Below are 103,869 nucleotides of genomic sequence, written 5' to 3'. Positions count from 1 at the left end.
CAGCCTCAGCCTCAGCCTCAGCCTCAGCCTCAGCCTCAGCCTCAGCCTCAGCCTCAGCCTCAGCCTCAGCCTCAGCCTCAGCCTCAGCCTCAGCCTCAGCCCGTTCAGGCGCTTCAACGTCAGAGAAGATCAGCGACGCCTGCGCATCAAGTGCTTCCGACGCATCAAACTCTTCGTCCTGCTGCGGCAGATCTTCAATGGTGGCGATATCGTTGATCAGTGTCTCGAATTTGTTTTCAGCTGATTCAATAACCTGTTCTGTCACCTCTACAGCTGCCACGGGCGCTGCCGGAGCGACATCGTCTTGCTCACTGCCGTCGAAAACCGGGTCGAGTGTCCCGATTGCAGTTTCTACCACAAACAACAGGTTCATGATCGGTGTCTGGCTAAGCTGGCCGGTCGCAGCTGGCAAATAACCCTTGCCGGTTGGAATAGGGCGCTTAACCAGATGCCCGGCTTGATGCTGGGTCATTGTTGTCAGCGTTTTTACGGTATTAGGCGTGATGCCGAGATTGCGAAAATTATCCGACGCAGCAAGGATCAGCCCACTCTCATCCAGCACCGCCAAATGAATGTCGGGATCGCTGAAACCTTCGATCATGCGATTTGCACAGTCCTGCGCCGACGGTTGTTGCACATCAACGGGCGATGCAAAAAGAATGGCCTGGGTATTGTTATCGACCTCGATGAGTTCGACGATTGCCTTCACCGGAAAGGTTCTGAAACCCGCGGCAATACGCGCGGTAAAAAACTGGGAATCGCCAACGGCGGATAGCTTGCTCGCCGCCATCGAAATCTGTCGGAAGGTGATATCCTGCGGCTTCGGGCCATGATCCACAAAATCATAGATTGAAGGCGTGCCGAACAGCGAGGCGCCGCGACCGTTTGCCCACAGGACATGTTCGAGATCGACAGAAAACAACACGAGGGCTTCGCCCCGGCCAAAACGGTCACGCACACGCTCATGAACAGCTATATCTATGAAAGGATATTGAACGGCGGGCATCTCGAAACCTATTCTGGTACTGCTGACCCCAGCATGTTTCTGTCGCTTTTCCTCATGAAAAGCCAAGCATTAATGCGTACAGGGCATGTTAACAGAATATTAAATAACTTCCCAGCGCGCGGCGGTCCATAATCACCAGCAGGGAATTGGCAAACAGAGTTAATTGCCAGAAGTTTGGTTGTTGGTGGGCCTGCGGTCAATGATCGGCATTTGCTATTCCACGTCTTTTTTTGTAAAAAGTTCAAAGGGTCTTGCAAAAACGGAAAACACCCCGTATGTGACCCCCATAGCGGCCTTGCGGCCGGTCGTGTGCGGTTGTAGCTCAGTTGGTTAGAGCGCAGGTTTGTGGCACCTGAGGTCGGTGGTTCAACTCCACTCAACCGTACCATTTTTCCACATAAATTCAGACAGTTGTAAGACGCTAGGGATGTAAAAAGCCCCGGTTGCCCTGTCTGCTATGGTTTCTCACCATGTGACCGCTTTCTGGAGTTTTCGCAAATTTGCGTCCGGTGCGCCCGGTTTGTGTGTTCAGATCGAAATCACCGGCTTTGAAACGCGACTTGTGGCGCACTACGCCTAAAGCAGCACATTGATTCGCTTAAACGCGATTTTATCTCAACATTCTAACTGCATCTGCTTGTCGTTCAGGCAATCACTTTGGCGCGACTGAAAATGCGACAGATGAGGTCAAGCCGAAGCTTAATGTCGCAAAAAAGAACGTTCTGCACCCTACCGGTCGCGACGCTTCTGATTACGTCCAAATGAGAAGCCTCCCGCATTCTGACGTACGGGAGGCTTTTTATGTTTGAGATGAGGCGGCGATTTCGAGCAGCGCTGTCACGCTTATTTCTTCCAGAACAACATCAGATTGTTGGTCGTCTTGCCGCCGTAGCCGTCCATCACCTTGATATCGCTGACGAGCCGCAAACCCTCGCTGATGAAGGTGTTTTGGTAAAGATGCAGGTCTCTGTACTTGGCCACGTAACCGGACTGGTCTTCGAGAGACAGAGTATTGTGGTGAGACAGTGAGTCACCCATGATGATGAATGCGTTGTTGGACGCCAGATGGACCATTTTCTTGACGAGAGCATTAAATTTCTCATCGTCAATGATGCAGCTCGTTACGCCCATGCACAGGATGGTGTTGAACTTTTCCTGGTCTGGAGAAATTTCGTCCACCGTTGCACAGTGAAAGGTCATTTTGGGTTCGTGCGCGAAATTTTGTCTGGCAACATCCAGCAGGCCGGGCGAGATATCGTAGCCGACGATCTTCTCAGATTTCGGCAAAAACATTGCGGTATATTCGCCGTTGCCGCATCCGATATCCAAAGTCGAATGTGCGGCTGGAATATGTGAAATAATAACCTCGAGAATCTTTTTCTTTTTCTCGTAATATTCCGGTGCAGCCAGATGTGAATTGCTGGTGTTTTTCCAATAAATCTCGGATTTTTCCTGATGGGAAACCATGACGTCCACCTTTTAAATTATGCGAAATTTCAATTTCGAATCACGTGCTTAGCACTGTTGGCAGGCAGCATCCCAATATTGCGGTGATTTTCAAGTGAAGTTACCTTGTCGCACGCTTTTTACAGGATATCTCGGTCGTGAGGCTGGGTCGGTGCAGCATGGGGGAAAGGCACGCAATGCAGGCCGACAAACGTTCCGTCACACGCTCTCCATCAAACGAATGCATTCTGTTGTGAGGAAAGCAGTTTTCGGGCTTGTGGTTGATTGACGAATCGCGCGCAATAACTACTATATGTAGCGTTCTAGGTTCTTCCGGTCGCAAGACATAGGAAGCTAAGATGGGAATATGGTGAGCCAGCGTAGTAAGGCGATGCCATAGCTGCCCCCGCAACTGTAAGCGGATAGCGTCTACTTAATTCCGTCACTGAAGCATGTGTGCTTTGGGAAGACTAGGTATGATGCCGTGACCCGCGAGCCAGGAGACCTGCCTCGAACAAGACAATCCACGGGCGGGGTGTCCGAAGGGTGCGTGTTATCCCAGGCATAGCTTGGCATGCGCACATTTGACCCCTGCCAAAGCTTCGGGGTGAAAGCATGCTGTATGAAATATGTGTTCCGTTCGTCATGATGCGCGCGCGGTATTTAATCTGATGTGATTTCAGACCCCCGAGAATTTTAAGAACCAACGGTTTTGTCCCCAAGACGTAACCGAATGCATCCGCTTGCCCAATTTTATCGACCAACGAGGAACGTCATGAATATCACCGTCTACAGCAAACCTGCATGCGTACAGTGCACGGCCACGACACGCGCTCTCGAGCGACAGGGTATTGCGTACAATGTCATCGATGTTTCCGTTGATGATCAGGCGCTGATGCATGTGCAGAATCTCGGTTACCGTCAGGTGCCGGTTGTTGTGGCGGGTGACACCCATTGGGCCGGTTTCAGGCCGGATATGATCAGCACGCTGTCGTGACGGACGATCGGCATGGGGCTGATCGTTTATTATTCATCGACATCGGAAAACACCCGTCGCTTCGTTGAAAAGCTGGGGTTTCGGGCGCTGCGCCTACCAGTTGCGGCAGATCAGGTCCCGCCGCTGGTGACAGAGCCTTATGTGCTTGTCGTGCCGACCTATGGTGGCGGCGGCGCAAAAGGTGCGGTGCCGAAACCGGTTATCCAGTTTTTGAACTCTACGGAAAATCGAAGCTTCATTCGCGGTGTTATCGCCGCTGGAAACACCAATTTCGGCGAGGCCTACTGCCTTGCCGGTGACATCATATCCCGCAAATGCGAAGTGCCCTTTCTCTACAAATTCGAGCTCTTGGGTACCGGGGAAGATGTTGCGAAAGCCAAATATGGATTGGAACGATTTTGGACGTCACAACACTCGAACGCCCACTAAAGGCGGGTGAAACGGCGCTGGATTATCACGCGCTGAACGCGATGCTGAACCTCTATGATGAGGATGGAAAAATCCAGCTCGACAAGGACAAGCTGGCGGCACGGCAGTATTTTCTGCAGCACGTCAACCAGAACACGGTCTTTTTCCATAACTTGCGGGAAAAGCTCGATTATCTGGTCCTGGAAGGCTATTACGAACAGGAGGTTCTGGACCAGTATTCCTTCAATTTCGTGCGTGATCTTTTCGACGAAGCCTATGCGCGTAAATTCCGCTTCCCGACCTTCCTAGGCGCGTTCAAATATTACACCAGCTACACGCTGAAAACCTTTGACGGCAAGCGTTATCTCGAGCGCTACGAAGACCGTATATGCATGGTTGCTCTGACGCTTGCGCGCGGTGATGAAGTGTTGGCCCGCAATCTGATGGATGAGGTCATTTCCGGTCGTTTCCAGCCAGCGACGCCCACATTTCTCAATGCCGGCAAAAAACAGCGCGGCGAACTGGTCTCGTGCTTCCTGCTGCGCATTGAAGACAACATGGAAAGCATTGGCCGTTCCATCAATTCTGCCCTGCAGCTTTCAAAGCGCGGTGGTGGTGTGGCGCTCTCGCTGACCAATGTCCGCGAAATGGGCGCGCCGATCAAAAATATAGAAAACCAGTCATCCGGCGTCATTCCGGTGATGAAGTTGCTGGAAGATGCATTTTCCTATGCCAACCAGCTCGGCGCACGCCAAGGGGCAGGGGCCGTATATCTGCATGCGCACCACCCTGACATCATGCGGTTCCTGGACACCAAGCGCGAAAATGCCGATGAAAAAATCCGCATCAAAACCCTGTCGCTCGGCGTAGTCGTTCCCGACATCACCTTTGAACTGGCGAAGAACAACGAGGATATGTACCTGTTCTCGCCTTATGATGTGGAGCGGGTTTACGGCGTGCCGTTTACCGAGATTTCGGTCACCGAAAAATACCGGGAAATGGTTGCCGACAGCCGCATTCGTAAAAAGAAGATCAAGGCCCGCGAGTTCTTCCAGATCATTGCGGAAATCCAGTTCGAGAGCGGTTATCCTTACATCATGTTTGAGGATACGGTGAACCGGGAAAACCCTATTGCCGGTCGTATCACCATGAGCAATCTGTGCTCCGAAATTCTGCAGGTCAGTGACGCTAGCATCTTTAATGATGACCTTTCCTACAGCCATATGGGGAAGGATATCTCCTGCAATCTCGGTTCGCTGAATATCGCAGCGGCGATGGATTCGGCGGATTTCGGCACGACGATCGAAACTGCAATCCGGGCTTTGACTGCCGTCTCGCAGATGAGCCACATCTCATCCGTGCCATCGGTCGCCAAAGGCAACGATGAAAGCCATGCGATTGGCCTCGGCCAGATGAACCTTCACGGCTATCTGGCCCGCGAGCGCATTTATTATGGTTCGCCGGAAGGAATCGATTTCACCAACATCTATTTCTACACCGTGGCCTACCATGCGGTCCGCGCATCGAACCGATTGGCTGTGGAACTGGGTGAAAGCTTCAAGGGCTTTGAAAATTCCAAATATGCGTCTGGTGACTATTTCGATAAATATACCCAGCGCGAATGGATGCCTGCCACGGAAAGGGTTCAGGAGCTGTTTGAAAAGGCCGACATTCACATTCCGACCCAGGACGACTGGCAGGAATTGAAGGAAGCGGTCATGACCTCAGGTCTCTATAATCAGAACCTGCAGGCGGTGCCGCCAACCGGTTCGATTTCCTACATCAACCACTCGACCTCTTCGATCCATCCGATTGTCTCGAAAATCGAAATCCGCAAGGAGGGCAAGATTGGCCGTGTATATTATCCCGCAGCCTATCTGACCAATGATAATCTTGAATATTATCAGGATGCCTATGAGATCGGTCCTGAAAAGATCATCGATACCTACGCTGCGGCAACCCAACATGTCGATCAGGGACTGTCGCTGACACTGTTCTTCCGCGACACCGCCACTACCCGCGATATCAACCGCGCCCAGATCTATGCGTGGAAGCAGGGTATCAAGACCATTTATTACATCCGGTTGCGCCAAATGGCGCTGGAAGGCACGCAGGTTCAGGGCTGCGTTTCCTGCACGCTGTAAATTTGAGGGACAAGCAACATGAATATGCAAATCAAGGCGGCCAGCCGTCTGCGTGCAATCAACTGGAACCGCCTCGGGGATGACAAGGATCTGGAAGTCTGGAACCGTTTGACCGGCAATTTCTGGCTGCCGGAAAAGGTGCCGCTCTCCAATGATATCCCGTCCTGGGCAACATTGACCCCGCAGGAACAGCAGCTGACCATCCGTGTGTTCACCGGACTGACACTTTTGGACACAATCCAAAATGGTGTTGGCGCCGTGAAACTGATGGCTGATGCCATCACGCCGCATGAGGAAGCCGTTCTTTCTAATGTTTCCTTTATGGAAGCTGTGCATGCGCGGTCCTATTCTTCCATATTTTCAACGCTATGCCTGACGCCGGATGTTGACGATGCCTATCGCTGGTCAGAAGAAAACGAGTTCCTGCAGCGCAAGTCGGCGTTGATCATGGAGCAATACGCCTCTGACGATCCGCTCAAAAAGAAGGTCGCCAGCGTTTTCCTCGAAAGCTTCCTGTTCTATTCCGGCTTTTACTTGCCCATGTACTGGTCAAGCCGCGCCAAGCTGACCAATACCGCCGATTTGATCCGTCTGATCATTCGCGACGAAGCCGTTCACGGCTATTACATCGGTTACAAGTTCCAGCGGGCGCTTGTCCGTCTCAGTGACGCCAAGAAGCAGGAGATCAAGGACTTCGCCTTTGATTTGCTGCTTGAGCTTTACGACAACGAGGCAAAATACACTGAAGAACTCTATGATGATGTTGGCCTCAGCGAAGACGTCAAGAAATTCCTGCATTACAACGGCAACAAGGCCCTGATGAATTTGGGATATGAAGCCCTGTTCCCGCCGGAAGCCTGCAAGGTTAATCCCGCAATTCTTTCAGCACTTTCCCCGAACGCAGACGAAAATCACGACTTCTTTTCGGGCTCTGGTTCGTCCTATGTCATCGGTAAAGCTGTTGCGACCGAGGATGACGACTGGGATTTCTAAACCGCGACCTGTCTGTTCTGTTTGCGCGCAAAATCGGGTGTGCTGATTTTTTGTGATTGCGGTGGCGACGTCATGCCGCTGCCGCCATCAGGCAAAACAAAAAACGGTTGGCTAAAATGCCGGGTGCTGGTATGTTCAGCCCAACGAAACCTTTAAACGCCTGCGGCATTGCTTCTCGCTTTGCGCGGCGAAATGGACAAGACAGTGACTGACCCCGGCAGCGGCGAAAAGCCGTCAGAATCAGGGGCGTCGACGGTAAACAAGAGCAGAGCGAAACGCTCTCGACGTGGTAAAGGCAAGCGCAACGGTACTAACCGTGGCGCCCAAGTTGCTACGCCGGTTGTTGTCGTCGGTCCCCATGCTGATTCTCAGCATGAAACCTCACCCGGCCCAGATGCCGGTGAGCGCAAGCGCAAAAGGCGCAGGCGTTCGCGCGGCAGCGGACAAAATTCCAATCCTGAAACAAGATCAGACAGTAACGCTGCGCAAGCCAATGGCCAATCGGTCAAGGCGGCAGGACCAAATGTAGGGTCGCCCGAGGGACGTAAATCCCGTGATCGTCGCCGTGGGCACCGGGGGCCACAAGGTCGCCCGTTGGTTCCGACGCATGTGGCCAAGAATGGCAAGCCGCAAGGCCAATCGTCTGGACAGGATGGAGCGGGATCGGCATCGCGTGGTGATGGTCATCGGCATGGCCAACGCCAGCACAGCCATGACCGTGATGCGGATCAGGCTGCCGATATGTATGCGGCGCTCGATCTTGGCACCAACAATTGCCGCCTGCTGATTGCCCAGCCAACCCGCCCCGGCCAATTCCGCGTCGTGGATGCTTTTTCGCGTATCGTTCGGTTGGGCGAGGGGCTTATTTCAACGGGTCGTTTGTCCAATGAGGCGATGGATCGCGCCGTGGAAGCCTTGCGCGTGTGTGCTGCAAAACTTTCAGGACGTCCCATCCGGCGCATGCGCCTGATTGCGACCGAAGCCTGCCGCGCAGCCGAAAACGGCGAGGAGTTTCTCTCCCGCGTCACACGCGAAACTGGCTTGGACCTCGAAATCATCAGCCGTGAAACCGAAGCGCGTCTCGCCGTTTCTGGTTGCTCGTCGCTAATCGGGCGTGATGCTCGCTCGGTTGTGCTGTTTGATATCGGTGGCGGTTCATCGGAAATTGCCGTCATCCGCGTTGGTGAAAATCGCTCCAACCGTCTTGCCAACCACATCACCCACTGGACATCGCTGCCGGTTGGCGTGGTCACCCTGTCGGAACGTCACGGTGGTCGCGATGTTACACCGCAGGTGTTTTCTGCGATGGTGACCGAAGTCGAAGGCCTTCTCGATTCGTTCGTGTGCCCGCCATTTGCGGCAAGCGACGTACTGGAAGATTTCCACCTGATCGGCACCTCAGGCACGGTCACCACACTGGCAGGTGTCCATCTGGATTTGCCACGGTATGATCGCCGCAAGGTGGATGGCTTGTGGTTGTCGGACCGCGAAGTGACAGCCATGCAGAACAAACTGCTGGATTGGGATTTTGCCGGCCGTGCCGCCAATGCCTGCATCGGGCCGGATCGTGCCGATCTGGTGCTGGCGGGTTGCGCTATTCTGGAGGCCATCCGTCGCCGCTGGCCAGCCCGGCGCATGCGGGTCGCGGACCGCGGGCTGCGTGAAGGCCTGTTGACCGATATGATGGCGGATGATGGCGCGTGGCGACGCAATCGTCTGCGCCGCCAGCAAAACGGTGCGAGATAAGGAAAAAAGTTTATGAGTAAGCCTCCAGTTGGAAGCAATCGCACCGGCCGTAAAATTGGCCAGAAGGTGAAAAAAACCAAGCTCAAGGCGTCATCGCGCCGTTGGCTTGAGCGCCATATCAATGACCCCTATGTGCAGCGCGCCAAGCTGGAAGGCTACCGCGCCCGCGCGGCCTACAAGCTTCTCGAGATCAACGACAAGCACGAGATTTTGAAGGGTGCGACCCGTATTATCGACCTAGGCGCCGCTCCGGGTAGCTGGTCACAGATTGCCGCCAAAGTCACGGATTCGACCGAAGACGATATCCGCGTTGCCGCGATCGACTTCCTTGAGGTCGATCCTATTCCAGGTGTGCGTTTGTTGCAGCTCGACTTCCTTGACCCGACAGCGCCGGAAAAGCTGATGGAAGCGATTGGTGGCACGCCGGATCTCGTTTTGTCGGACATGGCAGCACCCACCACCGGACACCAGAAAACCGACCATATTCGCACGATGCATCTGTGCGAAGTGGCAGCGGATTTTGCCATTCAGGTGTTGGCAGAAGGCGGACACTTTCTTGCCAAGACCTTCCAGGGCGGTACGGAAAAGTCACTGCTTGATCTGTTGAAGCGTAACTTCAAACAGGTCCTGCACATCAAGCCTGCATCGTCTCGTTCCGAGTCTGTGGAAATGTTCCTGTTGGCCAAGGGCTTCAAGGGTCGCAGAGAGACGGTTGTTGTCGGCCACCATGTCGACGAGCGCGATACTTTCGAGCAGGACGCCGACGAAGACGTCTAACAACAGCGTTTCTATCTTTGATGGCTGCACAGCCCCGACATGAGGCGCTGTGCAGTTATGCTCAGTTACTGCCGGATGGTCGGGCGATGCCCGGATATCGCTTCGCCAGCATTTTTATCCAGACGGAACAGCGGTATCAGGGCGAGAAGCGAAAATGCCGCCACAATCACAAATGCAAGATGGAAGTCTGCGAGTTGCAGGTGCGAACCGGTCAATGCGGCACTTACTTCCAGAATGGTCGCAGCAAACGCTACACCCAATGCAAGGCTGATCTGCTGCAGAACCGACGACATGGACGTTGCCTGACTTGCCTGGCTGTTGTCGATCTCCGAGTAGCTCAGAGCATTTGAACCGGTAAAGAAAAACGATCGCGCAAAACCGGATACGACAAGAACACTGATGATGATCGCGTGCGGTGTTTCCGGCACAAACAGCGCATTGGCCGCTGTTGTAAACGCGCCAACTACCGAGGCGACAATCAATGTGGTCTTGAAGCCCGTCGCGGCAAACATCCGCTTTGCTATGAACTTGGTGGTGATGGCGCCGATCGCGCCCGCAAAGGTCACCATGCCAGACTGAAATGCATTCAATCCGAACCCGATCTGCAACATCAGCGGCATCAGGAAGGGAATGGCGCCGGTCGAGATACGGAAGATCGTGCCGCTGACCGAGGTTATCCTGAATGTCGTATTCTGGAAAATCTTGAAGTCGAGGATCGGAGCCGGGTGCCTGCGGGCATGGATCACGTAAAGCACGCCAGCGACGATACCGGTGAGAATTGAAGCGATGCCAATGGTCGGCGGCAGAGCGGGAAGGCTGATAACCGAAACACCGAAAACCACGCCCGATGCGGCGACGGATGACAGAATAAAACCTCTCACATCCATGGCCGGCGGATTGGTGGTTTCGATCACCGGCAAGTAGATGCTGGACAGCACGATACCGGCGACACCGATCGGAATGTTGATCAGGAAAATCCAATGCCAGGAAAAATAGGTCGTGATGAAGCCGCCAACCGGTGGCCCCGTCAGTGGACCCAGCAGCGCCGGAATGGTCAGCAAGGCCATGGCCGATACAAGTTCCTTGCGGTCTGTTGTGCGCAACAGGACGAGACGACCAACCGGCGTCATCATCGCGCCGCCCATGCCCTGCAAGAAGCGCGAAAGCACGAATTCTGCCAGTGAACCGGATACCGCACAGAACAGCGAACCCACCATAAAGACGCCGATGGCCAGCCGGAAGATGGTCTTGGCGCCAAATTTGTCAGCCATCCATCCGCTGATCGGAATGAAGATTGCCAATGCCACCATGTAGGAGGTCAGGGCCAGCTTGAGAGTAATCGGCCCGACATTGAGGTCCTGGGCAATAGTCGGCAAGGCTGTTGCAATAACGGTGGAATCCATCTGCTCCATGAACAATGCCACGGCAAGAATAAGCGGTATGATGCGGTTCATGGGAAATGCCTGCGCTGCGCTTGTGATCAGGTTCACACGGTGTGTGTTTAGTTTCTATGCGGGCAAATGCCAATTGCTTTGTCATTGATTTGACATCCATCACGTGTGTGTGATGTTTCATCTAAGTGGTATCAACGTCTTAGTCTTGTCTGCATACTCCTGTCCAAATGAAAGCGGACATTTTTTGAGGAGACAGGACAATGGCTGAGATTTCAAAAATCGGCAGACGCGTACTTCTGGGATCTGCCGGAACAGGTGTACTGGCTGCTCCGTTTATCATGGCGCGTGCGTCGATGGCGCAAACCGCGCAACCACAAACATCCATGGAGATAAACCACGCTATGGGGCCGGAAACAAATCGCTTCAAGCTTGGCAATTTCGAGGTTCTGGTCATCAAGGACGGTGCAGCCGTATCGGGACCGCCAAACGAAACCTTCGGCACCAACCAGTCTGCGGAAACCGTCGGCGAGCTTCTCGAAGAGAACTTTCTTCCCAAGGACAAGTTCGTCAACAGCTTTGCACCCGTCATGATCAATACCGGATCGGAGCGTGTGCTGTTTGATACCGGCTTTGGTGAGGCTGGCCGCGCCAACGGCAATGGACGCCTGCAGGAAGGCCTGGCTGCTGCCGGTTACAAGCCCGAGGATATCTCGATCGTTGTCCTGACCCACATGCATGGCGACCATATTGGCGGCCTGATGGAGAAAGACGCACCGGCATTTCCCAACGCCCGTTATGTGGCAGGCAAGGTTGAATATGATTTCTGGACAAGCGAAGCCCGCGTTGGAACCCCTGCCGAAAACGGCCACAAGAGTGTGCTCGGCAAGGTGAAGCCACTGGCAGACAGGATGACCTTTATCGGTGAAGGTGCTGAAGTTGTCTCTGGCATTACCGGTATCGAGGCTTTCGGCCACTCTCCCGGCCATATGATTTTCCGGGTGGAGTCTGAGGGTCGCCAACTTGTTCTAACCGCTGATACAGCCAACCATTATGTGCTGTCGTTGCAGCGTCCGGAATGGGAAGTGCGTTTCGACATGGACAAGGCTGCCGCTGCGGCAACCCGCAAAAAAGTCTTCGATATGATTGCGACCGACAAGCTGGCATTCCTCGGCTACCACATGCCATTCCCGTCCGTCGGTTATGTCGAAAAGCAGGACCAGGGCTACAGGTTCGTGCCGAAGTCCTACCAATTTGACCTATAATAGCCTCCCGTTGTGGTTGAAACACAACGAGCTATGCATAATAGTGTGAGCTGATCAGCAGGCCCGGATTCATGAATCCGGGTTTTTGCTATTTCCTTCCTGTCATAGACGTGTTACCAGCCCTCGCCAACTTCCAAGAACTCCTTGTGAAACCACCGGTGGATGATTCCTCCCGGCGGATACCCTATTCTTTAATGAAGGAAATTGGCATGGCACGCATTATTCAAACGCCCACAGGTTTGGACGCCCTCACTTTCGACGATGTGCTCTTGCAGCCGGGACACTCCGAAGTGATGCCGGGCCAGACGAATATTTCGACGCGTATCGCACGTGATATCGACCTGAACCTGCCTATTCTTTCCTCCGCAATGGACACCGTCACGGAAAGCCGCCTGGCGATTGCCATGGCACAAGCCGGTGGTATCGGTGTTATCCACCGCAACCTTACCCCTGCTGAACAGGCTGAAGAAGTTCGTCAGGTGAAGAAATTCGAAAGCGGCATGGTTGTAAACCCGGTCACCATCGGTCCGGATGCCAGCCTTGCTGAAGCCCAGAGCCTGATGAAGGCACACGGCATTTCCGGTATTCCGGTTGTCGAAAATGGCGGCCAGGGCGGCCACAAGACAGGCCGTCTGGTTGGTATTCTGACCAACCGTGATGTTCGTTTTGCTTCCGATCCAGCTCAGAAAATCTACGAACTGATGACCCGCGAAAACCTCGTGACGGTCAAGGAAAGCAGTGTTGACCAGCAGGAAGCGCGTCGCCTTCTGCACAAGCACCGCATTGAAAAGCTGCTGGTGGTAGACGCCCAGGGCAACTGCGTTGGCCTCATCACTGTCAAGGACATCGAAAAGTCGCAGCTCAACCCGAATGCGACAAAGGATGCGCAGGGCCGCTTGCGTGCCGCAGCCGCCATCAGCGTTGGCGATGATGCCCGTGACCGTGCAGAACGCCTGATCGATGCCGGCGTGGACATCCTCGTTGTCGACACCGCCCATGGCCATTCGCAGCGTGTTCTCGACGCTGTTGCACAGGTCAAGAAGATGTCGAACGCTGTTCGCATCATCGCCGGTAACGTCGCGACCGCTGACGGCACCAAAGCGCTGATCGATGCAGGCGCTGACGCCGTCAAGGTTGGTATCGGCCCAGGTTCGATCTGCACCACACGTATTGTCGCAGGTGTTGGCGTTCCGCAGCTTGCAGCCATCATGTCGGCCGTTGATGCAGCACAGTCCCTGGACATTCCTGTGATCGCCGATGGTGGTATCAAGTTCTCCGGCGACCTCGCCAAGGCTATCGCTGCCGGTGCATCCGCAGTGATGATCGGTTCGCTGCTGGCCGGTACGGATGAAAGCCCAGGCGAAGTGTTCCTCTATCAGGGCCGCTCCTTCAAGGCTTACCGTGGCATGGGCTCCGTTGGCGCCATGGCACGCGGTTCCGCAGACCGTTATTTCCAGGCCGAAGTTCGCGACACTCTGAAGCTGGTTCCTGAGGGCATTGAAGGTCAGGTTCCGTACAAGGGCCCGGTTTCCGGCGTTCTGCACCAGCTGGCAGGCGGCCTGAAGGCTGCTATGGGCTATGTCGGTGGCGCAACCATTCCTGAATTCCAGGACCGCGCGACATTTGTTCGTATTTCCGGTGCCGGTCTGCGCGAAAGCCACGCCCATGACGTGACGATTACCCGCGAGAGCCCGAATTATCCCGGTAGCGTTTGATCCTTACGCAGGCTAGGTTGACGGCCAATTGAATTTTTGTGCGCTCCCTGATCCAGATCGGGTCAGGGAGCGTAACTATGAATACCGATTAAGGAGAACCCGCATGTCACCCACAACCGCAATGTTCTGGCCGATGATTGCGCATGCTTTCCTTGTTTTCGGTCTTTATTGCTTGCTGTTCATTCGACGGAAAAAATACACCTTCCTCAACGCGGAAGCGGCGCGCCGTTTCAGGGATGCCGGTGAGGAGGCGCGCGAGAGCCAGTTGGTCAACAAGAATATTGCCAACCAGTTCGAACTTCCCGTGCTGTTCCACGCGGCATGCTTGTTGCTCTACATCACTGATGCGGACAATATCGTCACTATCGTGCTGGGATGGATTTTTGTGCTTTCGCGTTACGCCCATTCTTACTTTCATGTCACCAGCAATCGCCTGCGTTATCGTGCACCGGCATTTGCCATCGGCTTTGCCGCGTTGGTCTGCATGTGGGGCTGGATGGTAATTTGGCTGGCATTTGAATAGTGGCGACTGCCGCAAAACTGCGACACTGTGAGAAACGAAACCGTTTTCTCTTGCGATAGATCAACTCTACTGAATGTTGTTGTTCTATCCTTTGACCGTTCTATGGTTGAAGGAGGCAAGACAAATGGCAGCAATGATGAAGGCCGCAGTCGTCAGGGAATTTGGCAAACCGCTTTCTATTGAAGAGGTGCCAATTCCCGATCCGGGCCCCGGCGAAATCCTCATGAAATATGAGGCGACCGGCGTTTGCCACACGGATTTGCACGCAGCAAACGGTGACTGGCCGGTTAAGCCCAATCCACCCTTTATTCCCGGCCATGAAGGCGTTGGTTATGTCGCCAAGATTGGCGCTGGCGTAACCGGCATCAAGGAAGGTGACCGTGCTGGTACGCCTTGGCTCTACAGTGCCTGCGGTTGCTGCGTTCCATGCCGCACCGGCTGGGAGACATTGTGCGCCGAACAGAAAAACTCCGGTTATTCTGTGAATGGCAGCTTTGCGCAATATGGCCTTGCCGATCCGAAATATGTTGGCCGTCTGCCTGACAATCTCGATTTCGGCCCTGCGGCTCCCGTGCTGTGCGCCGGTGTGACCGTCTACAAGGGCCTGAAGGAAACCGAGGTGAAACCCGGTGAATGGGTGGTCATTTCCGGTATCGGCGGTCTTGGCCACATGGCGGTGCAATATGCAAAGGCTATGGGCATGCATGTGGTTGCAGCTGATATTTTTGACGACAAGCTGGAACTGGCGAAAAAGCTTGGTGCCGATATCGTCGTTAACGGCAAGGCGCCGGATGCGATTGAGCAAGTGCAGAAAGCAACCAAGGGTGTTCACGGTGCATTGGTAACAGCCGTATCGCCGAAGGCTATGGAGCAGGCCTTTGGTTTCCTGCGTTCCAAGGGCACGATGGCGCTGGTCGGTCTGCCACCGGGTTACATTTCCCTGCCGGTGTTCGATACGGTGTTGAAGCGCATTACAGTGCGCGGCTCGATTGTCGGTACGCGACAGGATCTTGAGGAATCCCTGGCCTTTGCAGGTGAGGGCAAGGTGGCCGCCCACTTCTCATGGGACAAGCTGGAAAACATCAATGATATTTTCCACCGCATGGAGGAAGGCAAGATCGACGGCCGTATCGTTGTCGATCTGAACTAGTCTTGCACATGTCCGACAGCCTGTGTTTCTTTCGAAGCACAGGCTGTTATCATGTGTGCCAGTGCCGACATGTCGTCCGCGCGGGCGCTGGAGCGTCGCCAGGCAAGGCCAATCTGCCGGGATGGCTGCGGCTCGGCAAAGGCAACGATCCTCAGATTGTTGCGTTTGGTTTCCAAGGGTACCGCGATCTCGGGAATAAGCGTCATGCCCATATCGTGGGACACCATCTGCAGCAGCGTGGTCATCGACGTTGCGCCAAAATTCACCAGACTGCGTTTGCCAGCTGTGCCACACACCGCCAGCGCCTGGTCTCGCAGGCAATGGCCTTCTTCCAACAGCAGCAACCGGTTCATATCGACTTGCGCTTCGGTCATCGGGGAGGAGAGCACGCTGTCCTCATTGCGGGCAACGGCCATGTAAAAGCGGTCCGTAAACAACATCTGGCTGGCAAGTGACTCGTCATCCAGCGGCAGGGCAGCAATCACCGCGTCCAACTTGCCTTCAAGCAGGTCACTGCGCAGCCGGTCTGTGACGGCTTCCTTCAATTCGATTTCAATGCGTGGATAGGTTTGGCGCAGTCGCGGTATCAGTTGTGGCACAAGATAAGGTGCAATGGTTGGAATGATGCCGATACGAACCGGACCCTCCAGCACACCCGACCCCTTGCGGGCCGTTGCCTCAAGCTGATCGACCTCAGCAAGAATTGCCCGGGCATGCTGTAATATTTCCATGCCTTTTTGGGTTATAATGACCCCGCTGCGGCTCCGCTCTACCAGCTTTACGCCGAGATGGTTCTCCATCTCCATAATCTGGGCCGATAGCGCTGGCTGACTGATGTTGGCTGCACGGGCCGCTCTTCCAAAGTGAAGTGTGTTGGACAGAGTGTCAAAATACCGCATTTGCCGAAGTGTAATCATGATAGGAAAATCCTATCGGAAATGAACGTAAATACAATTGGAAATTATGGAAAGGGGATGCGAAAAAACCAGTGTTAGAAGTATTCTAGACAAGCGTCCGGCCCGATTGCCGGTGACTTGCTGCCATCGAGAGTGAACCCAAAAGGAGGAAATCTTGGCTGATCGCCCGACAATGACAACCAGCGCAGGATCACCAATTCCTGATAACCAGAATTCCCTGAGTGCAGGCGAGCGTGGCCCGCTTCTGCTGCAGGACTACCAGTTGATTGAAAAACTGGCACATCAGAACCGTGAACGTATTCCTGAGCGTGCCGTTCACGCCAAGGGTTGGGGTGCCTATGGCACGCTAAAAATCACTGGCGATATCTCCCGTTACACAAAGGCCAAGGCCTTGCAGCCGGGCGCTGAAACGCCGTTGATCCTGCGCTTCTCCACCGTGGCCGGTGAGCAAGGTGCTGCCGACGCCGAACGTGACGTGCGCGGTTTTGCCATCAAGTTCTACACCGAAGAAGGCAACTGGGATCTTGTTGGCAACAATACGCCGGTGTTCTTTGTGCGCGATCCAGTCAAGTTCCCTGATTTCATCCACACGCAGAAACGTCATCCGCGCACAAATATGCGTTCGGCAACTGCCATGTGGGATTTCTGGTCGCTGTCGCCTGAAAGCCTGCACCAGGTGACGATCCTGATGTCCGACCGTGGTCTGCCAACCGACGTTCGTCACATCAATGGTTATGGTTCACACACCTATTCCTTCTGGAATGATGCCGGTGAACGTTATTGGGTAAAGTTCCACTTCAAGACCCAGCAGGGCCACAAGCACTGGACCAATGAAGAGGCCGAAACCGTTATCGGTAAAACCCGCGAGTCGACGCAGGAAGACCTGTTCAACGCACTGGAAGCTGGTGAATATCCGCGTTGGACTGTACAGGTTCAGATCATGCCGGAACTGGATGCCGAAAAGACATCCTATAACCCGTTCGATCTGACCAAGGTCTGGCCACATGCCGAGTACCCACCGATCGATATCGGCGTGATGGAGCTGAACCGTAACCCGGACAACTACTTCACCGAAATCGAAAACGCTGCTTTCTCGCCGTCCAACATCGTGCCAGGCATCGGTTATTCGCCAGACAAGATGCTGCAGGCGCGCGTGTTCTCTTATGCGGACGCCCACCGTCACCGCCTCGGTACCCACTACGAGAACATTCCGGTCAACGCTCCGAAGTGTCCCGTGCATCACTACCATCGCGATGGTCAGATGAATACTTACGGTGGTATCAAGACCGGTAACCCGGATGCCTATTACGAGCCAAACTCGTTTAATGGCCCGGTAGAACAGCCGGCTGCAAAAGAGCCGCCACTGCGTATCTCCGGTGATGCCGCTCGTTACAACCACCGTATCGGCAACGACGATTACAGCCAGCCGCGCGCGCTCTTCAACCTGTTCGATGCAGGCCAGAAGCAGCGCCTTTTTTCGAACATAGCTGCAGCCATGGGTGGTGTGCCGGGCTTTATCGTTGAGCGCCAGCTTGCGCATTTCCGCCAGGTTCATCCGGACTATGAAGCCGGTGTAAGAGCTGCCCTCAAGGCCGCTCACGGTTATCAGGCCGATACGATCAGCGCGGCCGATTGAGACTAAACTGCCAGTTGAAAACGGAAAGCCGGGCTTTTGCCCGGCTTTTTGCTGTTTTCATTAAAAAGCCCGCAACGCAGTTCAACTTTCGTCAAAAAAGCTCATGCCATATCGCAACCATTGTGGTGGCAAGGGCGCTACCCGCATGTGTTTCAGGACGGGAAACAATATGCCAAGACGTGGTACGCCAGAACGCATTGAACCAAGAAAAACGCCACAACAGGATCGCAGCATCCAGCGCGTCAATGCCATTCTTGAATCGGCAACCAGACTGATTACCAAAAGCGGTGTCAGTTCCCTGACCATGACCGCTCTCGCCAAAGAGGCCGGTATTCCAATTGGGTCGATCTACCAATATTTTCCTGAAAAAGCCGCCATCCTGCGTGCGCTGTTCGACATGATCTCGAACCGTGTCGAAGATCATGTCATTCGGTCGCTGGACGAGGCGACGTCACTGGATGAACTGAAACAGCACGTTTTCGTTTTAATTGATTGGTATTATCAGGAGTGCCGCGAAAACCCCATCTATCTCAGCATCTGGCTGAGCATGGAGATGGACAAGGCGCTGGCCAGGTTGAACATCGACCAAAGCTATCGGTTGGCCGAGATTTTCATCCGTTACACCTCATCATTGCGCAGTCCACGTCCGGGCGAAGATTATGAAGCCCGCTGTAAACTACTCAGCTATTTTCTCGGCTCCTGCATGCGCTTGTCTCTGCTGAGTGATCAGGATGAGGCACAACGTCTGTTGGCGGAGTGCAAGGTGCTGATCGGTGAAAGCATCTAACACCGTTCAGACCGTCGCTCACCAACCCGGCAGCATATGTCCGGCCCGCAGCCTCGGCATCTTCGGATAACTTTTGACGTCACTATCCAGATCATCGGTTGCCACAGCCGTCAGTGAAATATTGTCGAGGCAGGCCGAGATATGGTCGGTAATGGCGTTGGCAAGTGACGGCGAAATGCCCGGACGTTTCATCAGGCCGATTTGAACGGGCGGAAGTGGCGGGAAGCCATCACTGGCGGTCAGTACCTTCATGCCGGTCCTTAAAGCCGATTCCGGCAGGACCGAAACCGCCATGCCTGCGAGAACCGCTGAAGCGATAACCGTAGACGACCAACTGGTAAACAGAACCTGATAATCGCGACCATCGGCATCCAGCGCTGAACAGGCAAGCTGGCGCCAGTGACAGTCACGACGGCCCACGGCAAGCGGCACCGGTGCATTGTCACGCAACGGGTGATTGGCGGAGGCCACCCAGCAAAGCGGTTCGGTGCGCACCACGTCAGAAATACGGGCGCGGGGATTATGCGTCACCAGTGCTATATCAAGTTCGCCACGGGCCATTTTTTCCGCCAGGCTGACGGATGGTTCGCAGACGATGTAAAGTTCGACATTGGGGTGTGTCTTGGCAAAACGGCCGATAATTTCTGGCATGTACCGGTCGGCGTAGTCGTCAGGTGTGCCGATGCGCAATGTGCCTTCCAGACGATTATCATCGAAAGCTGCGATTGCCTCATCATTCAGACGAATGATGCGCCGCGCATAATTCATCAGCTTCTCACCTTCGTTGGTCAGGCGGTTGCCGCGCCCGTCCTTGGTGAACAGCTGTTTGCCGATCCGCTCCTCAAGACGGCGCATCTGCATGGACACCGCAGATTGCGTTTTGAAAATACGATCCGCAGCCTTGGTGAAGCTGCCTGTATCCACGATGGCGATAAATGTGTGTAGCTGATCGATATCAAGCGGGGCGGACATGGTGCATCCCATAAGAACCATTGATGACTAACATTAAAAACATTCGTTGGACTGATCAATGGGGCTGCGTCATTAAAGGTGCAACTAAATGACGATCAGGACAGTAAGCCTGATGGTCGAAATCGTGCCAAGGAAAGGATCTTATCATGAGCACGGCAGACCAGATTATTGCAAGCGGTATTTGCCAGCCGGAAAAGCGTGTCGAACTACGCAATGTTTCCCGCTTCGGCATGCGCGTGAATATGGTTTGGCGCAACCTCGTGACCCGTTTCCAGGTCAACCGCCTGACCGATCTCGATGATCGAATGTTGGCAGATATCGGTATTGTTCGTCAGGACGTACTAAAAGCCCTGAATGTGGGCTTGCTAGATGACCCCGCTCAGCAGTTAATAAAGGCAGCGGAAGTGCACGCGACCCAACGGTTCGCTCGCAAGACGCTCTGATTTTTTGAGTTTTCCCCGCAGGGTGATTGCCAATAGCCCTGCTTTTGCCCGGTGCCAGGCTATGCCGCACCGGGCTTTTTTTGTGCCCGGTGTAGCAAATTGTCTTGCCGGTTCAATGGGTTCAATGAGCCAACACTGCTGACGCAAATTCAGTACTGGTATTCTTCGTAAGCCGGATCAACCGACTGGTTCCAGCGGCCGTTATAGGCAGACAGCATGTCTTCTGCGAGTGTGGTCTTCTTGGCGATAACTTCATCAAGAGTGGACAGGAAAACTGTTTCGTCCTGACCTTCCGCGTTCAGTCTGTTGCGGTTTTTCAGGCCAAGGTGAGAAATTTTCAGAACTTCACGACCAATATCCAGCAGGCTATGGCCGGTAATTTCTGCCTTCAGTGCCTTGGTCGGCACATCGTCACGCAACTGATTGACCTGCTCGAACGACCAGTCCTTGGTCAGTTCATCGGCAGCCGACAGGGCCTCGTCGTCATAAAGTAGACCCACCCAGAAAGCCGGCAACGCACAGATTCTGCGCCATGGGCCACCGTCTGCACCACGCATTTCAAGAAAACGCTTGAGGCGAACGTCCGGAAACAGCGTCGAGAGATGGTTTGTCCAGTCACCGAGTGTTGGCTGCCAGTCGGCAATTTCACCCTTCAATGCGCCATTCATGAACTGGCGGAAGGTGATGTGTGTGCAGTTGTGATATTTTCCGTCACGCACGACGAAATACATCGGCACATCCAGCGCCCATTCGACATAGTGGTGGAAGCCGAAATCTTCTTTCAGGCTAAAGGGTAGGATGCCGGAGCGGTTGTTGTCCGTATCGCGCCAGATATCGCCACGCCATGAGAGCTGACCATTCGGCTTGCCCTCGGTAAATGGCGAGGAGGCGAACAGGGCAGTTGCAAGGGACTGCAACTTCATGCTGACGCGCATCTTGCGACGCATATCCGCTTCCGACGAGAAGTCGAGGTTCACCTGAATGGTGCAGGTCCGGTACATCATGTCCAGACCCTTGCTGCCGACCTTCGGCATGTAGTCGGTCATGATGGCATAACGGGACTTAGGCATGCGCGGTGTGTCGGCAAAGCTCCAGGATGGCGTACCGCCCATACCCAGAAAACGAATGCCCAGCGGCTCTGCAATGTCACGTAGCACGGCAAGATGCTGGTTGGATTCCTTGCAGGTCTCGTGAATATTTTCCAGCGGTGCACCGGAAAGTTCAAACTGGCCACCTGGTTCGATGGAAATGGCGCCCATGCCGGTGGGTTCGGCAAGGCCGATGATGTTTTCGCCGTCCATGATTGGTTCCCAGCCTAGCCGGGATTCCATGCCCTTCAGCAGGGCGGAAATGCTCGCGTCGCCAAAATAGGGCACAGGCTTATGTGTGTCGCGGAAAAACACGAACTTCTCGTGTTCAGTCCCGATGCGGAATTTCTCAACCGGCTTGTTGCCGCCTGCCAGATAGTCTGTCAGTTCCTGTTTTGAGGAGATCGGGGTCTGATCGGTAGTATCGCGAGCCATTGATGTAACCTTACTGCGCAACGTCTGTCTGTCATTCAAAAAGCCAGATAGGGCGGGACGATAGCCTCTGCAAATGAATTTCTTTCAATCATGGTTTAATGCCGATAATCGCCATCACCAGGATTGATTATTGCCAGTCTCCGATGGCCGCCTGAATAACCGCAAGTGCGGCAACAGCAGCCGTATCCGCCCGCAAAATCCGTGGGCCGAGTGGTATCGGCGTCACGCTTTGGTGGTTGCGAAGCAGCTGTCGTTCTTCTTCGGAAAAGCCGCCTTCCGGGCCAATCAACAGCGCAAGTTGGCGCTCCTTGATACGTGACAGAACGGGCAGGGGGTTCTGGCCCTCGTCGCCTTCATCGCAATAAATGATGCGGCGTGACGATGGCCAGTTCTCCAGAAGCTCACGCAGCTTCACTGGCTGCTGCACCTGCGGAATGGCCAAGATGCCGCACTGTTCGGAGGCTTCGATTGCGTTGGCCTGCAAACGTTCCAGATTGGTGATCTTGCCCTGTACATGCTGCGTCATCACCGGTTGCAGAATGCCCGCACCCATTTCGACAGCCTTCTGGATCAGGTAATCGATACGGCCAACTTTCAACGGGGCGAAAAGATAATGCAGATCGCAGGGCGCTGGCTGCGGCCGGGTCTGTTCTTGCGGCACCAGCACGATTTTCTTTTTTGACGGGAAGGCCAGACGCGCTTTCCACTCGCCATCACGGCCGTTAAAAATCAGCACCTCTGCGCCGTCCGTCATGCGCAGCACATTGGCCAGATAGTTGAACTGTTCACTGCTGGCGGCAATGCCGGTGCCGAGGATAATGGCATCCTCGACATAAAGACGTTGCATGCGAAAATTGGCGCGCATTTTCTGCTCTTACATTCCGTTATATGAAGAGCCGGAACATAACCCAATAAAGCCAGGCTGCAAGAGTGGCGCTTGCAGGAACCGTTATCATCCAGGCCGCAATGATGGTCATGAAATGCGAACGGCGCACCAGATAACGTCTGCGCATTTCCACGGTGTCCGTTTCAAACACATTGTCGGTTACGCGGATCGGCTGTGCACGCACCGTAAGTTTACGGCGCTTTGAATTGCGGGTGTACCACTCACGGAAAAAGCCGACCCCAAACACCGCTCCGACGGCGGTATGTGTCGTACTGACCGGCATGCCGAGCCAGGATGCCAAGAGAACGGTCAGCGCTGTTGCGAGGGAAACGCAGAAAGCGCGCATCGGGTTAAGCTTGGTAATCTGTTCACCAACCAACCGGATCAGGCGCGGCCCGAACAGCAGAATACCGCAGGACAGCCCAAATGCGCCGATCAGCATGACCCACAACGGCACGTCAACGTCATTGCTCATCGAGTTGTTCTGCACGGCCTGTACGATTGCAGCCAAGGGGCCGACCGCATTGGATACGTCGTTTGCACCATGAGAGAAAGACAGCAACGCAGCAGAAAAAATCAGCGGTATCTGAAACAACTGGCGCAGGGACTGATTGCGGTTTTCAAGCCCTATCGACTGCTTTTTGACAAATGGCGCGCTGGCAAGCCAGGTAAGACCCGCACATAGCAATCCGATTAACAGAGAGTTGCCAACAGAAATCTGCACGATTTGCTGTACGCCGATCAGGGCCAGATAGCTCGCAAATACACCGGCCAGAATTGCCGACAGGATAGGCACCCAGAAACGTGCCGCTGCAACCTTGTCGGTACGGTAGATGATGAATTCCTTGATGAAGGCCAGGAATGCGATGGCAACCAGTCCGCCCAACAACGGAGAGACCATCCATCCTGCGGCAATGCGCGCCATGGCAATCCAGTCAACGGCGTCAAGGCCGGACGCTGCAATGCCTGCACCGGCAACACCGCCAACAATCGCGTGCGTGGTAGAAATTGGTGCTTTCAGCCAAGTCGCGAGATTGACCCACAAGGCCGCCGCCAGCAGGGCTGCCATCATGATCCAGACGAGGACGTCGGCATTGGCGACGTCGGACGTGTCGATAATTCCGCTCGAAATCGTGTGCACAACTCCGCCGCCTGCTAAAAGCGCGCCGGCAATTTCAAAAACGGCCGCAAGCACAAGTGCTGCGCCCATGCTGATGGCTTTTGCGCCTACCGCCGGTCCAACATTGTTGGTCACGTCGTTGGCGCCGATATTGACGGCCATGTAGGCTCCGACAGCACCAGCCGCGATAATGATCCAGACCCCCGGGCTATTGCTGACCGAAGCACCCGCAAAGAAACCTGCAACGATCAGAAACAGCGTTGCAGTGGCATAATTCGCAAATTGCCTGGCAAGGTAATGCGTCGCCGCCTCGACATTGGTCAGCTTGTCTAGGTCTTTGTCCAGTGTACGTTTTGTCAAGTCTGGCAATTCCATAGCCATCGTCACCTCTATGCCGGGTATCCTTTCATCCGTGGTTCAGGCGGCTTAAGGGAGGGTAGGAAAACTCATGATAACACGAGGCCTGCGAACGGAGCGCCTGGATAAAGCATTCGTTATCATGATGGGGAATATCGGTTAGTTTATGGAGCCCGCAAAATCAATATGGACGGCCCCCAAAGTCGGTATTCTTATCAGATTTTGGCTGGAATGACTGTAGAAATACGCTTTCCGAAAGAACGAATGAGAGTTTTCAACTCCGGTTCATTGACGCGGCTTGCAGCTTCTTCGACGGAAACCCATTCAAGTTTACGGCTGTTCTTTTCAGGGAAGTTCTTGATCAACTCTTCAACTTCCAGTGCATGGACTTGTACCCTGCAAAGAACATTCATGCCGTTGGATAGTTTTTTCTGGTATTCGTAGAAGCCGAGAATTTCCTTTTCGACTTTACCTTTTACGCCAGCTTCCTCGTAGGCTTCCTGCGCGGCAACCGTGTGAGCCTGCTTGCCGTCCATCGGCCAGCCCTTCGGAATAACCCAACGTCCGGTATCGCGGCTCGTCAGGACCAGGATCTCAACGTCGCCCTGCTTTTTCTTGATCCGATAGCACAAAGCCGCATATTGCTGACGCGGTGGACGGCGCAGCATGAGATAAACGTCATTGGTCAATCGGTTGAGCAGGTTCAATAACGGAGTTTCCTTCCATTTGGGCATGCTTAAATATAAGCGATGTCGAATATTATGTGCAAATCATGAAAATATGATGATTCTCGATAGTCTGCGCTTGAAAAAGGACCGTCAATATCCTGTTTGCGGCATTCCGGCGACGTTCCACCGGAAATTTAAGTTTCACGCGCCAGCAATCGGGTAAGCCCCTCAATAACGCCATCGGCCATCGGTAATTTTGCAATCATCAATCGATCATTTGTGTTGCCAAGCTGGCGCAGTTCATCCAGTGCATTGGCGACGATAATGCCGCGCACACCGGGAATTTCAAACATGGCGCGGTCATTGCCAGTATCGCCAGCCACGATGATATCGCTCGGTGTGATGCCCAGCGATTTTGCAAGCCAAAGGGCGGCATAGCCCTTGTTGGCATTGCGTGGCAGCACGTCCAGATCGCGACTGCTGGAATACACGATCTGGGCTTGAAGCCCCGCATGTTCCAGCCGCTGTTGAATGGCGGTAAGCGCATTCTGCGTTGAATCGTGAAGATACCAGCTTGATTTCAGCGCATGCTGATACTCATCCGGCTGCTTCTTTATGCCGTCTATACCGGACATGACGCGTTCGACGGAATGGCTATCAAAGCCGTCGGCGATGGCCGAACTGAAGTTGTCGGAAAGACTGGTATTTGTCTTGTGGTGCAACATCGTGCCGACGCCACCGATAATGAAGTCCGGTTCGGGCAGGCCGGTTTCGTCAATCAGCGCAAGCTGATCATCCACCAGACGACCGCTGTTGTAAACCAGTACCGGGCGAATATCGTCAGGCAGGGAATGCCAGAAACGCGCAAAGCGACGGGTCGCCTCTGGGTTTCCGACAACCGTGCCGTCGAGGTCAGTCGAAAAAAGCCGCATCAATCGCCGTCATTCCACGGTTCTGCCCAATCGGCTTCTTCCAGCACAGGCATCATGCTTCGCCCTTCCACCAGTGCCAGAACCTGCTGTGCAATGCCGGTCCAGGTAAACAGGCTGCGAGCCTTGTGGGCACCCATCCGCGACAGGCGGCCATACAGCCTTTCATGTTTGAAGGGCTTCATCATGGTGATGCCCAGATCCTCCTTGTCGAAAGGATCGGCAAACAGTGCGTGACGACCATAACTGACCGCCCGGAACAAACCACCGTGAATGGTCACCACAGTGGGTGTGCCACTGGCCATCGCCTCGATGGCGGTCATCCCGAAAGGTTCGTAACGGCTGGAGAGAACAAACAAATCGGCTGCGCGGTAAATATCCGGCAAATCCTCATCTGACACGTAACCGGAGAATACGACCTTGTGCTGCAAACCAAGATCCTCGACCCTTTGCTTGAGCTGGTTGAGGATTGTTGTTTCCTGCGGATCCATGTTCTCGCCGCCAACGGCCAGATGCAGGCGAGCTTCCGGTTCGCGTTCCGCAAGAACCGAAAAGCCGTCAATCAGCAAATCATACCCCTTGTTGGTCGCCAGCCGACCAAGCGCAAGCACGGTTTTTCCCTCGAAGCCAAAACGACTGCGCAGCATCTGGCGGGATGCTTCTGACACAGGGAAAAAGCGATTGTCATCATAACCCGGCGGAATCATGTGCACTTGCTTACGCTTGAGATTGTAGTCCTCGAGCAGCATGTCCAATTGTATTGGCGTCGTGGCGATCACCAGATCGCAGCTGCGATAGACGATCAGTTCGTGCTGGATGCGTTCCTTGAAGTTGAACTCCAGGTCGAAACTGTCTGCCTTCTCTGGGTAGTCGGTCTCCATCTGGCGTTTTTTCCAGATGCCGAGGGAGTGCGGCGTATGCAGGTGCGGCACCTTGAGCGCTTCGGACAAGCGTTGACCCGCGACACCGGCGTCCCAATAGTGACTGTTGATGAAGGAATAGGTGAGGTTGTTTTTCTTGATGAACCGCAACGCATTCTCACACCATTCCATCATGTGGCGGTGCAGATATTCCTTGGGAATAAAATCGCTGCCGCCGCAGGGAATGCGGACCACGCGCACGCGTTCGTCAACCTCGTCGAATTCCGGCTGATCTTCAAAGCGCCGTGTATACAGGTCCACAGTGTAGCCGAGCTGCCCAAGTTTTCGGGCAAGTTCAAGCACATAGACTACCTGGCCACCGGTGTCGGCAGCGCCCAGGGGAGGATGGGCGGCCACATAGCCATGGGTCGAAACGAGTGCAATCCTTGGATAGCGATCCTGATCGGTCATGGGAAATATACATCCATCTTGGTATAATTTTTCAACTAATGAATGCAAATGCGACTTCGTTGAAAAAGTTCCATCGGAATGGTGCAGTTTCTGGTTTTTCTGTATTTCGACTGAAAAACGACGGTGTCATCGCTCCCAGTAGGGGACCGGCGAGTAAAGTGTCGTCATGTAGTCGATGAACAGCCGCACTTTTGCAGGCAACAGTTTGCGACTGGAATAAATTGCCGACAACGAGACGTTTTTCGATCCCTCATAATCAGGCAAAACCTGAACGAGCGAACCGTCACGCAGTTCCTGCCCGATATCCCATGTCGAGCGCAGTGCAATGCCAAGACCGGCGATGACAGCTTCACGAATAACTTCACTCGAGTTGGTGACCAGCATGCCGTCGGGACGCAATGTTACGACGCCGTCGGGGCCCTCCAGCCGCCAGCTGTCATTGTTGTGGGCCGGCAGGCAGCGATGGTTGGCAAGGTCGCTGATGTCCTTCGGCAGTCCATGTCTCTCGACATAGCTGCGAGAGGCGCACAATACGCGGCGAACTGGGGCGAGACGCCGTGCCACAAGGCTTGAATCATTAAGGTCGGCGATGCGGATGGCCAGATCAAAACCGCCGGCCACAAGATCGGTGAACTCGTCGCTTAGCACCAGGTTGATGGCAAGGGCGGGATTGGTATCGATGAAGGGTTTGAGGTGGGGTGCGATATGCAGGCGCCCGAAAGAGGTGGGGGCCGAAATTTTCAGCGACCCTGAAATGGCATTGGCGCGTCCGGCGACAAAATCCTCTGCTTCGCCCAGACTGACGAGAATGCCTTGAACCCGCTCATAAAACCCCTGACCCGCTTCGGTCAATGAAAGCTGACGGGTGGTGCGCTGGAAAAGACGGACCCCAAGGCGTTCTTCAAGTCGTTTGATGCGTTTGGAAATAACCGCTGGCGAATACCCGAGGGAACGCGCTGCTTCTGACATGCTGCCGCATTGCGCCACGAGATTGAAGACTTCAAGGTCACCCAGATTGGTCAAAATCTTTTCCATTTATGCCGGAACGGTCATCAATCCAATAACAGCAATTGCTAGCCACGTCATGGGTCAGGCAAGACGTTCCTGGCAGGACAATCTGGTAAAATTCCAAACACGCCCTAAATGTTGAAGGCGGAAGTAAATGTTATGAATAGCGGAGGTATTTCATGGCAGACCCTATGTCCAACGAACCTGTGCGCTCCCCTGACGATAACTGGCTCGAACCGGGCAAAACCAACATCCAGCTTGTTTACATATTGTATCTGCTGAGCTTCGTTGTCGGCATTACCAGCATTGTCGGAGTTGTTATCGCCTATCTGAACAAGACAAAGGCAACCGGTTGGATGCAGTCGCATTACACCTGGGCTATACGGACCTTCTGGATAGGCATTCTCTACGGCTTCATTTCGCTGATGCTGACAGTCATTTTCATCGGTTTTTTGGGCATGCTGGCCACGATTATCTGGGTCGTTGTCCGCTGTGTCGTGGGACTGCAGAAAGCCGGTAATCACGAACCGATCGCTGATCCCTACAAGTGGTTGATCTGACGGATCATTCAACCGGCGACAAAATCGCAAAACCATGACAGGGCGTCATACACCCTGTCATGGCTGGTGTGTCAGCCACCGAAAATGGTGCGCAGAATATCAATACCGCGATCGTTGAACGATACGTTACCCTGCTTGTTGCCCGGGCCGACAACGATGACCTTCGTGCCGATATCGGCGCGGGCATACAGATGTTCGACATCCTTGTTCATCATACGGATGCAGCCGGACGACATATTCAGACCGATTGTCCAAGGCTGGTTTGTGCCGTGAATACGGAAGATGGTGTCGCGTCCGCCCTGATAGAGATAAAGCGCGCGCGCGCCCAGCGGATTGTCTTCGCCACCTTTTTGAACGGCTGGCAGAATGCGGCCTTTCGCGGCTTCGCGGCGGCGCATTTCAGCAGGCGGGGTCCATGTTGGCCATTCCGCCTTACGGCCGACTTTTACAACACCGGACCAGCCAAAACCATCGCGTCCGACGCCAATGCCGTAGCGGGTCGCGCGGTTCTTGCCTTCAACGAAATAGAGAAACTTGTTGTTGGTATCGACGATGATCGTGCCGGGCGTTTCGGTGGTGGAAAGACGAACGACGCGGCGTTTGTACTTTTCCTCGACCTGCTTTTTCTGGATTGCCACCGGCTGGACATCGGTGCCTGCGGGTACGTTCAACGCCTTGTCGGCGAGTGTGACTGCCTGTGCGGATGGTACGGAAATCACAGTCAGCGCTGCCATCCCCATGGCTGATGCAAGAAGATCTCTTCGGTTCATCTATGCTCCCCTCAAACCTGATACAGGCTGAAGTTAGCCAAGCCGCCCATGAACGCAAGTCTAAACGTGCATCTGTTCCGGCAATACACGCTATACTGCCGGAATGTCGTGTTCTGTTTGTCGGCTTTAACGCCTTACATGACGATAACCTTGGTGCCGACATTGACGCGCTCATAGAGGTCGGTCACGTCCTCATTGCGCATGCGGATGCAGCCGGAAGAATTGTTGCTGCCGATTGTCCACGGCTGGTTGGTGCCGTGAATGCGGTAGAGGGTCGAGCCGAGATACATGGCGCGTGCACCCATTGGATTTTGCGGGCCACCTTCCATGAATGCCGGCAGATAATGACCCTTTGCCGCTTCGCGGGTGATCATTTCTTTCGGTGGTGTCCAACTTGGCCATTCCGCTTTGCGGGTAACCTGGTGGGTGCCAGCCCATTCAAAGCCGGGCTTGCCGACACCAACGCCGTAACGACGTGCCTTGCCATCTGCCAGAACCAGATAGAGGAAACGGTTCGGCGTATCGATAACGATTGTGCCGGCCGGATGCTGTGTCTGGTAGGATACGATCTGTGGCAGGAACTGCGGCGCGATCTGTGCCTTGGCCGGTGAATTTGGTCGTACAGCAACTTGCTGAACACCGGCCGGACGCTGGCTTGTCACGCCATTATATTGGCGGGTTGGACGAACATTGACCGCCTGCTGGCGCTGGTAAACTGGCTGACGTACCGTCTGGCGCTGTGGCACCACCACGGGACGTGCACTGCCGCCACCAAGCTGCATTAGCCACGGTGCCGAAAGATCGGGGCTGACAATAACCGGAGGCCGTTCGCGATAGCGGTCATTTGCCAAAGCGGCTGAAGAAAAGACAGAAACAAGGCTTAATGCCAGACATAGAGACTTCATCGTCATCGGATCTACTCGTTACATGCACCGAAACATGTTTTGACGTTCTCACTTTCGGACAAGCGAATGGTAAATGCCGATTAATTAAAACAGGCGGGATCATGGAAACCTTGTCGTAAGGTTACTGCGGGGTTTTGAAACAGGGTGAATCAATGGTAATTCCATGGTGATTTGCACGAGGGATGGCATCAGATGAGTGAAAATGGGCTTCTGACGGGTCCGGATGGACAAGTGCGCTGCTCGTGGCATCAGGGGCTTGAAGATTACCGTCACTACCATGATGAAGAGTGGGGCAAGCCTGTGGTCGATGATATCAGGCTTTTTGAGAAAATCTGTCTTGAAGGCTTTCAGTCTGGCCTGTCCTGGCTGACCATCCTGCGCAAGCGCGAGGCCTTCCGCGCCGCCTTCAGTGGGTTCGATTTTTCCATCGTGGCAGCTTTCACTGAGGATGATGTGAACAGGTGCCTGGCCGACAAAGGCATTGTGCGGCATCGCGGCAAGATCGTTTCCACCATCAACAATGCGCGGCGTGCGCTGGACCTGAAACAGGAATTTGGGACGCTGGCCCATTATTTCTGGAGTTATGAACCGTCTGCGGACCAGCGTCCGGCGGTGTTCGATTATCAGGAACTGAGAGCCAACCCGACAACACCAACCTCGGTGCGGTTGTCTAAAGACCTGAAAAAACGTGGCTGGACATTTGTGGGCCCGACCACCGTTTATGCTTTCATGCAGGCCATGGGCATGGTCAATGATCATATCGAGGGTTGTTATTGCCGGAACCGGGTGGAAAAACTGCGCGCGGAGTTTGTACGTCCTTGAGCGACGAGTTGAAAAAACGGCAGTTTCTGATGTTGCTTCTTGCATCATGTGCCGCGCCAATCACGGCAGTGGCACAAGATGAGAGGCCGTCATGGCTCAACCCTGGCGAAGTGTTGAGAGATCTTGGCTCATTTACGCCGGAAGGTCTGCATGTCGGCGGCTGGACGCGTCAAGGCAGAGGCAATGTCTACCGTCTCAATGTCAAGGCGGGCGACGCCATGCGGATCACACTGACGTCCTCAAGCGAATTCTTGAATTTTGCGGTTTTCGATATGGCCGATCCCGATGACGACGCAATTTTTTTCAGCGATGCCGGGGTGAAGGTCGCCACTCTAAAGGCTGACAAGGATAGCTGGTGGCTTATCCGTCCCATTCTTATCCTCAGTGCACCACGCCGCGGGTTGGGTGCACATTATGATTTACGTATCGAAAAAAACTGACGCCGATGCCTGCGTCTTTACTGATATGAGGAAGAATGCGCCCATCAGGCGCATTCCCTTTTTATCGTTTAGTGGCCTTTGCTTTTCAGCCATTCCTCCATCATGACAATCTCGCCTTCTTGCGCCTTGATGACCTCTTCGGCCAGCTTGCGAATTTCAGGATCCTTGCCGTATTGCAGCTGAATACGGGCCATATCGATAGCGCCCTGATGGTGCGGGATCATGCCACGTACGAAATCTACGTCGGCATCACCGGTAAATTCCAGCGACATGTCGCCGTGCATCTTGTCATTCGCTTCCATGAACGCCTTGGTCGATGGGCTCTCTTGCGTTTGGGCCGCCGCGCCATGACCGGCATGGCTGTTGGTGTCTTGCGCCAAGGTTTGGCCAGCGAGCATCGCAGCAAAGACTGCCGTTGAAAGAAGTGTTTTGGTCATGAGTATAAATCCTGAGTTGTCATTGTTTCAGGGTAAAGCGGATGATCCGCGGGTTTGATTTGAACGATGAGAAATCAGGATCGGGGAGGCGGGATCGGAGGCGCAGAGGCGGAGGTCAGGAAAACGTCACCAAAATCCGGTACCGGATAGGCGAAGATGTGTTTTCCGCTCTCGAAAACAGTGATGTGCGGTGCTGTCGTCAGACAAGCGGTACACAAGCCACTGTGTTTCATGTCTCCGCGGTGCGGGCAGGGTTCGTCTTTCTGGGCCGCCTGCTGCTGATGGGCGGAAGTGTGGTCGACCTTTTTATGATATGAATGAGAGGAGTTATCGCCTGTCATGTCCTGCATGATGGGGCGAACGTTCATCGGCTCAATGAGAAAAGAAGACTGTGCCGGGATCGACCCGTAAAACAGCCATGCCAAGATCATCAATGCTTTTGCCGCAAATCGCATAGGCTGATTTAAAGCTGGCGATCAGCGCACGTCAACAGCAATCACCTTGTGCACGACTTTGTAGTCGCGGCTCTCTTCACCCAGTGGCACCACCGGCCATACCCAGTCTGAAACAGGTGTTGGCGTTTCTACGCCATACAACAGATCAACGGTTTCATGGGTGTTTCCGTTACGATCGATAACCGTGTAGTCCGTGTCGGTCAGCAGACAGACTGCGCAGGGCAGGTGTTCCAACCCCTCGACATGCGCCTTGATCAGCCGGGACAGAACGTCCTGTTCTCTGGCTTCCAGCCCGTGTTTCGACAGTCGGTCGCGGGCACCGGTGCCGATCTGTGAAAGCACATTGGCTGAAACGACAAAATCGAGATAAGGCACCAGCCGCAGAAACCCTAGTGGCTCACCGGGTCGATCTTCTGCTGCATCTTCATAACCGGAGAAGTCGCGGTAAACGAAGCGCAGGTTTTTCAGTTTGCGGAATGATTGTTCGAGCTTCACGCTCGCTGGGTGGACAAGATCGATCAACACAACGGTGTCGAACAGTCGACAGAGCTCTCTGACGGGCACATCGCGCCAAAGGCCGGAGCCCAGCACGACAGCGGTTCGCCGTTGCCGCAGTTTAGCAGCGCGTTCCAGTATGGTGCGCTTACAGTTTTCTTCATGCACCTTCCAATCCTGTGTGCAGCGTTTGGCACGCGCCCACAGGTTTATGCTGTAACGAATATAAGGCCGGAACTCCCGTGGAGTGACGGCAAACGTGGCAGCATAATGGATGGCTTCGAGAATCATGATGCCTTTATCGGTTTTTTGCAGGGTGTTTGAAAGAGTTTGCTGGCGGAAGCCGCGCTCGTATTGAGCGCGGCGTAACACGTTAGGCGCGGTGAGGGGCTACCAAAAGCCCGACGATCCTGCGCACCAGCGGCAGCACAAGAAGAAGCGTCGGGAAGGCAACCATCCACGACAGGCCCCATGCCGACATCCATTCACGCGCCGAGAAATCGCTGATACCGACCGCCTTGACGGTGGCAATCAGCGACACGATGAAGGTCATGATGATCGACAGGATCAAAGGTGTCAGAAGCGCACCATATTTCGCGGGTAAGCGTGACAGTTTCATAAAGCTTCGCTTTCTGGAAATTCGTCTTCATGGACAGCACCTTGGATAAGCGCCCTCCTGATGACGAAGGGTTAGGTGCGTTGCTTGACGTCAGACGCTTACGGTTGCTGCATGCAACGGGCAAGCGACTAACAGATGGTATGGCGCTTCGCAAGCGCTTAGGATGCAGGAAGCCGTCCTGATAAAAGCGGCTTTGGGTCGATCCCTTGCCGCGACAAAATCCAATCGGCAGGACTTGTGCTGATTTATCGACCGCTGGCCCATTCTCTGAGGCCAGATTGGTCGTGTTCGTGCTTGCCGCATGCAGCCCGATCCTCTAAGAACCGGCATTATCCTGAAGAAGACCGGAATGGTAAAAATGAGTGAAAAGCAGAAGAAACCGCAGAAACTGAAAGCACGCTTGCCGCGTGGATTTGTGGACCGTTCGGCTGCCGACATTCATGCCACCAATGAAATGGTCGAAAAAATCCGCAAGGTATACGAACTCTACGGTTTCGATCCGATCGAAACACCGCTGTTCGAATACACCGATGCGCTTGGAAAATTCCTGCCCGACAGTGACCGCCCAAATGAAGGCGTGTTCTCGCTGCAGGACGATGACGAACAGTGGATGAGCGCCCGTTACGATTTGACCGCGCCTCTCGCCCGTCATGTCGCAGAAAATTTCAACGAAATTCAGCTGCCATTCCGCACTTACCGCGCTGGCTATGTGTTCCGCAACGAAAAGCCGGGTCCTGGCCGTTTCCGGCAGTTCATGCAGTTTGATGCTGACACGGTTGGTGCTGCCGGCGTGCAGGCCGATGCGGAAATGTGCATGATGATGGCCGATACGCTGGAAGCGTTGGGCATCAAGCGTGGCGATTACGTTATTCGCGTTAACAACCGCAAGGTTCTCGACGGCGTTATGGAAGCACTGGGTCTGGGTGGCGACGAAAATGCTGCCCGTCGCCTCAACGTTCTCCGCGCCATCGACAAGCTCGACAAGTTTGGCCCTGAAGGCGTCAAGCTGCTGCTCGGCCCCGGCCGCAAGGATGAATCAGGCGATTTCACCAAGGGCGCAGGCCTTGATGAAGGACAGATCGAAAAGGTTCTGTTCTTCGTAGGTATCAAGAATTATGCGGAAAGCGCCGCTGATCTGGCAGCACTCGTTGCCGGCACCTCGAAGGGTGAAGAAGGCGTCGAAGAACTGAATATCATCGGCGCGCTGGTGACCAGCGCCGGTTACGATGAAACCCGCATCAAGATCGACCCGTCCGTCGTGCGTGGTCTCGAATATTACACCGGCCCGGTTTACGAAGCTGAACTGACCTTCGACGTTACCAATGACAAGGGTGACAAGGTCGTATTCGGTTCAGTCGGCGGTGGCGGCCGTTACGATGGTCTGGTATCCCGCTTCATGGGCCAGCCTGTTCCGGCAACCGGTTTCTCCATTGGTGTTTCGCGCCTGATGACGGCGCTGAAAAATCTTGGCAAGCTTGGACAGCAAAAGGCACTGGCACCTGTATTGATTACCGTCATGGACGGTGATGTGGAAAGCATGGGTCGTTACCAGCGTTTCACCCAGGCACTGCGCGCCGAAGGCATCCGCGCCGAAATGTATCAGGGCAACTGGAAGAAGTTCGGCAACCAGCTGAAATATGCCGACCGCCTCGGTTCTCCTGTCGCCATCATTCAGGGCGGTGATGAGCGTGCGCAAAGCGTCGTTCAGATCAAGGATCTGATCGAGGGTAAACGACTTTCCGGCGAGATCGAGGACAATGCGACTTGGCGTGAGGCGCGTGTGGCGCAGGAAACCGTTCCGGAAGCTGAACTCGTTGCCAAGGTGAAGGAAATTCTGGCCGCACAGGCTGAAGACCGAGCGCGGGCAGGGTAACATGCCTTTCATCGACATGCCGGATTTCGCCGGTGAATTACTGGATGAATTTGCCAAGCGCAAGACAGTGCGCATCGATACGCCTGTCATTCAGCCCGCCGAACCGTTTTTGGATATGGCGGGCGAAGATTTGCGCCGCCGTATTTTCCTGACCGAAAGCGAAACCGGCGCAAGCCTTTGCCTGCGCCCGGAATTCACCATTCCCGTTTGCCTTCGCCACATCGAAACGGCAACCGGTACGCCGAAACGTTATTCCTATATGGGGCAGGTATTTCGCCAGCGTCGTGAAGGCGCCAACGAATTTTACCAGGCCGGTATCGAGGATTTGGGCGATGCGGATATCGCTGCATCTGACGCCCGCGCCATCGTTGACGCAACGGCGGTCCTTAACAGACTTTTGCCATCGCAGACGCTGTCGATAACGCTGGGCGACCAGAAGGTTTTCGAAGCGGTTGTTGCAGCCCTTGGCCTGCCATCAGGCTGGCAAAAGCGGCTTGTGCAGGCATTTGGCAATATCCAGCAACTGGAAGCCCTGCTCGAGGGACTGATCAATCCAAAACCGGTAACGGGACTGGATTCGCGGGTAGCAGGCCTGCTTGCCTCAGGCGATGAAGCGGAGCTTGTCGGTTACATCGATACCGTCATGCAGCAGACGGGCTATTCCACCAATGCAAGCCGCGCACCGGCAGAAATTGCCCGACGTCTGCGCGAAAAGCTGGCATTGGCGGCCACCCGTCTTTCCGACCATAATTTCAACACCCTGAAGACATTCCTGTCCTTGAAGGCGCCATTGTCAGGTGCATCCGAGGCGCTTGCCGCCTTTGCGCAGGAGGCCGGTTTGCAGCTCGGCGCAGCTCTCTCCACCTTCGATGGCCGCGTGGCTGCGCTGGCAAATTCCGGTGCCGACTTGGACAACATTCAGTATAAGGCGGCCTTCGGGCGTCCGCTGGACTATTACACCGGCCTTGTGTTCGAAATCACCAAAACAGGCAGTGTTGAGGTGCTGGCAGGCGGCGGACGTTTTGACCGGCTGATGACGCTGCTCGGCGCGACGGATCGTATCCCCGCCGTTGGCTTCTCCCTGTGGCTGGACCGTATTGAAATGGCGAGGGCTTCCAAATGACCATCACCATTGGCCTGCCCTCCAAGGGTCGCATGAAAGAGGAATCTTCTGCCATTCTCGAACGGGCAGGCATGAAGATTTCTGCCATAGGCAATGATCGTTCCTATCGCGCCCGTGTTGACGGACGCGACGACATCGAGATCGCCTATCTGTCTGCCTCTGAGATTGCTCGTGAGATCGGCAATGGCACCGTAGACTTCGGCGTGACCGGTGAAGATCTTGTGCGCGAAGGACTTGATAATGCCGATGGACGTGTCGAATTTTGTGCACGCCTCGGTTTTGGTCATGCGGATGTTGTCGTGGCCGTGCCTGAAATCTGGCTGGATGTCGACAGCATGGCGGATCTTGGTGATGTGGCGGCCGAATTTCGTGCGCGCCATGGACGTCGTTTGGCCATTGCCACGAAATACTGGCGTCTGACACAGCAGTATTTTTCCGGCAGCCACGGCATTCAACTTTATCGCATTGTCGAAAGCCTTGGTGCGACCGAAGGCGCACCTGCCGCAGGTCAAGCTGATATCATCGTTGATATCACCTCGACGGGTTCGACACTGAAGGCAAACCACCTAAAGATCTTGTCGGATGGCGTCATCCTGCGCTCCGAGGCCTGCTTTGTGCGGGCACGCAAGCCTGAACATGAGGGCGATGCGGTGGTGAAAGATATCATCACCCGCGTGCAGTCTGCCCTTTAGACTGTCGGTTTCTGTACTGTTCATTTATGATGGCCTGCCTGAAGAGGGAGGCCATCATGCATATTAGCGGGCAATGCCACTGTGGCCATGTCAAATTTGAAGCGGAAGCCGATCCGAGCCGTGTGGGCATTTGCCATTGCACTGATTGCCAGAGACTAACCGGCTCACCCTTCCGCGTCACACTGCTCGTTCCGAGGGCCGATCTTAAAATTCTCGATAACCAACCCAAGCTCTACCGGAAGGTCGGTGATAACGGCCGTGCCCGCCGGCAATATTTTTGTCCAGAGTGCGGTTCGCCCCTGTTTACCAGCGGCGAGGGCGAGGACGAGAAGGAATGGGGAATTCGATGGGGCAGCATCAACGAGCGTGATGTGTTGGCTCCGAAAGCCCAGATATGGGCGCGCTCATCAGTGGCATGGCTGTCGCAGATCGATGATCTTCCATCCCATGAGAAAGACTATGTGGAATAAAAAACCGCCGGAACAATCCGGCGGTTTTTGTGTTTTTCAGGAAGGGCTTATTAGCCCCGACGACCATCGATGGAATAGGCACCAGCGCCAGTTGCTGCCAGGCCGAGGAAACCACCTGCGACCGCAATGTTTTTCCAGAAGATTAAGCCGTTGAACATGGTCAGGAGGTTGTTTGCGCCTTCAGGAAAGTCGGGGACAACAATCGGGCCATTATGGAAGACGAATGCGGTGAACAAGCAGAAGAGCGCGAGAGCAAATGCTGCAATCTTTGTTTGGAAACCGAGAAGGATCGCAAGACCGGAAACGACTTCAAAGATGCCGGCAATGTAAGCAAGCGCGGTTGCGGCAGGCAGGCCAGCGCCGGCGATCATGCCAGCGGTGCCGGACGGATCGATGAGTTTAGGAAAACCTGCGAGCAGGAACATGGCGGCAAGAAGTACGCGTGCGCCAAGCAAGATCAGGCTGTTGGTATTGGAATTTGTTGCAGACATATAAGGCTCCATGCGCCGTGTAGGCGATTGTGTGTGATGCTGAATTCTGCAACCATATTTGGATCAGTTTGTCTGTTTACGAAAGATAGACGAACAAAGACGATTTGTTCGCAATTGATGAACAATAAAGATCCGAAGCGATGACTTTCGGGTTTAGTTGCAAGCATTAAAATATTTGCAATGCGCATACAGTCTCATAACGACCGAGGAGATGTGCCGTGATCGATCTTTCTGCTTTTCCTGTGACCACTCAATGGCCAGCCACCAATCCAGACATCATACAGCTTTATTCACTTGCCACGCCCAACGGCGTGAAGGTTGCAATTGCGTTGGAGGAATTGGGGCTACCCTATGAGGTTCACAAGATCGATATAGGAACCAATGTTCAGAAATCGATGGAGTTTTTGTCGCTCAATCCCAACGGTCGCATACCCGCAATCATAGATCCACATGGGCCAAACAAACGGCCCATTGGTATTTTTGAGTCCGGTGCCATCCTGCTGTATCTCGCTGAAAAAACTGGGAAACTTTTGCCCCGCGATCCGGAGAAGCGGTATCTTGCGATACAATGGCTATTTTTTCAGGTTGGTGGGGTCGGCCCGATGTTCGGCCAGTTTGGCCATTTCTTTAAGTATGCCTCCGACAAGGTCGCCAATAATCCATACGCGACGGACCGTTATCGTGAAGAAACCCAGCGCCTGCTGAGTGTTTTGGAAAAATGGCTGGAGCACAATCAATGGCTGGCAGGTGATGACTATTCGATCGCCGACATCGCGACATTTCCTTGGGTGCGGGGTCTGGAAGTCCATTACGGCGCGAGGGAGGCTCTGCAATTGGAACGTTATCCCGCTGTTGCAGCGTGGCACCATAAAGCAGAATCTCGCCCAGCCAGCATAAAGGGGCTAAAAGTTCCGGCATAGGAAAGGGCTGGTTTGTCCTTCCACGGTCCCATACCCCATATCGGTCGGAGTTGGAGCTTATTGCGCGAAACGGGTTGAATAAAATGCATTCTGACCAACAGGCACCTGAAAGCGTGGGAACATGAAGAGGCCGGTTATGCTGCCGTAAAAACGCTCTTCCTGGCCGCGAGATTCACCTGCACAGAACACTGGTTGGCGTTTGTTGCCGTCTATTTTCACCGTTGTTGTGAAACAAAAGCGTGATGCAGCCATAGAAGCTTGCTCGAACAGGGCCAGAATGCTGGCGCGATCATGGGGATCATAACAACGCATCAGGCTAAGCAAGCCGCATTCTTTACCTTCAAGACCATGAAGTGACGACGACAGGCTGCCAAGTTCAATGATGCCGTTTGACAGGTTGCCGGTCCACTTCTCCGAAACGCAGAGCTGCGAAAAAAATCCATGGTCCTCGTGGCTCCATGAAGGGGAAAATTCGGCATTGTTGTTTCGCGAAATCTTAAACACAGTAGTCCCCGAATTTTATGCCGGAATGCATTCGCTGGTCTCTCGTACCTGACGATATTGGAATGCAAAATGGCACTTTAACAATTCCCATACTCAAACACGTCGCGATGACCCCGATTTGCTGGCGTAGTTTAAGCTGTTGTTTTACGTATCGTTATCGCAAAGTTCCGGTACACTTGCGCGTGACACACTTCAGATTGCGTTTTTCGCTGAAGCATGTGGCATTGCGATGCTGGTTGCTCATCATGAGAAACCTGAAATCGTGAATATTGCGAATGCGCAAAGTATTCACTCATACGAATGTCGGCGAGTCTTGATAGATGCTTTTTGTTTTAGACGCGCTCTGAAATTTTATCTTAGAGTTGTAAATATCTGCTGTTCGCGCAGGATTTATAGTTTCTTTTTTTTAAACGGCAATGCATTTTTGCTAAAAAACATCACATACTATGTTTTTTCCGCGATAACTCGAAAATACGACAATTTGCTAGGTTTTCAAGGGTGCTCGTCTGTCAGCATCTACCATCCGGTAAGCTCAGAGACGGAAGAAGAAAGTCCTCATACTCTATTTTTCTACCGCGACAAGTATTTTCTAACATCAATGCTGTCCCATAATGATTCATATTAGATAATTTTGTATTTCTAATTTGTTGCAAACGGCATTTGAAACATAAAATAGTGACTGCCGTCCAAACTGTTTTGCTGAGATCTGAGGCAAAACTGTGAAGGATGCGGAAGTTGTAAAGGCACCGGGCGCGCAAAAGGCCCGATCTCACATTTAAATTGGCAAAAACGATAAGACCTGTGTGTTGACCGTTTTGTTTAACCGCGTGCATTAACGTTACAAGACGAGTATTGGCGCAAACAAAAAAGGGCGATCCGAAGATCGCCCTTTCGTATACGAAACGGGTAGGACTGATTAGAAGTCCATACCGCCCATACCGCCCATACCGCCGCCTGGAAGAGCCGGAGCATCCTTCTTTGGCAGTTCAGCAATCATGGCTTCAGTGGTGATCAGCAGGGAAGCAACCGAAGCTGCGTTCTGCAGAGCCGTACGAACAACCTTGACAGGGTCAACGATGCCGAGAGCGATCAGGTCGCCGTATTCGCCAGTCTGAGCGTTGTAGCCATAGTTGTCTTCGTTCTTTTCAAGAATCTTGCCAACAACGATAGAAGCTTCGTCACCAGCGTTGTCAGCGATCTGGCGAACCAGAGACTGCAGAGCGCGGCGAACGATGTTCACGCCAGCTTCCTGATCGTCGTTCTCACCCTTGACAGTGATCTTCGTGGAAGAACGCAGCAGGGCAACGCCGCCGCCTGGTACGATACCTTCCTGAACAGCAGCGCGCGTCGCGTTGAGAGCGTCGTCGATGCGATCCTTCTTTTCCTTAACTTCAACTTCTGTCGAACCGCCAACGCGGATAACAGCAACGCCGCCAGCGAGCTTGGCAAGACGTTCCTGCAGCTTTTCACGGTCGTAGTCAGAAGAAGTTTCTTCGATCTGAGCCTTGATCTGGGCAACGCGGCCTTCGATGTCGGACTTCTGGCCGGAGCCGTCTACGATCGTTGTGTTTTCCTTGGAGATCGAAACCTTCTTCGCCTTGCCGAGCATGTCGAGCGTAACGTTTTCGAGCTTGATGCCGAGGTCTTCGGAGATCACTGTACCACCGGTCAGGATGGCGATGTCTTCGAGCATGGCCTTGCGGCGGTCGCCGAAGCCAGGAGCCTTAACAGCAGCGATCTTCAGGCCGCCACGCAGCTTGTTGACGACGAGCGTTGCAAGAGCTTCGCCTTCTACGTCTTCAGCGATGATAACGAGTGGCTTGCCGGTCTGAACAACAGCTTCGAGAACTGGCAGCATAGCCTGCAGGTTCGAAAGCTTCTTTTCGTGGAGAAGGATGTATGCGTCTTCGAGATCCGCAATCATCTTTTCTGGGTTGGTTACGAAGTAAGGGGACAGGTAACCGCGGTCGAACTGCATGCCTTCAACGACTTCGAGTTCGGTTTCAGCAGTCTTGGCTTCTTCAACGGTGATAACACCTTCGTTGCCAACCTTCTGCATTGCTTCAGCAATGTCGAGACCGATCTGACGTTCGCCGTTTGCAGAGATCGTACCGACCTGTGCAACTTCTTCGGACGTGTTGATCTTCTTTGCCTTTGCCTGCAGGTCCTTGACGACTTCTGCAACAGCGAGGTCGATACCGCGCTTCAGGTCCATTGGGTTCATGCCAGCTGCAACGGCCTTTGCGCCTTCGCGAACGATAGCCTGCGCCAGAACGGTAGCGGTCGTGGTGCCGTCACCTGCAATGTCGTTGGTCTTGGATGCAACTTCGCGAACGAGCTGTGCGCCCATGTTCTCGAACTTGTCTTCCAGTTCGATTTCCTTGGCGACCGAAACGCCGTCCTTGGTGATGCGTGGTGCGCCGAAGGACTTGTCGATAACAACGTTACGACCTTTAGGGCCGAGAGTTACCTTCACTGCGTCTGCAAGAATGTCTACGCCGCGCAGCATCTTTTCGCGTGCGCTGCGGCCGAATTTTACTTCTTTAGCTGCCATTTTCAAAACTCCTGGTTTCGAATTGCCGGACGGTGTCCGGCTTAAAATTTAAGGAAACGACGGGTTCGGCAGATTAGCCGATGATACCCATGATGTCGGATTCCTTCATGATCAGAAGGTCTTCACCGTCGAGCTTGACTTCGGTGCCGGACCACTTGCCGAACAGAACGCGGTCGCCAGCCTTGACGTCGAGAGCGACGACCTTGCCGGACTCATCACGAGCGCCGGAACCGACGGCGACGATTTCGCCTTCCTGTGGCTTTTCCTTAGCGGTATCAGGAATGATGATGCCGCCCTTGGTCTTTGCTTCGGACTCAACGCGACGAACGACAACGCGGTCGTGAAGCGGGCGGAAAGTTGTGCTTGCCATTGTCTAATCCCTCGATCAAATGACATTCATGGATCTTGTGATCCATCTGGATAGTGTTAGCACTCCCTGTATGTGAGTGCCAGCGAGACGGAGATAAGCAGGCTACCTGTACGAGTCAAGGACAGCCTGTCGGAAAAATTTCATGTAAAATGGTTACTGCGTCTGCATGACAGATTTTTTGCGCCCCGACATTTCGACGACCCGACCCTCATTTTTTGAGTTGACTGCGACCTTTGCCCGGATCGGCCTGCTTAGCTTTGGCGGTCCGGCCGGTCAGATCGGCATGATGCACCGTATCTTGGTTGATGAACGCCGCTGGATCTCTGAGGAGCGGTTTCTACACGCTTTGAATTATTGCATGCTGCTGCCCGGTCCAGAAGCACAACAACTTGCCACCTATTGCGGTTGGCTTTTACATGGTAGGCGCGGTGGCATCATTGCCGGAACACTTTTTATTCTGCCCGGCTTTATCGTCATCGTGGCGCTCGCGGCAGCTTACGCGCTTTATCAGGATACCCACTGGCTGCCAGCATTGTTGTCAGGTCTGAAAGCTGGCGTTCTCGCCATCGTCATTGAAGCACTGCTGCGGGTGGCAAAACGTGCCCTTGTCAGTCGGTCTCTTATGTATATCGCTGGCGCAGCATTCATTGCTCTGTTTCTGTTTGGTCTGCCATTCCCGTTGGTGATCCTGATCGCCGGTGCTGTCGGTTGGTTTGTGGCGCGAAGAGCCATGACCTCCAGTGCAGCTGGTGAGCAATCACCTTCTTTAGGAAGCGCGCCAAAGATCGACGTGCCGCCTTTGCACAAAAGAGCGGTCGGCCTGCTCTGTGGTCTTGCTATCTGGCAAATCCCCTTTGCCTTGATCTGGATTTTTGCGGCACCTGAAACCCTGGCGCAATTGCAAACCTTCTTCTCCAAGATGGCCGTTGTGACCTTTGGCGGTGCCTATGCGGTGCTGGCCTATGTGGCGCAGATTGCTGTCGAAACCCACGGCTGGATGACAGCAGGTGAAATGCTTGATGGTCTGGCTCTTTCGGAGGCGACGCCTGGTCCGCTGGTGCTGGTACTGTCCTACATCGGTTTTCTCGCAGCATTCAGAAATCCCGGTCTGCTTGATCCGCTTTTGGCAGGTGTCATGGGGGCAAGTGTTGCGGCATGGGCAACCTTCGTGCCCAGCTTTATTTTCATTTTTCTTGGTGCACCTTACATGGAAAGTGCGCGCCACAACCGCAGGCTTTCTGCCGCCTTGTCAGCAATCACCGCTGCCGTCGTTGGTGTCATTCTCAATCTTTCTGTCTGGTTTGGACTGCATGTGCTGTTTCGGGATGTCGAGCGTGTGGCGCTCGTCCCTGTCATCAATCTCAACCTGTCGGTGCCGGTGTGGAACACGCTGGATCCGGTTGCGCTCGCACTGTTTGTGGCCTCAACACTGATGCTGTTTCGCTTCAAGCTTGGCATGGTGCCGGTTTTGGCGTTGTGCATCGCCGCCGGTTTCGCCCGCCTCTGGGTCGGCGGTTAACCGCCGTAACGTCAACTTGCCTTTCAATCCGGTGGCTTTTTTTCTTGCCATCGACGTTGCGCTTTGCAATGTCAGCCTCAATTGTCTTTTACCCGGAAAGTACTCATGGCCCACCGCATAACCACTCTTGGCGACATTACCGAGCAGTTCGACGTCATTCTGTCTGATGTATGGGGTGTTTTGCACAACGGCGTTTCGGCATTTCCGGATGCGGCCGTCGCCTTGGAAGAAGCGCGCAAGGTGGGCAAGACCGTGGTGCTGATTACCAATTCTCCGCGCCCGGCGCCCGGTGTGATTGCTCAGTTGCGCGTGCTCGGCATTCCCGATACCGCCTATGACCGCATCATCACCTCAGGCGACGTGACACGTGGACTGATCGCCGAAGGCCCAAGCAAGGTTTTCCTGCTCGGACCGGAACGTGACCTGCCATTGCTCGACGGACTGGACGTTAAAATTGTACCAGAAGCCGACGCGGAATCGGTCGTCTGCACCGGCTTCTTCGATGATGAAACCGAAACACCTGAAGATTACACCGATATGCTGAAGGGCTTTATTGCCCGCTCCGTACCAATGATCTGCGCAAACCCCGATCTGGTGGTCGAGCGCGGCGAGCGCATCATTCCATGTGCAGGTGCCATGGCTGCCTATTATGAGCAGCTTGGCGGGGAGGTCCGTATTGCTGGCAAGCCGCACACGCCAATCTATCAGGCGTGCCTAGCTGCGGCCGAAGAGGTTCGTGGCCCGTTTCCGCAGGAGCGGATCTTGGCAATAGGCGACGGCATGCCGACAGATGTCAAGGGCGCCCTCTCGAACGGCTTGCAATTGCTCTATATAAGCGGTGGCATTCACGCTGCGGAATATACGCTGAACGGCCAGACGGATGAGGCATTGCTCAATGCCTATCTGAAGGGGCAGGGTGCGGCGCCTGGCTGGTGGATGCCACGTCTGGCGTAAACAGGAATTGGCGGAAATGACAGTATTTCATCGCAACGAAAAAAAAGAGCCGCTGCCGGAAAATCTTCGCGGTGGGGTCATTGCCATCGGCAATTTTGATGGCGTGCATCGCGGCCACCGGGCTGTGCTTGAGCGGGCACTGGAATTGGCCAGGTCGCGTGGCGTGCCTGCGCTGGTGCTGACGTTTGAGCCGCATCCGCGCACGATTTTCAAACCGGATGAACCTGTTTTCCGTCTGAGCCCTGCGTCGCTGAAGGCGCGTTTGCTGGAGGCCGAAGGTTTCCAGTCGGTCATCGAATATCCATTCGACCATGATTTTTCGCAGCGCTCTGCCGATGAGTTCGTCAAATCCATATTGTCGGACTGGTTGGGTGCCAGTGCGGTGGTGACAGGTTTTGATTTTCATTTCGGCAAAGGCCGTGAAGGCGGGCCGGCATTCCTGATGGAGGCAGGCAAACGTTACGGTTTTGATGTGGCACTGATTGATGCCTTCCGGGATGAAGGTGCAGAGGTGGTATCGTCCAGTCGTGTCCGGGCATTGCTGATGCAGGGCGATGTTGTCGGCGCTGCCGGACTTCTGGGTTATCGTTATACGGTTGAGGCAGTGGTTATCAAAGGCCAGCAACTTGGCCGCACCTTGGGGTATCCAACCGCCAATATGGCGCTTCCTCCGGAGACTGCACTGAAACCCGGCATTTACGCCGTGCGCTTCCGTCGTGCCTATGGCACGCTTCATGATGGTGTGGCGAGCTTCGGTTACCGCCCGACCGTCACGGAAAATGGCGCCGCATTGCTGGAAACATTTGTGTTCGATTTTTCGGGCGATCTCTACGGCGAAACCTGTTCCGTATCGTTCTTTGGTCATCTGCGCGATGAGTTGAAGTTTGACGGGCTCGAGCCTCTTGTCGCCCAGATCAAGCGCGATGAAGAAGAGGCTAGGGCGCTTCTGTCAGGTGTTCGTCCGCTGGGCGAACTGGATGCAAAAATCGCTTTTTGAGACGTCTTGCCATCCGCCGGAAAATTCGAGCGGACAATACTTGACTGCACGGCAAGAGAGCGATTTTGTTGCATTTTTTTGGCGGATGGCGGGCTATTGAGGCGCTATCACCATCTATTCTCTTTTCAAACGGTCTGAAACGCCTTAAAGAACCGGCACTATGTTCCAATATCGGTCGACGTTCATATCCCGAATTATTGGCCCGGCCTTCCGCCCGCTGTAACAGCCGGAAGGTCCGGGATGTTGGCGCTTGTCGAGGCGCTTTCCGCTTTTGTTTATCAAAATCAATACGACGCGACCCCATGAGGGCGCCTCAGTAACGGTACGGTTATGAACGACACCGCAGAAAAACTAGACTATTCCTCCACGCTCTATTTGCCGCAGACGGATTTCCCGATGCGTGCAGGTTTGCCGCAAAAAGAGCCGGAAACAGTAAAGCGCTGGCAGGAAATGGGCCTGTATAAGCGCCTTCGCGCCTCCGCTGCCGGACGTGAGAAGTTCGTGCTGCATGATGGCCCTCCCTATGCCAATGGCAACATCCACATCGGCCACGCGCTGAACAAGATCCTCAAGGACGTTATCACGCGCTCGTTCCAGATGCGCGGTTTCGACAGCAACTACGTTCCTGGCTGGGATTGCCACGGTCTGCCGATCGAATGGAAGATCGAAGAAGCGTACCGTGCCAAGGGCAAGAACAAGGACGAAGTTCCGATCAACGAGTTCCGCAAGGAGTGCCGTGATTTTGCAGCTGGCTGGATCGCGAAGCAGTCGGAGGAATTCAAGCGTCTCGGCATCGAAGGCGATTTTGAAAACCCTTACACGACCATGAACTTCCACGCGGAAGCGCGGATCGCTGGCGAACTGTTGAAGATCGCCAAAAGCGGCCAGCTTTATCGCGGCTCCAAGCCGGTCATGTGGTCGGTTGTCGAACGCACGGCTCTGGCTGAGGCCGAAGTTGAATATGCTGATGTCGAAAGCGACATGATCTGGGTGAAGTTCCCGGTTGTCGAAGGCCCGGCTGACCTGAAGGGCAACTTTGTTGTCATCTGGACGACAACGCCTTGGACAATCCCAGGCAACCGCGCGATCTCGTTCTCGTCGCGTTTCCCTTACGGCCTGTACGAGGTTGAGACGGCCACCAATGATTTTGGCCCGCAGCCCGGCGAAAAGTTGATCTTCTCCACCCGCCTGGCGGATGATGCTGCAGCCAAGGCCAAGGTTACGTTCAAGTTGCTGCGTGGTGTCACAGCGGAGGAGTTGGCGTCGGTCACCTGCGCCCATCCGTTGGCATCCCTGGGTTACGACTTTGCGGTTCCGCTGCTGGACGGCGATCACGTCACTGACGATGCCGGCACGGGGTTTGTGCACACCGCACCAAGCCATGGTCGCGAAGACTTTGACGCGTGGATGGCCAGTGTTCGCGAACTGGAAGCGCGCGGCATCTCGCCCAAAATCCCGTTCCCGGTTGGTGATGACGGTTTTTACACCGAGGATGCTCCGGGCTTCGGTCCGTCGGCTGAAGGCGGTCCCGCACGCGTCATGGACGATAACGGCAAGAAGGGTGATGCCAATGATCGTGTCATCAAGTCTCTGATCGCCGGCAATAACCTGTTTGCACGCGGCCGTCTGAAGCACAGCTACCCGCATAGCTGGCGCTCCAAGAAGCCGGTTATCTTCCGCAACACGCCGCAATGGTTTGTCTACATGGACAAGGAACTGGGTGACGGCACCACGCTGCGCTCGCGCTCGCTTTCGGCCATCGACGACACCCGCTTTGTGCCTGCGTCCGGCCAAAACCGTCTGCGCGCAATGATCGAGAACCGCCCTGACTGGGTGCTGTCGCGTCAGCGCGCCTGGGGCGTTCCAATCGCTGTTTTCGCAGACGAGCAGGGTGAAGTGCTGGTGGACGACGCCGTCAATGCCCGCATCCTTGAAGCGTTCGAGGTTGAGGGTGCAGATGCATGGTTTGCAGATGGCGCCAAGGATCGTTTCCTCGGCAGCGAGCACGATCATGCCAAGTGGCATCAGGTCATGGATATCCTAGACGTGTGGTTCGACAGTGGTTGCACGCACACCTTCACGCTTGAAGATCGCCCTGACCTGAAGTGGCCAGCCGATGTTTATCTGGAAGGCTCTGACCAGCATCGCGGCTGGTTCCACTCGTCGCTGCTGGAAAGTTGCGCAACGCGTGGCCGCGCGCCTTACAAGGCTGTCGTGACCCACGGTTTCACCATGGACGAACAGGGCCGCAAACAGTCCAAGTCGCTTGGAAACGTTGTCGCTCCGCAGGACGTCATGAAGGAATCAGGCGCCGACATCCTACGTCTGTGGGTTATGACGACCGACTACTGGGAAGACCAGCGTCTCGGCAAGGCCATCATCCAGACCAATATCGATGCCTATCGCAAGTTGCGTAACACCATCCGCTGGATGCTTGGTACGCTGGCGCACGACACCGGTGAAGACATTGCCTATGCCGACATGCCCGAACTGGAGCAGTTGATGCTGCACCGTCTGGCTGGGCTGGATAAGGTTGTCCGCGAAGGTTACGACGCCTTCGAATTCAAGAAAATCGCCCGTGCACTGATCGATTTCTCGAATGTCGAATTGTCGGCATTCTATTTCGACGTTCGCAAGGACACGCTTTATTGCGACGCTCCGTCTTCGCTCAAGCGTCGTGCATCGCTTGCCGTTATCCGCAAGCTGTTCGATTGCCTGGTGAGCTGGCTGGCGCCAATGCTGCCATTCACCACAGAAGAAGCGTGGCTCTCGCGTTATCCACAAAGCGAATCGGTTCACCTTGAGCAGTTCCCAACTGTGCCGGGTGAATGGAAAAACGATGCACTTGCCGCCAAGTGGGACAAGATCCGCAAGGTTCGCACGGTTGTCACCGGCGCGCTTGAAATCGAGCGCCGTGAAAAGCGTATCGGTTCTTCGCTGGAAGCCGCTCCGGTTGTGCACATTGCAGATCCGGAACTGCTAAAGGCACTTGAAGGCCAGGATTTCGCAGAAATCTGCATCACCTCTGCCATCTCGGTGGTGACGGGTGAGGGTGCGTCTGATGCCTTCCGTCTGAACGAAGTACAGAAGGTTTCGGTTGAGCAGAAGCTGGCCGAAGGCAGGAAGTGCGCACGGTCCTGGCGGATTACGGCTGATGTCGGCTCGGACCCTGAATATCCTGACGTATCAGCGCGTGATGCAGCAGCATTGCGTGAATTGGCCGCAGTAAACTAAGGAAAATGACCGGATGAATTGCACTTTGGTGCTTCATCCGGTAAACCTGCCTGAAATTGGCCGGATTTTCCCAGCATTGCCAAATGAAATTGGCTATGTGTTTTGTTCTGGCTTGGCTTGAAGGGTTCGATGAAGATGATGCAAGGTTTACGCATGTCCGGCGGTATCGCAGGTGTTCTCACCGCTTGCCTGGCCTTGAGTGCATGTACCGGCAGTCCGACCTATGGCACGGGCAAATCCTCTATGGAGCAGCTTGTCGAAGATCTGGGTTCGTCGGTTTCGCTGACCGGCAATCAGGAAAATCGCAATCTGAAATACACGCCGCGTCCGGGCCTCGTTGTGCCTGCCAACGCCAACACACGTCAGCTCAACCAGCCGCAGCAGTCTCTTGCCAGCCGCGAAAACAACCCGCAATGGGTGGAAGCGCCGGAAGAAACCCGCGAGCGCCTGCGTGAAGAGGCGGAAGCCAACAAGAACAACCCGAACTACCGTTCGCCGCTCCTGGCAGGCAATGGCACCAATGGCCAGATGACCGAAAGCCAGAAGTGGGAAGCATTCCGTAAGGCCAAGGCGGAAGCCTCAGGCGGCAACGCCGTCAACGGCCAGCGCAAATACCTGACAGACCCGCCAACCGGCTATCGTTCAGCCTCACAAGAAGAGTTGAATGATCTGGGCGAACCTGAACAGAAAAAGGCCAAGCGCCTTAAGAAAGAGGCCGCAGCTGCCAAGCAGGGCAGCAAGTGGTGGATGCCATTCCAATAATGACCGGTTGAGGTATCATGCCGTTGCCCTTATCGCGACGGCATGAGATCGCAGCGTTTTAATCCTCTCGCTTGCTCTGGAAAAAATCTTTGAGCAGCTGCGAGGACGAAGTTTCGCCTATGCCGGAATAAACATCGGGTGCGTGGTGGCAGGTCGGCTGCTGGTAAAAGCGCACCCCATTGTCGACGCCGCCGCCCTTGGGGTCTTCGGCGCCGTAATACAGTCTGCGAATACGTGCAAATGATATGGCGGCAGCGCACATAGTGCATGGTTCAAGGGTCACATACAGGTCGGCGCCGCTTAGCCGTTCCTGCCCCAATGCCTCACATGCCATGCGGATCGCCATGATTTCGGCATGTGCCGTGACATCATTTAGTTCACGTGTGCGGTTTCCGGAACTGCCAATAACATAACCATCGAGGACGACCACAGCGCCAATAGGAACTTCCTGCTTTTCTCCAGCCTCTTGCGCAGCCGCAAAGGCAAGGTCCATGAAATGCATTGTTTCCGCCATTGTCTGCAATTTCCTCTTAACCACGGCCGTTTGACCTGATAGGACACGGCAAACAACAGGCAAACAACAAATGACATTCAAAGACAAGCCGACGCGCGGTGGTGACAAGAAATTTGACCGTGATCGCAAGCCTGGCAAGCCAGAAGGCAAGCCGGCGGCGAAAAAACAGTCCTATGACAAGGCGGCCGCCGCAAAGGTCGCAGCTGAAGACGCGCCGGTCGGCAAGCCGGAGCGCATTTCCAAGATCATGGCACGAGCAGGGGTCGCATCGCGACGTGATGTCGAGCGCATGATCATGGAAGGTCGTGTTTCAATGAACGGCGTCAAGCTTGATTCGCCGGTCGTGAATGCAACACTTGCCGATCAGATCGAAGTGGATGGCGTGCCGATCCGTGGCGCAGAACGCACCCGCCTGTGGCTCTACCACAAGCCTGCCGGTCTGGTGACCACCAATTTCGATCCTGAAGGTCGTCCGACAGTGTTTGACAACCTGCCGGAAGAATTGCCGCGCGTTCTGTCGATCGGCCGCCTGGACATCAATACCGAAGGTCTGCTTCTTCTGACCAATGACGGTGGATTGTCTCGTGTTCTGGAGCTGCCCACCACTGGCTGGCTGCGCCGTTACCGCGTGCGGGCCCATGGTGAGGTCGATCAGGCAGAACTGGACAAGCTCAAGGAAGGCATTGCCGTCGGCGGCGTTCTCTACGGCGCAATTGATGCGACGCTGGACCGCAAGCAGGGCCACAATGTCTGGATTACCATGGGTCTGCGTGAAGGCAAGAACCGTGAAATCAAGAACGTTCTCGGTGCGCTCGGTCTGGAAGTTAACCGCCTGATCCGTATCTCCTACGGTCCTTTCCAATTGGGTGACCTGCCGGAAGGCAAGGTTGTGGAAGTTCGTGGACGCATGTTGCGCGATCAGTTGGGTCCACGCCTGATTGAAGCTGCTGGCGCCAACTTCGAAGCGCCGCTTTATAACGACAATGCCGGTGCAGAAGACGATGAGGCACCAGCTGCCCGTCCTGCAAAGGGTGAGTGGGCAAAGCGCTCGGACGGCGATGACAATTCACGTCCAGCAATATCCGGCGATAAGCGCGACGACCGTGAACGTTCGCTAGGACGCCTCGATACAAAACGTTCTGACAAGCCCGCCGGGAAATTTGGTTCCAAGCCCGGTTCGAAATTTGGCGCGAAAGGCCGCGACGAAAACGAAGGCGACGATCGCCGTCCATCCCGTCCTGCTTTGGGCAGCAGCCGTACTGCCAATGTCTGGATGGCACCCGGTGCAAAGCCGACCCGCGATGGCAAGGCACGCAAGACATCAGCGCGCGCTGAGGCTGAAAGCCTGTTCAAGCAGCCATCTGCACAGGAAGAAGCACGCCGTAGCGTCGTGCGCCATGCAGATGCAGAGGGTGAGTGGATTCGCTCCGATTCTCCACCGCGTGACGAAGAACAAGGCCGTGGCCGTGGTGAGCGTGGCGACCGACCACGCGGCGAACGGTCATTCGGTGACCGCCCACGCAGTGACAAGCCACGGGGTGACAAACCATTCGGCGACCGCTCGGATCGACCAGCCCGTGGCGACAAGCCGTTCGGTGCTCGGCCTCCACGTGGAGATCGTCCCGCTGGCGAACGTTCGTTTGGGGATCGCCCGCGCGAAGAGCGTTCTTTTAGAGACAGACCGGAGCGTGGGGAACGTGCCGAACGTCCAGCCCGTGGCGACAGACCCTTTGGCGACCGTCCACCACGTGGTGATAAGCCTTACGGTGATCGTCCAGCACGTGGCGACAGACCTTTCGGTGACCGCCCACCACGCGGCGATAAACCTTATGGCGATCGTACGCCACGCGGAGATCGTGCTGAACGTGGCGAACGTTCTGAGCGTCCGGCACGCGGTGACCGTCCGTTTGGTGATCGCCCGGCCCGTGGCGAGCGCAGCGAGCGACCATTTGGTGACAAGCCACGCAGTGGCAAACCTGGCGGCGGACGTCCGGACGGCAAACCTGGTTTTGGAAAACCGCGCGGTGAACGTTCCGAAGGCGGCGCACGCGGCAAATTCGATGGTAATGGGTCTGGAGGCAAACCCGGCGGCAAAGGTCCTGGCAAGGGACCCGGCGGCAAGTCTTCAGGTGGCAAAGGGATGACACGGAATGCGGATCGTAGGCGGTGAGTTTCGTGGCCGTAGTTTAGCGGCCCCAAAATCAAACAGCATTCGCCCGACAATCGATAGGACCCGGGAAAGCCTGTTCAACATATTGAGCCACGCCTATCCGGAAGCACTGGATGGCACGCGCATTCTCGATGTGTTTGCTGGCACCGGTGCCGTCGGCCTTGAGGCATTGTCCCGAGGCTGTCGTATTGCGCTTTTTGTGGAAAACGGCGTTGAAGGCCGTGGTCTGCTCTGGGAAAATATCGACGCGCTGGGCCTGCACGGCCGGGCGCGTATCCTGCGGCGGGATGCGACCAAACTTGGCAGCGTCAACAATATCGAACCTTTCGATGTGCTTTTTGCCGACCCGCCCTATGGGCTGGGACAGGGTGAGAAGGCTTTTGTTGCCGCGCATGAGGGCGGCTGGTTGGTGCCAGGCGCTCTGGCCATTCTCGAAGAGCGTGGCGACGTCATGGTCAGTGTTGCTCCCGTCTTCAAGCCGCTGGAGCAGAGAACCTTTGGCGATACGAAGATGCATTTCTATCGTTACGAGCCGTAATCATGATGCGGTTCGCAATGTCCCGGAAGATGTCTTCACTCTGACGAGAAAACAGGGAATGTAATGGCTGTTGTGAAGGACGCTCTCGAAATGCAGGACACACCTTCGCAACCAGCACTTACCCATAGCGAACCACGATTTGCCATTGCCCTCGGCGGCGGTGGCGCGCGCGGCATCTGTCACATCAACGTCATCGAAGCCCTGGATGAGCTTGGCTTGAAGCCAGTCGCCGTGGCCGGTGCCTCAATCGGCTCGATTTTTGGTGCTGGTTATGCCGCCGGAATGACCGGCGCGGATATCCGCAATTATACGATCGACCTGATGGGCAAAAAAGGCAGTGTGGCAAACCGTCTGTGGAGCCTCGGGCCCGCCACCATGCGCCATTCCGTCGATGGTTTTCGTCTCGGCCAGTTTAATCTGGAACTTATCCTTGATGCCCTGCTGCCTCAGGCGATTCCAAAGACATTCGACAAGTTGCCAACACCGTTGAAGGTGGTGACGACGGATTATTACGGCCAGTGCGAGGCTGTGGTAACAGAGGGCAACATTTGCACGGCACTTGCTGCGTCATCAGCTATCCCGGCTTTGTTCATGCCGGTCCGGGTCAACGGCCGGGTGATGATCGACGGCGGCATCTTCAATCCCGTTCCCTATGAACCGCTTCTCGATGATGCCGATATTGTGATCGGTGTCGATGTGGTGGGCGGACCGGAAGGTGACGGCACCACAATTCCCAGCCGTATCGATAGCTTGTTCGGTGCAAGCCAGTTGATGATGCATTCTGCCATTGCTGCAAAATTGAAGCTCAATCCGCCACATATCTTCCTGCGTCCACCGGTAAACCGTTTCCGCGTCATGGATTTTATGAAAGCTGAAGAGGTTCTGGCAGAAACGGCGTCCGTGAAGGACGATCTCAAACGGCAGATCGAAACGCAGATCGAATTGTACCATCGCCGTCGGGAAGGGCGAATTTAATCCCGTCAAATCTGTGCGAGCTTTGAAAGTAGCTTCAGTTCTTTGCCTGATTTTACGACCGAGTTCTCCCTTTACCCTTGATGATAGGCGCACCGGTCAATAAATGGAGCGTAACGAAAGGCGAAATAATGTCCTCTGAAATCAATTCCTCCGCTCTCATTGATCGCGCAAGCCAGTTGGTGGACCTTGCAAAACAGGCAGGTGCGGATAAGGCCGACGCTGTTGTAGTTCGTTCCCGCTCCCATTCTGTTGGCGTGCGTCTTGGCAAGGTTGAAAATACCGAGTCCTCGGAAAGCGATGATTTCGCCCTGCGTGTTTTTGTCGGCAACCGGGTCGCAAGTGTTTCTGCCAATCCGGGCTTCGACCTGAAAACCTTGGCCGAGCGTGCTGTCGCCATGGCAAAGGTTTCACCAGAAGATCCCTTCGCCTGCCTGGCGGACGAAGCACACCTTGCTGGTCAATATGATGATCTTGATCTTTTCGATCCGACCGAAGTGTCATCTGCTGCCTTGCAGGAAGCAGCCCTGGCCATGGAAGAGGCCGCTCTCGGCGTGAAGGGTGTTTCCAATTCATCCGGCGCCGGCGCCTCCACCGGCATGGGTGGTCTTGTGCTTGTCACTTCGCACGGGTTTGCCGGAAGCTATATGGGCAGCCGTTTCAGCCGTTCCGTCAGTGTTATCGCTGGCGAAGGAACGAAGATGGAGCGCGACTATGATTTCGACAGCCGCCTGTATTTTTCCGATCTCGACAGTGCGCAGGACATTGGTCGTCGTGCCGGTGAACGGGTGGTTGAACGCCTGAACCCGCGTCAGGTCGATACGGGTAAAAACGTTACCGTTGTCTTTGATCCACGCGTGGCGCGTGGTTTCGTCGGTCATATCGCCGGTGCCATCAATGGTGCTTCAGTTGCCAGAAAGACCAGCTTCCTGCGTGACAAGATGGGACAGCAGGTTCTGAAAAGCGGCCTGTCTATTACCGATGATCCGCAAATCGTGCGTGGTTCGTCTTCCCGTCCATTCGATGGTGAAGGTGTCCGCGGCGAACGTCTTGTCATGATTGAGGACGGTGTGTTGAAGCACTGGTTCTTGTCCACATCGGCAGCCAAGGAAATTGGCGGTTTCGAGACCAACGGGCGTGGCGTTCGTGGTGGCACCACAGTTAGCCCTGCCTCGACCAATCTGGCGCTGGAACCAGGAGATGTTTCGCCGGAAGAGCTGATCGCCAGCGTCGGCAACGGTTTTTACGTGACAGAACTGATCGGTCAGGGCGTCAATATGATCACGGGTGAATACAGCCGTGGAGCAACCGGCTTCTGGATTGAAAATGGCAAATTGTCGTTCCCGGTATCGGAAGTGACGATTGCGTCCAATCTGAAGGACATGTTCATGCTTGTCACTCCGGCCAATGATGTCGACCGCAAATACGGCGTGGCAGCGCCCACTTTGGCCATTGAGGGCATGACGCTTGCCGGCCGCTGATACGGCAAAGCAGATAGCGATTAAACAATGACGGCAGAGCAAAACAACTGGCAGGCCGATCTCGACCTTATTCTTGCTGCTGCAAGGCAGGCAGGGGAGGTCGCTTTCGGTTACTTCGGTAATAAGCCTGAGGTCTGGTGGAAGAATGAAGGCCGCTCTCCCGTCAGTGCGGCGGATTATGCGGCGAATGCTGTTTTGGAAAAGGTTCTTCGCACAGCTCGGCCAGATTATGGCTGGCTTTCGGAAGAAACCGAAGACGGTCATGATCGTCTGAGCCGCAAGACAGCGTTTGTTGTCGACCCTGTCGACGGCACACGGGCCTTTATCTCTGGTCTCGCCACATGGTGCGTCAGCGTCGCTGTCGTCCACGACGGACTGCCGGTCGCAGGCGTTCTTGTTGCACCGGCGCTCGGGGAAGAATTCCTGGCTGTTAAAGGTGGCGTCGCCCAAAGAAACGGGCAGGCGATTACTGTGTCATTTCCGTCCTCGGTGCTCAATATTGCAGCCCCGGAAGATGTCGTGGCGGATCTGCAGAAAAACACCGCTCAGATCATCAATCGCATAAAACATGTGCCGTCGCTCGCCTATCGTCTGGCGATGGTGGCCGATGGCCGTATCGATGGAACGCTGGTACGCACAGGTTCACATGACTGGGATTTGGCCGCAGCAGATCTTATCCTGCAATGTGCCGGCGGCCGCCTTGTGAACCTTGATGGTTCACCAATCGTTTACAACAAGCCGGTGGTCAGTCATCCGTCATTATGTGCAGCCAGCGAAGCAGCGCTTGGTGGTCTTCTGAACGCTTTGTGAAGTCAGGTAATGGTTGACCTTTGGGCGGAAATCCCGCACAGGAAAGGGACCAGATCACATGGCAAGAGATAAAAGAAAATGACCGAATCCAGTGAAAAAAAACAACTTCTGCACCTCGTTTTTGGCGGCGAGCTTGAAAGTCTTGAAGACGTGCAATTCCGGGATTTGAACGGGTTGGATATCGTTGGTATCTTCCCGGACTATGCCTCTGCACTGACAGCTTGGAAAGCAAAGGCGCAGCAGACTGTGGATAACGCTCACATGCGCTACTTTATAGTGCATATGCACAGACTTCTTGATCCACAAACCACGAAATAACCGGGTTTAGACTTAAAGACCCCGATTTATGCTATAATATATATCGTAGAATCGCACGGCATGGGTGTAAAAACATCCGTGCCGCATCCAAAGTTTTTTGCCGCAAATGAACAAAAAGATTCACGTCGGCTCAATTATTGACGCATTTCGAGAAGACAGAAAGTTCAAGAAAACACCTGACAAGGGGATGGCACCATTGGGCGCACGGATCGAAGGCATACCGTCATGAAAAGCCGAATTGCGCGGGTGGCACTTTCCGGTTACCGGTTGGCAGGCATGGCAGCCTATCCATTTGCCGGTCCCTACCTTACCTATCGTGCGATCAAGGGTAAGGAAGACCGAAGCCGAAAGCTGGAGCGCTTCGGTTACGCCAGCGTGGAGCGTCCCAGAGGTCCGCTCATCTGGTTTCATGCCGCAAGCGTCGGCGAGACAATGGCGCTTATTCCGTTGATCCGCGAAATCCGCAAACGCGAAATTCATGTGCTGCTGACAACCGGCACTGTGACGTCGGCAGAGTTGTGCCGCTCCAGACTTGGTAGTGACGTCATTCACCAATATGTGCCGCTTGATATCAAAATCGCGGTAAAACGTTTCATCAGCTATTGGCATCCGGATGCAGCCATCACAGCGGAGTCTGAGGTCTGGCCAGTGACGATGATGGAACTGGAACAGGCCCACATTCCGCAAATCCGCGTCAATGCCCGCATGTCGGACCGATCCTTCTCCCGGTGGCAATCGCATGCCGATTTTGCCGAAACTATTTTCAACAAGATGTCGCTGGTTATCGCGCAGTCGGATCTCGATGCCGAGCGCTTCCGTGATCTGGGCGCCTGGCCGGTGATGACTTCAGGTAACCTCAAGGGCGACACGGATCCACCGCCAGTGGATCAGGAACTATTGGATCGCTATCGTCAGCAGATTGGCAGCCGCAAGACATGGGCGGCCATCTCGACCTTTGAAGGCGAAGAGAAGATTGCCGGCACCGTTCATAACGCCATCAAGGCGCGCAACGGTCAGCTGTCGATTATCGTTCCGCGCCACCCTGACCGTGCCGACGCCATTGAAGCGCAGCTGAAGGAAATGGGGCTGGTTGTCGCCCGTCGCAGCCGCAACGATGTCATTGCGCCGGAAACGGATGTATTCCTCGGTGACAGCATTGGCGAGATGGGGCTTTATCTTCGTTTGACAGAAATCGCGTTTGTCGGTCGCTCGATGACCGGTGAGGGTGGCCAGAACCCGCTGGAGCCGGCCATGCTCGGTTGCGCAGTGCTGTCCGGTGCACATGTGCAGAATTTCCGTGAGGCCTATCAGAAGCTGCTGCGGGCCGGTGGCGGGCGTATCATTCGTGACGTCGAAATGTTGGCCAAGGCCGTTCATTATCTGATGGTCAACGACAACGAGCGTTACAAGATGATGGATGCAGGCGACCGGGTCATTCAGGAAATGCGTGGCGCCTTGTCCTCGACGATTAAGGGCCTTGAACCCTACATCGCACCGCTGACCGTGACTGCAAAGCTGATGCCAAGAAATGTGGCTGCCGGTTGATATCCACCAAAGCATGTCGCATCGAAGCCTGTCTATCCACATTGCTTTCCATCATGATGATGTGCCGTGGCCTGACAGCTGTCGGGTGTCCGGTAACATGTTTTAAAATTGGTGCTTCCCCGTGAATAAAGACACACAGTCGATTGCCGGTATCCTCTTCGACAAGGACGGAACCCTGTTGGGTTATGACGCAAGCTGGGGCCCGGTAAACCGGGAACTGGCCCGCATTGCCTCAATGGACGATCCTGAACTGGCAGACAGGCTGCTGTTGGCATGCGGCATGGACCCAGTCAGCGGAAAGGTCATGCCGGATAGCTTGCTGGCGGCCGGCAATACGCAGGAGATCGCGGCCGGTCTGGTCGCTGCTGGTTCCCCTTGCGATCAGGAAGAACTGACGAAACGTCTGGACACGCTGTTTACCGAAGCCGCTGCCCATTCCGTTCCGGTCACGGATCTGCGAGCTTTTTTCGAGCGCCTGCGCCAACGCGGTTATCGCATCGGTATCGCGTCCAGCGACAATGAGCGCTCGATCCGTGAAACGGCGCGCCGTTTCGGTTTTGAAGAGCACATTGATTTTATTGCCGGTTATGACAGTGGATTTGGTACCAAACCACAGCCGGGTATGGTGCTCGGTTTCTGTGAGGCGGTAAAACTGTCGCCGTCGCAGGTTGCCGTGGTCGGTGACAATAATCATGATCTGCATATGGCAAAGAGCGCCGGGGCGGCCTTGAAGGTTGCCGTTCTCACCGGAACCGGCTCGCCGCAAAGCCTCAGTGACGACAGCGACTATTGCCTGTCCGATATCACCGCGCTAGAGCCGCTTTTGCCGCAACGGGCTGCAATCTAACCCGCTTTAAACAGTAAGCCAGGCTAACGTTTTGCCACTTTAGTATATTTTATCGTTTCAATCGGATATTGGCAGACAGCGTATTCGGCAGGAGCGATAAATGATTTCGGAAGCGCCGCCTTTCTGGTGGAAAAAACCGGGCTGGCAGGCATATGCACTCAAACCCGTTTCATGGTTTTATGGCTGGATTGCGGGCAAAAGAATGCGCCGCGAGAACCGGCCATCCGTGCCTGTTCCGGTGATCTGCATCGGTAACTTTACCGTCGGTGGTGCCGGCAAGACGCCAACTGCGATTGCAATTGCCAAAGCTGCGGTCGAAAACGGTTTGAAACCTGGCTTCCTCAGCCGTGGATACGGTGGCACGCTGGATGTCACGACGCTAGTCGAACCGCATCATCGCGCTGCCGATGTCGGTGACGAACCGCTTCTGCTGGTTAGCCACGCCATGACGGTCATCTCACGGCGGCGAATCGAAGGTGCACGTCGTCTGATGGAGGCAGGCGCCGATCTCATCATCATGGATGATGGTTTTCAAAGCGCTCGTCTGACGCTGGATTATGCGCTTGTGGTGATCGATAGCGTGCGCGGCATTGGCAATGGTTGCCTTGTGCCGTCAGGGCCGGTGCGTGCGCCAATCCAGGAACAGATGCAGCAGCTTTCCGCCATTCTCAAGGTTGGCGCTGGTGACGCCGCCGACCCGCTGGTTCGCAAAGCGGCAAGGGCGGGCAAGACAATCTATGTCTCTGCCATTCAGCCGGTCGTGCCCCCAGATTTTGTCGGCAAACGGGTGCTGGCCTATGCCGGCATTGCTGATCCTGATAAATTTTACAGAACGGTAGAAAGTCTCGGTGGCAATATCGTCGAGCGTCGCTCGTTCAGCGATCACCATACGTTCGAAGAGGATGAGATTTCCGATCTGCTGGCGCTCGCTGACAAACAGCAGCTGCAACTGGTCACGACCGCCAAGGACTTCGTGCGTTTGAAGGGTGTTCACGGCAAGGCAGAAGAGTTGCTCCAGCGGAGCCAAGTCATTGAAATCGAAATGGTGTTTGATGACCCAAACACGGCTTCCGATATCATTCATGCGGCAATCGAGAACTGCCGCACGCGTGTGCTCAAGGGCAACTGACGATAATCAGGCCGTCGGGCGCTTCTGGTTCGGCAAAATGCCTGCAATCTTGTCGGCTTCCAGCGATGCAGCGGCATCGACATACGGTTCCTGTCGCGCAACGCTCCAGTAACGCAGTTCATCGACGGGGATCTGCTGCCCAGTCATGGCGCAGGTCACATAAGATCCATTGGTGACGATCTGAAAATCGCCATCCAGATATTTGATCTTTGCTTCGCGGCTGCCGCTGCCTTCAAACCGGTTCATCCGCTGTCTCCATTCAATTTCGTGAGGTCAAGCGCCGCCAATTGCAGGCCCGATCATCTCTATCCAATAATCCGTGCAGGTATGAAATACCAGCATTTAGCATCAGCTTCGGCCGAATAACCGCTCAATATCGGACAGTTTCAGCTCGATATAAGTGGGTCGGCCATGGTTACACTGGCCGGAGCCGGGTGTATTTTCCATCTGTCGCAGAAGCGCATTCATTTCTTCTGGCCGCAAACGACGACCGGAACGGACAGAACCGTGGCACGCCATTGTCGCGGCAACATACTCCAGCTTACCGTTCAGCGTTGATGCAGTGTCCCATTCGGCAATTTCATCCGCCAACTGGCGCACCAAGCCTTGAGCATCGACCTTGCCAAGCATGGCAGGTGTTTCGCGCACTGCAATGGCACCGGGGCCGAAACGTTCAATTGCCAGCCCCAAAGCGTCGAAACCTTCGGCATGCTCCATCAGCCGGTCACAATCTTCTTCCGGAAGATCGATGATTTCAGGTATCAACAACACCTGCGATGGCGGGCGCCGTGAATGCAGCGCCTTGCGCATTTCTTCAAAAACCAGACGTTCATGCGCCGCATGCTGGTCAACAATCACCAGTCCGTCATCGGTTTGCGCAACGATGTAATTTTCGTGAATTTGTGCGCGGGCTGCACCGAGTGGGTATTGCGCGCTCGATATGCTTTCAGTTGGCTGCTCGGCAAAAACCGTTGCCGTTTCCTGCCGGGCTGCAGGTGCTGTGACGTCCATAAACTCCGCTTGTGTGTTCTCTGCAAAGCCAGCGGATGGCGGATAGGAAAAGGGACGGGATGGTGATGCAGCAGCACTCCACGCGGTTGCCGCCTGCGCTCTGGCTGCCGGAGCGGCTTGGAAACCCTGACGGAACGCATTCATCATGCCGCTGGTCGCCGTTGTCGAGGCGCGGTCACCTTCGCGCGAAAGCGCCTCACGAATCGCACCGACGATGAGGCCTCGAACAAGTCCGGGATCACGGAACCGCACATCGGACTTGGCCGGATGCACGTTGACGTCCACCAGTGCCGGATCGAGCGTCAATGACAGCACCGCAACCGGATAACGGCCATGCGGGATGGTCTCGGCATAAGCACCGCGGATGGCAGACAGCAGCAATTTGTCCTGAACCGGCCGCCCATTCACGAACATATACTGATGGGCGGAGTTTCCGCGATTGAAGGTTGGCACACCGGCATAACCGGACAGCGCAACATCCTCACGTACCGCTTCGATTGCAATCGCGTTGTCCCGGAATTCCACGCCAAGGATCTGGCCCATGCGTGCGAGCGCATCGCTGCCAGTCGCGGGCAGTTCCAACGTGGACCGGTCCGTGCCTGAAAGGACAAAGCGGATATTCGGGAAGGCAATCGCCATGCGTTTGACGGTTTCAGTAATCGCAGCCGTCTCCGCACGCTCGCTTTTGAGAAATTTCAGACGGGCAGGGGTCGCAAAAAACAGGTCACGCACTTCAACGACGGTGCCGACATTGGCGGCTGCAGGACGGACATCTGCCACTTTACCGCCAGTTACGGCAACGACGGAGCCTTGTTCCGAGCCATGCTGGCGACTTGTAATGGTCAGTTTTGCCACCGAACCGATCGAAGGCAGTGCCTCGCCACGAAAGCCGAGTGTACGTATATCGTCCAGTGTCTGCGAGATCTTGGAGGTGCAATGCCGCTTGATGGCGAGCGCCAGATCGTCAGGGCTCATGCCAGTACCGTTGTCGGTAATGCGAATGAGGCTTTTGCCGCCACCGGATGTCGCAACTTCGATACGCGTCGCACCGGCATCGATAGCATTTTCTATCAATTCCTTGGCCGCGCTGGACGGTCGTTCGATAACCTCGCCAGCGGCGATCTGGTTGATGAGCGTTTCTGAAAGCTGTTTTATGGACATGATTCTATTGTCGTGGATTTGTTGTGGTGGGAAAAGAGAAATCGTATGTTTTCCGCGCCTTATTCACGGATGAAACCCGGCCATTAAGCAACGCTTAAGACAAAAACTGTAATCTCGCAAAGACTTGAAATGATTACGGGATAGTATTTCCGTCAAAGCATTGGGTGGCCAACCGGAGGGTCGCCAATTTGTAATATGTGCTTTGTTTCAAGGTCTGCCCGGTATGTTTTCTCAGCGATTGCAACAGTAACGGCCCCGTGCTCGACATCAGTTGTTTTATCAATTTTCGGAATGCCCTTGTGGCTGGAGGATAGGCGTGGGGAGCAGCAATGACTGATGTGACGTCGCAAGACGTAGACATCCAAATATCACTGCTGGAAACCGTGTGTGATGCACTGATGACCGCCGTCATTGTGTATGACAAAAACGACATCATTACCTTCGTCAGTCGCCACATTACCAATTATCTGCCATCGCTTGGAGAACGTGTTTTCGTTGGTATGCGCCTGCGGGACTTCCTGAATACACGTTATGACTGTGAGGACGTTTCCAGTCAGAATATCGCTTCAGGCCGCAAGAGCAGCCGTGAGGAATGGATCGCCGAACGGCTTGCCGCCCACTGGAAAGAAAAATCCGAACATCTTGAAAAACGCGGTAGCGACCGCTGGTATCGTTACGTCAAGAAACGGCTGCCATCCGGCATCGGAATGTGTGTGATCACAGATGTCTCCGAACAAAAGAAGCGCGAGGAGCAATGGCGCGCTGATCTCGAGCGGTTGCAGTTGACCGAGGAAATACTGGACAACATTCCGTTCCCGGTCGTCGTCAAGGACCGCAACCTGACCTATGTCGCCGTCAACAAGGCGACCTGCGATATGATGGAAGTCGGCCCGGAAGCAATGCTGGGCCGCACGGTTTTTGATATTCACAGTCATGAACTGGCAAGCCGGATCGATGCGATGGATCGCCGGATTCTGGAGACCGGCCAAAGCAGTACGATTCCCGAACACCTTACCAAAATTGACGGCGAACATGCATTGCTGATCACACGCAAGCAGCGTGTGGGCAAACCCGGCCGTTATTTCCTGGTCACAACAATGGAAGATGTCACGGCTCTGTCCGTGACCGATGAAACCGGTGAACCGGTTCTGCCGGGAATGAGGCACCTGCCTTTCGTCAAAACATCGCATAAGGGCAGGCCGGTTGAGAAGCGCGAGGAGCCGGATTTCGCCGCCCGCCTGAAGGGATGCCGCATTCTTTTCGTGTCGCCAGATCAGGGCGTGCGGGATAATGCCTCGCACGTCTTTGCCTGTGTCGAAGCGGATTATGCGGCAGCCAGTAGTTTTGACGAGCAGGTGACCTTCCTTGATGTCGCGACATCATCAGGTGTGGCAATCGATCTCGTGGTTGTTGATTCCAACATGAGCCACGCCAGCCTTGATATTGCCAAGCAATATGGGCTGTCGGTGCTGACACTGGATGCGTTCCAGATCCAGCAAGACCTTGTCCGCCATATCTATAACTTCTTGGCCACGACATCGCAGGTCAACACATTATCCAGCGTCAAGGAAACCGCAGCGGACAATGCCATCAAGACTGCTCGCCCCAAGACCCAGACGTCGGTTATCGATGTGCTTGTCGTCGAGGACAACGAAGTCAACAAGATCGTTTTTTCACAGATCCTCGAAAGCCTGAATGTCGGCTACAAGGTCGCGGGCTCCGGTGAAGAGGCATTGCGGATGATCGACGCCCATTCACCGTCATTGGTGCTGGTTGATGCGACATTGCCTGACTTTGACGGGTTTGAATTGGCAAGACGTATTCGCTCCGCCGAAGGCGATAGTAAGAAGATCCCGCTGATCGGTGTGATCGCCCATGCTTTTGATGGTGATCGCCGAGCGTGCCTTGATGCCGGCATGGATGATATGATTCTCAAGCCGGTCAGCCCGGACATGATTGAAACCGTTCTCAGACGATTTCTGCCATCCAGCAACACCGCTACGCATAGCGATATGAGTGTATGACGGTCGGCCAAGTACGGGCTATCGATAATCGTCGGTATTTAACCATTGTTAAATATACGCTATATGTTTCTTAAGACATAGCCATCATTGTGCGCTAAATCGTTGCAGATTTCTTAGGACGCGAACATGAAGTCGGCGGAAGCAAACTACCCGCAGATCAGTCAGCATGAGTTGCAGGCCATGGCCTATAGTGACCCATTGACCGGTCTTGGAAATCGCTATCGCCTGCGAGACAAGGTGCGTCAGCTAGCTGCGGAACGCGCCAGTGATCCTGCTCCCTTTACCATCGGTATTGCCAATATTGACGGCTTCAAGCCAATAAATGACTTGTTTGGTGCGGCTGCCGGTGACGAAATTTTGTGCCAGGTCGCCCATCGCCTGAAAGCCTGTATCCCCGATGGTGCGACCGTTACCCGCCACGAGGGCGATGAATTTGCATTCATTTTTCCGCTTGTCTTCGAGCGTACAGGCGCCGAACGCATTGGTCATATGATCAAGGATGTGTTGTCGGCGCCTTATGATCTAGGGGACCGCAATGTGCGTCTGTCGTCGTCCTTCGGTTTTGCCGTCTATCCCTTTGCGGGGCAGGAATTCGAAGATTTGCTGAAAAGCGCCGAAACTGCCTTGTATCGTTCCAAACGCCGTGGTCGCGGGCAGATCACAGTCTATTCCAGCGAAATTGCGCAGGAAATGAAGCGGGCGACGCAGCTGGAACAGGCGTTGCGTAATGCCATTATCACCGATGCCGTTGAAGTTCATTTCCAACCTATCGTTCGCCTGACCGATGAAATGGTCATTGGTTTTGAAGCCTTGGCGCGTTGGCACGATCCTGATCTCGGATTTGTATCTCCAGCCGTGTTTGTGCCGCTGGCGGAAGAACGCGGTTTTATCGATGCACTGTCGGAAACGCTGCTGCGCAAGGCAGTTGAGGCTGCACTCTCCTGGCCGCGCGACCTGTTCCTGTCGTTCAACCTGTCGTCGGCACAGTTGATGGATCCGGGCACTGCAGACAATATCCTCTCCATCCTTGGCCGCGCGGGTTTCGATCCCAGCCGGTTGGAACTGGAAATTACCGAAACCGCCGTCATGACCTCTGCGGAAACGGCGACCAAAATTATTTCGGACCTCAAGCAGGCCGGTGTGCGTATTTCGCTGGATGATTTCGGCACGGGTCAATCGAGCCTTGGCCGTCTGCGGGACTTCACCTTTGACAAGGTCAAAATCGACCGTGCCTTCGTGTCGCGCATTTCAACGGATCGCCCGTCGGAACACATCGTCAAGGCAATCGTCGCCATGTGTGATGGTCTTGATCTCGAGGTCGTTGCTGAAGGGATTGAGAACCGCAACGAGTCTGAAAAACTGCGTGGGCTTGGTTGCGAAATGGGGCAGGGCTTTTTCTTTGGCCGCCCAGCAGATGCCAATGCAACACTACGTTATCTGCGCGACAATTTCCGCGATTTGGCACCAGTGGGCGCCTGAAAACGTCCGGGTTAAATCAGAATTTGAGCGGCGGAACTGTTTCCACCGCTCATTTCTTTTAGGCGAGCCGATACGCGAAGTCTTGAACGCCATTCACGTCGATACCGAGATCGAATGTTGCACCCTGCAGGGCATCAGGCGACAGACCTGCATCCGCCATGCCATCAAAAGCTGACGTGACCAGGAGCCGATTTGCAGCCTTGCCGATGAACGCCGGGCATGTGGTTTGCAGACCCGGTACGGCATACTGTTCAAGCAACTGTCCATTGGCGTTGTAACGGGCAACGCGCCCGGCACCCCACTTGGCGTTCCAGATATCGCCGTTCTTGTCGCATACCGATCCATCTATACCGGCATCGTCATCGCTTGCGTCAACCAGAACGGATGGTTTCTCCAGCGGCAGGCCGGTCGAGGGATCAACCGCAACACGCATCAGCTTGTTGACCCTTGTGTCGGTGTAGTAGGCGATGGCTCCATCCGGTGAAAAGCAGATGGAGTTGGGGATGCTGATATTATCAAACAACGTCGTCACAGTACCGTTGGCAACATGATAAATGCCGCCAGCGCCGTCTTCAGCTGATTTACCCATCGTGCCGATCCACAGGGCACCTGAGGCATGCACGCGTCCATCATTGGAGCGGTTTGCCGGTTTTCCGGGCTCGAAATCGGTGTGCAGCGTTAGCTCACCGGTTGCGATCTGGCGCAGGAACAGGCCATTTTCGGATGCAATCAACTGACGGTCATCATCCACCTTGGCCAGAACGCTGGCCATGAAGGGGAGTTTGTGAACGCTCTTTCGGCCGGAAGCGAGGTGCAATTCATGCAACTCTTTTCCAAGAATATTGAACCACCATGCAGTGTCGGTCGCTGCGTCATAGGTCGGGCCTTCACCCAACTGAAGTGCAGTTTCGTCGAGAACTTTACCTGTGAAAGGATGTAGGGTTGCCATTATGCCTCCTTGATCGCAGCGTCGTAGGCGTTGATGGTGAGGATGGCGCGTTCCTTGACTTCCGCAGCCGTGAGGCCGGGCTTGTACAGGCTTGTGCCAAGGCCGAAAGCTGTAATGCCTGCCTTGGTGTAATCGGAAAAGTTCTTGTCCGATACGCCGCCGACGGCTGCAACCAGCAGATCCTTTGGCAAAATGGTACGGATGGCAACAATACCGGCGGGGCCAATAATGCTGGCCGGAAAAAACTTCAGACCGGTTGCACCGGCCTTGGCGGCCAGCAGTGCTTCGGTTGGTGTCAGCACGCCCGGCAATGTCACCATGCCTTTTTCGCGTGCGGCGGTGATAACCTCAACGTCGACATTCGGGCTAACCATCAGCTTGCCGCCAGCCTTGTCGAGATTTTCTACATCGTCAACGCTCAACACGGTGCCTGCGCCGATCAGGCAATCGGCAGGGGCAAGCTTTGCAGCTATCTCGATGGACTTGAACGGCTCTGGTGAGTTCAGCGGAATTTCGATGGCGCGAAAACCGGTTTCGATCAGAACGCTGACCACATCATGGGTTTCTTCGGGCTTCAGGCCACGCAGAATGGCGACCAGCGGATATTTGATGGATGGAAATGGAATGCGCATGGGTATCAACCTTTCAAATTCGGCCAGATGGTCGTTGCGGCGGCGTAAAGACCGTGGCGTACTGCGGCATCGGCATCGATAAGCGTGTAGGAAATGTCCAGAGCCGCCAATGCGGCTTTGTAGAGTTCGCCAAGTCCGCCGGATGCGACCAGAACAACCTGCGTGTCACTGGATACCTGTGAACGGGCACCGGCAATTTCAACACCGATCAGAATACCGGAGAGGCGTGCCTTGGCGTTGGTGGCGGACAGTGCATGCAGCAGCTGACCGGAGCGGACAGTGAACACATGGTGTGTCGCCATCTGCGGGTTCTCAACTGCCTTGCGCACGGCAGCTATAAATTCAGGGTTCTCGCCCGTCGTTGCTTCACCTTCCGAAACGGCGTGAGCAAGGATCGAATGTTTGGCGATAACTTCAAAAAGCTCACCGGTCATGTAGGTGGAGAAACCTTCAACGGTGCCGTCCTGCACGGTCACCCATTTGGAATGGGTTCCGGGCATGCAGACGAGGCAATTGTTTTTGACCTCATCGGAGGCCAATGCGCCAAGCAGTTGGGTTTCTTCACCGCGAATAACGTCTGGTGCTGTTTCTGCACGCTGGGCAAGACCCGGCAGAATACGAATGTCCCGGCTTTCGCCCGGAATACGAACAGCGCCCTTCAGGACGTCTTCGATTTGTGCGGGTACGTCAACGTAACCGGCTTCGATCCAGCCTTGGCGCGCACCAGCCATGCCGCAGATCAGCACCGGAATATCGTCGGGCGCATCCGTCGCCGCCAGATGTGCGTTCAATACGTCGGCGAAGCCGGTGCGGGCTGCTGTGGTCATACCTTCGTTGCTGCGTCGTTCAGCAAGAATGGCTCCGCTCTTGTCGAGTAGCCACATGCGGAAACTGGTGGTTCCCCAGTCCACGGCTACGAATGCGGGTTGCGCCATCAGAAAATTCCTCCGTCAACGATAATAGATTGTGATGTAATGGCCCCCGCTGCCTTTGAAGACAGGAAAAGGCATGGGCCAACAATATCTTCTGCAGTCAAGACGCGCTTGAGGCACTGCTTGCCCATTGTCGCTTCGATTGACTGTTCGGTGAGCCAAAGTTCCTTTTGCCGCTCCGTCACGATCATGCCCGGCAGGATACAATTGACCCGAATGTTTTCCGGCCCAAGCCGTCCGGCGAGACTTTTCGTCAGGCCGATGATGCCGGCCTTCGCTGCCGCATAGGATGGTAGATCACCCATGTTGAGCATGAAGGAAATGGATGAGAAATTGACGATCGCCGCATCCTTTTCCTTGCGCAGGTAGGGAAGAGTAGCCTGCGTGACGAAAAACAACTGTTTCAGGTTGATCGCCTGATTATTGTCCCAATAGTCCTCATTCACGGTGTCGATGTCATGACGGTCGTCCCATGCGGCATTGTTGACCAGCACGCGAAACGAACCGGCCTTGCGCCCAGCTTCATCGATTGCTGTTTTCGTTTCAGTGATATTGCGCAAGTCGGCATGGACGAAATTCACCGGATGGCTGCATTCGGCCGAAAGCCTTGCTGCCAGGGCTTCGCTCGGCGCCTTGGCGATATCGAGAAACGTCACTCGGGCGCCCGCGCGGGCAAATCCCTCAGTCAGCGCCGCACCAATACCGGAGCCTCCGCCGGAAATCAGAACGCCAGCATCTTTCAGATCGGAAAAACCGGGCCGCTGCATCTTAATCGTTCCTCGCCATAGACATTCAATCCCTGAAGTCTTGTTAATTCCATTATTTGGAACTATGTTCAATTAAATGGAATTATTCGTCGCTCTTTCGCAAGCTGTCAAGCTTGCGGCCAAGGATATCAAGGCAAATGCCCGACCATAATGTCGCATCATCAGTAAACACAGCCGGGGAAGAATCAGCAACCGGTACACTTGGCAAGGCCATGGCTCTGCTGGAATTGGTTGTGATGGCGCCCGAGCCTTTGCGTTTCACCGAGATATTAAACATTGTCGGGCAGCCGCGCGGCACTGTTCACCGGCAATTGACCCATTTGTTGCAGGAAGGGCTATTGGAACTCGACGCCCATCAGGCCTATGTGCCCGGCATGCGGCTTTTGAAGTTTGCCGGCAAGGCATGGGCCCGTAATGATTTCAGAAGTGTTGCCGCACCCTATTTGCGAGAATTGCAGGCGGTAACCGGAGAATCAGTGCATCTCGGTATGCTGCGCGACACTGAAGTCATCTATCTGGACAAGGTGGAGGGTAGCCGTGCCATTCGCATGCACTCGCAAATCGGCAATGCATCACCCGTCTTTTGCACCGGGGTTGGCAAAGCAGCATTGGCCACGCTTGAGCAGGAGAGGCTCTTGCAAATCGTTGATAATATTCAATTTCGTTCATTTACAGCCAGCACCATAACAAATGGTGAGGCGCTGCTGAAAGAGGTCAATGCCATAAGAGCCCGTGGATTTGGCTTTGATCTGGCCGAACATGAGGACGGTATCCACTGTGTTGCAGCGCCAATTCTTTGTACCGGTCATGACTTTGCAGCGGCAGTTTCCGTCACGGGTCCGGCGTATCGATTGACGCTTGAGCATCTTGAAAAGCTCGCGCCGGTTGTTTGTGAAATCGCCGATAAAATTGCAACTGATATATCCGTCAGAATATCTCCATCATCCCGTTAGGTCATTGATTTTCAATTTGTGGGGTTACACAAACGGCGCGGTTGTGGTTTTTTAGCTCAACTACGGTTTGTAAAAAAATGCGGTCTTGGGTAGATACTCGAACCACGTTTTCTGAAGCCGGTCTATTTGTTTTATCCATCTAAAGAAAAAGCCCAATGTCCATGTCTGAACACGATAGACCTGTCAGGACGCATGCAGAGCGTGTCACTGAGATCGAAGCGCTGAAGACACAATTTGATGTTTTCCGCTTTTTGAAAAATCTGACGGAAACCTGGGGTATGAAGGCATTCATGGTCGTCAATTTGCCCACCCAGGCAGGACTTGAATTATCGCAATATACGATTATCACCAATTGGCCGGCCGAACTGCTGCAGTCCTATGACAACGAAAGCCTCATCCGTGGCAGCACGGTCATGGCGGCGCTGCAAAAATCGACTGTTCCTTTTTTCGTTGATGCTGACTTTCTTAATCGAACAGAAGACCCGGCAACCACAAAAGTCGTGCGTGCGCTGTTTGAGCGCTTCGAAATGTTAAATTCCATATGGTGTCCGGCGCATGACGTTTCTGGGGCGCGGGGTGCCGTGTCCTTCTCTGGCAACAGAGAAGCGTTCTCGCATCAGGAAATTGCCGAAATTTCCTATATTGCCACCCATATCTTCGACCGGTTGGCGTATATCAAACGCCTCGACAACCGCGTACCGGACACATTGACGGACCGGGAACTGGATTGCCTGAACTGGACCGCTGCTGGTAAGACCAGCGCTGAGATTGCGGAAATCCTCATTCTCTCCGAGCACACGGTCAATCATTACCTCAACCGGGCAACCAAAAAGCTGGATACCGTCAACAGGACCCAGGCTGTAGCAAAAGCGTTGCGCGTGGGTCTTATAAAATAAGACGATTTTGCTGTTTGGTGATTGTTATCTGCCGCGCCATGCGCAATCCTCTATACGATTCGTCAGGAGGACCCGTGCTTGCCGGACAACCCCAATATCTCGGTTGGTTTTTCTCCTTCCGTCGATAGCGCAATTCTTGCGATTGCAGCTGAGAAGGGTTTTGCAGCGGATGAAGGCATCCGCCTTTCACTCGTTCGTAAAAACCTCGTTGGTGATATTGTCGAAGCCCTGCGCGATGACGAACTGTCATTGGGTCAATTGCCTGCAACATTCCCCGTTTTGTCTGCTTTGCAACTGGCTGGTATGCCCAAAGGGTATTTTGCACCCTTTACGCTGTCGCTCGGCGGTGCCAGTCTGGTTGTCTCTCCGGATTTGCATAAACGTCTGGAGGATGCTGGCGCGCTCGGTTTGAGCCCGTCCACTTTATCCATTGCCCTGTCGCGCCTGTGCGGACGCCGAAGAGCGCAAGGTCTGGCAACACCTCTAAAGATTGCCGTTGAAAGCAGATACGCCACCTCGTGGTATGAGCTGCGCTACATGCTGGCACACTGTCGCATCGCGGTGCCGACCGACGTCAGCATCGTTATCTCGTCACCACAGGCCATGCCTTATCTTCTGGAAGAGGGCACGATTGACGGGTTTTATGCGCCGGAGCCATTTGGCAGTGCGTCTATCCTCAATGGCACAGGCTTTATGGCCACCACCAAGTCCAATATCTGGCACAACTCTCCGGAAAGGGTGCTTGCCGTCAGCCAGGGCTGGGCCGAACAAAATATGCAGCATCTGGAAGCCTTGCTGCGCGCCCTTTACCGTGCCGGCCAGTGGTGCGCCAATGCCAGCAATATCGAGGAACTGACCGGCATTTTGGCGGCACCAAAATATCTGGGCGAAGATGGTGATCTTATCCTGCCGTCCTTCACCGGCTTTCTGTCGATATCCGATCTGCAGATGCTGGAAATCGAGGAGTTTTTTGTCACCAGTGGCAAGGCGGCCAATTTCCCATGGCAAAGTCAGGCGCTGTGGTACTTCAACCAGATGATGCGCTGGGGCGATTGCCCGGCCACACTGGCCGATGACCCCACGACATGCGAGGCGGTGCGAGATGCGTTCCGGCCGGATATTTTTCGCAAGGCCCTAAAACCGTTATTTGCGCATGTACCATCCGCCAATCTGAAAATGGAGGGAACATTGCGCCAGCCGGTTCATGTCGGCTCCTCTCGTTCGGGTCTCGTTTTGGGTCCAGACATGTTTTTTGATGGCCGGATTTTCGATCCGGAGCGGTTTGAAATCTTCAACGATCTTTGATCTATGTCAGGGATAGTGCAATCCGGGCATTGGCGAATGGCCCGGACGTGTTTATCTACGCTGGAAACCGGAAGGCAGCGCAGTCATGGCACAGGTCGAAAAACATAGAGTTCTCGAAGTTCTTGCGAAGGTTCAGGTGCCGGGCGGCCCCTCGAACATCGTGGATATGGGAATGGTTTCGGAAATCTTTGTCACCGATGGCAAAGTATATTTTTCCATTTCCGTGCCCGCCGGACGAGCAGAAGAGCTGGAGCCACTGCGAAAACAGGCTGAAACTTTGGTCAAAGCCATACCCGGGGTTGCCTCTGTTATGGTGGCCCTGACGGCTGACAAGAAGGCGGGCGAACCATCTTCCTCTGCGCAATCGCGGCCGGTTCCTCCCGTCGGCGGTATGCGTCCACCCGCACCTCGGCCTCCTGCCAAGGCGGGCATTCCCGGCATCGGTGCCATTCTGGCGGTCGCATCCGGCAAAGGAGGGGTGGGCAAATCCACCACCGCCGTCAATCTGGCGCTCGGCCTTCAATCGATCGGCCTGAAAGTCGGTATTCTGGATGCCGATATTTACGGGCCCTCATTGCCGCGTTTGCTGAAAATTTCCGGTCGCCCGAAACAGCTGGAAGGTCGTACCATCGTGCCGATGGAAAATTACGGCCTTAAAACCATGTCGATGGGTTTTTTGGTCGATGAAGAAGCGGCCATGATCTGGCGTGGTCCCATGGTCCAGTCGGCATTGCTGCAAATGTTGCGCGAAGTCGCATGGGGAGAGCTGGACGTGCTGGTCGTTGATATGCCACCCGGCACAGGTGACGTACATCTCACCATGGCGCAGCAGGTTCCGCTGTCCGGTGCAGTTATCGTGTCGACACCTCAGGATCTGGCACTAGCCGATGCGCGCAAAGGCATCACCATGTTCCGCAAGGTGGAGGTTCCGCTGCTCGGTGTTATCGAGAACATGAGCTACTTCATCGCGCCGGATACTGGCGCGCGCTATGACATTTTCGGTCATGGCGGCGCCAGGGCCGAAGCGGAAAGGATCAATGTTCCTTTCCTCGGCGAAGTACCGCTCACCATTTCGGTCCGTGAAATGTCCGACGCCGGAACGCCAATCGTTGCGATGGAGCCGGACGGTCCGGTTGCTAAAATCTACCGCGATATTGCCTTGCGTGTCTGGGATGCGCTGAAGGCTGGAAGTGGCAAAGCTGCACCAAAAATCGTGTTTGAATAACACTCCGGTTTTGTGAGCCGATAAATAGCGCTTGATTATAAATCCGTTTGCGGGCACATGCCTGCGCCGTTCAGGCGTCGGATCAAGGCGTCCGTGGCTTGAACAAAAATAGAGCGGTAGGGCGGCTAACGTTATCCCCTGCCGTTCTGTCATGCTGCAATCATTTGTTTGTCGCCTCCGCCCGGATCATGATAATGAACGATTTGGCGGCAGGCTGATAACAGTCAGATTTGCAAACCGGAGAAACTGATTGATCAATGCCTATCGCTCGACCTGCGAGGCAGTAACCCTCTCGGCGCAACAGCCGATTGCGGAGCTATATCCCGATATAATCTGGATCGACATGCTCAATCCTACTCAGGATGAAGAGCGATATATAGAGACTCTGCTGGGCATAGAGGTTCCTACCCGCGAAGATTTGAAAGATATTGAACCGTCCAGCCGTCTTTATATTGATAACGGCAATGTCTTCATGACGGCATCTTTGATCTGCAAGGCAGAAACCGATGTGCCCCAGTTGACGGATGTCGCCTTCATTCTGGCTGGAAACAGACTGGTCACCATCCGATATGCTGAGCCGAAATCCTTCAATCTGTTCATCGCCGCCATTTCACGTGTTTCCGGTGAACAACGCAGCGGCGCGCAATTCCTGCTGAAATTGCTTGAAACGATTGTCGACCGCACCGCAGAAATTCTCGAGCGATCCGTAACCGGCATCGATCAGCTTTCGGCGAGTATCTTTGGAAGTCAGGCTAGGGTCAAACGCAAGGCGCCACGGTTTCTGGAAGACCGTTTGGGCGATATTGCGTCCTATCATCGTCTGCTTTCAAAAGTGCGCGATAGCCTGATGTCATTGTCGCGCCTGCAGACATTTTTGTTCAGCGTACCGGCAATTCAGCAGGACAAGGATGCAAAGGAGCTTTGCCGCTCCATTGGTCGTGATATCCCATCACTGTCGGAGCATGCGTCCTTTATCTCCGGCAACCTGTCGTTCTTGCTGGATGCGTCACTCGGCCTGATCAATGTCGAGCAGAACGCCATTATCAAGATATTCTCGATCGCGTCGGTCGTTTTCCTGCCCCCAACTCTGGTTGCGTCCATTTATGGAATGAACTTTCACATCATGCCGGAGTTAGACTGGACCTACGGTTACCCGGTTGCGGTGTGTGTAATGCTCTTGTCGGCAGTAATTCCGTTTCTCTTTTTCCGCTGGAAGGGGTGGCTCTGACGAGCCTGAGGTGACATGTCTCACGGATTTGGAAGTGAAGTTAACGATAGCCAAAACAGCGAAACAAAGTCTGCGGAAGGCTTGTTGGCGGCGACCCTAGGTTCCGTTGGTGTCGTCTATGGCGACATCGGAACCAGCCCGCTTTATGCCTTCCGGGAAGCCCTGAAGCCAATCGCCGAGGACGGCGTAACCCGGATCGAGATCATCGGCCTGATTTCCCTCATGATCTGGGCTTTGACGATCATCGTGACATTTAAATATGTGACGCTGCTGTTGCGTGCTGACAATGACGGCGAGGGCGGTACATTATCCCTCCTTGCCATGTTGATGAAGACGGCCGGCTCCAGACGGGCAACATTGATTGTCCTTGGACTGGTGGGTGCGGCGCTATTTCTTGGCGACGCCATGATCACACCAGCCCTTTCGGTCCTCTCGGCCGTTGAGGGCCTCAAGCTCGTCACACCTGCCATGGATGAGTTTGTCATCCCGATCTCGGTTGCCATTCTGGTTGGTTTGTTTGCCATCCAGTCACACGGCACCAGCACGGTCGCGAAATTTTTCGGTCCCATCACCGTCCTGTGGTTTCTGGTCATGGGTGGCGTTGGTGTCATGCACATCTCGGATGACTTTGGAATTCTTGCCGCGTTCAACCCGCTCTACGCAGCAGAGTTCCTGCTGCGAGAAGGATTTCTGGGCGTCGTCGTTTTGGGCGCGGTTTTCCTGACCGTTACCGGTGCCGAAGCACTTTATGCGGATCTCGGGCATTTTGGTCGGCGTCCTATCCAGCTTGCCTGGTTCCTGCTGGTCTTTCCCGCGCTTACGCTGAATTATCTCGGGCAGGGGGCCTTTGTGCTCAAAACACCTGAGGCCATGTCCAACCCGTTTTACCTGATGTTCCCGCAATGGGCATTGCTGCCTGCGGTAATTCTTGCGACGGCGGCAACCATTATTGCCAGTCAGGCCGTTATCACCGGCGCCTTCTCTCTTGTTCGACAGGCCATCAACCTTGGTTACCTGCCGCGTATGGAAATCCTGTTCACTTCGGAAACCAATACCGGGCAAATCTATCTGCCGTCGGTCAACACCATTCTGCTTTTGGGTGTTATCGCATTGGTCTTCAGCTTCCAGAGCTCAGATGCACTGGCCACCGCCTATGGTATCTCGGTCACTGGTGCGATGGTCGTCACCAGCCTGATGTTCTTTGAGTTTGTGCGCAGCCGTTGGAACTGGTCACTGTGGCTGGCACTTGCGGTTCTTCTGCCACTGTTCCTGCTGGAAATGGTGTTTCTAGGCGCCAACTTGCTGAAGGTTCATGATGGCGGTTACGTGCCGGTTATGTTTGCCATTGTCTTCACTATTATAATGTGGACATGGCAGCGTGGCTCGAAAATCCTGTTTGCCAAGACACGCCGCACCGATGTGCCGCTTAAACTGTTCGTGGCTTCGGTCGAAAAGGAAAGTGCGCATGCGCCGCTGCGTATTCCCGGCACGGCGATTTTCCTGACCGGTGACCCCGAGACAGCTCCCGCAGCGCTGCTGCATAATCTCAAGCACAATCACGTCCTGCATGAAAAGAATGTCATCCTGACAATCCGCACGGAAGACCAACCGCGCGTTAGTCAGGTGGAACGCTTCACCATGCGACGGCTAAGCGACCGCTTTATTGTGGTGGAACTGCATTTCGGCTTCATGGAAACCCAGAACGTCACGCAGGCGCTGGCCTATCTGCGCCGCGCCGGCTTCAAGTTCGATATCATGTCGACCTCCTTTTATCTCGGACGTCGCAAGCTGGTGCCAGATAAAAACTCCGAAATGCCGACATGGCAGAACCGCCTGTTTATTGGCCTTGCAGAAACAGCCGCTGATCCCTCAGACTATTTCCGCCTGCCAGCCAACCGGGTGGTTGAACTTGGCTCTCACGTGGTGATCTGAAAACGCCCGAAAAACCTCAAGGAGCGGGCAGGGTGGATGACCACTCTGCTCACCTTATTTTATGTCTCTCACTGCGTGTTGTGCTCACGGCTGGCGTCTCGCTAAGTCGTTCCGCACCGATTCACGAAAACGTGTGCCGATATTATGTGTCACTTTGTTAAATCCGCTGCGCAGACGGACATCTCGTTAACCAAGCATCAAGGTTAACGAACTATTTTTGCTCATATACGAGTTCGTGTCGCTGGCCCCTCTGGTCGCGTCATTTGTGTGTGTCTGCGTGTTTGGAGTGCCGGTTTTGCGTTCAAAAGGTGTGATGCGTCGCGGGTCGTTCATTTCGAGTGGAAAATGGACCTCGCCTTTAGTTCTTGGCCTTGCTGCATGGCTGGCTTTCCCCACTTTGGCATCGCGGGCCGATCTGGCCGCACTGCTTGCCGGCCTTGATGGCGGCAATAGCCAGTGGCGCATGGTGTTGACCAACTCGCCGGCTGGCTCCGTCCATTCCGCTTCGCTTGCATTTAATAATGCCGACAGCGCCTCAGCTTCATCTGGTGCCGGCATGACCCTGCCGGACGGCCGAAAGATCGCTTTTGCCGACGACAAGGAAAAACATCCGACAACGCCCGACAGCGAGCGCGTCAATCGCGCCGCCAAGAAGGGCCGCGTTGTCGCACTGGAAATCATGCAGCCACCGCCAGCTTTTACAGCGGGCTCAGTTCTGCAGCGCACAAGCATGATCGACGTCGAACCGCTGAGCCGTAAGGAGCGCCCATCTTTTGTAAAGTCAAAGCGCGAAAAGCCGGTTGAACTGGCCTCTTTCTATTTCCGTCGTGATGAAAAGAAGATGGACAATGGCGTTTCGCCAATGCTGGCGTCGCTGGTCACCAACCGTAACGCGGACGTGCTGGCAACTGCCTATGCACCAGCAGAGCCGGACTTCGCCCGCGAATCTCCTTTCGACGCTATTTTGAAGAAGCCGCAGACCGGACGTTTCATTCCTGATATCGGGCCGGACGACCATGCATGGGCAGCAACGCCACTGCCGCCGGCAGTCTTTTCTGCTGAGGAGCAGCAGTGCCTCTCTTCCGGCATTTACTTTGAGGCCCGTGGAGAATCGGTGAAGGGCCAGGCGGCCGTCGCGCAGGTCATTCTCAACCGTGTTCGCAACCCAACCTACCCGTCAACGATCTGTGGTGTTGTCTATCAGAACAAGGACTGGCGCAATCGCTGCCAGTTCTCCTTTGCCTGCGACAACATCCGTGACCGCGTCAACTCGCAGCGTCACTGGAAAATGGCGCGCGAAATCGCCATGGCCACCACAGCCGGCAAAATCTGGCTGCCGGAAGTTGGTTCTGCAACCCACTACCATGCTGTTTACGTGCGCCCGGCTTGGGGCAAGAGCATGAAAAAGGTCGGTCGTATCGGATTGCACGTGTTTTACCGCACATATGGCGGCGGATGGAGCTGAAATTGTGGCCTGATGGCAACGATTAGTGTGAACAAATCCAGTGATTCCTGTGCGCTGTAGACGCCTGAAACCGGTTTTGAAGTCTAAGCTTATGTTTTTACAGTGTTAATTTGTATTTAATCAAGCGTGTTCAACGCCTTGACTATACGGGCACTCAAAACTATGTTGCGCGCGACTTCAGAACGGGCTGGAACATGTCAAAGCCCTTGCCGTTTACAACCTCAAAGCGTTCTGGCGGTGCTGGAACGAGGGAAGAAAAGGCAGGTGGGACATGAATAGCAACCGTGACGATAGTCTGGAAGAACGCCGTAAACGCCTCGCCAACGAGTTGGCAAAGGTGAAAACGGAGGATGAGGCCGAAGCAGCGGCGGAGAGAAATGCCGGTGAAACACGCAAGGGTTTCGCAATGGCAATGAAGCTGTCTTCTGAGTTCATATCCGCGATCGTGGTTGGCGCCATGCTCGGGTACCTTCTGGACTACTTAGCTGGCACGTCGCCTTGGGGGATGATTATACTTCTTCTTCTCGGCTTCTGTGCAGGTGTATTGAACGTTCTGCGTTCGGCCGGTGTCGTGGCTCAGCCACAATTTTCGGACGATGCACAGACAAAGAAACAGAATGGGAAAAACAGCCCTTAAAGCTGGTTTTTCAATACGATGAAGAGGCGCCGTTGATGGCGCCAAAGGCAAAGAGGGCAGCCGGTGGCAAACGATCCGACACATCAGTTCGTGGTACAGCCGATTATTCCGATCGAAATCGGTGGGATCGATTTTTCCTTTACCAACGCATCGCTGTTTATGGTCGCTACTATCGCAGCCGCTTCTGGTTTCCTGTATTTCGCAACATCGAACCGCGGTCTTATCCCGACCCGTTTCCAGTCTGTTGCTGAGATGTCCTACGAGTTTATTGCGTCGATGCTGCGCGAAGGCGCCGGAAGCAAGGGTATGAAGTTCTTCCCCTTTGTTTTCTCGCTGTTCATGTTCGTGCTCACCGCAAACCTGCTCGGCATGTTCCCATACTTTTTCACGATCACCAGCCAGATCATCGTAACCTTCGCACTGGCGTGCCTGGTTATCGGCACGGTCGTCGTTTACGGTTTCTATAAGCACGGTCTTCACTTCCTCGGCGTCTTTGCGCCGGCTGGCGTTCCAAAGGTTCTGTTACCTCTGGTGTCGTCCATCGAGGTGATCTCGTTCCTGTCGCGTCCTATCAGCCTCTCGGTTCGTCTTTTCGCGAACATGCTGGCCGGTCACATCACCCTCAAAGTTTTCGCAGGTTTCGTTGCCACGATGAGCGCTATGGGCGCAGTCGGTATTGGCGGCGCTATTCTGCCACTGATCATGACCGTCGCGATGACTGGTCTGGAATTTCTCGTTGCCTTCCTGCAGGCATACGTCTTCGCGGTACTAACTTGCATGTACCTGAACGACGCCGTGCATGGTGGTCACTGAGAAGTAAAGTCGCTGGCCCCGGTTCCCGGGCGTCAATAAAAGCCGCAACAACCATTTCTAAGGAGCTTAACATGGAAGCGGAAGCAGCAAAGTACATCGGCGCAGGTCTCGCATGCCTTGGCATGGCTGGTACGTCCCTCGCTCTCGGCCGTATCTTCGGTGACTACCTCTCCGGCGCACTGCGCAACCCATCTGCAGCAGACAGCCAGTTCGGCCGTCTGGTATTCGGCTTCGCCGTTACGGAAGCTCTGGGCATCTTCTCGTTGCTCGTCGCTCTTCTTCTGCTGTTCGCTGTCTAATATCGACAGTGACGTTTATTGATCGCGGCGCGTTTTTTATGCGTGCCGTGATCTTTCGTATTTGCAGTACACCTGGAGGTAAGCATGTTTGTGACCCCGGCTTATGCCGAGTCAACACCGGCTGCTGGTGAAACGCATACGGAAACCGGCGTAGCACAAAGTGCTGAACACGGTTCTGGCGTTTTTCCCCCGTTCGATCAGTCTACATATGCTTCGCAGCTTTTGTGGCTGGCGATTACGTTCGGCCTTTTTTACGTGCTTATGCAAAAGGTCATCGTACCCCGCGTCGGCGGTATTCTTGAAAACCGTCACGGGCGTATAGCGCAGGATCTGGATGAAGCTTCTCGTTTGAATGCTGAAGCCGATGCCGCGATTGAAAGCTATGAAAAAGAACTCGCAGCCGCGAGAGCCAAGGGAAGCTCTATCGCTTCTTCGGCTCGTGACGCAGCCAAGGCTAAGGCCGATGCTGACCGCGCCGCTGTAGAGGCAGAACTGGCTGAAAAGCTGACCGCTGCCGAGCAGCGTATCGCCGGTATCAAGGAAAAGGCATTTGCCGAAGTTGGTGCCATTGCTGAGGAAACAACGACTGCGATCGTTGATCAGCTGATTGGTTCCAAAATCAAGGATACCGATGCCAAGGCGGCTGTTGCTGCCGCTTCTGAAAAGAAGGAGGCGTAACATGGCCTTAGACGCATCATTCTTTGCACTGGTTGGTCTTGTTCTTTTCTTCGTATTGATTGCCTACCTCAAGGTTCCTGGCATGATCGCGAAGTCCCTGGACGAGCGCGCCGACAATATCCGCAATGAACTCGACGAAGCAAAGCGTCTGCGTGAAGAAGCCCAGCACCTGCTGGCTGAATATCAGCGCAAGCGCAAGGATGCCGAAGCAGAAGCTGCAAGCATCGTTGCTGCGGCCGAGCGTGAAGCGGCAGCCCTGACAGCTGAAGCCAAGGCCAAGACGGAAGAATTCGTCGCACGCCGTACTGCTCTGTCTGAACAAAAGATCAAGCAGGCTGAAGACGACGCCATTGGTGCAGTTCGTTCCGCAGCTGTTGATCTCGCGATTGCTGCTTCTGAGAGGCTGATTGCAGACAAGTCTACCGCTGCTGTGCAGGGTAAGCTGTTCAAGTCTGCAGTAGGCGAAGTCAAATCTCGTCTGAACTAAGCGGATTGCAGTTTGAATTTTGAAAGGCCGGGGCAACCCGGCTTTTTTGTATCTGGACGACGGCTGCGCCTGTCTTGGCCATGAGAAGGGTTGATCGGACGGCGTTGCATAGACACCGCCACACCGAACGCTGGCTGCGCAGTCTTGCATTGCCACCTTCTGGCAGTGCCACTCTGACCGGCTCGCTCCCGATTGCAATGAGTAATACTGGCGCTGTGATCAGAGTTGCCCGGCAACCTCGGGCTTGGGTCGTCTCACCACGGCATAACTGTCGGCCTTGCTCAATCAAGACATGGCGGCATAGGCGGGAAAGCTCAATCCTGACGCAGAGGACGAAAGCTCATGCGATGCAATGGGCAGGCGCCATGCCGTTCAATCGCCTGCCTGTGGGCTGCTGTGCCGTAACCTGCGTGCCCTGCGAAACCATAATGCGGGTACAGTTCTCCAGCCTGCTCCATCATTCTGTCTCGCATCACTTTGGCGACGATGGAGGCCGCTGCAATCGAGACGGATCGTGCATCGCCCTTGATCACGGCGCGGCCGGGGCAGGCTATGCCAGGCGGTACGTCACGACCATCGGCTAGGATGATGGCAGGTGATGTCGTCAGACCAAGGATTGACCGACGCATGGCATCAAGGCTGGCGCGCAAGATATTCATGTCGTCAATTCTTGTCGGTGAGGACGAGGCAATGGAGACGATTGAGGTTTCGAGGATAAGTTCGAAAAGGCTTTCCCGTTTGCTTTTGGAAAGCTGTTTGGAATCGTTCAGCCCCGGCGGAATATTGTTGGGATCGAGAATGACTGCTGCTGCCACCACCGGACCGGCCAAGGGGCCACGTCCTGCTTCATCCGTTCCGGCAACTGGCCAGAAACCTTGTTTTTGGCATTCGGTCTCAATGCTGAAATCCGGTCCAGTCAGCTGGAAATCAAAAAGAGCAGGAGAGTCGGGAGGCATACGCTTTTTCATGCGGCGGAAACTCGCATGCCAACCCGATCTCCTGCAAGCCCCGGTGCGATGATAATTGCAGCAAGTACCCGAGCGGCGGCAACGGTGGTTCTGCTGGCGGCCCCTGTCGTCATGACAGATGCGGCTGGATCATCACAAAGCGGTCCGGGGATCGGTTCGCGGCAGGGACGACGCGAACGATATCTTTCAAACACATTCAACCTTTGATCTGGCAGAGACCCAGGATGTCCTGAAGTCGCTGAAGACTGTGCTGAGGTGGAACGCGGTTCAGAGAAGCGAAAGCTGCACGCCAGCACCTCCCGGAGGAACGAACAGGTCATCGCGCAAATGGATGCCACGCCGCACCATGCCAAGGCGTTTGGTCGCCATCTCGAACCGTCTGCCGATCTGCCAGGCGTAGGGACCGGCACCCTTCATGCGCTTACCAAATTCAGCGTCATAATCTTTGCCATCACGCATCGAGCGAATAAGCGACATCACGTGGCGGTAACGGTCGGGATAATTCCGCAACAGCCAATCGCGAAACAGCGGGCTGACCTCAAGCGGCAGACGCAACAATACGTAGCTTGCCTCAGTTGCACCGGCAGCTTTAGCCGAATCGAGAATCCGTTCGATCTCGTGATCATTCAGTGCGGGAATGACAGGGGCGACCATGACGGATGTCGGAATGCCTGCCTCGGTCAGTGCCTTAATGGCTTCAAGCCGCTTTTCCGGCGTCGAGGCACGCGGCTCCATTGAGCGCGCCAGCTTCTTGTCCAGCGTCGTCACGGACAAGGCAACCTTGGCCAGACTCTTCTTTGCCAATGGAGCGAGAATATCGATATCGCGCGTTACCAGAGCCGACTTCGTCACGATAGCAACTGGATGCTCCGCCTCAGCCAGAACTTCGAGGATCTGTCGCATGATGCGCCATTCTCTCTCGATGGGCTGGTAGGGATCCGTGTTTGTGCCAATGGCTAGTGTGCGCGGTTTGTAACCGGGTTTCGCCAACTCGCGCTCCAGCAGTTTTGCAGCATCGGGTTTGGCAAAAAGCCGTGCTTCAAAATCGATACCGGCTGACAGGCCCATATAGCTGTGCGTCGGACGGGCAAAACAATAGATGCAGCCATGCTCGCAACCACGGTAAGGATTGATGGAGCGATCAAAGGGAATGTCGGGCGATTCATTGCGTGTGATGATGGAACGTGGCTTTTCAACCTGCACCTCGGTTTTGAAGGCAGGCAGGTCTTCCAGTGTCTGCCAGCCATCATCAAAGGCTTCGCGCTGTTCTGTCTCGAAGCGACCGGATGGGTTAAGCCCGGCACCACGCCCCCGGCGACGATCAATTTCGATACGCAGGCCGGATGCATTTGCAAGTGCGTTGGCAATATCTGCCGTATGGGCAGGCGCGAATGCGCTTTGCCCCGAAAGCATATGGTTTGTCATCTGGTTGCTCCGTGCGAAAACGACTCTTCGCTTCGATGATTAAATTCCTAAAACATTCATGAGAACAATACAAGAACAAAATGCACAAACAGATTGTGGCAATTTATGATCTGATACGATAATGCTAGGTTGCATAGGACATCAGGGGTTGGACTGCGGCATGAGGGAAGATCGTTCGGTTTCGGAAGCAAGACCACGGATGGAAATGATGTCCATCAAGGTTTTGCAAAACAGAACTGAACGACTTTCACAGGGCTTAAGTGCTTCGATACGACCTTCCACAATCGCTGACGATTGGGACCACCCATGCTGACAGTGATCATGGAATGCCGGGATCAAGAACCTGAGTTGGCTCACACCTTGTCCACGCTGGTATCAGGTGCAGTCGAAGGACTGGTAAGCGACGTTGTCATCTTGGATCATGGTTCACGTGATGGATCATCGCATGTTGCCGATGCAGCCGGTTGCCGCTTTCATGCCGAGTGGGACATCAATGACATCGTACAATCGGCACGCGGCGAATGGCTGTTGCTGCTGGAGCCGGGAGCGCGTCCGCAAACCGGTTGGATTGAAGACATTCAGGAATACGTGGCGCTGAACAGGGTTCCCGCCAAATTCACGCCGTCGCGCAATTACCGGCGGCCATTTCTTCGCCGCCTTTTTCAGAAGCCGCAACCGCTGGAATATGGGCTGCTTTTGCCGAAGAAGCAGGCGGTCAGCCTAGCCAAATCCAGCATGGCGCTTGAGCATTTCACCAAAGGCCTGAAGCTGCGCCGCCTGAGTGCGGAGATCATCCCTTCATGGGTGGTGACGGAAGCGCGGAAAGGCCGCTAACGGCCCCTGCAAAATTACCCGCGTTTCAGATGTTCATCCAACCGCGGCATGATCTCCACGAAGTTGCAGGGCATGTGACGGTAATCGAGTTGTGCTTTTAATATGCCGTCCCACGCATCCTTGCAGGCACCGGGAGAGCCAGGCAGCACGAAAATATACGTGGCATTGGCCACACCACCAGTCGCCCGAGATTGGATTGTCGACGTTCCGATCTTGTCGTAGGAAATGCGGTGAAACACTTCGGAAAAACCGTCCATGCGTTTTTCAAACAGGGGCTCCAGAGCCTCCGGTGTCACGTCACGCCCGGTAAAACCTGTGCCCCCGGTGGTAATCACCACATCGACACTCTCTGACAGGGTCCAGTCACGCACCGTGTTGAAAATCGCTTCGCGATCATCGGCGACGATGGCGCGGTGCGCCAGCCTGTGACCGGCCTCGGTTATTCTCGCAACCAGCGTGTCACCGGACTTGTCATTGTCCAGCGTGCGCGTATCAGAAACTGTCAACACAGCAATATTGACCGGGATAAACGGGCGGGACGTATCGCTCATGGCTGCGCTTCCTGTTTTGTCATGGTTGCCTTGAAGTACCAGTCCGGTCGTTGTGCTGCCAGTGATGCCTCAGCCTGTTGTGCCGTCTCGAAAGAAGGGAATATCCCGAAACAGGTGGCTCCGGAGCCGGACATCCGCACCAGCGTGGCACCATTCTGTTTTAAAAGATCTGACACATCCTGGATGACGGGTAGGGCTGAAATCGCAGGTGCCTCGAGATCATTGCGCAAATTATGGATGAAAGCCTGCCAATCGTCGTTGTTCTGCGGCAAGACGTTTGGAACGGGCGGATTGTTCTTCGTCTGCAGCCTGCGGAAAATCTCCGGTGTTGAGACACCTGTCAAAGGGTTTGCCAGCACCATGGCAAATGCCGGTAGCTGCGGTAGCAGGGTCAACTCTTCACCAATGCCACGCGCCATCAGCGGCATTCCGGCAAAACACATAGGGACATCGGCACCAAGCGACAGGGCAATCGTGTCAAGTGTTTCATTGGGGATGGAACAGCGCCAGAACCGCAGAAGCCCACGCAGCGCCGCTGCAGCATCAGCCGAACCGCCACCGATGCCCGACGCAATTGGCAGGTTCTTTTCCAGATGAATGGCCACGGCCGGTGCTTGCTGCCCAGTGGCGATCACCGCTTGACGCAAAAGATCACGTGCACGCAACACCAGATTATCGGCCAAACCGTGATTGTTGGCGAGCACAGCGGAAAAGGGGCCGGAGATTGAAAATCGATCCGCATCGTCGGCTACAAAGGACAGCTGGTCACCAGCATCAGCGAATGTGACCAGCGTTTCCAGCAGATGATAGCGATCTGCCCGTTGCCCCACCACGTGCAGGGCAAGGTTGATTTTGGCCGGAGCGGTTTCGTAAAACTCCGCCGCTCCGGAAAAAGGCTGAACTGGCATGCGGTTGATCAGGATTTCTTGTCAGGCACAGGAGCAACCGGTTCTTCCGGTTTCACATCCTTTTTGGCCGTATTTTCGGCATCCTTTTCCAGCGGCGGCAGGCCGTTGGCGATCTTTTCCTTGACCTTCGCCTTATCGACGTCATCGCTGTCGCCAATCAGTGCGCGGTTCCACTGGTAAACGGCTTCAACTTTGCGGCCAACGCGCCAATACACATCGCCAAGGTGATCGTTGATGGTCGGGTCACCAGCGCGCAGCTCAATGGCGCGCTCCAGTTCGACCACAGCTTCATCAAACTGGCCAAGACGGTAATGAGCCCAGCCAAGCGAATCGACGATGTAACCGTCATTCGGGCGCAACTCGACCGCTCGACGGATCATGTCCATCGCGTCATCAAGGTTGAGGTTTTTATCGACCCAGGAATAACCGAGGTAGTTGAGAACCTGCGGCTGCTCAGGGTTAAGCTCCAGAGCCTTCTTGAAGTTCGGCTCGGCCTGATCCCATTCCTTCAGGCGCTCATAGGCAATGCCGCGCTGGAAATAGACGGCCCAGTCACCACGTTTTGCCACTGGTCCAAGGATTTCAACGGCTTTGTCGTAGTTCTCAGCCATTGCCTTGTAGTCTTTGGCATCGGAGAGAACGCTGCCATAGGCGAGGTAACTGCGAATATCCTTCGGGTCAGATGCCAGCAGCGACTTCAGATGTTCGCGGGCTTCATCTACCTTACCTGTCTGCGCGAGAGTAAGACCAAGCTGCAACTCCGAAATGCGGTGCATCGGCGATGTCGCAGGCACTTTCGAATAAAATTCGATAGCGCGTTCCGGCTGCTTGAGGTTCTCCGCAAGCCCACCCAGCAGGATCAGCGTATCGGCACTTTTCGAATCCAGTTCATGGGCAATCTGCAGGTAGAGAGTAACGATCTCTTCCGCGCCTTCGCGGTTCAACGCGCCGGCAATGGAAAACAGAACCGCAGAAGCACCTTCCGTCGCAGTGGTGACCTGCTGTTCCGGCTTTTCACCCTTTTCAATGCTTTCGCGCAGGGCCTTCAGCGGCGCATAGTTGTTGGCAAAATCATCGCCAACCGAAATGGCATCCAGTGCCTTTTGTTTGTTGCCGGCTTTTGCTTCCAGGCGGGCAAGAGCCATCACGGCGCGCATATAGGTGTCGCTAGCGGTGGCGCCGCCTTCGCGGTCGGTGATCGCGGCATTCAGTCGGCTGCGTGCAACTTCAACATTGCCTGCTACCAGCGCCATGGCACCTGCATGGTAGTTTTTGAAAATCGCGTACCAGCCGGGACCTTTCATGCCATCGATCATGGCAAGGGCTTCCTTGCTTTTGCCCGCACCGGCATTTGCCCATGCGATCAGCAGCGTATTGACCATTTTGTCGAGGTCGTTCGGGCCGGTATATTTCAGCAGCTTTTCAGCCGACGTGAATTCCTTTTTGCGCATCGCATCAAGGGCGCGAACGATGGAGGTCACCCGCTCGACGGACGAATCGTTCTTGAGGCTTTCCGCGATTTTTGCACCTGCATCGAAATTGCCGTTCAGCAATTGTGCAATCATCAAACGCTGACGGATTTCCGAATTGGCCGGATCGAAGTCAAGAGCCTTGGTGTAAAGTGTAATTGCCGTGTCGTAATCCTGATCGACGTCAGCGGTGCGGGCCGCCAGAAACGCACCGGAAAATGAGTTGACGCTGGCCGGATCGAAGGTTTCGGCTTTTTCCGCAGGTTTCGTTTCAGCGCTGGCCGTTCCCGGTACCGCCCCCAAGGTGAGAGAGGCGACAAAAGCCACGCCACAGAGAAAACGAAATGCTGGTTTGCGCCGCATGTGGAAACCCTTGATTGGTGCCGAAGCACTGAAAATACAACTTTCCATTCTTCGTCACAACAGAATGGCTTTTTTGGAGCAGGCCCGCAACCAAATCGATTTTTGGTTGCGGGCTGCCAGAGAAATGACGTTCCGAGAAAAGGCACCTCGGTGGTTCAAAACCACACCGGATGGTTTTTCCGGTTCAGTTCACGCGCTCGATGCAGAAGTCGATGACTTCCATCAGCGCAGACTTCCAGGGTGTTTCAGGCAGCGGCGCGAGCGCATCGCGTGCAATCGTGCCGTAGTGGACGGCGCGGGTGATCGTATCTGAAAGGCCGTTATATTTGCCGATCAGGCCGAGGGCTTTTTCGAGGTTTTCGTTGGAGCTTTCGCCATTTTCAATGGCGTTTTTCCAGAATTGTCGCTCTTCCGGGCTGCCACGACGGTAGGACAGGATGACCGGAAGTGTGATCTTGCCCTCACGGAAATCGTCACCGACGTTTTTGCCAAGGTCGGCAGCCTTGCCACCGTAATCGAGAACGTCATCGACCAGCTGGAAGGCCAGGCCGAGGTTCATGCCGTAGGACTTCAGTGCATTGCGCTCAGCCTTGGTGGTTTTGGCCACAATAGGACCAACTTCGGCGGCGGCTGCAAACAACGCTGCAGTTTTGGCGCGTATAACCGAGAGGTAATCGTCCTCAGTCGTTTCCATGTTCTTGGCAACGGAAAGCTGTAGCACTTCGCCTTCGGCGATAACAGAAGCGGCGGTAGACAGAACATCCAAAGCATCGAGAGAGCCCACTTCCACCATCATGCGGAAGGCCTGACCAAGCAGGAAGTCGCCAACCAGAACGCTGGCCTGGTTGCCCCATATGGTGCGCGCCGTGGACTTGCCGCGGCGCAGGTCGCTTTCGTCCACCACGTCATCATGCAGCAGGGTGGCCGTATGCATGAACTCGACGCTTGTTGCCAGCTTGATGTGATGATCGCCCGTATAACCAAACATCGCTGCAGAGGCGAGGGTAAGCATGGGACGCAGACGTTTGCCGCCGGAGGAAATCAGATGATTGGCAACCTCCGGGATCATCTGCACATCCGAACCGGCCTTGGAAAGAATAAGCTGGTTTACCCGTTCCATGTCTGCTTTTGTCAGCTCGACGAGCGGTTTTACGGATGCGTGTTTGTTTTTGCTCTCTTCAAGCGGTATGACGATGCCCAACGGCCCGGACTCCTGTTCATAATTTCGATTGGACAATAGAAAGGGGCGCTTTGCGCGGCAAGGGGCGAATTGCCACTGGGCATTCAAAATTATGGGATTATCGTTGATATGCTGGAAATAATCCGCACAAACGATGCGGTTCTTCTGTCCTTCGTGGAAACACTTTTGAGTGAAGCGGGGATTCATTGCATGATAGCAGACCAATCCATGAGCATATTGGAAGGGTCACTAGGGCTTCTGCCTCGGCGTTTTCTTGTCGAGGAAGGGCGTGCAGAAGAGGCGCGTACCATCCTGCGTGAGGCGGGACTGGGTGCTGAATTGCGTGACGAAAAGGCCTGAGGCAAGCGATGTCTGAGGTCGATGCGGACACAATCGATGCTTTTCATCGCGGACGGTTTCTGGTGGTGCAGCCGAAGGGGCGTGGCCACCGTTCCGGCATGGATGCTATGTTGCTTGCCTCGCTGGTCGCGGATGACCGACCGTGCAGAGTGGCGGATCTTGGTGCCGGTGCGGGTGCCGCTGGCATGGCCGTGGCTTCGCGGTTGCCAAAGGCAGAGGTTTCCTTATTTGAACGCTCGGACGAAATGGTTGTCTTTGCTGAGCGCAGCCTGAAACTTCCCGAAAACGCCTATTTTGCGGACCGCGTTTGCGTGCATGAGGCCGATGTCACATTGCGTGCCAAAGCACGCGCAGCAGCCGGATTGCGGGACAACTATTTTGATCATGTGATCATGAACCCGCCCTTCAATGACGCCTCGGACAGGCGCACGCCGGATGGACTGAAGGCGCAGGCCCATGCCATGACGGAAACATTGTTTGAGGACTGGCTGCGAACGGCTGCCGCTGTGCTTATGCCCGGAGGTCAGCTTTCCCTTATTGCCAGACCAGAATCGGTTGGTGAGTTGATAAGCGCCTGCGGCAAGCGTTTTGGCGGGTTGGAAATAACGCTTGTTCATCCGCGTCCGGGCCAAAATGCCGTGCGGGTGCTGGTGACCGCCATCAAGGGGTCAAGGGCTCGCTTGTCCTTCCGTGCGGCGCTGGTCATGCATGCAGAAGAAGGCCACGCCTTCTCCAGTTTCGTGGATGATCTCAGTAACGGCCGTGCCGCCTATGCGCGCAAGCCCCTGAAAGGCGCGTAAAAACTGCGCTTTTTTTTAACCATTGCCATTGCGTTTGACGCTTCGATGCATACATCACCAAACGCGAGCAGGATGCATCATGCTTGCTGAAAACCGGTGCGGTTTTCGCAGAGCGGCGTCCGCAAATGTTACTAGTGAGGCAAGTGTATGGCAGGTTTATTGAGGCGGCTTTTGCCCAAACGTTTTCGCAAACGGGAGACTGTGATCCCGGTTGTGAGAATGCATGGGGCTATCATGGCAGGCGGCAGCCAGTTCCGTCCCGCCCTTAACCTTGCCACCTATGCGCCATTGCTTGAAAAAGCCTTTGCCAGCAAGGATGCGCCAGTTGTCGCGATTTCTTTGAACTCGCCGGGTGGATCGCCGGTTCAGTCGCGCATGATTTATCAGCGCATTCGCATGCTGGCGGAAGAAAACGACAAGAAGGTTCTGATTTTTGTGGAAGACGTGGCCGCATCCGGTGGTTACATGATCGCCCTTGCCGGTGACGAGATCATTGCCGACCCGACATCAATTGTGGGTTCCATCGGCGTTGTTTCCGGCGGGTTCGGTTTCCCGGAACTGCTGAAGAAGATCGGTGTGGAACGGCGCGTTTACACCGCCGGTGAAAACAAGGCGATCCTTGATCCTTTCCAGCCTGAAAAGGAAAGCGATGTCGAATATCTGAAAACCCTGCAGATCGAAATTCACAAGGTTTTCATGGACATGGTGCGTATGCGTCGTGGCGATAAGCTGGCTGACGATCCCTATATTTTCTCCGGCCTGTTCTGGACTGGTATGCGTGGTCTCGACCTTGGCCTGATTGATGGGCTTGGCGACATGCGGGACGTGCTGCGTCGCCGTTACGGCAAGAAAGTAAAGTTGGAGCTGATAACCGGCGCACGCAGCCTTTTTGGCAAACGCATCCCGGGCGTCTCGCTGAACGCGGAACACATTGCCGCAGCCTCTGTTGCAGGACTTGCAGAGGTGGCTGAAGAAAAGGCATTGTGGGGACGTTTCGGTCTGTAATCCGCTTCGCGTCGAAACGTGAGGCTGTTTCAAAAGCCCGACATCAAACAAAAAGACAAGGCAGCGGGAAACGCCAATTTCATCCGCTGCTTTTGGCCAATCGTGCCTAGGGGAACGCAGCATGGCGCAAATTATATTTCTGGTGGTCCTGATTGGCGGGGCTCTTCTTTTGTATCGGCGGTTTATCTCCGATGCGGAAAAGCTGGCGGCACGCTCGCGTCAGGAGCGCAAGGAAAAGGAAACCGGCGCAACCGGCACCTTGGTCAAGGACCCGGAAACCGGTGAATATCGTCTCAAAAAGGACGATGAGGCCTGATCTTCAGACAATCGACGCATGGTTACCGCCAGTTGAACAGACAGAGCTGGCTGTGCCTGTGCGCAACCAGCGCCATCAGCTGTTCCGTCTCTGTCCGGCGCGCATAAAACCTTGACCCGTCGCGCCGGTCGTGGCACCTGTCCGCATCCGAAATAAGCAAGTGCTGGCCTATCCCATGACCGACGTTCCAGATCATATGAACCCAAAGCGTTCTTTTCAGGCGCTCATTCTGACGCTCCATAACTACTGGGCTGACAAGGGCTGCGCCGTTTTGCAGCCTTATGATATGGAAGTGGGCGCTGGTACGTTTCACCCGGCTACGACATTGCGCGCCCTCGGTCCAAAACCGTGGAAGGCTGCCTATGTCCAGCCGTCGCGCCGCCCGTCCGATGGCCGTTATGGTGAAAACCCCAACCGCCTGCAGCACTATTACCAGTATCAGGTCATTCTGAAGCCGAACCCGTCCAACCTGCAGGAGCTGTATCTCGGCTCGCTGCGCGCCATTGGTCTCGACCCGTTGCTGCACGATGTCCGTTTTGTGGAAGACGATTGGGAAAGCCCGACGCTTGGTGCATGGGGCCTTGGCTGGGAGTGCTGGTGTGACGGCATGGAAGTGTCGCAGTTCACCTATTTCCAACAGGTTTGCGGAATCGAGTGCTCGCCTGTCGCCGGGGAATTGACCTACGGTCTTGAGCGTTTGGCCATGTATGTGCAGGGCGTGGACAATGTTTATGACTTGAACTTCAATGGCCGCGAAGGCGACGAGAAGATTTCCTACGGTGATGTCTTCCTTCAGGCAGAGCAGGAATATTCCCGCCACAACTTTGAATTCGCCAACACCGAGATGCTGCATCGCCACTTTATCGATGCCGAGCAGGAGTGCATGGCACTTCTCGCCGCTGGTGCACCGGGCGAACATGATAACCACATGCTGCACAAGTGCGTGTTCCCGGCCTATGACCAGTGCATCAAGGCAAGCCATGTCTTCAACTTGCTGGATGCGCGCGGCGTTATCTCGGTCACCGAGCGCCAGAGCTATATCCTGCGGGTTCGCACGCTGGCCAAGGCCTGTGGTGAAGCATTCCTGCTGACGGATGCCGGCGGCGCAAACTGGAACAAGGCCGCCTGATCGGGCGAACCGTTTGCATGCATAGAAGCAGTGACAATATTTAGAGGAGAGAATATTGTCCGGCAGCAAATGACCTGGAGCATGAAGTTGCCGCACCACTCGGGTGGGAGCGGACTTCATGATCTCAGTGGTCACGTAGGAGAGGGGTATCCTGAATGTTTACTGCGCTTGCCATTATTGCTGCCGTTCTTGTCTATGCCGTCATCGTCTATAACGGGCTGGTCAAATCCCGTCAGATGGTCGAGGAGGCATGGTCGGGTATCGACGTCCAGCTCAAGCGCCGTGCAGATCTCATCCCCAATCTGATTGAGACGGTGAAGGGGTATGCCGCCCATGAAAAAAGCACCCTCGAAGAAGTTATAACCCTGCGCAACAAGGCGCAGGCCGTACCCGCCGGTGACGTTGCCGGCCGTGCGCAGGCGGAAGGCATGCTGGGGCAGGCGCTGGGCAAACTGTTTGCTCTGGCAGAGGCCTATCCCGACCTGAAAGCCAATCAGGGCTTTCTCGATTTGCAGGCATCCCTTGAAACGCTTGAGGGCGAAATCCAGATGTCACGCCGGTATTATAACGGTGCAGCACGCGACCTGAACGTCAAGGTGGAAAGCTTTCCGTCCAATCTGGTAGCGCGCAATTTCGGCTTTACCAAAGCCAGCTATTTCGAAATCACCAACGAAGCAGACCGCGCCGTTCCTTCCGTGAAATTCTGAAACGCCAACAACCCGGCGTTATCCCGATGATACGGGAAACCATGAGATACAAATGACAGAACTGACGATTACTCCCCCCGGCAGACCTCTTACCGGCAAGGTGCAGCCTCCCGGCTCCAAATCGATAACCAACCGCGTGCTGCTTCTGGCGGGGCTGGCCAAGGGCGTCAGCCGGCTGACCGGCGCTCTCAAAAGCGATGACACGCTCTATATGGCAGACGCGCTGCGCGCCATGGGCGTGACCATTCACGAGCCTGACGAAACGACCTTTGTCGTTGAGGGCAATGGCTATCTCAGCCAACCGGAAAACCCGCTGTTCCTCGGCAATGCAGGCACGGCCACCCGCTTCCTGACGGCCGCTGCCGCGCTGGTTGACGGTGCCGTCATCGTTGATGGCGACGAACATATGCGCAAGCGTCCGATCACGCCGCTGGTCGATGCTCTGCGTTCGCTGGGCGTTGAAGCCGATGCCCCAACCGGCTGCCCGCCGGTCACCGTGTGCGGCAAAAAAGGCTTCCTCAACGACAAGGTGACAATCGACGCCAACCTGTCCAGCCAATATGTGTCGGCGCTACTGATGGCAGCAGCCTGCGCGGGTAAACCGATTGACATCATTTTGGCCGGCGAGGAAATCGGCGCCAAGGGTTACATCGATCTCACCGTCACAGCCATGGAAGCTTTTGGGGCAAAGGTTACACGCGTTAGTGCCGCTGTCTGGCGTGTTGAGCCAACCGGTTATATCGCAACCGACTTCCATATCGAGCCGGATGCATCTGCCGCAACCTATCTCTGGGGTGCAGAAGTGCTGACCGGTGGCAAGATCGATATCGGCACACCGGCCGACAAGTTCTCACAGCCAGATGCTCGCGCTTACGACGTGATTGCGCAGTTCCCCAATCTGCCAGCTGTTATCGACGGCAGCCAGATGCAGGATGCCATTCCGACCATTGCGGTTCTCGCTGCCTATAACAAAACGCCGGTGCGTTTCGTTGGTATCGCCAACCTGCGCGTCAAGGAATGCGATCGTGTGCGTGCCCTGTCACTGGGGCTGAACAATATTCGTGAAGGTCTGGCGCATGAGGAAGGTGACGATCTGATCGTGCATTCTGATTCTGCACTGGCGGGACAGAGTGTGACGGCATCCATCGACACATTCCACGACCACCGCATTGCCATGAGCTTTGCGCTGGCTGGCTTGAAAACCGGTGGCATCGCCATCCAGAACCCGTTGTGTGTCGGCAAGACCTATCCCGGTTACTGGAAGGCGTTGGCTTCACTCGGGGTTGAATACACAGAAGCTTGAAGTTGCTAAAACTGCAGGAGGTCCGGATGAAAATCCTTGTTGCGCGACTATTGGGCCTGCTGCTGTTTCTGGCCGTTTCGCCAGCAATGGCGAAAGAATATATCCAGTCCTATCATTCGGTTATCGATGTTTCCGCTGCCGGTGAACTCACCGTCACGGAAACCATCAAGGTCAATTCCGAAGGTATCGACATCAAGCGCGGTATCTTCCGTGACTTCCCACTCTATGCGCAGAACGCTGAGGGACGGCGTACCAAGGTTGATTTTGGTGTCGTCTCGGTCGAGCGTGACGGTGCGCCGGAAGATTGGCACACAGAGAATATCTCCCGCGGTATGCGCATTTACACCGGCAGCGCCGACCGTTTGTTGCAGGCGGGCGAGCACACCTACCAGATCACCTACACGACAGACCGGCAGATCCGTTATTTCGATGGTTATGACGAGCTTTACTGGAATGTGACCGGCAATGGCTGGCAGTTTCGGATCGAGGAGATTTCCGCAACAGTTGTTCTTCCGCCGACGGTGAAAGCCAGCGAAACGGCGGTCTTTACCGGTGCGGCAGGAGAGACGGGCACGGATGCTCAGGTCATGACCGAGGGGAACGAAGTGTTCTTCTCCAGCACGCGCGCCTTCAGCGAGGGCGAAGGCATAACCATCGCCGTCAAACTGCCCAAAGGTGCCATTGCCGCGCCGTCATCAGGGCAGGAAGGCCAATGGTATTTTCGTGACAATGCCGGTTATCTGCTGTCGCTCGTTGGACTGGTTGTCGTTGCCCTATATTACCTGCGGGCTTGGTTTGCAGTGGGTCGCGATCCTTCCAAGGGCGTGGTCGTGCCGCGCTGGGATGCGCCGGAGGGCATTTCGCCCGCACTGGTCAACTACATCGATAATAATGGCTTTTCAGGCGCAGGCTGGACAGCGCTTTCCGCCAGCGCCATCGATCTTGCGGTCAAGGGTTTTGTTGTTCTCGACGATTTGAAAAGTTCGATCGTCATTCGACGCACCGACAAAAAAGCTGATCCTGTGCTGCCAACCGGCCAAAAAAACCTGTTGCAGAACATCGGTGGACCAGGCGCTGAACTGCGCATCGACAAGGCCAATGGCAAAAGGGTTGAGCAGGTTGGCAGTCAGTTCAGGCAGGCAATAGAGAAGGAACATCGTGGCAAATATTACCATTCCAATGCGGGATATACGCTGTTTGGCGTGTTCCTGAGCATCGCCTTTGTCGCGGCGGTTCTCATTCTCGGCGATCTCGATGAAAACGTTATTGCGGCGGCTATCATCGGGATATTTTTTGCCGTGTTTTTCAGCATTGCCGCAACCATCATTGGCAAGAACTTTCGCGGCAGCGCCAGCCTTCCGAAAAAGATTGGTGGCATTGTGGTGGGTGCGATTTTTGCGTTTACCGCTATCAGCATGTTCGCCAGCATCCTGTCGGCGATGTGGTTTGATCTCAGTCACAGCGCGCAGTTTCCGATCATTCTCGCTCTGGGTGGCATCGCCTTGCTGAATGGCCTGTTTATCTTCTTGATGGGCGCTCCAACGCCATTGGGTCGCAAGATGATGGACGGTATCGAGGGATTGCGCATCTATCTCACACTGGCTGAAAAAGACCGCATGAACATGGCGGGCGCACCGCAAATGTCGCCATCGCATTTCGAGAAGCTGCTGCCCTATGCTGTCGCTCTTGGTGTGGAAAAGCCGTGGAGCAGGGCGTTTGAAACATGGCTGGTAACGGCCGCGGCCGGTGCCGCTACGGCGGCCTATGCACCGGGGTGGTATGGCGGCAATTATAGTGGCGGCTTCGGCGATCGGATCGGAGGTTTTTCCTCGTCGATGGCCTCAACCATTGCATCCACCATCCCGCAACCGGTCAGCAGTTCTTCGTCCAGTTTTTCCGGTGGCGGTGGTTCGTCAGGCGGCGGCGGTGGTGGCGGTGGTGGCGGCGGCTGGTAATTCCGCACGGCGCAAGAGTGCAAAAGGGCGGCTGTGAATGGCTGATACGTCACCATATGTTTTGGCACTCATCTGCATAGCAGTTGTCGCGCTCTATTATCTCGGTGTCAGGCTCAAGGTTGGCCCTGGCCTGCCGAAAGGTTTGATCAGACCACATTGGTCTGTTCCAGAGGACATGTCGCCCGTCCGCGCAAACTTTCTTGCGCACCACACTTTTTCGTCGGAAGGCTACACGGCCTTTTCTGCCAGTATATTCGAACTCGCGGTGAAAGGTTTTGTTGTGCTGACGGACCTGGGAACCGAGATTGTTTTCCGCCGCACCAATAAGTCAGAAGACAAACAGTTGCCGGCCAGCCAACAGGCCATTCTTTCCCACATTGCAAATCCAGGGTCAGAGTTCACCATCGACAGGTTCAATGGCTGGGCGGTTGACACGTTGGTCAAAGATTTTCGCCAGACGCTGGGAGGCGAAGATTTGGGACAATATCATGAGGATCACTCCTCATATTTTCTGTTCGGATTCATTCTCAGCATCGTGTCATTGGGTGTTTTTGTATTTTTGACCGACTTTAATTTTGAGCAGTTTAAAATACTCCTTGGCGTTTCTGTGGTTGTTCCCTTTTTCTTCATTCTTGTTCCCCTATTCATTTGGAGACTTATGGCTGAAGTCCGTGCGGGTTGTGCCGCCAAGATTTTTGTAACTGGTATCCTGGTGTTTGTTGTCTACCGGTGTAGGGATATCGCACTTAGCTTCCCGCACGACGTGTGGCAGGACACTATTGACCTTGGTTTACCTCCCATAATTTTGGCTATTGGCGGCATTTTTCTCACAAATGTGGCTTCTCTGTTCCTGATCGGCGGGCGGACACCACTTGGCCGTACGGTACTGGAGCGCTTTGAAGGTTTCAGCCTTTATCTGCAATTGTCAGAAAAGGAGCGCGCGGTGATGGCCCGTGCACCATTGATGTCTGCATCGCATTTTGAGGATATGTTGCCTTATGCCGTTGCTTTGGGTGTTGAGAAAAACTGGTGCCAGCAATTCAGAAATTGGTTGATCAGCGCAGGTGTTGCCTCATCCTATGCGCCATCATGGTATGGCGGTAGCCCCGAAAAATGTTTTGGTGACTGGATAGTCGACTTCTCCTCCGCTCTTGCGCAAAGGGTTGAAGCCGTTGTTCCTGAACCTGAGAAAAAGTGATTGGCCGGTTTTTTCGCTATAGTTTTACCGGATCATGGTGCTGGTTGCTTCTATCCGCTAGATAAACCTTACCTTGTCGGTAATTTAACCGTTTGCCGTGGTGACTTTTTTCACTGGGCTTGCTAAGTCCGCGACACTCTTTTGAAACAGATAAAGTTTTCATCCCATGCCCGATCTTCTGCTTGAACTCCGCTCCGAGGAAATCCCCGCCCGCATGCAGCGCAAGGCGGCGGGTGACCTGAAAAAGCTCGTCACCGACGCACTGGTTGAAGCTGGCCTGACCTATGATGGCGCGCGCGAATACTGGACACCACGTCGCCTGACGCTGGACATTCGTGGCCTGAACGCCCGTTCCGCCGATGTGCGGGAAGAAAAGAAGGGTCCACGCACCGACGCCAATGAAAAAGCGATCGAAGGCTTTTTGCGCGGCGCGGGTCTGAGCGATATTTCGCAGGCGCAGGTCGTTTCCGATCCGAAGAAGGGTGACTTCTATATCGCCGTGGTCAACAAGCCCGGCCGTCCGGCGGAAGACATCATTGCTGACGTTATGCCGGGTATCATTCGTGGTTTTGCCTGGCCAAAGTCCATGCGCTCCGGCCCGGCTTCCATGCCAAAAGGTTCGAGCTACGGCGGCATCGAAGGCAAAGGTTCGGAAAGCCTGCGCTGGGTGCGCCCGTTGCAGTCCATCGTTTGCCTTTTTGGGCCAGAACATGACGAGACGCAGGTCATTCCGTTTGAGATCGATGGCATCGTTGCCGGCAACGTGACCTATGGTCACCGTTTCCATGCGCCTGAAGCGATCACTGTCCGCCGTTTTGAAGACTATGTTTCCAACCTCGAAAAGGCCAAGGTCATTCTCGATGCCGAGCGCCGCAAGGATTTCATCCTACATGACGCCAAGGACATCGCATTCGCCAACGGTCTGGAACTGGTCGAGGACGAAGGCCTTCTCGAAGAAGTGTCCGGACTTGTAGAGTGGCCACAGGTGCTGATGGGAACATTTGAGGAAGATTATCTGCAGATCCCGGCAGAAATCATCCGTCTGACCATCAAGACCAACCAGAAGTGTTTCGTGACCCGCCCGCAGGGTGCGGAAGAAGGCCTGTCGAACCGCTTCATTCTGGTGTCCAACATTCAGGCAACCGATGGTGGCAAGGAAATCATGCATGGCAATGGCAAGGTCGTGCGTGCACGCCTGTCGGATGCCAAGCACTTCTGGACTCGCGACCAGGGTAACCTGCCGGACCTAGAGACGCTGAAGGCATCTGCCGAAAAGTTCAACCTCGACCTCAACAAGCCGCTTGATCAGCGCATGGCCAAGTTGGACGCGCTCAACGTAACCTTCCACGCCAAACTTGGCACGCAGGGTGAGCGCGTAACCCGCATTCGCCAACTGGCAAAACAGCTGGCACCAATCGTCGGTGCCGATGCTGCGCTGGTCGATCGCGCCGTCGTTTTGGCCAAGGCCGACCTGCGCACCGAAGCTGTTGGCGAGTTTCCAGAGCTGCAAGGCCTGATGGGCCGCAAATATGCGCTGTTACAGGGCGAAAACGAAAGCGTTGCTGCTGCCATTGAAGAACATTGGAAGCCGCAGGGCCCGACCGACCTCGTGCCACGTGACAAGGTTTCGCTGACTGTCGCGCTGGCTGACAAGCTGGACACATTGTCAGGGTTCTGGGCCATCGATGAAAAGCCAACCGGTTCAAAAGACCCGTTTGCACTGCGTCGTGCAGCACTTGGTGTCGTGCGCATCATCATGGAACGCAATGTTCGCTTGCCGCTGCTTTCCGTCATCAAGGACCCGGACCTCCTGTCGTTCTTCCATGACCGCCTGAAGGTATATCTGCGTGATCTCGGTGCCCGTTACGATCTGATTGACGCGGTTCTGACACCGGAATCGGACGATCTCTTGATGGTTGCGCGCCGCGTTGAAGCGCTGACGGCATTCATCACCGATCAAGACGGTATCAACCTTCTCGCGGGCACAAAGCGCGCCACCCAGCTTCTGGCTGCGGAAGAAAAGAAGGGCACCGTGGTTGCCGATGGCGTGGCAGACGAACTGTTGAAGCTTGATGCTGAAAAGGCGCTTTATGCTGCAATAAAAACAGCCTCTGCTGATGCCGCCAAGGCTGTTGCAGGCGAGGACTTCCGTTCTGCCATGCAGGCGCTGTCAACGCTGCGTGCGCCGGTCGATAAATTCTTCGAAGACGTTCTCGTCAACGATGAAGATGCGGCGATCCGCGCCAACCGTCTGGCATTGCTGAAGGCTATTCGTGAAGCAACCGGCACTGTTGCCGACTTCTCGAAAATCACTGGCTGATAAAGGGGCGTCTGGTGGGCGGGAAAATCCTCATCAGCGCCTGCCTTCTGGGCCATGCCGTACGGTATGACGGTAAGGGAAAGCTGCTTTCCCATCCGGCGATAGAACGCTGGAAAAATGAAGGGCGTCTTGTGTCCATCTGTCCGGAAATGGCAGGTGGAATGCCCGTTCCCCGTCCTCCTGCTGAAATAGAAAATGGTGCCTCCGGTCTCGATGTGCTTGAGGGCCGTGCCCGCGTGCTGGAAATCACCGGTGGTGATGTGACGGCCGAATTCATTCGCGGTGCGCAAAAGGCGCTGGCTTTCGCGCAGGATAGTGGCTGCGACTATGCCTTGCTGATCGATGGCAGCCCTTCCTGTGGTTCGATTGCCATTTACGATGGCTCGTTTTCCGGCCTGAAACATGCCGGCAACGGCATAACCGCCGCTCTTCTTGCAAAAGCGGGCATCTCAATTTTCTCCCACGACCAGATTGCACAACTCGTCCAACTGACCGAGTAAAAAATGATCCGGCGCTGCCATCTCCGATGTCTCGAGGAACGTTAGGCTTTGCTACGCATTCTATGCCTGAGGAGGTGGTCAATCGGGAGGAAACGAGCATGGCTAAGAATACGATCTGTCTCTGGTATGAAAGCGAGGCGGAACAAGCCGCGCGTTTTTATGCCGAACTTTTCCCGGATAGCGTGGTGGGCAAGGTCTATCGCGCGCCGAGTGATTACCCATCAGGCCACGAAGGCGATGTGTTGATGGTCGAGTTTACCGTCGCTGGCGTGCAGTGCGTTGGTCTGAATGGAGGACCGGTCTTCAAACATAATGAGGCTTTTTCATTCCAGATCGCCACAGACGATCAGGAAGAAACCGACCTTTACTGGAACGCCATTATCGGTAATGGCGGGCAGGAAAGTGAGTGCGGCTGGTGCAAGGACAAATGGGGTATCTCCTGGCAGATAACCCCACGTGTTCTGATGCAGGCGATGGCCGCTGGTGGAGCTGAAGCAAAACGTGCCTTTGATGCCATGATGACCATGAAAAAGATCGACGTGGCAAAAATTGAGGCCGCCCGTCGCGGCTGAGATATGGCCGAGGGACATGGCCCAAATAAAAACGCCGGAGACTGATCTCCGGCGTTTTGTCTTATCTGATTGTCTATCGCGACCTTAGCTTGCCCGGCGCATCTGCTCTCCCATGCCATAGAGGCTGCCGGAAGCGTTGGACGAGGCGGACACTCGGAAGGTGCGGATCAGCGTCAGCAGCTCTTCCGTATCCACGGCAAGGGCTTCAGCCGACGCCGTGGTTTCTTCCGCCATGGCGGCATTGTGCTGGGTGGCTGCGTCAAGCTGGTTCAGCGAGGACGAAATGGACCTCAGTGTCGTATCCTGCTCGGACGCCGAATGGGCAATCTTGGTGACAATCTCATTGGCCGATTTGATCTGGTCGGAAATACGCTTCAATGCATCGCCGGCCTCGCCAACAAGACGAACACCGTTTTCAACCTGACCGGACGAGCGGGCGATCTGGTCTTTGATTTCCTTGGCCGCAGCCGCAGATTTCTGAGCCAGCTCACGCACTTCCTGTGCCACGACGGCAAAGCCCTTGCCTGCTTCACCAGCGCGTGCCGCCTCAACACCGGCATTCAGCGCCAGAAGGTTGGTCTGGAAGGCGATGTCGTCAATCACGCCGATGATCTTGGAGATTTCATCCGAGGACTGCTCAATGCCGCTCATCGCGCCAATGGCCTGCTCGACAACGAGGTCGCTACGGCTTGCTTCACCGCTGATTGCGGTAACGCGCTTGGCGGCTTCATGTGCACCTTCTGCGGTCTGGCGAACGGCCACAGTCAGTTGGTCGAGGGCAGCGGAGGTTTCTTCAAGGTTTGCAGCCTGAAGCTCGGTACGCTGGGACAGTTCATTCGATGCCTTGCGGATTTCTTCCTTCGAGCCGCCAATGTCGATGCTCTTGGCGTTCACCTTGGCCATGGCAGCATCAAGATGCGTCAGGGCTTCGTTGAAGTTGCTGCGCAGATCCGCATAACGCGGGCCAAGATCACCACAACGAACGGTCAGATCGCCCTTTGCCAGCTTTTCAAGCGACTGGCCGATGATGGTGACGACATGCGCCTGCAGTTCAGCTTCGCTGCGCTGCATATCAAGGTTGTTCTGGCGCTCTGTATTTAGTTCGCGCTGCTGCTGTTCCTGGCGCTCGACCATGGCGTGGCGTTCACGAACCTTCTGCTGCAGCGATGCGGTTGCCTTGGCCATCATGCCCACTTCATTGGTCATGGTGGTGTGCGGAATGTCGATGGCGACATTTTCGTTGGCAACTTCACCCAGTGCCTTGTGAATATCGGCCAACGGCTGGGAAATGCCACGAATGACATAAAGTGCTGCACCGATACCAAGCACCAGAACGGCGATGCCAAGCGACAATGCCTTGAAGATTTCAGCGCGAACCTGTGCCTGAAGATCGTCGACATAAACGCCGGTTACCACGACCAGCTGCCAAGGTTCAAAAGCCAGCGCATAGGAGCTTTTCAGGAAGGAGCCTTCTAGGCCAGGTTTTGGACCGTAAAAGTCGGTTTGGCCACCACCAGCGCGGCCAAGCTTTACCAGCTCGTCGCGATACTGGTAACCCTTGCTGTCCGGCTGGCCCTTGTAGTTCTGGCCAACGCGTTTTGCTTCTGGGTGGAACACCATCTTCACGTCGTAGTCATAACCGAACAGATAACCATCCGGCGTGTATCGGATAGCGGAAACGACTTCAAAAGCCTGCTTCTTGGCTTCCTCGGTCGTCAAAGTGCCTGCTTGTTCCTTGGCGTGGTACTCTTTGAGAATAGAGACTGCAGACTGAACCTGCGTGCGCAGCATGTTGTACCGCTCTTCATAGATCGCATTCGCGGAAGAGCTGATCTGATAATATGTTGCACCGGCAAATGCGATCATCAGGGTGATGACCAACAATAGCAACTGTCGGGAAATCGGAAGATTTTTCATATCTACTCATCGCGCTTTTTGCGGCACCGCGTCTCATGAAGCGGTGGGGCAAGATCTAAAAAAAGGGGGAGCGCATTCTGCACTGGTCATCATGCTGCATCGCACAACCATGCATTAAAAAAATACATATTGTTGAATAAATATTTAATTGAGCAGTTGGTGTGGGGGAAATCGCTTCAAGAGACGAGTATTATGATGTCGTTATTCAGTATGATTAAGTTGATGACAAATAAAAATAAAACCAAAGCGAGCATTTTTCTGCGTCTGTCATAAATACTACATATTAATACATGGTGGCTTGTCGCTAATAATAAAACTCCCCGCAGTTGAGTTTTAAATATATGTTGCGCCAAACCCCGCTTCGGGGATGCGAAAGAAATCTGACAAAAGACAAATAGTTAACGCGATGGCTGGCAGTGCGCTGGTTCACAATCCGCTACTGGTTGCGTAAATCTGCATCGGCTGATCGCAGCTCAAAGCCCAGCTGGCAGAAAGACATGCGCATAAAAACACCCGCCTGTTGTTGCCAAGCGGGTGAAACAGGCCTCAAGGGCCGATCGCTGATCGTGTCTGTTAGTTCAAGCGCAGCGAAAAATTGCTGAAATCGGGTTTTGTCACGGTAGAAGCCGCAACAGGTGGCTGTGGTTTACTGATTGAGGTCGTTGTCGCCTCGAAATCAATGCCATCAGGTGCGTGTTCGGGGCCGTCCTTCGTGGCAGCCAGCGTTGTGCCGCTATCTTCCGCTGGCATCCAGGTCTTGGCTGTGCTCACGTAGACAACGGGCGAAC

Annotated in this window: 99 protein-coding genes, 1 tRNA gene, 1 pseudogene and 1 riboswitch (1 of these 102 cut by a window edge); of the genes and pseudogenes, 64 read left to right on the top strand and 37 right to left on the bottom strand. The window is 54.8% G+C overall.

The window, feature by feature from the left end:
* Positions 1 to 1,006 (bottom strand): annotated as a pseudogene (locus tag M2418_RS08085) (PAS domain-containing sensor histidine kinase); the annotation flags it as partial.
* A 311-nt stretch (positions 1,007 to 1,317) separates the two neighbouring features.
* Between M2418_RS08085 and M2418_RS08080 the strand changes: the two are divergent.
* Positions 1,318 to 1,394: transfer RNA gene (locus M2418_RS08080), tRNA-His, on the top strand.
* A 455-nt stretch (positions 1,395 to 1,849) separates the two neighbouring features.
* On the opposite strand, the gene M2418_RS08075 is transcribed toward M2418_RS08080, so the two are convergent.
* A complete protein-coding gene (locus M2418_RS08075) occupies positions 1,850 to 2,473 on the bottom strand; it encodes a bifunctional 2-polyprenyl-6-hydroxyphenol methylase/3-demethylubiquinol 3-O-methyltransferase UbiG (protein WP_192487050.1) in 624 nt (207 codons plus the stop codon).
* Positions 2,474 to 2,760: 287 nt separating this feature from the next.
* Positions 2,761 to 2,980, top strand: a riboswitch (cobalamin riboswitch).
* Between the two features lie 247 nt (positions 2,981 to 3,227).
* Here M2418_RS08075 and nrdH point away from each other — a divergent pair.
* From nrdH to M2418_RS08045, 6 genes are all read left to right on the top strand, one after another.
* Complete coding sequence (gene nrdH / locus M2418_RS08070) at positions 3,228 to 3,449, top strand: glutaredoxin-like protein NrdH (RefSeq protein ID WP_192487051.1); 222 nt, start codon at positions 3,228 to 3,230, stop codon at positions 3,447 to 3,449.
* 12 nt (positions 3,450 to 3,461) lie between these two features.
* Positions 3,462 to 3,878, top strand: coding sequence for a class Ib ribonucleoside-diphosphate reductase assembly flavoprotein NrdI (gene nrdI / locus M2418_RS08065; protein WP_259145878.1), 417 nt, complete (start codon positions 3,462 to 3,464; stop codon positions 3,876 to 3,878).
* Positions 3,848 to 6,001 carry a class 1b ribonucleoside-diphosphate reductase subunit alpha gene (nrdE, locus tag M2418_RS08060; protein WP_259145877.1) on the top strand — a complete coding sequence of 718 codons (2,154 nt, stop codon included), beginning with the start codon at positions 3,848 to 3,850 and terminating at the stop codon, positions 5,999 to 6,001. Before nrdI ends, nrdE begins: the two co-directional genes overlap by 31 nt.
* A gap of 18 nt (positions 6,002 to 6,019) precedes the next feature.
* Positions 6,020 to 6,994 (top strand): class 1b ribonucleoside-diphosphate reductase subunit beta, encoded by a 975-nt coding sequence (gene nrdF / locus M2418_RS08055; protein ID WP_259145875.1) that lies wholly within the window; start codon positions 6,020 to 6,022, stop codon positions 6,992 to 6,994.
* 192 nt (positions 6,995 to 7,186) lie between these two features.
* A complete protein-coding gene (locus M2418_RS08050; protein ID WP_259145873.1) occupies positions 7,187 to 8,740 on the top strand; it encodes a Ppx/GppA family phosphatase in 1,554 nt (517 codons plus the stop codon).
* A gap of 12 nt (positions 8,741 to 8,752) precedes the next feature.
* Complete coding sequence (locus M2418_RS08045; RefSeq protein ID WP_259145871.1) at positions 8,753 to 9,517, top strand: RlmE family RNA methyltransferase; 765 nt, start codon at positions 8,753 to 8,755, stop codon at positions 9,515 to 9,517.
* A 65-nt stretch (positions 9,518 to 9,582) separates the two neighbouring features.
* Here M2418_RS08045 and M2418_RS08040 read toward each other — a convergent pair whose 3' ends face one another.
* Positions 9,583 to 10,971 (bottom strand): MDR family MFS transporter, encoded by a 1,389-nt coding sequence (locus tag M2418_RS08040; RefSeq protein ID WP_259145869.1) that lies wholly within the window; start codon positions 10,969 to 10,971, stop codon positions 9,583 to 9,585.
* Positions 10,972 to 11,171: 200 nt separating this feature from the next.
* On the opposite strand from M2418_RS08040, the gene M2418_RS08035 reads away from it, so the two are divergent.
* The 4 genes from M2418_RS08035 (at position 11,172) to adhP (ending at position 15,561) form a co-directional block, all read left to right on the top strand.
* On the top strand, positions 11,172 to 12,173 hold the full coding sequence (locus M2418_RS08035) for an MBL fold metallo-hydrolase (RefSeq protein WP_259145867.1): 1,002 nt from the start codon (positions 11,172 to 11,174) through the stop codon (positions 12,171 to 12,173).
* Between the two features lie 209 nt (positions 12,174 to 12,382).
* Positions 12,383 to 13,888, top strand: a complete 1,506-nt coding sequence (gene guaB, locus M2418_RS08030; RefSeq protein ID WP_192487059.1) for an IMP dehydrogenase — start codon at positions 12,383 to 12,385, stop codon at positions 13,886 to 13,888.
* Positions 13,889 to 14,009: 121 nt separating this feature from the next.
* The gene (locus M2418_RS08025) at positions 14,010 to 14,411 is read left to right on the top strand and encodes an MAPEG family protein (RefSeq protein ID WP_192487840.1); all 402 of its coding nucleotides are present in this window, start codon (positions 14,010 to 14,012) and stop codon (positions 14,409 to 14,411) included.
* Positions 14,412 to 14,535: 124 nt separating this feature from the next.
* Positions 14,536 to 15,561, top strand: a complete 1,026-nt coding sequence (gene adhP / locus M2418_RS08020) for an alcohol dehydrogenase AdhP (RefSeq protein WP_259145865.1) — start codon at positions 14,536 to 14,538, stop codon at positions 15,559 to 15,561.
* Here the strand turns inward: adhP and M2418_RS08015 are convergent.
* Positions 15,558 to 16,478, bottom strand: a complete 921-nt coding sequence (locus tag M2418_RS08015; protein ID WP_259145863.1) for a hydrogen peroxide-inducible genes activator — start codon at positions 16,476 to 16,478, stop codon at positions 15,558 to 15,560. The genes adhP and M2418_RS08015 overlap by 4 nt on opposite strands.
* 154 nt (positions 16,479 to 16,632) lie before the next feature.
* On the opposite strand from M2418_RS08015, the gene katA reads away from it, so the two are divergent.
* Entirely contained in the window at positions 16,633 to 18,114 is a 1,482-nt protein-coding gene (gene katA, locus M2418_RS08010) for a catalase KatA (protein ID WP_259145861.1), read from the top strand.
* Positions 18,115 to 18,283: 169 nt separating this feature from the next.
* Positions 18,284 to 18,901: a TetR/AcrR family transcriptional regulator gene (locus tag M2418_RS08005; RefSeq protein ID WP_192487063.1), complete on the top strand. Its 618-nt coding sequence runs from the start codon at positions 18,284 to 18,286 to the stop codon at positions 18,899 to 18,901.
* Positions 18,902 to 18,919: 18 nt separating this feature from the next.
* On the opposite strand, the gene M2418_RS08000 is transcribed toward M2418_RS08005, so the two are convergent.
* A complete protein-coding gene (locus M2418_RS08000; protein WP_192487064.1) occupies positions 18,920 to 19,873 on the bottom strand; it encodes a LysR substrate-binding domain-containing protein in 954 nt (317 codons plus the stop codon).
* Between the two features lie 146 nt (positions 19,874 to 20,019).
* On the opposite strand from M2418_RS08000, the gene M2418_RS07995 reads away from it, so the two are divergent.
* The gene (locus M2418_RS07995; RefSeq protein WP_192487065.1) at positions 20,020 to 20,316 is read left to right on the top strand and encodes a DUF1127 domain-containing protein; all 297 of its coding nucleotides are present in this window, start codon (positions 20,020 to 20,022) and stop codon (positions 20,314 to 20,316) included.
* 149 nt (positions 20,317 to 20,465) lie between these two features.
* Here the strand turns inward: M2418_RS07995 and M2418_RS07990 are convergent, their stop codons facing one another.
* The 7 genes from M2418_RS07990 to M2418_RS07960 all read right to left on the bottom strand — a co-directional run bounded on the left by M2418_RS07990 (position 20,466) and on the right by M2418_RS07960 (position 28,153).
* On the bottom strand, positions 20,466 to 21,839 hold the full coding sequence (locus tag M2418_RS07990; protein WP_192487066.1) for a glutamate--cysteine ligase: 1,374 nt from the start codon (positions 21,837 to 21,839) through the stop codon (positions 20,466 to 20,468).
* A 127-nt stretch (positions 21,840 to 21,966) separates the two neighbouring features.
* Entirely contained in the window at positions 21,967 to 22,704 is a 738-nt protein-coding gene (locus tag M2418_RS07985) for a 16S rRNA (uracil(1498)-N(3))-methyltransferase (protein ID WP_259145857.1), read from the bottom strand.
* A 19-nt stretch (positions 22,705 to 22,723) separates the two neighbouring features.
* On the bottom strand, positions 22,724 to 24,226 hold the full coding sequence (locus M2418_RS07980) for an inorganic phosphate transporter (protein WP_259145855.1): 1,503 nt from the start codon (positions 24,224 to 24,226) through the stop codon (positions 22,724 to 22,726).
* Positions 24,227 to 24,417: 191 nt separating this feature from the next.
* Positions 24,418 to 24,909: an NUDIX hydrolase gene (locus tag M2418_RS07975; RefSeq protein WP_259145854.1), complete on the bottom strand. Its 492-nt coding sequence runs from the start codon at positions 24,907 to 24,909 to the stop codon at positions 24,418 to 24,420.
* 155 nt (positions 24,910 to 25,064) lie between these two features.
* A complete protein-coding gene (locus M2418_RS07970) occupies positions 25,065 to 25,802 on the bottom strand; it encodes an HAD family hydrolase (RefSeq protein WP_259145852.1) in 738 nt (245 codons plus the stop codon).
* Positions 25,802 to 27,130, bottom strand: coding sequence for a glycosyltransferase family 4 protein (locus tag M2418_RS07965; protein WP_405049386.1), 1,329 nt, complete (start codon positions 27,128 to 27,130; stop codon positions 25,802 to 25,804). The genes M2418_RS07970 and M2418_RS07965 overlap by 1 nt, the downstream gene beginning before the upstream one ends.
* Before the next feature lie 126 nt (positions 27,131 to 27,256).
* Positions 27,257 to 28,153 carry a LysR family transcriptional regulator gene (locus M2418_RS07960; protein WP_259145850.1) on the bottom strand — a complete coding sequence of 299 codons (897 nt, stop codon included), beginning with the start codon at positions 28,151 to 28,153 and terminating at the stop codon, positions 27,257 to 27,259.
* Between the two features lie 164 nt (positions 28,154 to 28,317).
* Between M2418_RS07960 and M2418_RS07955 the strand changes: the two genes are divergently transcribed.
* Positions 28,318 to 28,698 (top strand): DUF4870 domain-containing protein, encoded by a 381-nt coding sequence (locus tag M2418_RS07955; protein ID WP_259145848.1) that lies wholly within the window; start codon positions 28,318 to 28,320, stop codon positions 28,696 to 28,698.
* Between the two features lie 71 nt (positions 28,699 to 28,769).
* Here M2418_RS07955 and M2418_RS07950 read toward each other — a convergent pair whose 3' ends face one another.
* Positions 28,770 to 29,468: a L,D-transpeptidase gene (locus M2418_RS07950; RefSeq protein WP_259145846.1), complete on the bottom strand. Its 699-nt coding sequence runs from the start codon at positions 29,466 to 29,468 to the stop codon at positions 28,770 to 28,772.
* Between the two features lie 134 nt (positions 29,469 to 29,602).
* Positions 29,603 to 30,379 carry a L,D-transpeptidase gene (locus M2418_RS07945; RefSeq protein WP_250983626.1) on the bottom strand — a complete coding sequence of 259 codons (777 nt, stop codon included), beginning with the start codon at positions 30,377 to 30,379 and terminating at the stop codon, positions 29,603 to 29,605.
* Positions 30,380 to 30,565: 186 nt separating this feature from the next.
* On the opposite strand from M2418_RS07945, the gene M2418_RS07940 reads away from it, so the two are divergent.
* Both M2418_RS07940 and M2418_RS07935 read left to right on the top strand, forming a co-directional pair.
* A complete protein-coding gene (locus M2418_RS07940) occupies positions 30,566 to 31,195 on the top strand; it encodes a DNA-3-methyladenine glycosylase I (protein WP_192487074.1) in 630 nt (209 codons plus the stop codon).
* Positions 31,196 to 31,224: 29 nt separating this feature from the next.
* Positions 31,225 to 31,635, top strand: coding sequence for a hypothetical protein (locus tag M2418_RS07935; protein ID WP_259145843.1), 411 nt, complete (start codon positions 31,225 to 31,227; stop codon positions 31,633 to 31,635).
* A gap of 68 nt (positions 31,636 to 31,703) precedes the next feature.
* On the opposite strand, the gene M2418_RS07930 is transcribed toward M2418_RS07935, so the two are convergent.
* From M2418_RS07930 to M2418_RS07915, 4 genes are all read right to left on the bottom strand, one after another.
* Positions 31,704 to 32,072: a DUF305 domain-containing protein gene (locus M2418_RS07930; protein WP_259145842.1), complete on the bottom strand. Its 369-nt coding sequence runs from the start codon at positions 32,070 to 32,072 to the stop codon at positions 31,704 to 31,706.
* A gap of 74 nt (positions 32,073 to 32,146) precedes the next feature.
* The gene (locus M2418_RS07925; RefSeq protein ID WP_259145840.1) at positions 32,147 to 32,503 is read right to left on the bottom strand and encodes a hypothetical protein; all 357 of its coding nucleotides are present in this window, start codon (positions 32,501 to 32,503) and stop codon (positions 32,147 to 32,149) included.
* A gap of 45 nt (positions 32,504 to 32,548) precedes the next feature.
* On the bottom strand, positions 32,549 to 33,313 hold the full coding sequence (locus M2418_RS07920; RefSeq protein ID WP_259145838.1) for a hypothetical protein: 765 nt from the start codon (positions 33,311 to 33,313) through the stop codon (positions 32,549 to 32,551).
* Positions 33,314 to 33,395: 82 nt separating this feature from the next.
* Positions 33,396 to 33,641, bottom strand: coding sequence for a DUF2798 domain-containing protein (locus M2418_RS07915; protein ID WP_192487078.1), 246 nt, complete (start codon positions 33,639 to 33,641; stop codon positions 33,396 to 33,398).
* Positions 33,642 to 33,999: 358 nt separating this feature from the next.
* Here M2418_RS07915 and hisS point away from each other — a divergent pair, with 358 nt between their 5' ends.
* The 4 genes from hisS to M2418_RS07895 are packed head-to-tail and all read left to right on the top strand — an operon-like array spanning position 34,000 to position 37,799.
* Positions 34,000 to 35,514, top strand: coding sequence for a histidine--tRNA ligase (hisS, locus tag M2418_RS07910; protein ID WP_259145836.1), 1,515 nt, complete (start codon positions 34,000 to 34,002; stop codon positions 35,512 to 35,514).
* Between the two features lies 1 nt (position 35,515).
* The gene (locus M2418_RS07905) at positions 35,516 to 36,637 is read left to right on the top strand and encodes an ATP phosphoribosyltransferase regulatory subunit (RefSeq protein ID WP_259145835.1); all 1,122 of its coding nucleotides are present in this window, start codon (positions 35,516 to 35,518) and stop codon (positions 36,635 to 36,637) included.
* Positions 36,634 to 37,329: an ATP phosphoribosyltransferase gene (gene hisG, locus M2418_RS07900; protein ID WP_259145833.1), complete on the top strand. Its 696-nt coding sequence runs from the start codon at positions 36,634 to 36,636 to the stop codon at positions 37,327 to 37,329. The genes M2418_RS07905 and hisG overlap by 4 nt, the downstream gene beginning before the upstream one ends.
* 56 nt (positions 37,330 to 37,385) lie before the next feature.
* Positions 37,386 to 37,799, top strand: a complete 414-nt coding sequence (locus M2418_RS07895) for a GFA family protein (protein WP_250983634.1) — start codon at positions 37,386 to 37,388, stop codon at positions 37,797 to 37,799.
* 50 nt (positions 37,800 to 37,849) lie between these two features.
* On the opposite strand, the gene M2418_RS07890 is transcribed toward M2418_RS07895, so the two are convergent.
* Entirely contained in the window at positions 37,850 to 38,290 is a 441-nt protein-coding gene (locus tag M2418_RS07890; RefSeq protein WP_259145831.1) for a DoxX family protein, read from the bottom strand.
* Positions 38,291 to 38,508: 218 nt separating this feature from the next.
* On the opposite strand from M2418_RS07890, the gene M2418_RS07885 reads away from it, so the two are divergent.
* Entirely contained in the window at positions 38,509 to 39,210 is a 702-nt protein-coding gene (locus tag M2418_RS07885; RefSeq protein WP_250983636.1) for a glutathione binding-like protein, read from the top strand.
* 57 nt (positions 39,211 to 39,267) lie between these two features.
* On the opposite strand, the gene M2418_RS07880 is transcribed toward M2418_RS07885, so the two are convergent.
* The 3 genes from M2418_RS07880 to groES all read right to left on the bottom strand — a co-directional run bounded on the left by M2418_RS07880 (position 39,268) and on the right by groES (position 42,638).
* The gene (locus tag M2418_RS07880) at positions 39,268 to 39,714 is read right to left on the bottom strand and encodes a hypothetical protein (RefSeq protein ID WP_259145828.1); all 447 of its coding nucleotides are present in this window, start codon (positions 39,712 to 39,714) and stop codon (positions 39,268 to 39,270) included.
* 916 nt (positions 39,715 to 40,630) lie between these two features.
* The gene (groL, locus tag M2418_RS07875; RefSeq protein WP_259145827.1) at positions 40,631 to 42,268 is read right to left on the bottom strand and encodes a chaperonin GroEL; all 1,638 of its coding nucleotides are present in this window, start codon (positions 42,266 to 42,268) and stop codon (positions 40,631 to 40,633) included.
* A gap of 73 nt (positions 42,269 to 42,341) precedes the next feature.
* On the bottom strand, positions 42,342 to 42,638 hold the full coding sequence (gene groES, locus M2418_RS07870; RefSeq protein WP_027673890.1) for a co-chaperone GroES: 297 nt from the start codon (positions 42,636 to 42,638) through the stop codon (positions 42,342 to 42,344).
* A gap of 166 nt (positions 42,639 to 42,804) precedes the next feature.
* Between groES and chrA the strand changes: the two genes are divergently transcribed.
* The 5 genes from chrA (at position 42,805) to M2418_RS07845 (ending at position 50,104) form a co-directional block, all read left to right on the top strand.
* On the top strand, positions 42,805 to 44,157 hold the full coding sequence (gene chrA, locus M2418_RS07865; protein ID WP_259145826.1) for a chromate efflux transporter: 1,353 nt from the start codon (positions 42,805 to 42,807) through the stop codon (positions 44,155 to 44,157).
* 105 nt (positions 44,158 to 44,262) lie between these two features.
* A complete protein-coding gene (locus M2418_RS07860; RefSeq protein ID WP_259145825.1) occupies positions 44,263 to 45,111 on the top strand; it encodes a TIGR01459 family HAD-type hydrolase in 849 nt (282 codons plus the stop codon).
* Positions 45,112 to 45,127: 16 nt separating this feature from the next.
* Positions 45,128 to 46,108 carry a bifunctional riboflavin kinase/FAD synthetase gene (locus M2418_RS07855; protein WP_259145824.1) on the top strand — a complete coding sequence of 327 codons (981 nt, stop codon included), beginning with the start codon at positions 45,128 to 45,130 and terminating at the stop codon, positions 46,106 to 46,108.
* 330 nt (positions 46,109 to 46,438) lie between these two features.
* Entirely contained in the window at positions 46,439 to 49,342 is a 2,904-nt protein-coding gene (ileS, locus tag M2418_RS07850) for an isoleucine--tRNA ligase (RefSeq protein WP_259145823.1), read from the top strand.
* Positions 49,343 to 49,471: 129 nt separating this feature from the next.
* On the top strand, positions 49,472 to 50,104 hold the full coding sequence (locus M2418_RS07845) for a hypothetical protein (RefSeq protein WP_192487091.1): 633 nt from the start codon (positions 49,472 to 49,474) through the stop codon (positions 50,102 to 50,104).
* Positions 50,105 to 50,162: 58 nt separating this feature from the next.
* Here M2418_RS07845 and M2418_RS07840 read toward each other — a convergent pair whose 3' ends face one another.
* Positions 50,163 to 50,618 (bottom strand): nucleoside deaminase, encoded by a 456-nt coding sequence (locus M2418_RS07840; protein ID WP_192487092.1) that lies wholly within the window; start codon positions 50,616 to 50,618, stop codon positions 50,163 to 50,165.
* 70 nt (positions 50,619 to 50,688) lie between these two features.
* Between M2418_RS07840 and M2418_RS07835 the strand changes: the two genes are divergently transcribed.
* From M2418_RS07835 to lpxK, 9 genes are all read left to right on the top strand, one after another.
* The gene (locus M2418_RS07835) at positions 50,689 to 52,788 is read left to right on the top strand and encodes a pseudouridine synthase (protein WP_259145820.1); all 2,100 of its coding nucleotides are present in this window, start codon (positions 50,689 to 50,691) and stop codon (positions 52,786 to 52,788) included.
* A complete protein-coding gene (rsmD, locus tag M2418_RS07830) occupies positions 52,769 to 53,326 on the top strand; it encodes a 16S rRNA (guanine(966)-N(2))-methyltransferase RsmD (RefSeq protein ID WP_192487094.1) in 558 nt (185 codons plus the stop codon). The genes M2418_RS07835 and rsmD overlap by 20 nt, the downstream gene beginning before the upstream one ends.
* A 63-nt stretch (positions 53,327 to 53,389) precedes the next feature.
* Positions 53,390 to 54,301 (top strand): patatin-like phospholipase family protein, encoded by a 912-nt coding sequence (locus tag M2418_RS07825; protein WP_405049385.1) that lies wholly within the window; start codon positions 53,390 to 53,392, stop codon positions 54,299 to 54,301.
* 128 nt (positions 54,302 to 54,429) lie between these two features.
* The gene (locus M2418_RS07820) at positions 54,430 to 55,779 is read left to right on the top strand and encodes a TldD/PmbA family protein (protein WP_259145818.1); all 1,350 of its coding nucleotides are present in this window, start codon (positions 54,430 to 54,432) and stop codon (positions 55,777 to 55,779) included.
* 27 nt (positions 55,780 to 55,806) lie between these two features.
* Positions 55,807 to 56,589 (top strand): 3'(2'),5'-bisphosphate nucleotidase CysQ, encoded by a 783-nt coding sequence (locus M2418_RS07815; RefSeq protein ID WP_259145817.1) that lies wholly within the window; start codon positions 55,807 to 55,809, stop codon positions 56,587 to 56,589.
* A gap of 78 nt (positions 56,590 to 56,667) precedes the next feature.
* Entirely contained in the window at positions 56,668 to 56,907 is a 240-nt protein-coding gene (locus M2418_RS07810; protein ID WP_192487097.1) for a DUF4170 domain-containing protein, read from the top strand.
* A 225-nt stretch (positions 56,908 to 57,132) separates the two neighbouring features.
* The gene (gene waaA / locus M2418_RS07805) at positions 57,133 to 58,452 is read left to right on the top strand and encodes a lipid IV(A) 3-deoxy-D-manno-octulosonic acid transferase (protein ID WP_259145816.1); all 1,320 of its coding nucleotides are present in this window, start codon (positions 57,133 to 57,135) and stop codon (positions 58,450 to 58,452) included.
* A gap of 121 nt (positions 58,453 to 58,573) precedes the next feature.
* The gene (locus M2418_RS07800; protein ID WP_259145814.1) at positions 58,574 to 59,299 is read left to right on the top strand and encodes an HAD family hydrolase; all 726 of its coding nucleotides are present in this window, start codon (positions 58,574 to 58,576) and stop codon (positions 59,297 to 59,299) included.
* A gap of 100 nt (positions 59,300 to 59,399) precedes the next feature.
* The gene (gene lpxK, locus M2418_RS07795) at positions 59,400 to 60,428 is read left to right on the top strand and encodes a tetraacyldisaccharide 4'-kinase (RefSeq protein ID WP_259145812.1); all 1,029 of its coding nucleotides are present in this window, start codon (positions 59,400 to 59,402) and stop codon (positions 60,426 to 60,428) included.
* A 6-nt stretch (positions 60,429 to 60,434) separates the two neighbouring features.
* On the opposite strand, the gene M2418_RS07790 is transcribed toward lpxK, so the two are convergent.
* Both M2418_RS07790 and mutL read right to left on the bottom strand, forming a co-directional pair.
* Complete coding sequence (locus M2418_RS07790) at positions 60,435 to 60,674, bottom strand: DUF2093 domain-containing protein (protein ID WP_192487100.1); 240 nt, start codon at positions 60,672 to 60,674, stop codon at positions 60,435 to 60,437.
* 102 nt (positions 60,675 to 60,776) lie between these two features.
* Complete coding sequence (mutL, locus tag M2418_RS07785; protein ID WP_259145810.1) at positions 60,777 to 62,600, bottom strand: DNA mismatch repair endonuclease MutL; 1,824 nt, start codon at positions 62,598 to 62,600, stop codon at positions 60,777 to 60,779.
* Between the two features lie 329 nt (positions 62,601 to 62,929).
* Here mutL and M2418_RS07780 point away from each other — a divergent pair, with 329 nt between their 5' ends.
* Together M2418_RS07780 and M2418_RS07775 are read left to right on the top strand one after the other, a co-directional pair.
* Positions 62,930 to 64,624 carry a response regulator gene (locus M2418_RS07780; RefSeq protein ID WP_259145808.1) on the top strand — a complete coding sequence of 565 codons (1,695 nt, stop codon included), beginning with the start codon at positions 62,930 to 62,932 and terminating at the stop codon, positions 64,622 to 64,624.
* A gap of 126 nt (positions 64,625 to 64,750) precedes the next feature.
* The gene (locus M2418_RS07775) at positions 64,751 to 66,103 is read left to right on the top strand and encodes a bifunctional diguanylate cyclase/phosphodiesterase (protein ID WP_259145806.1); all 1,353 of its coding nucleotides are present in this window, start codon (positions 64,751 to 64,753) and stop codon (positions 66,101 to 66,103) included.
* 58 nt (positions 66,104 to 66,161) lie between these two features.
* Here M2418_RS07775 and M2418_RS07770 read toward each other — a convergent pair whose 3' ends face one another.
* From M2418_RS07770 to M2418_RS07755, 4 genes are read right to left on the bottom strand one after another with little or no spacing between them, the layout of a single operon-like run.
* Positions 66,162 to 67,052: an SMP-30/gluconolactonase/LRE family protein gene (locus tag M2418_RS07770; protein ID WP_259145804.1), complete on the bottom strand. Its 891-nt coding sequence runs from the start codon at positions 67,050 to 67,052 to the stop codon at positions 66,162 to 66,164.
* Entirely contained in the window at positions 67,052 to 67,684 is a 633-nt protein-coding gene (locus tag M2418_RS07765; RefSeq protein WP_259145801.1) for a 2-dehydro-3-deoxy-6-phosphogalactonate aldolase, read from the bottom strand. Before M2418_RS07765 ends, M2418_RS07770 begins: the two co-directional genes overlap by 1 nt.
* A 5-nt stretch (positions 67,685 to 67,689) precedes the next feature.
* On the bottom strand, positions 67,690 to 68,619 hold the full coding sequence (locus M2418_RS07760; RefSeq protein WP_259145799.1) for a 2-dehydro-3-deoxygalactonokinase: 930 nt from the start codon (positions 68,617 to 68,619) through the stop codon (positions 67,690 to 67,692).
* Entirely contained in the window at positions 68,619 to 69,383 is a 765-nt protein-coding gene (locus tag M2418_RS07755; protein WP_259145798.1) for an SDR family NAD(P)-dependent oxidoreductase, read from the bottom strand. The genes M2418_RS07760 and M2418_RS07755 overlap by 1 nt, the downstream gene beginning before the upstream one ends.
* Before the next feature lie 137 nt (positions 69,384 to 69,520).
* On the opposite strand from M2418_RS07755, the gene M2418_RS07750 reads away from it, so the two are divergent.
* The 12 genes from M2418_RS07750 (at position 69,521) to M2418_RS07695 (ending at position 81,301) form a co-directional block, all read left to right on the top strand.
* Positions 69,521 to 70,336, top strand: coding sequence for an IclR family transcriptional regulator (locus M2418_RS07750; RefSeq protein WP_259145796.1), 816 nt, complete (start codon positions 69,521 to 69,523; stop codon positions 70,334 to 70,336).
* 155 nt (positions 70,337 to 70,491) lie between these two features.
* Positions 70,492 to 71,232 (top strand): autoinducer binding domain-containing protein, encoded by a 741-nt coding sequence (locus tag M2418_RS07745; RefSeq protein ID WP_405049384.1) that lies wholly within the window; start codon positions 70,492 to 70,494, stop codon positions 71,230 to 71,232.
* Positions 71,233 to 71,310: 78 nt separating this feature from the next.
* Positions 71,311 to 72,537, top strand: coding sequence for a CmpA/NrtA family ABC transporter substrate-binding protein (locus M2418_RS07740; protein WP_259145795.1), 1,227 nt, complete (start codon positions 71,311 to 71,313; stop codon positions 72,535 to 72,537).
* A gap of 85 nt (positions 72,538 to 72,622) precedes the next feature.
* On the top strand, positions 72,623 to 73,762 hold the full coding sequence (locus M2418_RS07735; RefSeq protein ID WP_259145794.1) for an Mrp/NBP35 family ATP-binding protein: 1,140 nt from the start codon (positions 72,623 to 72,625) through the stop codon (positions 73,760 to 73,762).
* Between the two features lie 250 nt (positions 73,763 to 74,012).
* The gene (gene corA / locus M2418_RS07730) at positions 74,013 to 74,990 is read left to right on the top strand and encodes a magnesium/cobalt transporter CorA (RefSeq protein WP_259145792.1); all 978 of its coding nucleotides are present in this window, start codon (positions 74,013 to 74,015) and stop codon (positions 74,988 to 74,990) included.
* A 15-nt stretch (positions 74,991 to 75,005) separates the two neighbouring features.
* On the top strand, positions 75,006 to 76,922 hold the full coding sequence (locus tag M2418_RS07725) for a potassium transporter Kup (protein ID WP_259145791.1): 1,917 nt from the start codon (positions 75,006 to 75,008) through the stop codon (positions 76,920 to 76,922).
* A gap of 313 nt (positions 76,923 to 77,235) precedes the next feature.
* The gene (locus tag M2418_RS07720) at positions 77,236 to 78,387 is read left to right on the top strand and encodes a cell wall hydrolase (RefSeq protein ID WP_192487847.1); all 1,152 of its coding nucleotides are present in this window, start codon (positions 77,236 to 77,238) and stop codon (positions 78,385 to 78,387) included.
* 271 nt (positions 78,388 to 78,658) lie between these two features.
* The gene (locus tag M2418_RS07715) at positions 78,659 to 79,024 is read left to right on the top strand and encodes an AtpZ/AtpI family protein (RefSeq protein WP_192487113.1); all 366 of its coding nucleotides are present in this window, start codon (positions 78,659 to 78,661) and stop codon (positions 79,022 to 79,024) included.
* A gap of 63 nt (positions 79,025 to 79,087) precedes the next feature.
* A complete protein-coding gene (locus M2418_RS07710; RefSeq protein WP_250983662.1) occupies positions 79,088 to 79,837 on the top strand; it encodes a F0F1 ATP synthase subunit A in 750 nt (249 codons plus the stop codon).
* 71 nt (positions 79,838 to 79,908) lie between these two features.
* Complete coding sequence (locus M2418_RS07705; RefSeq protein WP_003494147.1) at positions 79,909 to 80,136, top strand: F0F1 ATP synthase subunit C; 228 nt, start codon at positions 79,909 to 79,911, stop codon at positions 80,134 to 80,136.
* A gap of 84 nt (positions 80,137 to 80,220) precedes the next feature.
* Positions 80,221 to 80,814, top strand: coding sequence for a F0F1 ATP synthase subunit B (locus M2418_RS07700; protein ID WP_192487115.1), 594 nt, complete (start codon positions 80,221 to 80,223; stop codon positions 80,812 to 80,814).
* 1 nt (position 80,815) lies between these two features.
* Positions 80,816 to 81,301, top strand: a complete 486-nt coding sequence (locus M2418_RS07695; RefSeq protein WP_259145784.1) for a F0F1 ATP synthase subunit B — start codon at positions 80,816 to 80,818, stop codon at positions 81,299 to 81,301.
* Between the two features lie 314 nt (positions 81,302 to 81,615).
* Here the strand turns inward: M2418_RS07695 and M2418_RS07690 are convergent, their stop codons facing one another.
* The gene (locus M2418_RS07690; protein ID WP_250983663.1) at positions 81,616 to 82,269 is read right to left on the bottom strand and encodes a ribonuclease HII; all 654 of its coding nucleotides are present in this window, start codon (positions 82,267 to 82,269) and stop codon (positions 81,616 to 81,618) included.
* Between the two features lie 15 nt (positions 82,270 to 82,284).
* On the opposite strand from M2418_RS07690, the gene M2418_RS07685 reads away from it, so the two are divergent.
* A complete protein-coding gene (locus tag M2418_RS07685; RefSeq protein ID WP_250983664.1) occupies positions 82,285 to 82,476 on the top strand; it encodes a hypothetical protein in 192 nt (63 codons plus the stop codon).
* Between the two features lie 60 nt (positions 82,477 to 82,536).
* Here the strand turns inward: M2418_RS07685 and M2418_RS07680 are convergent, their stop codons facing one another.
* Positions 82,537 to 83,694, bottom strand: a complete 1,158-nt coding sequence (locus M2418_RS07680) for a PA0069 family radical SAM protein (protein ID WP_259145781.1) — start codon at positions 83,692 to 83,694, stop codon at positions 82,537 to 82,539.
* Between the two features lie 306 nt (positions 83,695 to 84,000).
* On the opposite strand from M2418_RS07680, the gene M2418_RS07675 reads away from it, so the two are divergent.
* Positions 84,001 to 84,528, top strand: a complete 528-nt coding sequence (locus M2418_RS07675) for a glycosyl transferase (RefSeq protein WP_259145779.1) — start codon at positions 84,001 to 84,003, stop codon at positions 84,526 to 84,528.
* Between the two features lie 14 nt (positions 84,529 to 84,542).
* Here M2418_RS07675 and moaB read toward each other — a convergent pair whose 3' ends face one another.
* The 4 genes from moaB to M2418_RS07655 all read right to left on the bottom strand — a co-directional run bounded on the left by moaB (position 84,543) and on the right by M2418_RS07655 (position 89,020).
* Positions 84,543 to 85,079, bottom strand: a complete 537-nt coding sequence (gene moaB, locus M2418_RS07670; RefSeq protein WP_259145778.1) for a molybdenum cofactor biosynthesis protein B — start codon at positions 85,077 to 85,079, stop codon at positions 84,543 to 84,545.
* A complete protein-coding gene (locus M2418_RS07665) occupies positions 85,076 to 85,987 on the bottom strand; it encodes a 4-(cytidine 5'-diphospho)-2-C-methyl-D-erythritol kinase (RefSeq protein WP_259145777.1) in 912 nt (303 codons plus the stop codon). The genes moaB and M2418_RS07665 overlap by 4 nt, the downstream gene beginning before the upstream one ends.
* 8 nt (positions 85,988 to 85,995) lie before the next feature.
* Entirely contained in the window at positions 85,996 to 87,819 is a 1,824-nt protein-coding gene (locus tag M2418_RS07660; protein ID WP_259145775.1) for a tetratricopeptide repeat protein, read from the bottom strand.
* Between the two features lie 184 nt (positions 87,820 to 88,003).
* Complete coding sequence (locus M2418_RS07655; RefSeq protein WP_192487124.1) at positions 88,004 to 89,020, bottom strand: polyprenyl synthetase family protein; 1,017 nt, start codon at positions 89,018 to 89,020, stop codon at positions 88,004 to 88,006.
* Between the two features lie 108 nt (positions 89,021 to 89,128).
* Between M2418_RS07655 and M2418_RS07650 the strand changes: the two genes are divergently transcribed.
* The 12 genes from M2418_RS07650 (at position 89,129) to M2418_RS07595 (ending at position 101,164) form a co-directional block, all read left to right on the top strand.
* Entirely contained in the window at positions 89,129 to 89,359 is a 231-nt protein-coding gene (locus tag M2418_RS07650) for a DUF2007 domain-containing protein (protein WP_192487125.1), read from the top strand.
* Positions 89,360 to 89,367: 8 nt separating this feature from the next.
* Positions 89,368 to 90,159 carry a tRNA1(Val) (adenine(37)-N6)-methyltransferase gene (locus M2418_RS07645; protein WP_259145773.1) on the top strand — a complete coding sequence of 264 codons (792 nt, stop codon included), beginning with the start codon at positions 89,368 to 89,370 and terminating at the stop codon, positions 90,157 to 90,159.
* A 147-nt stretch (positions 90,160 to 90,306) separates the two neighbouring features.
* The gene (locus M2418_RS07640; RefSeq protein ID WP_259145771.1) at positions 90,307 to 91,164 is read left to right on the top strand and encodes a S49 family peptidase; all 858 of its coding nucleotides are present in this window, start codon (positions 90,307 to 90,309) and stop codon (positions 91,162 to 91,164) included.
* Positions 91,165 to 91,285: 121 nt separating this feature from the next.
* Positions 91,286 to 91,480: a hypothetical protein gene (locus tag M2418_RS07635; protein ID WP_250983673.1), complete on the top strand. Its 195-nt coding sequence runs from the start codon at positions 91,286 to 91,288 to the stop codon at positions 91,478 to 91,480.
* 196 nt (positions 91,481 to 91,676) lie between these two features.
* Positions 91,677 to 92,609 (top strand): glycine--tRNA ligase subunit alpha, encoded by a 933-nt coding sequence (locus M2418_RS07630; protein ID WP_192487848.1) that lies wholly within the window; start codon positions 91,677 to 91,679, stop codon positions 92,607 to 92,609.
* A gap of 155 nt (positions 92,610 to 92,764) precedes the next feature.
* Positions 92,765 to 93,316 (top strand): LemA family protein, encoded by a 552-nt coding sequence (locus M2418_RS07625; RefSeq protein WP_250983674.1) that lies wholly within the window; start codon positions 92,765 to 92,767, stop codon positions 93,314 to 93,316.
* A 52-nt stretch (positions 93,317 to 93,368) separates the two neighbouring features.
* Positions 93,369 to 94,619: a 3-phosphoshikimate 1-carboxyvinyltransferase gene (gene aroA, locus M2418_RS07620; protein WP_259145769.1), complete on the top strand. Its 1,251-nt coding sequence runs from the start codon at positions 93,369 to 93,371 to the stop codon at positions 94,617 to 94,619.
* 26 nt (positions 94,620 to 94,645) lie between these two features.
* A complete protein-coding gene (locus tag M2418_RS07615) occupies positions 94,646 to 96,574 on the top strand; it encodes a DUF2207 domain-containing protein (RefSeq protein WP_259145767.1) in 1,929 nt (642 codons plus the stop codon).
* Positions 96,575 to 96,611: 37 nt separating this feature from the next.
* Positions 96,612 to 97,772 carry a DUF2207 family protein gene (locus M2418_RS07610; protein WP_250983209.1) on the top strand — a complete coding sequence of 387 codons (1,161 nt, stop codon included), beginning with the start codon at positions 96,612 to 96,614 and terminating at the stop codon, positions 97,770 to 97,772.
* 166 nt (positions 97,773 to 97,938) lie between these two features.
* Complete coding sequence (gene glyS, locus M2418_RS07605; protein ID WP_259145765.1) at positions 97,939 to 100,092, top strand: glycine--tRNA ligase subunit beta; 2,154 nt, start codon at positions 97,939 to 97,941, stop codon at positions 100,090 to 100,092.
* A gap of 14 nt (positions 100,093 to 100,106) precedes the next feature.
* Entirely contained in the window at positions 100,107 to 100,592 is a 486-nt protein-coding gene (locus M2418_RS07600; protein ID WP_259145763.1) for a DUF523 domain-containing protein, read from the top strand.
* Positions 100,593 to 100,690: 98 nt separating this feature from the next.
* Entirely contained in the window at positions 100,691 to 101,164 is a 474-nt protein-coding gene (locus M2418_RS07595; RefSeq protein ID WP_250983207.1) for a VOC family protein, read from the top strand.
* 84 nt (positions 101,165 to 101,248) lie between these two features.
* On the opposite strand, the gene M2418_RS07590 is transcribed toward M2418_RS07595, so the two are convergent.
* Both M2418_RS07590 and M2418_RS07585 read right to left on the bottom strand, forming a co-directional pair.
* The gene (locus M2418_RS07590; RefSeq protein ID WP_250983206.1) at positions 101,249 to 103,081 is read right to left on the bottom strand and encodes a methyl-accepting chemotaxis protein; all 1,833 of its coding nucleotides are present in this window, start codon (positions 103,079 to 103,081) and stop codon (positions 101,249 to 101,251) included.
* 573 nt (positions 103,082 to 103,654) lie between these two features.
* A protein-coding gene (locus M2418_RS07585) for a plant virulence effector HPE1-like domain-containing protein (protein ID WP_250983205.1) crosses the window boundary here: on the bottom strand, positions 103,655 to 103,869 show its end. It continues 259 nt past the right edge of the window; 215 of the gene's 474 nt are visible here — the last part of the coding sequence; its start codon lies off the right edge, out of view; its stop codon occupies positions 103,655 to 103,657.

Origin of the sequence: Rhizobium sp. BIGb0125 (assembly GCF_024810055.1) — a bacterium.
Classification (GTDB): Bacteria; Pseudomonadota; Alphaproteobacteria; order Rhizobiales; family Rhizobiaceae; genus Agrobacterium.
The sequence above is the reverse complement of the archived record's forward strand: the minus strand, read 5'-3'. Positions and strand labels throughout refer to the sequence as shown.

Excerpts from the sequence above, each read along its gene's own strand:
- M2418_RS08075 (WP_192487050.1), bottom strand. The coding sequence starts at position 2,473 with ATGGTTTCCCATCAGGAAAAATCCGAGATTTATTGGAAAAACACCAGC.
- nrdH (WP_192487051.1), top strand. The coding sequence starts at position 3,228 with ATGAATATCACCGTCTACAGCAAACCTGCATGCGTACAGTGCACGGCC.
- nrdI (WP_259145878.1), top strand. The coding sequence starts at position 3,462 with ATGGGGCTGATCGTTTATTATTCATCGACATCGGAAAACACCCGTCGC.
- nrdF (WP_259145875.1), top strand. The coding sequence starts at position 6,020 with ATGAATATGCAAATCAAGGCGGCCAGCCGTCTGCGTGCAATCAACTGG.
- M2418_RS08050 (WP_259145873.1), top strand. The coding sequence starts at position 7,187 with ATGGACAAGACAGTGACTGACCCCGGCAGCGGCGAAAAGCCGTCAGAA.
- M2418_RS08045 (WP_259145871.1), top strand. The coding sequence starts at position 8,753 with ATGAGTAAGCCTCCAGTTGGAAGCAATCGCACCGGCCGTAAAATTGGC.
- M2418_RS08040 (WP_259145869.1), bottom strand. The coding sequence starts at position 10,971 with ATGAACCGCATCATACCGCTTATTCTTGCCGTGGCATTGTTCATGGAG.
- M2418_RS08035 (WP_259145867.1), top strand. The coding sequence starts at position 11,172 with ATGGCTGAGATTTCAAAAATCGGCAGACGCGTACTTCTGGGATCTGCC.
- guaB (WP_192487059.1), top strand. The coding sequence starts at position 12,383 with ATGGCACGCATTATTCAAACGCCCACAGGTTTGGACGCCCTCACTTTC.
- M2418_RS08025 (WP_192487840.1), top strand. The coding sequence starts at position 14,010 with ATGTTCTGGCCGATGATTGCGCATGCTTTCCTTGTTTTCGGTCTTTAT.
- adhP (WP_259145865.1), top strand. The coding sequence starts at position 14,536 with ATGGCAGCAATGATGAAGGCCGCAGTCGTCAGGGAATTTGGCAAACCG.
- M2418_RS08015 (WP_259145863.1), bottom strand. The coding sequence starts at position 16,478 with ATGATTACACTTCGGCAAATGCGGTATTTTGACACTCTGTCCAACACA.
- M2418_RS08005 (WP_192487063.1), top strand. The coding sequence starts at position 18,284 with ATGCCAAGACGTGGTACGCCAGAACGCATTGAACCAAGAAAAACGCCA.
- M2418_RS08000 (WP_192487064.1), bottom strand. The coding sequence starts at position 19,873 with ATGTCCGCCCCGCTTGATATCGATCAGCTACACACATTTATCGCCATC.
- M2418_RS07995 (WP_192487065.1), top strand. The coding sequence starts at position 20,020 with ATGAGCACGGCAGACCAGATTATTGCAAGCGGTATTTGCCAGCCGGAA.
- M2418_RS07990 (WP_192487066.1), bottom strand. The coding sequence starts at position 21,839 with ATGGCTCGCGATACTACCGATCAGACCCCGATCTCCTCAAAACAGGAA.
- M2418_RS07985 (WP_259145857.1), bottom strand. The coding sequence starts at position 22,704 with ATGCGCGCCAATTTTCGCATGCAACGTCTTTATGTCGAGGATGCCATT.
- M2418_RS07980 (WP_259145855.1), bottom strand. The coding sequence starts at position 24,226 with ATGGCTATGGAATTGCCAGACTTGACAAAACGTACACTGGACAAAGAC.
- M2418_RS07970 (WP_259145852.1), bottom strand. The coding sequence starts at position 25,802 with ATGCGGCTTTTTTCGACTGACCTCGACGGCACGGTTGTCGGAAACCCA.
- M2418_RS07965 (WP_405049386.1), bottom strand. The coding sequence starts at position 27,130 with ATGACCGATCAGGATCGCTATCCAAGGATTGCACTCGTTTCGACCCAT.
- M2418_RS07955 (WP_259145848.1), top strand. The coding sequence starts at position 28,318 with ATGGCAGACCCTATGTCCAACGAACCTGTGCGCTCCCCTGACGATAAC.
- M2418_RS07950 (WP_259145846.1), bottom strand. The coding sequence starts at position 29,468 with ATGAACCGAAGAGATCTTCTTGCATCAGCCATGGGGATGGCAGCGCTG.
- M2418_RS07945 (WP_250983626.1), bottom strand. The coding sequence starts at position 30,379 with ATGACGATGAAGTCTCTATGTCTGGCATTAAGCCTTGTTTCTGTCTTT.
- M2418_RS07940 (WP_192487074.1), top strand. The coding sequence starts at position 30,566 with ATGAGTGAAAATGGGCTTCTGACGGGTCCGGATGGACAAGTGCGCTGC.
- M2418_RS07935 (WP_259145843.1), top strand. The coding sequence starts at position 31,225 with ATGTTGCTTCTTGCATCATGTGCCGCGCCAATCACGGCAGTGGCACAA.
- M2418_RS07930 (WP_259145842.1), bottom strand. The coding sequence starts at position 32,072 with ATGACCAAAACACTTCTTTCAACGGCAGTCTTTGCTGCGATGCTCGCT.
- M2418_RS07925 (WP_259145840.1), bottom strand. The coding sequence starts at position 32,503 with ATGATCTTGGCATGGCTGTTTTACGGGTCGATCCCGGCACAGTCTTCT.
- M2418_RS07920 (WP_259145838.1), bottom strand. The coding sequence starts at position 33,313 with ATGATTCTCGAAGCCATCCATTATGCTGCCACGTTTGCCGTCACTCCA.
- M2418_RS07915 (WP_192487078.1), bottom strand. The coding sequence starts at position 33,641 with ATGAAACTGTCACGCTTACCCGCGAAATATGGTGCGCTTCTGACACCT.
- hisS (WP_259145836.1), top strand. The coding sequence starts at position 34,000 with ATGAGTGAAAAGCAGAAGAAACCGCAGAAACTGAAAGCACGCTTGCCG.
- M2418_RS07905 (WP_259145835.1), top strand. The coding sequence starts at position 35,516 with ATGCCTTTCATCGACATGCCGGATTTCGCCGGTGAATTACTGGATGAA.
- hisG (WP_259145833.1), top strand. The coding sequence starts at position 36,634 with ATGACCATCACCATTGGCCTGCCCTCCAAGGGTCGCATGAAAGAGGAA.
- M2418_RS07895 (WP_250983634.1), top strand. The coding sequence starts at position 37,386 with ATGCATATTAGCGGGCAATGCCACTGTGGCCATGTCAAATTTGAAGCG.
- M2418_RS07890 (WP_259145831.1), bottom strand. The coding sequence starts at position 38,290 with ATGTCTGCAACAAATTCCAATACCAACAGCCTGATCTTGCTTGGCGCA.
- groL (WP_259145827.1), bottom strand. The coding sequence starts at position 42,268 with ATGGCAGCTAAAGAAGTAAAATTCGGCCGCAGCGCACGCGAAAAGATG.
- groES (WP_027673890.1), bottom strand. The coding sequence starts at position 42,638 with ATGGCAAGCACAACTTTCCGCCCGCTTCACGACCGCGTTGTCGTTCGT.
- chrA (WP_259145826.1), top strand. The coding sequence starts at position 42,805 with ATGACAGATTTTTTGCGCCCCGACATTTCGACGACCCGACCCTCATTT.
- M2418_RS07860 (WP_259145825.1), top strand. The coding sequence starts at position 44,263 with ATGGCCCACCGCATAACCACTCTTGGCGACATTACCGAGCAGTTCGAC.
- M2418_RS07855 (WP_259145824.1), top strand. The coding sequence starts at position 45,128 with ATGACAGTATTTCATCGCAACGAAAAAAAAGAGCCGCTGCCGGAAAAT.
- ileS (WP_259145823.1), top strand. The coding sequence starts at position 46,439 with ATGAACGACACCGCAGAAAAACTAGACTATTCCTCCACGCTCTATTTG.
- M2418_RS07845 (WP_192487091.1), top strand. The coding sequence starts at position 49,472 with ATGAAGATGATGCAAGGTTTACGCATGTCCGGCGGTATCGCAGGTGTT.
- M2418_RS07840 (WP_192487092.1), bottom strand. The coding sequence starts at position 50,618 with ATGGCGGAAACAATGCATTTCATGGACCTTGCCTTTGCGGCTGCGCAA.
- M2418_RS07835 (WP_259145820.1), top strand. The coding sequence starts at position 50,689 with ATGACATTCAAAGACAAGCCGACGCGCGGTGGTGACAAGAAATTTGAC.
- rsmD (WP_192487094.1), top strand. The coding sequence starts at position 52,769 with ATGCGGATCGTAGGCGGTGAGTTTCGTGGCCGTAGTTTAGCGGCCCCA.
- M2418_RS07825 (WP_405049385.1), top strand. The coding sequence starts at position 53,390 with ATGGCTGTTGTGAAGGACGCTCTCGAAATGCAGGACACACCTTCGCAA.
- M2418_RS07820 (WP_259145818.1), top strand. The coding sequence starts at position 54,430 with ATGTCCTCTGAAATCAATTCCTCCGCTCTCATTGATCGCGCAAGCCAG.
- M2418_RS07815 (WP_259145817.1), top strand. The coding sequence starts at position 55,807 with ATGACGGCAGAGCAAAACAACTGGCAGGCCGATCTCGACCTTATTCTT.
- M2418_RS07810 (WP_192487097.1), top strand. The coding sequence starts at position 56,668 with ATGACCGAATCCAGTGAAAAAAAACAACTTCTGCACCTCGTTTTTGGC.
- waaA (WP_259145816.1), top strand. The coding sequence starts at position 57,133 with ATGAAAAGCCGAATTGCGCGGGTGGCACTTTCCGGTTACCGGTTGGCA.
- lpxK (WP_259145812.1), top strand. The coding sequence starts at position 59,400 with ATGATTTCGGAAGCGCCGCCTTTCTGGTGGAAAAAACCGGGCTGGCAG.
- M2418_RS07790 (WP_192487100.1), bottom strand. The coding sequence starts at position 60,674 with ATGAACCGGTTTGAAGGCAGCGGCAGCCGCGAAGCAAAGATCAAATAT.
- mutL (WP_259145810.1), bottom strand. The coding sequence starts at position 62,600 with ATGTCCATAAAACAGCTTTCAGAAACGCTCATCAACCAGATCGCCGCT.
- M2418_RS07780 (WP_259145808.1), top strand. The coding sequence starts at position 62,930 with ATGACTGATGTGACGTCGCAAGACGTAGACATCCAAATATCACTGCTG.
- M2418_RS07775 (WP_259145806.1), top strand. The coding sequence starts at position 64,751 with ATGAAGTCGGCGGAAGCAAACTACCCGCAGATCAGTCAGCATGAGTTG.
- M2418_RS07770 (WP_259145804.1), bottom strand. The coding sequence starts at position 67,052 with ATGGCAACCCTACATCCTTTCACAGGTAAAGTTCTCGACGAAACTGCA.
- M2418_RS07765 (WP_259145801.1), bottom strand. The coding sequence starts at position 67,684 with ATGCGCATTCCATTTCCATCCATCAAATATCCGCTGGTCGCCATTCTG.
- M2418_RS07760 (WP_259145799.1), bottom strand. The coding sequence starts at position 68,619 with ATGGCGCAACCCGCATTCGTAGCCGTGGACTGGGGAACCACCAGTTTC.
- M2418_RS07755 (WP_259145798.1), bottom strand. The coding sequence starts at position 69,383 with ATGCAGCGGCCCGGTTTTTCCGATCTGAAAGATGCTGGCGTTCTGATT.
- M2418_RS07750 (WP_259145796.1), top strand. The coding sequence starts at position 69,521 with ATGCCCGACCATAATGTCGCATCATCAGTAAACACAGCCGGGGAAGAA.
- M2418_RS07745 (WP_405049384.1), top strand. The coding sequence starts at position 70,492 with ATGTCCATGTCTGAACACGATAGACCTGTCAGGACGCATGCAGAGCGT.
- M2418_RS07735 (WP_259145794.1), top strand. The coding sequence starts at position 72,623 with ATGGCACAGGTCGAAAAACATAGAGTTCTCGAAGTTCTTGCGAAGGTT.
- M2418_RS07725 (WP_259145791.1), top strand. The coding sequence starts at position 75,006 with ATGTCTCACGGATTTGGAAGTGAAGTTAACGATAGCCAAAACAGCGAA.
- M2418_RS07720 (WP_192487847.1), top strand. The coding sequence starts at position 77,236 with ATGCGTCGCGGGTCGTTCATTTCGAGTGGAAAATGGACCTCGCCTTTA.
- M2418_RS07715 (WP_192487113.1), top strand. The coding sequence starts at position 78,659 with ATGAATAGCAACCGTGACGATAGTCTGGAAGAACGCCGTAAACGCCTC.
- M2418_RS07705 (WP_003494147.1), top strand. The coding sequence starts at position 79,909 with ATGGAAGCGGAAGCAGCAAAGTACATCGGCGCAGGTCTCGCATGCCTT.
- M2418_RS07700 (WP_192487115.1), top strand. The coding sequence starts at position 80,221 with ATGTTTGTGACCCCGGCTTATGCCGAGTCAACACCGGCTGCTGGTGAA.
- M2418_RS07695 (WP_259145784.1), top strand. The coding sequence starts at position 80,816 with ATGGCCTTAGACGCATCATTCTTTGCACTGGTTGGTCTTGTTCTTTTC.
- M2418_RS07690 (WP_250983663.1), bottom strand. The coding sequence starts at position 82,269 with ATGAAAAAGCGTATGCCTCCCGACTCTCCTGCTCTTTTTGATTTCCAG.
- M2418_RS07685 (WP_250983664.1), top strand. The coding sequence starts at position 82,285 with ATGCCAACCCGATCTCCTGCAAGCCCCGGTGCGATGATAATTGCAGCA.
- M2418_RS07680 (WP_259145781.1), bottom strand. The coding sequence starts at position 83,694 with ATGACAAACCATATGCTTTCGGGGCAAAGCGCATTCGCGCCTGCCCAT.
- M2418_RS07675 (WP_259145779.1), top strand. The coding sequence starts at position 84,001 with ATGCTGACAGTGATCATGGAATGCCGGGATCAAGAACCTGAGTTGGCT.
- moaB (WP_259145778.1), bottom strand. The coding sequence starts at position 85,079 with ATGAGCGATACGTCCCGCCCGTTTATCCCGGTCAATATTGCTGTGTTG.
- M2418_RS07665 (WP_259145777.1), bottom strand. The coding sequence starts at position 85,987 with ATGCCAGTTCAGCCTTTTTCCGGAGCGGCGGAGTTTTACGAAACCGCT.
- M2418_RS07660 (WP_259145775.1), bottom strand. The coding sequence starts at position 87,819 with ATGCGGCGCAAACCAGCATTTCGTTTTCTCTGTGGCGTGGCTTTTGTC.
- M2418_RS07650 (WP_192487125.1), top strand. The coding sequence starts at position 89,129 with ATGCTGGAAATAATCCGCACAAACGATGCGGTTCTTCTGTCCTTCGTG.
- M2418_RS07645 (WP_259145773.1), top strand. The coding sequence starts at position 89,368 with ATGTCTGAGGTCGATGCGGACACAATCGATGCTTTTCATCGCGGACGG.
- M2418_RS07640 (WP_259145771.1), top strand. The coding sequence starts at position 90,307 with ATGGCAGGTTTATTGAGGCGGCTTTTGCCCAAACGTTTTCGCAAACGG.
- M2418_RS07635 (WP_250983673.1), top strand. The coding sequence starts at position 91,286 with ATGGCGCAAATTATATTTCTGGTGGTCCTGATTGGCGGGGCTCTTCTT.
- M2418_RS07630 (WP_192487848.1), top strand. The coding sequence starts at position 91,677 with ATGAACCCAAAGCGTTCTTTTCAGGCGCTCATTCTGACGCTCCATAAC.
- M2418_RS07625 (WP_250983674.1), top strand. The coding sequence starts at position 92,765 with ATGTTTACTGCGCTTGCCATTATTGCTGCCGTTCTTGTCTATGCCGTC.
- aroA (WP_259145769.1), top strand. The coding sequence starts at position 93,369 with ATGACAGAACTGACGATTACTCCCCCCGGCAGACCTCTTACCGGCAAG.
- M2418_RS07615 (WP_259145767.1), top strand. The coding sequence starts at position 94,646 with ATGAAAATCCTTGTTGCGCGACTATTGGGCCTGCTGCTGTTTCTGGCC.
- M2418_RS07610 (WP_250983209.1), top strand. The coding sequence starts at position 96,612 with ATGGCTGATACGTCACCATATGTTTTGGCACTCATCTGCATAGCAGTT.
- glyS (WP_259145765.1), top strand. The coding sequence starts at position 97,939 with ATGCCCGATCTTCTGCTTGAACTCCGCTCCGAGGAAATCCCCGCCCGC.
- M2418_RS07595 (WP_250983207.1), top strand. The coding sequence starts at position 100,691 with ATGGCTAAGAATACGATCTGTCTCTGGTATGAAAGCGAGGCGGAACAA.
- M2418_RS07590 (WP_250983206.1), bottom strand. The coding sequence starts at position 103,081 with ATGAAAAATCTTCCGATTTCCCGACAGTTGCTATTGTTGGTCATCACC.